The organism is Microseira sp. BLCC-F43 (genome assembly GCF_041929235.1).
Lineage (GTDB): Bacteria > Cyanobacteriota > Cyanobacteriia > Cyanobacteriales > Aerosakkonemataceae > Microseira.
On sequence record NZ_JBHFNP010000002.1, the window covers coordinates 1 to 115,343 of the forward strand.

At 45.9% G+C, this 115,343-nt stretch carries 102 protein-coding genes, 6 tRNA genes and 2 pseudogenes (1 of these 110 running past the window's edge); 57 read left to right on the plus strand and 53 right to left on the minus strand.

Annotated features, from left to right (window positions below):
- Positions 1-521 precede the first annotated feature (521 nt).
- Together ACE1CM_RS00070 and ACE1CM_RS00075 are read left to right on the plus strand one after the other, a co-directional pair.
- On the plus strand, positions 522-1,775 hold the full coding sequence (locus ACE1CM_RS00070) for a hypothetical protein (RefSeq protein WP_374875373.1): 1,254 nt from the start codon (positions 522-524) through the stop codon (positions 1,773-1,775).
- Positions 1,776-1,790: 15 nt separating this feature from the next.
- Complete coding sequence (locus ACE1CM_RS00075) at positions 1,791-2,192, plus strand: hypothetical protein (RefSeq protein WP_374875374.1); 402 nt, start codon at positions 1,791-1,793, stop codon at positions 2,190-2,192.
- A 33-nt stretch (positions 2,193-2,225) separates the two neighbouring features.
- Here ACE1CM_RS00075 and ACE1CM_RS00080 read toward each other — a convergent pair whose 3' ends face one another.
- Both ACE1CM_RS00080 and ACE1CM_RS00085 read right to left on the minus strand, forming a co-directional pair.
- The gene (locus ACE1CM_RS00080) at positions 2,226-2,999 is read right to left on the minus strand and encodes an SDR family oxidoreductase (protein ID WP_374875375.1); all 774 of its coding nucleotides are present in this window, start codon (positions 2,997-2,999) and stop codon (positions 2,226-2,228) included.
- A 135-nt stretch (positions 3,000-3,134) separates the two neighbouring features.
- A complete protein-coding gene (locus ACE1CM_RS00085) occupies positions 3,135-4,022 on the minus strand; it encodes a nuclear transport factor 2 family protein (protein WP_374875376.1) in 888 nt (295 codons plus the stop codon).
- 531 nt (positions 4,023-4,553) lie between these two features.
- Between ACE1CM_RS00085 and murG the strand changes: the two genes are divergently transcribed.
- Positions 4,554-5,666 carry an undecaprenyldiphospho-muramoylpentapeptide beta-N-acetylglucosaminyltransferase gene (murG, locus tag ACE1CM_RS00090; protein ID WP_374875377.1) on the plus strand — a complete coding sequence of 371 codons (1,113 nt, stop codon included), beginning with the start codon at positions 4,554-4,556 and terminating at the stop codon, positions 5,664-5,666.
- A gap of 300 nt (positions 5,667-5,966) precedes the next feature.
- Here murG and ACE1CM_RS00095 read toward each other — a convergent pair whose 3' ends face one another.
- The gene (locus tag ACE1CM_RS00095) at positions 5,967-6,557 is read right to left on the minus strand and encodes a thioredoxin family protein (protein WP_374875378.1); all 591 of its coding nucleotides are present in this window, start codon (positions 6,555-6,557) and stop codon (positions 5,967-5,969) included.
- Positions 6,558-6,647: 90 nt separating this feature from the next.
- Positions 6,648-6,848, minus strand: coding sequence for a hypothetical protein (locus tag ACE1CM_RS00100; RefSeq protein WP_374875379.1), 201 nt, complete (start codon positions 6,846-6,848; stop codon positions 6,648-6,650).
- 187 nt (positions 6,849-7,035) lie between these two features.
- Here ACE1CM_RS00100 and ACE1CM_RS00105 point away from each other — a divergent pair, with 187 nt between their 5' ends.
- The 3 genes from ACE1CM_RS00105 to ACE1CM_RS00115 all read left to right on the plus strand — a co-directional run bounded on the left by ACE1CM_RS00105 (position 7,036) and on the right by ACE1CM_RS00115 (position 8,827).
- Positions 7,036-7,326, plus strand: a complete 291-nt coding sequence (locus tag ACE1CM_RS00105; protein ID WP_374875380.1) for a helix-turn-helix transcriptional regulator — start codon at positions 7,036-7,038, stop codon at positions 7,324-7,326.
- 111 nt (positions 7,327-7,437) lie between these two features.
- On the plus strand, positions 7,438-7,596 hold the full coding sequence (locus ACE1CM_RS00110) for a helix-turn-helix domain-containing protein (protein WP_374875381.1): 159 nt from the start codon (positions 7,438-7,440) through the stop codon (positions 7,594-7,596).
- A 481-nt stretch (positions 7,597-8,077) separates the two neighbouring features.
- Positions 8,078-8,827, plus strand: coding sequence for a hypothetical protein (locus ACE1CM_RS00115; protein ID WP_374875382.1), 750 nt, complete (start codon positions 8,078-8,080; stop codon positions 8,825-8,827).
- A 16-nt stretch (positions 8,828-8,843) separates the two neighbouring features.
- Here the strand turns inward: ACE1CM_RS00115 and ACE1CM_RS00120 are convergent.
- Positions 8,844-9,082, minus strand: a pseudogene (locus ACE1CM_RS00120) (2-dehydropantoate 2-reductase N-terminal domain-containing protein); the annotation flags it as partial.
- A gap of 67 nt (positions 9,083-9,149) precedes the next feature.
- Here ACE1CM_RS00120 and ACE1CM_RS00125 point away from each other — a divergent pair.
- Positions 9,150-10,106 (plus strand): phosphoribulokinase, encoded by a 957-nt coding sequence (locus ACE1CM_RS00125; protein ID WP_374875383.1) that lies wholly within the window; start codon positions 9,150-9,152, stop codon positions 10,104-10,106.
- Here ACE1CM_RS00125 and ACE1CM_RS00130 read toward each other — a convergent pair.
- Entirely contained in the window at positions 10,103-10,261 is a 159-nt protein-coding gene (locus ACE1CM_RS00130; RefSeq protein WP_374875384.1) for a hypothetical protein, read from the minus strand. The genes ACE1CM_RS00125 and ACE1CM_RS00130 overlap by 4 nt on opposite strands.
- Before the next feature lie 365 nt (positions 10,262-10,626).
- On the opposite strand from ACE1CM_RS00130, the gene ACE1CM_RS00135 reads away from it, so the two are divergent.
- Complete coding sequence (locus ACE1CM_RS00135) at positions 10,627-11,217, plus strand: Uma2 family endonuclease (RefSeq protein WP_374875385.1); 591 nt, start codon at positions 10,627-10,629, stop codon at positions 11,215-11,217.
- A gap of 296 nt (positions 11,218-11,513) precedes the next feature.
- On the opposite strand, the gene ndk is transcribed toward ACE1CM_RS00135, so the two are convergent.
- Positions 11,514-11,966 (minus strand): nucleoside-diphosphate kinase, encoded by a 453-nt coding sequence (ndk, locus tag ACE1CM_RS00140; protein ID WP_226583261.1) that lies wholly within the window; start codon positions 11,964-11,966, stop codon positions 11,514-11,516.
- 43 nt (positions 11,967-12,009) lie between these two features.
- On the opposite strand from ndk, the gene ACE1CM_RS00145 reads away from it, so the two are divergent.
- Together ACE1CM_RS00145 and speA are read left to right on the plus strand one after the other, a co-directional pair.
- Positions 12,010-12,435, plus strand: coding sequence for a hypothetical protein (locus tag ACE1CM_RS00145; protein WP_374875386.1), 426 nt, complete (start codon positions 12,010-12,012; stop codon positions 12,433-12,435).
- Positions 12,436-12,695: 260 nt separating this feature from the next.
- Entirely contained in the window at positions 12,696-14,618 is a 1,923-nt protein-coding gene (speA, locus tag ACE1CM_RS00150) for a biosynthetic arginine decarboxylase (protein WP_374875510.1), read from the plus strand.
- 74 nt (positions 14,619-14,692) lie between these two features.
- Here speA and ACE1CM_RS00155 read toward each other — a convergent pair whose 3' ends face one another.
- The 3 genes from ACE1CM_RS00155 to ACE1CM_RS00165 form a co-directional block, all read right to left on the minus strand.
- Complete coding sequence (locus tag ACE1CM_RS00155) at positions 14,693-15,853, minus strand: sugar phosphate nucleotidyltransferase (RefSeq protein ID WP_374875387.1); 1,161 nt, start codon at positions 15,851-15,853, stop codon at positions 14,693-14,695.
- A gap of 477 nt (positions 15,854-16,330) precedes the next feature.
- Positions 16,331-17,176 (minus strand): segregation/condensation protein A, encoded by an 846-nt coding sequence (locus tag ACE1CM_RS00160; protein WP_374875388.1) that lies wholly within the window; start codon positions 17,174-17,176, stop codon positions 16,331-16,333.
- An 8-nt stretch (positions 17,177-17,184) separates the two neighbouring features.
- Positions 17,185-17,565, minus strand: a complete 381-nt coding sequence (locus ACE1CM_RS00165; RefSeq protein ID WP_374875389.1) for a lipopolysaccharide assembly LapA domain-containing protein — start codon at positions 17,563-17,565, stop codon at positions 17,185-17,187.
- A 60-nt stretch (positions 17,566-17,625) separates the two neighbouring features.
- On the opposite strand from ACE1CM_RS00165, the gene ACE1CM_RS00170 reads away from it, so the two are divergent.
- From ACE1CM_RS00170 to ACE1CM_RS00195, 6 genes and pseudogenes are all read left to right on the plus strand, one after another.
- Complete coding sequence (locus ACE1CM_RS00170) at positions 17,626-17,775, plus strand: hypothetical protein (protein ID WP_374875390.1); 150 nt, start codon at positions 17,626-17,628, stop codon at positions 17,773-17,775.
- A gap of 142 nt (positions 17,776-17,917) precedes the next feature.
- Positions 17,918-18,097, plus strand: a complete 180-nt coding sequence (locus ACE1CM_RS00175) for a hypothetical protein (RefSeq protein WP_374875391.1) — start codon at positions 17,918-17,920, stop codon at positions 18,095-18,097.
- 86 nt (positions 18,098-18,183) lie between these two features.
- Positions 18,184-18,462 (plus strand): hypothetical protein, encoded by a 279-nt coding sequence (locus tag ACE1CM_RS00180; protein WP_374875392.1) that lies wholly within the window; start codon positions 18,184-18,186, stop codon positions 18,460-18,462.
- Positions 18,463-18,512: 50 nt separating this feature from the next.
- On the plus strand, positions 18,513-18,704 hold the full coding sequence (locus ACE1CM_RS00185) for a hypothetical protein (RefSeq protein ID WP_374875393.1): 192 nt from the start codon (positions 18,513-18,515) through the stop codon (positions 18,702-18,704).
- Between the two features lie 15 nt (positions 18,705-18,719).
- A pseudogene (locus ACE1CM_RS00190) lies at positions 18,720-18,920 on the plus strand (hypothetical protein); the annotation flags it as partial.
- 70 nt (positions 18,921-18,990) lie between these two features.
- On the plus strand, positions 18,991-21,459 hold the full coding sequence (locus tag ACE1CM_RS00195) for a putative PEP-binding protein (RefSeq protein ID WP_374875394.1): 2,469 nt from the start codon (positions 18,991-18,993) through the stop codon (positions 21,457-21,459).
- Positions 21,460-21,772: 313 nt separating this feature from the next.
- Here ACE1CM_RS00195 and ACE1CM_RS00200 read toward each other — a convergent pair whose 3' ends face one another.
- The 3 genes from ACE1CM_RS00200 to ACE1CM_RS00210 all read right to left on the minus strand — a co-directional run bounded on the left by ACE1CM_RS00200 (position 21,773) and on the right by ACE1CM_RS00210 (position 24,497).
- Positions 21,773-22,945, minus strand: a complete 1,173-nt coding sequence (locus ACE1CM_RS00200) for a hypothetical protein (RefSeq protein ID WP_374875395.1) — start codon at positions 22,943-22,945, stop codon at positions 21,773-21,775.
- A 156-nt stretch (positions 22,946-23,101) separates the two neighbouring features.
- A complete protein-coding gene (locus ACE1CM_RS00205; protein WP_374875396.1) occupies positions 23,102-23,950 on the minus strand; it encodes a DUF1361 domain-containing protein in 849 nt (282 codons plus the stop codon).
- Between the two features lie 391 nt (positions 23,951-24,341).
- Positions 24,342-24,497, minus strand: a complete 156-nt coding sequence (locus ACE1CM_RS00210) for a hypothetical protein (protein ID WP_226583341.1) — start codon at positions 24,495-24,497, stop codon at positions 24,342-24,344.
- 542 nt (positions 24,498-25,039) lie between these two features.
- Here ACE1CM_RS00210 and ACE1CM_RS00215 point away from each other — a divergent pair.
- Positions 25,040-26,140: a patatin-like phospholipase family protein gene (locus tag ACE1CM_RS00215; protein ID WP_374875397.1), complete on the plus strand. Its 1,101-nt coding sequence runs from the start codon at positions 25,040-25,042 to the stop codon at positions 26,138-26,140.
- A gap of 208 nt (positions 26,141-26,348) precedes the next feature.
- Here the strand turns inward: ACE1CM_RS00215 and ACE1CM_RS00220 are convergent, their stop codons facing one another.
- Positions 26,349-26,540 (minus strand): hypothetical protein, encoded by a 192-nt coding sequence (locus ACE1CM_RS00220; RefSeq protein WP_374875398.1) that lies wholly within the window; start codon positions 26,538-26,540, stop codon positions 26,349-26,351.
- 512 nt (positions 26,541-27,052) lie between these two features.
- Here ACE1CM_RS00220 and ACE1CM_RS00225 point away from each other — a divergent pair.
- Genes ACE1CM_RS00225 through ACE1CM_RS00235 form a run of 3 tightly spaced genes read left to right on the plus strand, consistent with a single transcriptional unit; the run spans position 27,053 to position 30,154 of the window.
- Complete coding sequence (locus ACE1CM_RS00225) at positions 27,053-29,395, plus strand: tetratricopeptide repeat protein (protein WP_374875399.1); 2,343 nt, start codon at positions 27,053-27,055, stop codon at positions 29,393-29,395.
- A 6-nt stretch (positions 29,396-29,401) separates the two neighbouring features.
- Positions 29,402-29,824, plus strand: a complete 423-nt coding sequence (locus ACE1CM_RS00230; protein ID WP_374875400.1) for a hypothetical protein — start codon at positions 29,402-29,404, stop codon at positions 29,822-29,824.
- 18 nt (positions 29,825-29,842) lie between these two features.
- Entirely contained in the window at positions 29,843-30,154 is a 312-nt protein-coding gene (locus ACE1CM_RS00235) for a hypothetical protein (RefSeq protein WP_374875401.1), read from the plus strand.
- A 168-nt stretch (positions 30,155-30,322) separates the two neighbouring features.
- Here ACE1CM_RS00235 and ACE1CM_RS00240 read toward each other — a convergent pair whose 3' ends face one another.
- Positions 30,323-31,357 carry a sodium:calcium antiporter gene (locus ACE1CM_RS00240; RefSeq protein ID WP_374875402.1) on the minus strand — a complete coding sequence of 345 codons (1,035 nt, stop codon included), beginning with the start codon at positions 31,355-31,357 and terminating at the stop codon, positions 30,323-30,325.
- 163 nt (positions 31,358-31,520) lie between these two features.
- Between ACE1CM_RS00240 and ACE1CM_RS00245 the strand changes: the two genes are divergently transcribed.
- Positions 31,521-32,090, plus strand: a complete 570-nt coding sequence (locus ACE1CM_RS00245; RefSeq protein ID WP_374875403.1) for a hypothetical protein — start codon at positions 31,521-31,523, stop codon at positions 32,088-32,090.
- Between the two features lie 191 nt (positions 32,091-32,281).
- On the opposite strand, the gene ACE1CM_RS00250 is transcribed toward ACE1CM_RS00245, so the two are convergent.
- From ACE1CM_RS00250 to ACE1CM_RS00270, 5 genes are all read right to left on the minus strand, one after another.
- A complete protein-coding gene (locus ACE1CM_RS00250) occupies positions 32,282-33,007 on the minus strand; it encodes a PleD family two-component system response regulator (protein ID WP_374875404.1) in 726 nt (241 codons plus the stop codon).
- Positions 33,008-33,291: 284 nt separating this feature from the next.
- Entirely contained in the window at positions 33,292-34,176 is an 885-nt protein-coding gene (locus tag ACE1CM_RS00255) for an alpha/beta fold hydrolase (RefSeq protein ID WP_374875511.1), read from the minus strand.
- A gap of 335 nt (positions 34,177-34,511) precedes the next feature.
- Complete coding sequence (locus ACE1CM_RS00260) at positions 34,512-34,895, minus strand: DoxX family protein (RefSeq protein WP_374875405.1); 384 nt, start codon at positions 34,893-34,895, stop codon at positions 34,512-34,514.
- Between the two features lie 30 nt (positions 34,896-34,925).
- Positions 34,926-36,134, minus strand: a complete 1,209-nt coding sequence (locus tag ACE1CM_RS00265) for a NupC/NupG family nucleoside CNT transporter (RefSeq protein ID WP_374875406.1) — start codon at positions 36,132-36,134, stop codon at positions 34,926-34,928.
- A 96-nt stretch (positions 36,135-36,230) separates the two neighbouring features.
- Positions 36,231-36,470, minus strand: coding sequence for a hypothetical protein (locus tag ACE1CM_RS00270; RefSeq protein ID WP_374875407.1), 240 nt, complete (start codon positions 36,468-36,470; stop codon positions 36,231-36,233).
- 50 nt (positions 36,471-36,520) lie between these two features.
- Between ACE1CM_RS00270 and ACE1CM_RS00275 the strand changes: the two genes are divergently transcribed.
- Positions 36,521-36,919, plus strand: coding sequence for a hypothetical protein (locus tag ACE1CM_RS00275; RefSeq protein WP_374875408.1), 399 nt, complete (start codon positions 36,521-36,523; stop codon positions 36,917-36,919).
- Here the strand turns inward: ACE1CM_RS00275 and ACE1CM_RS00280 are convergent.
- Entirely contained in the window at positions 36,916-38,460 is a 1,545-nt protein-coding gene (locus tag ACE1CM_RS00280) for a phytoene desaturase family protein (RefSeq protein WP_374875409.1), read from the minus strand. The genes ACE1CM_RS00275 and ACE1CM_RS00280 overlap by 4 nt on opposite strands.
- A 266-nt stretch (positions 38,461-38,726) precedes the next feature.
- On the opposite strand from ACE1CM_RS00280, the gene ACE1CM_RS00285 reads away from it, so the two are divergent.
- The 8 genes from ACE1CM_RS00285 (at position 38,727) to proC (ending at position 48,072) form a co-directional block, all read left to right on the plus strand.
- A complete protein-coding gene (locus ACE1CM_RS00285; protein WP_374875410.1) occupies positions 38,727-40,307 on the plus strand; it encodes a glycosyltransferase family 39 protein in 1,581 nt (526 codons plus the stop codon).
- A 118-nt stretch (positions 40,308-40,425) separates the two neighbouring features.
- Positions 40,426-41,796, plus strand: coding sequence for a ribosome biogenesis GTPase Der (gene der, locus ACE1CM_RS00290; protein ID WP_374875411.1), 1,371 nt, complete (start codon positions 40,426-40,428; stop codon positions 41,794-41,796).
- Positions 41,797-41,881: 85 nt separating this feature from the next.
- The gene (locus ACE1CM_RS00295; RefSeq protein ID WP_374875412.1) at positions 41,882-42,847 is read left to right on the plus strand and encodes an energy-coupling factor transporter transmembrane component T family protein; all 966 of its coding nucleotides are present in this window, start codon (positions 41,882-41,884) and stop codon (positions 42,845-42,847) included.
- Positions 42,847-44,358 carry an anthranilate synthase component I gene (locus ACE1CM_RS00300; RefSeq protein WP_374875413.1) on the plus strand — a complete coding sequence of 504 codons (1,512 nt, stop codon included), beginning with the start codon at positions 42,847-42,849 and terminating at the stop codon, positions 44,356-44,358. Before ACE1CM_RS00295 ends, ACE1CM_RS00300 begins: the two co-directional genes overlap by 1 nt.
- 218 nt (positions 44,359-44,576) lie before the next feature.
- Positions 44,577-44,840, plus strand: a complete 264-nt coding sequence (gene pipX / locus ACE1CM_RS00305) for a transcriptional coactivator PipX (RefSeq protein ID WP_226591953.1) — start codon at positions 44,577-44,579, stop codon at positions 44,838-44,840.
- A complete protein-coding gene (locus ACE1CM_RS00310; protein WP_374875414.1) occupies positions 44,840-45,526 on the plus strand; it encodes a YggS family pyridoxal phosphate-dependent enzyme in 687 nt (228 codons plus the stop codon). The genes pipX and ACE1CM_RS00310 overlap by 1 nt, the downstream gene beginning before the upstream one ends.
- A gap of 870 nt (positions 45,527-46,396) precedes the next feature.
- Positions 46,397-47,014 carry a cell division protein SepF gene (locus ACE1CM_RS00315; RefSeq protein WP_374875415.1) on the plus strand — a complete coding sequence of 206 codons (618 nt, stop codon included), beginning with the start codon at positions 46,397-46,399 and terminating at the stop codon, positions 47,012-47,014.
- A gap of 248 nt (positions 47,015-47,262) precedes the next feature.
- Positions 47,263-48,072 (plus strand): pyrroline-5-carboxylate reductase, encoded by an 810-nt coding sequence (proC, locus tag ACE1CM_RS00320; RefSeq protein WP_374875416.1) that lies wholly within the window; start codon positions 47,263-47,265, stop codon positions 48,070-48,072.
- 545 nt (positions 48,073-48,617) lie between these two features.
- Here the strand turns inward: proC and ACE1CM_RS00325 are convergent.
- The 3 genes from ACE1CM_RS00325 to ACE1CM_RS00335 all read right to left on the minus strand — a co-directional run bounded on the left by ACE1CM_RS00325 (position 48,618) and on the right by ACE1CM_RS00335 (position 49,852).
- Entirely contained in the window at positions 48,618-48,971 is a 354-nt protein-coding gene (locus ACE1CM_RS00325) for a pentapeptide repeat-containing protein (protein WP_226591961.1), read from the minus strand.
- Between the two features lie 258 nt (positions 48,972-49,229).
- The gene (gene rpsU, locus ACE1CM_RS00330) at positions 49,230-49,418 is read right to left on the minus strand and encodes a 30S ribosomal protein S21 (RefSeq protein WP_226591963.1); all 189 of its coding nucleotides are present in this window, start codon (positions 49,416-49,418) and stop codon (positions 49,230-49,232) included.
- Positions 49,419-49,549: 131 nt separating this feature from the next.
- A complete protein-coding gene (locus ACE1CM_RS00335) occupies positions 49,550-49,852 on the minus strand; it encodes an RNA-binding protein (RefSeq protein ID WP_226591965.1) in 303 nt (100 codons plus the stop codon).
- 122 nt (positions 49,853-49,974) lie between these two features.
- Between ACE1CM_RS00335 and ACE1CM_RS00340 the strand changes: the two genes are divergently transcribed.
- Positions 49,975-50,259: a pentapeptide repeat-containing protein gene (locus ACE1CM_RS00340; protein WP_374875417.1), complete on the plus strand. Its 285-nt coding sequence runs from the start codon at positions 49,975-49,977 to the stop codon at positions 50,257-50,259.
- 306 nt (positions 50,260-50,565) lie between these two features.
- Here the strand turns inward: ACE1CM_RS00340 and plsY are convergent, their stop codons facing one another.
- The 3 genes from plsY to ACE1CM_RS00355 all read right to left on the minus strand — a co-directional run bounded on the left by plsY (position 50,566) and on the right by ACE1CM_RS00355 (position 53,198).
- Positions 50,566-51,222, minus strand: a complete 657-nt coding sequence (gene plsY, locus ACE1CM_RS00345; RefSeq protein ID WP_374875418.1) for a glycerol-3-phosphate 1-O-acyltransferase PlsY — start codon at positions 51,220-51,222, stop codon at positions 50,566-50,568.
- Positions 51,223-51,465: 243 nt separating this feature from the next.
- On the minus strand, positions 51,466-52,551 hold the full coding sequence (locus ACE1CM_RS00350; protein WP_374875419.1) for a DUF3086 domain-containing protein: 1,086 nt from the start codon (positions 52,549-52,551) through the stop codon (positions 51,466-51,468).
- A 260-nt stretch (positions 52,552-52,811) separates the two neighbouring features.
- Positions 52,812-53,198 (minus strand): DUF3119 family protein, encoded by a 387-nt coding sequence (locus tag ACE1CM_RS00355; RefSeq protein WP_374875420.1) that lies wholly within the window; start codon positions 53,196-53,198, stop codon positions 52,812-52,814.
- Positions 53,199-53,474: 276 nt separating this feature from the next.
- Between ACE1CM_RS00355 and ACE1CM_RS00360 the strand changes: the two genes are divergently transcribed.
- Together ACE1CM_RS00360 and ACE1CM_RS00365 are read left to right on the plus strand one after the other, a co-directional pair.
- Positions 53,475-54,404, plus strand: a complete 930-nt coding sequence (locus ACE1CM_RS00360) for an ABC transporter ATP-binding protein (RefSeq protein ID WP_374875421.1) — start codon at positions 53,475-53,477, stop codon at positions 54,402-54,404.
- 80 nt (positions 54,405-54,484) lie between these two features.
- Positions 54,485-55,258, plus strand: a complete 774-nt coding sequence (locus ACE1CM_RS00365) for an ABC transporter permease (RefSeq protein WP_374875422.1) — start codon at positions 54,485-54,487, stop codon at positions 55,256-55,258.
- Positions 55,259-55,521: 263 nt separating this feature from the next.
- Here ACE1CM_RS00365 and ACE1CM_RS00370 read toward each other — a convergent pair whose 3' ends face one another.
- The 16 genes from ACE1CM_RS00370 to ACE1CM_RS00445 form a co-directional block, all read right to left on the minus strand.
- Positions 55,522-56,391 carry an oxygenase MpaB family protein gene (locus ACE1CM_RS00370; protein WP_374875423.1) on the minus strand — a complete coding sequence of 290 codons (870 nt, stop codon included), beginning with the start codon at positions 56,389-56,391 and terminating at the stop codon, positions 55,522-55,524.
- A gap of 166 nt (positions 56,392-56,557) precedes the next feature.
- Positions 56,558-57,772: a DUF2252 domain-containing protein gene (locus ACE1CM_RS00375; protein WP_374875424.1), complete on the minus strand. Its 1,215-nt coding sequence runs from the start codon at positions 57,770-57,772 to the stop codon at positions 56,558-56,560.
- Positions 57,773-58,018: 246 nt separating this feature from the next.
- Positions 58,019-58,426, minus strand: coding sequence for a KGK domain-containing protein (locus ACE1CM_RS00380; protein WP_374875425.1), 408 nt, complete (start codon positions 58,424-58,426; stop codon positions 58,019-58,021).
- A gap of 50 nt (positions 58,427-58,476) precedes the next feature.
- On the minus strand, positions 58,477-58,719 hold the full coding sequence (locus ACE1CM_RS00385; protein WP_374875426.1) for an HNH endonuclease: 243 nt from the start codon (positions 58,717-58,719) through the stop codon (positions 58,477-58,479).
- A complete protein-coding gene (locus ACE1CM_RS00390; RefSeq protein ID WP_374875427.1) occupies positions 58,712-59,110 on the minus strand; it encodes a KGK domain-containing protein in 399 nt (132 codons plus the stop codon). The genes ACE1CM_RS00385 and ACE1CM_RS00390 overlap by 8 nt, the downstream gene beginning before the upstream one ends.
- Before the next feature lie 141 nt (positions 59,111-59,251).
- On the minus strand, positions 59,252-59,770 hold the full coding sequence (locus ACE1CM_RS00395) for a KGK domain-containing protein (protein WP_374875428.1): 519 nt from the start codon (positions 59,768-59,770) through the stop codon (positions 59,252-59,254).
- 298 nt (positions 59,771-60,068) lie between these two features.
- Positions 60,069-62,495 (minus strand): dynamin family protein, encoded by a 2,427-nt coding sequence (locus ACE1CM_RS00400; RefSeq protein WP_374875429.1) that lies wholly within the window; start codon positions 62,493-62,495, stop codon positions 60,069-60,071.
- Positions 62,496-62,731: 236 nt separating this feature from the next.
- Positions 62,732-65,434: a zinc-dependent metalloprotease gene (locus tag ACE1CM_RS00405; protein WP_374875430.1), complete on the minus strand. Its 2,703-nt coding sequence runs from the start codon at positions 65,432-65,434 to the stop codon at positions 62,732-62,734.
- A 91-nt stretch (positions 65,435-65,525) separates the two neighbouring features.
- On the minus strand, positions 65,526-66,227 hold the full coding sequence (pgmB, locus tag ACE1CM_RS00410) for a beta-phosphoglucomutase (RefSeq protein WP_374875431.1): 702 nt from the start codon (positions 66,225-66,227) through the stop codon (positions 65,526-65,528).
- 272 nt (positions 66,228-66,499) lie between these two features.
- Complete coding sequence (locus ACE1CM_RS00415) at positions 66,500-68,779, minus strand: glycoside hydrolase family 65 protein (protein ID WP_374875432.1); 2,280 nt, start codon at positions 68,777-68,779, stop codon at positions 66,500-66,502.
- A gap of 284 nt (positions 68,780-69,063) precedes the next feature.
- The gene (locus tag ACE1CM_RS00420; RefSeq protein WP_374875433.1) at positions 69,064-71,475 is read right to left on the minus strand and encodes a sucrose synthase; all 2,412 of its coding nucleotides are present in this window, start codon (positions 71,473-71,475) and stop codon (positions 69,064-69,066) included.
- Positions 71,476-71,752: 277 nt separating this feature from the next.
- Positions 71,753-72,259: a peptidoglycan-binding protein gene (locus ACE1CM_RS00425; protein ID WP_374875434.1), complete on the minus strand. Its 507-nt coding sequence runs from the start codon at positions 72,257-72,259 to the stop codon at positions 71,753-71,755.
- A gap of 141 nt (positions 72,260-72,400) precedes the next feature.
- Complete coding sequence (locus ACE1CM_RS00430; protein WP_374875435.1) at positions 72,401-72,970, minus strand: pentapeptide repeat-containing protein; 570 nt, start codon at positions 72,968-72,970, stop codon at positions 72,401-72,403.
- A 117-nt stretch (positions 72,971-73,087) separates the two neighbouring features.
- A complete protein-coding gene (locus ACE1CM_RS00435) occupies positions 73,088-73,645 on the minus strand; it encodes a pentapeptide repeat-containing protein (protein WP_374875436.1) in 558 nt (185 codons plus the stop codon).
- 294 nt (positions 73,646-73,939) lie between these two features.
- Positions 73,940-74,173, minus strand: a complete 234-nt coding sequence (locus ACE1CM_RS00440; RefSeq protein ID WP_374875437.1) for a hypothetical protein — start codon at positions 74,171-74,173, stop codon at positions 73,940-73,942.
- A 3-nt stretch (positions 74,174-74,176) separates the two neighbouring features.
- Positions 74,177-75,916 (minus strand): iron uptake porin, encoded by a 1,740-nt coding sequence (locus ACE1CM_RS00445; RefSeq protein WP_374875438.1) that lies wholly within the window; start codon positions 75,914-75,916, stop codon positions 74,177-74,179.
- A 111-nt stretch (positions 75,917-76,027) separates the two neighbouring features.
- On the opposite strand from ACE1CM_RS00445, the gene ACE1CM_RS00450 reads away from it, so the two are divergent.
- From ACE1CM_RS00450 to ACE1CM_RS00470, 5 genes are all read left to right on the plus strand, one after another.
- Complete coding sequence (locus tag ACE1CM_RS00450) at positions 76,028-76,819, plus strand: DUF928 domain-containing protein (protein WP_374875439.1); 792 nt, start codon at positions 76,028-76,030, stop codon at positions 76,817-76,819.
- A 302-nt stretch (positions 76,820-77,121) separates the two neighbouring features.
- Entirely contained in the window at positions 77,122-81,207 is a 4,086-nt protein-coding gene (locus tag ACE1CM_RS00455; protein ID WP_374875440.1) for a filamentous hemagglutinin N-terminal domain-containing protein, read from the plus strand.
- A gap of 201 nt (positions 81,208-81,408) precedes the next feature.
- Positions 81,409-84,003, plus strand: a complete 2,595-nt coding sequence (locus tag ACE1CM_RS00460) for a CHAT domain-containing protein (RefSeq protein ID WP_374875441.1) — start codon at positions 81,409-81,411, stop codon at positions 84,001-84,003.
- Positions 84,004-84,307: 304 nt separating this feature from the next.
- The gene (locus ACE1CM_RS00465; RefSeq protein ID WP_374875442.1) at positions 84,308-84,859 is read left to right on the plus strand and encodes a transposase; all 552 of its coding nucleotides are present in this window, start codon (positions 84,308-84,310) and stop codon (positions 84,857-84,859) included.
- Between the two features lie 170 nt (positions 84,860-85,029).
- Complete coding sequence (locus tag ACE1CM_RS00470; protein ID WP_374875443.1) at positions 85,030-88,563, plus strand: filamentous hemagglutinin N-terminal domain-containing protein; 3,534 nt, start codon at positions 85,030-85,032, stop codon at positions 88,561-88,563.
- A 49-nt stretch (positions 88,564-88,612) separates the two neighbouring features.
- Here ACE1CM_RS00470 and ACE1CM_RS00475 read toward each other — a convergent pair whose 3' ends face one another.
- The 4 genes from ACE1CM_RS00475 to lpdA all read right to left on the minus strand — a co-directional run bounded on the left by ACE1CM_RS00475 (position 88,613) and on the right by lpdA (position 93,523).
- A complete protein-coding gene (locus tag ACE1CM_RS00475; protein WP_374875444.1) occupies positions 88,613-89,767 on the minus strand; it encodes a pyridoxal-phosphate-dependent aminotransferase family protein in 1,155 nt (384 codons plus the stop codon).
- Between the two features lie 996 nt (positions 89,768-90,763).
- Entirely contained in the window at positions 90,764-91,030 is a 267-nt protein-coding gene (locus ACE1CM_RS00480; protein WP_374875445.1) for a DUF5340 domain-containing protein, read from the minus strand.
- Positions 91,031-91,123: 93 nt separating this feature from the next.
- Positions 91,124-92,023: an indole-3-glycerol phosphate synthase TrpC gene (gene trpC, locus ACE1CM_RS00485; RefSeq protein ID WP_374875446.1), complete on the minus strand. Its 900-nt coding sequence runs from the start codon at positions 92,021-92,023 to the stop codon at positions 91,124-91,126.
- Positions 92,024-92,086: 63 nt separating this feature from the next.
- Positions 92,087-93,523 carry a dihydrolipoyl dehydrogenase gene (gene lpdA / locus ACE1CM_RS00490; protein ID WP_374875447.1) on the minus strand — a complete coding sequence of 479 codons (1,437 nt, stop codon included), beginning with the start codon at positions 93,521-93,523 and terminating at the stop codon, positions 92,087-92,089.
- A gap of 257 nt (positions 93,524-93,780) precedes the next feature.
- On the opposite strand from lpdA, the gene ACE1CM_RS00495 reads away from it, so the two are divergent.
- Positions 93,781-94,032: a hypothetical protein gene (locus ACE1CM_RS00495; RefSeq protein WP_374875448.1), complete on the plus strand. Its 252-nt coding sequence runs from the start codon at positions 93,781-93,783 to the stop codon at positions 94,030-94,032.
- Between the two features lie 64 nt (positions 94,033-94,096).
- Here ACE1CM_RS00495 and ACE1CM_RS00500 read toward each other — a convergent pair whose 3' ends face one another.
- Together ACE1CM_RS00500 and ACE1CM_RS00505 are read right to left on the minus strand one after the other, a co-directional pair.
- A complete protein-coding gene (locus ACE1CM_RS00500) occupies positions 94,097-94,885 on the minus strand; it encodes a TrmH family RNA methyltransferase (RefSeq protein ID WP_374875449.1) in 789 nt (262 codons plus the stop codon).
- Between the two features lie 86 nt (positions 94,886-94,971).
- Positions 94,972-95,055: transfer RNA gene (locus ACE1CM_RS00505), tRNA-Leu, on the minus strand.
- Positions 95,056-95,720: 665 nt separating this feature from the next.
- Between ACE1CM_RS00505 and murA the strand changes: the two genes are divergently transcribed.
- The 5 genes from murA to ACE1CM_RS00530 all read left to right on the plus strand — a co-directional run bounded on the left by murA (position 95,721) and on the right by ACE1CM_RS00530 (position 100,603).
- Positions 95,721-97,109: a UDP-N-acetylglucosamine 1-carboxyvinyltransferase gene (gene murA / locus ACE1CM_RS00510; protein ID WP_374875512.1), complete on the plus strand. Its 1,389-nt coding sequence runs from the start codon at positions 95,721-95,723 to the stop codon at positions 97,107-97,109.
- A gap of 278 nt (positions 97,110-97,387) precedes the next feature.
- Positions 97,388-98,263, plus strand: coding sequence for a M48 family metallopeptidase (locus tag ACE1CM_RS00515; protein ID WP_374875450.1), 876 nt, complete (start codon positions 97,388-97,390; stop codon positions 98,261-98,263).
- Positions 98,242-98,325 (plus strand) — tRNA-Leu (locus ACE1CM_RS00520). The genes ACE1CM_RS00515 and ACE1CM_RS00520 overlap by 22 nt, the downstream gene beginning before the upstream one ends.
- A gap of 493 nt (positions 98,326-98,818) precedes the next feature.
- Positions 98,819-99,052, plus strand: coding sequence for a hypothetical protein (locus tag ACE1CM_RS00525; RefSeq protein ID WP_374875451.1), 234 nt, complete (start codon positions 98,819-98,821; stop codon positions 99,050-99,052).
- Positions 99,053-99,220: 168 nt separating this feature from the next.
- Positions 99,221-100,603: a hypothetical protein gene (locus tag ACE1CM_RS00530; RefSeq protein WP_374875452.1), complete on the plus strand. Its 1,383-nt coding sequence runs from the start codon at positions 99,221-99,223 to the stop codon at positions 100,601-100,603.
- Between the two features lie 95 nt (positions 100,604-100,698).
- Here ACE1CM_RS00530 and ACE1CM_RS00535 read toward each other — a convergent pair whose 3' ends face one another.
- Entirely contained in the window at positions 100,699-101,646 is a 948-nt protein-coding gene (locus ACE1CM_RS00535) for a UPF0104 family protein (protein ID WP_374875453.1), read from the minus strand.
- Between the two features lie 292 nt (positions 101,647-101,938).
- On the opposite strand from ACE1CM_RS00535, the gene ACE1CM_RS00540 reads away from it, so the two are divergent.
- The 3 genes from ACE1CM_RS00540 to ACE1CM_RS00550 all read left to right on the plus strand — a co-directional run bounded on the left by ACE1CM_RS00540 (position 101,939) and on the right by ACE1CM_RS00550 (position 103,922).
- Positions 101,939-102,214, plus strand: coding sequence for a WGxxGxxG family protein (locus ACE1CM_RS00540; RefSeq protein WP_374875454.1), 276 nt, complete (start codon positions 101,939-101,941; stop codon positions 102,212-102,214).
- Between the two features lie 406 nt (positions 102,215-102,620).
- On the plus strand, positions 102,621-103,181 hold the full coding sequence (locus ACE1CM_RS00545; protein WP_374875455.1) for a DUF6658 family protein: 561 nt from the start codon (positions 102,621-102,623) through the stop codon (positions 103,179-103,181).
- A 126-nt stretch (positions 103,182-103,307) separates the two neighbouring features.
- Positions 103,308-103,922, plus strand: coding sequence for a DUF6658 family protein (locus ACE1CM_RS00550; protein WP_374875456.1), 615 nt, complete (start codon positions 103,308-103,310; stop codon positions 103,920-103,922).
- A gap of 315 nt (positions 103,923-104,237) precedes the next feature.
- On the opposite strand, the gene ACE1CM_RS00555 is transcribed toward ACE1CM_RS00550, so the two are convergent.
- Positions 104,238-105,980: a S8 family peptidase gene (locus ACE1CM_RS00555; RefSeq protein ID WP_374875457.1), complete on the minus strand. Its 1,743-nt coding sequence runs from the start codon at positions 105,978-105,980 to the stop codon at positions 104,238-104,240.
- A gap of 278 nt (positions 105,981-106,258) precedes the next feature.
- Entirely contained in the window at positions 106,259-107,518 is a 1,260-nt protein-coding gene (larC, locus tag ACE1CM_RS00560; protein ID WP_374875458.1) for a nickel pincer cofactor biosynthesis protein LarC, read from the minus strand.
- Between the two features lie 195 nt (positions 107,519-107,713).
- On the opposite strand from larC, the gene ACE1CM_RS00565 reads away from it, so the two are divergent.
- Entirely contained in the window at positions 107,714-108,376 is a 663-nt protein-coding gene (locus ACE1CM_RS00565) for an L-threonylcarbamoyladenylate synthase (RefSeq protein ID WP_374875459.1), read from the plus strand.
- Between the two features lie 20 nt (positions 108,377-108,396).
- On the opposite strand, the gene ACE1CM_RS00570 is transcribed toward ACE1CM_RS00565, so the two are convergent.
- Entirely contained in the window at positions 108,397-108,612 is a 216-nt protein-coding gene (locus tag ACE1CM_RS00570; RefSeq protein WP_374875460.1) for a hypothetical protein, read from the minus strand.
- A gap of 156 nt (positions 108,613-108,768) precedes the next feature.
- Between ACE1CM_RS00570 and ACE1CM_RS00575 the strand changes: the two genes are divergently transcribed.
- From ACE1CM_RS00575 to ACE1CM_RS00615, 9 genes are all read left to right on the plus strand, one after another.
- Positions 108,769-109,986: a hypothetical protein gene (locus tag ACE1CM_RS00575; RefSeq protein WP_374875461.1), complete on the plus strand. Its 1,218-nt coding sequence runs from the start codon at positions 108,769-108,771 to the stop codon at positions 109,984-109,986.
- Positions 109,987-110,251: 265 nt separating this feature from the next.
- A complete protein-coding gene (locus tag ACE1CM_RS00580) occupies positions 110,252-110,965 on the plus strand; it encodes a PHP domain-containing protein (protein ID WP_374875462.1) in 714 nt (237 codons plus the stop codon).
- Between the two features lie 829 nt (positions 110,966-111,794).
- Positions 111,795-112,835, plus strand: a complete 1,041-nt coding sequence (locus tag ACE1CM_RS00585) for a pentapeptide repeat-containing protein (protein WP_374875463.1) — start codon at positions 111,795-111,797, stop codon at positions 112,833-112,835.
- A gap of 24 nt (positions 112,836-112,859) precedes the next feature.
- Positions 112,860-114,047 (plus strand): SDR family NAD(P)-dependent oxidoreductase, encoded by a 1,188-nt coding sequence (locus tag ACE1CM_RS00590; RefSeq protein ID WP_374875464.1) that lies wholly within the window; start codon positions 112,860-112,862, stop codon positions 114,045-114,047.
- 91 nt (positions 114,048-114,138) lie between these two features.
- Positions 114,139-114,215: transfer RNA gene (locus ACE1CM_RS00595), tRNA-Trp, on the plus strand.
- A gap of 2 nt (positions 114,216-114,217) precedes the next feature.
- A tRNA-Tyr gene (locus tag ACE1CM_RS00600) sits at positions 114,218-114,289 on the plus strand.
- Positions 114,290-114,315: 26 nt separating this feature from the next.
- Positions 114,316-114,393: transfer RNA gene (locus ACE1CM_RS00605), tRNA-Val, on the plus strand.
- A 2-nt stretch (positions 114,394-114,395) separates the two neighbouring features.
- Positions 114,396-114,467, plus strand: a tRNA-Tyr gene (locus ACE1CM_RS00610).
- Between the two features lie 289 nt (positions 114,468-114,756).
- Positions 114,757-115,343, plus strand: partial view of an alpha/beta fold hydrolase gene (locus tag ACE1CM_RS00615; RefSeq protein WP_374875465.1) — the 5' portion only. 292 nt of this gene lie beyond the right edge of the window; only the first 587 of its 879 coding nucleotides appear in the window; it begins with the start codon at positions 114,757-114,759; the stop codon falls past the right edge of the window.

Sequence of the window (115,343 nt, forward strand, 5' to 3'; positions counted from 1 at the left end):
TCACACTCAACTTTCTGTTGATGATGCTATTTGCTAACAGGTAGAAAGGTTGAGTTTTGATTAATTAAAATTTAATATACAGCTTTTTTTGAGCCAGCATCAATATGGCTTGATGTCAATTTATTGGCGTCTATTTACTCTTAAGAGCGATTTCCCCATCCACAGCAAGTGTTTGATTACCCCAGGCCGATAGTTTTTCGTTAACGAAAAACTATCGGCCTGCCATAAAGGGTTCCTAGAGTCCAATTTCTCTAACTCCCTGCCAAATGAGCGAACCGTAAGTCAGTTAAGTAATCCTTGATCTCCTCAAATCTATAGAGGTAGCTTGACCTCAGTAATTCTACCGCTCTTGTCCCCAGATTTATCCCTCCTTAATATATCTAAAGATAATTTTTCTGTAAAAACACTGAGAAACAGGTTGCATACTGGGAGAACTTATGCCAACATGGCTGTAATACAGAAGGGCATTCGTTTTTAATATCCCTATTTCTACTACTTTTATTATGCAAGAAGTGAGACCCATGAATACAAATCTAAGTAATGGTGTTGCTCAAATAGAGGTGGGAAATCAACGATTTTTTAACAATGGTTTTATTAAAACGGCTATGGCAATTGGGTTAATAGCTACTATAGGGTTATCAACAGTTAATAACTACGGGTTATCATGGGATGAGCCTCTCTACATAAAAAATGTCCTGTGGAACTACGAGTTAATCGCTCGAAAGAAACCCCTGCCAACGCAACCCGATAATATTCAATACTACGGTGTTGTATTAGATGTTGCTGCTGAAACATTATACCAATTGAAAAACGGTATAGACAGTCGAATAGAAATTAATGGGGATAGAGTGGCGTTCAAACATGTAATAACGTTTTTATTTTCTCTTTTAGCCTATGTATCAGTAGCAGGGAATGTGGGCATTTTTTGTGGATCCGAGTACCCATGGCTAGGGGCTATTACTCTAGCACTTTTTCCGGGTTTTTGGGGACATAGCTTCTTCAACCCAAAGGATCTCCCATTTGCGGTTCTGTTCACTTTGTCTACCTGGATGGGAGCCTATTTAGTCGAGGGTTACTCGAAATTAAATGAAAAAGTCAAAATTGGATTTAACCGCTTTAGTATAACTTCAATTTTATTTGGGTTTTTGGTAGGATTGCTTACGATTGCTAGGATTGGAGGATTTGTTTTCCTGGGATTTATTCCATTCACTTATATAGTAACCAGAGTGGGAACAGGAAAAATAAATAGAGATACATATAAAAATATTTTTATCGGCTGGATATTGATATTTATATCTTGGGCAATTGTGACCACCGTATGTCATCCTGTATCTTGGTCAAATCCTGTGGGATGGTTTTTGGAAACGGTCAAATATCACTCTAAACATGGTTGGTCAGGAACGGTTTTATTTGATGGTAAATTTATCTTAGGTAGCCAATTGCCTTGGTATTATCTTCCCCGGATAGTTACTATAACTGTCCCAGAAATATTTCTATTACTTTTTATTATTGGGTTAGGTTTAAGCGTCTACAAATATTCCCAATTCTCGAATTTACAAAAGGCTTGTTTAATCTTGGTATTACTGCAAATTTTCTCCCTGTCAATCTATGCGGTCGTTAAGGGTTCAACCCTGTACGACGGGATGCGCCAGTTTCTGTTTATTTTGCCCGGAATTGCTGCCATTTCCGCGACTTCAATAGCTTGGTTATGGAAAAAATATAAGGGCAAATTTATTCGATTTTTTGGACTGGTTTTGATGATTATTTTATGTTGACATATCGGCTTCGACATGATAAATATTCATCCCTATGAATACATCTATTTTAATCGTTTATCTGGGGGTTTGATAGGAGCCTATAATCGATATGAAACCGAATATTGGGGATTGAGTCTCCGTGAGGCTATGGAGTGGGTTAATCAGAATAGCAAGACGGGGAAGCAGGTGCTAGTTGCCGGACCTTTGGATTCAGCCAAAATATTTGCTAAACCTGGTATTAGTGTAAAGGAAGCAAAATTAATTGCTAAACCTGGTAGTGGTGTCGGAGAAGTTAAGGAATCAAATATTTCTAAGCCAGATTACTATTTGGCAATTCCAAGATGGAATCTACAAAAAGCTTTCCCTGAGTGTCAGGAAGTTTATCAGGTGGTCAGGCAAGCTGTTCCCTTGACAATTGTTAAACAATGTGAGTGAAAAAGCAGCTGGGATTTGAGATTTAAATTGCTCCTAAGTTCGTCGGTGAACCAGTGTTGCAGTTGCTTGGTCGGTTGGGACGAGCAACACCTCGCTAATATTAACGTGGGCGGGACGGGTGGCGCAGAAAAAGACTACATCTGCCACATCATCTGGGGTTAAAGGTGTGAGTCCTTGGTATACTTTTTTAGCGCGCTCGCTATCTCCATGAAATCGCACTTGAGAGAATTCGGTTTCCACTAAACCGGGGTCTACAGAAGTCACGCGCACGGGAGTTCCTAAAAGGTCTTGTTTTAATCCTTCAGAAATCGCCCTAACCGCAGCTTTAGAGGCACAATAAACATTACCGCCTGGGTAAGTTTGATGTCCGGCAATCGAACCAATATTAACCACGTGGCCTTTACCGCGACTGACCATTCCCGGTACGATATAGCGGGTGAGATAAAGCAAGCCTTTAATATTGGTATCGATCATTTCTTCCCAGTCTTGGAAATCCCCTTCGTGGAGTTTATCTAATCCGCGACTCAGACCGGCATTATTAATCAGAATGTCGATATTAGACCAAGATTCTGGCAGGGATTGTAAGGCAGATTCTACAGCGTTGCGCTGGCGCACATCTAACTGCAACAAATAAGTCTCGCAGGAAAACTCTTTCCCCAGTTGGTCGGCGAATTGTTCCAATCGTTCTTGGCGGCGCGCTGCCAAAATTAATTTGGCACCCGCTTGAGCAAATAGCTTGGCACAGGAAGCGCCAATACCGCTACTCGCACCTGTAATTAGAACGATTTGATCTTGAATTGAAATCATGTTGATTGGGTAATTGCTAATTGCTAATTGCTAATGGGGCATCGGTAATTTTGACTCGCTAAAAGGGGCGGTTAACGTTGGAGTTTAACGATTGTTGGTAAAACCCGCCCCGACATTGCTCACCTGCACGAGGTGCTAACTCGCACCACCAGAGGGACGATTTTGCTCGCGAGTCGGACGGGTGCGAGGATTGGATGGGCGATTTTGCTGACGAGTGGGGCGAGCAGTGCCTTCTACTTGCAGGCGTTGGGTGACGATCGTCATACCATCTGCTCGTACCAGAACCGCTGATATCCAGTATTTACCGGCGTTATTGGGTGCGCGACCCTGTTTAAAAATTCCCCCTGCCGCCAGGGGTTCTAATTGTACCTGGGTGGGGTTTAAATAACCTTGGGCCGTGATAGATTCTTGTAAAGCTGCGCCGACTAGCACGTCGTCGCCCAGGGGTTCTCTGACAACGGCATCAAAGGTAAAGTCCTGTCCGGCGCGGACTGTTTCTGGTAATTTTATCTCGACGTTGGGGGGCTTTTCGCCGGAAGTTAGCTGAGTGCGTTCGGCTAAAATTTCCTGGCGGGCGATTTTTTGGTTTTCCAACCGCTGCCGCGAGCGGATGGTAGAGTTGAAAGTCCAGTCTCTGCCGTCAATGGCTTGGGTGCCGGTAATTTGGGTCACGGTAACGGCTAAAATTGCCCCGGTGCGATCGCGTTCCCAAGATTCCAGCGAGGTACGATATTGCAATTGGGGATAGCGCTGCCAAAGTTGACCTAGCGCTTTTTCCATGTTTTGGCGATTTAAGCCATCGCTATTGCTAAAATTTGGGCTGTACAACTGCATCACCCCTTGCACGTCTCGACGATTTGCGGCGGCGTCGATTTGCGATAATGCGTTTTTCAATTCAGGAGGCGCGGTGTCGGGAGTCGCTGCTAAAGCAGAGTTTCCACCCGTTGATAACCCTAGCGCCGTTACCAAAATTATGGCTAATCTGGGGGCAGCGCCTGGGAATAATTTGAGAGAATAGTGCATCGGTGATATTTTTAGAGTCAGGTTAAAAGTTTAGCTAATTCGGGCAGAAGCCTCACACATACCCGATAGGGAGGCGTTGAGATGAATGCCCGGGCAAAAACGAAACGCCCCTTGACTATATCAAACCGCAGGATTGACCAGGAGAGGGGTAGCCCTTGTTTTTGCCCGTCTCCGTGATATTATGCAGATATCCCGAACCCCTAGTTGGGACAGAGGAGTAGCCGTGGTGGGCGAACCGCTCAAAGGGGAATCAAAAAGGCTAGACACCACACTGGGATTGGAAATGAATGCCGTAGTTTCCCTAAAAAAGTCCCCAAATCAACAAGTTTTCTGCCTGCGGAAGGCGGGCAGCTGCCTGGGTTCCAGCATTGATTGGATAAAGGAGGAATCTCCTCGAGACGCTGTGATTGACCATCATCGGGCCCGTGTCCCGAACTCTGTTCCCAACGTGGCAACGGCGAGTGAGACAGGAAGCCTACTGTGTACGCGAAGCGTCAATGTAGGTAATTCACTATCGCTCGTTCTGGTTTGATGCTAGCTGAGAAACAAAGTTTAACTACGCCAGTGACTGTGAAAAAATCGACTGTAGCGCCGCTGCGCTTGCTGATTGCTGCTAGCGGTACGGGGGGGCATCTATTTCCCGCGCTCGCAACTGCCGAACAACTGCCAGATTACCAAATTCAGTGGCTCGGCGTTCCCCATCGCTTAGAAAAAGACCTCGTTCCATCTAAATATCCCCTCAAGACGATTGCTTTAGAAGGGTTTCAAAAGCGCTTTGGATTGGGGACTCTGCGTATTATCACCCGGTTTATCGCGGCGATTTGGACTTGTCGCCGACTGCTCAAACAAGGAAAATTTCAAGGTGTATTTACCACCGGCGGGTATATTGCGGCACCTGCGATTATTGCGGCGCGCAGTCTCAATTTACCCGCAATCCTCCACGAGTCCAACGCCCTACCGGGTAAAGTCACCCGCTTCTTGAGTCCATTTTGTACTACCGTCGCCATCGGATTTCCAGCGGCAGCGAAGTATTTACCCCGTGGCAAAACTGTTTGTACGGGTACCCCCGTGCGCCAGCAATTCCTTTCACCCCAAAACCACGATCTGCCGATTCCAGACAAGGTTCCCATTATCATAGTTTTTGGCGGAAGTCAAGGGGCGGTTGCAATTAATCAAATGGTGCGTCAAGCTGCGCCAGCTTGGTTTGAGGCGGGTGCGTGGGTGGTGCATCTAACGGGAGATAAAGATGCGGAAGCGGGAAGTTTGCAACATCCGCAATATATTTGTCTGCCGTTTTACGATAATATGGCGGGATTGTTGCAACGGGCGAATTTAGCGATTAGTCGGGCGGGCGCGGGTTCGCTAACTGAATTGGCGATAACGGGGACGCCAGCAATTTTGATTCCCTATCCGTTTGCGGCGGAAGATCATCAAAGTTTTAATGCCAAGGTGTTTGGAGATGTGGGTGCGGCATTGGTATTTAAGCAATCGGAATTGACGGCGGAGGTTTTGAAAACAAAGGTATTGAGTTTGTTGGAAACGCCGGAAGAATTGGCAAAAATGGCGCAAAATGCGGCAAGTCTCGCGGTTAGAGATAGTGGGGAAAGGTTGGCACAGTTGCTGCGAGAATTATTGGAGAATTGAACCGCCAAGACGCCAAGAACGCCAAGGAAGAGGAGGGAGGGGAGAGGGATGTAGGGGCAAGGCGGGAGAAAACCTTCTCGTTAAGGGCAAAGCTTATTTATGCCGTGCCCCTACAATACCAGCGCAACCATTGGCGAGTGATGCCGTTATACTCGCCTTGCCACAAGCCTAATCCTAACTCGATTTCGGGGTGCAATACAAAATTGTAGGGGCACGGCAAGAGAAAAACTTTGAGAAATGCGACAAAACTTATTGCTGCCGTGCCCCTACCCACCGTTGATTAAGCTGGCAAATTTCTGATTAATTTACCACTTGAGCGCCATGACTGCGCGGATCTTCACTTGCTGATTTTTTCGCGCTTACGGGTGCTTCAAATTTGGATGTTTGACCTGTTGTTTTAGCATGGGGCAATTCTTCACCGGCAACAAGTGCTGCTAAATTAGCTGCCATGATGGTGCGGGGTTGTTCGCCAATGGTTTGAGCAATTTCTGTTCCATCTTTGCCGAAAAAGACAAAATGGGGAATGCCATCGACGCGGTAACGTGTAATTTCGGGCAGCCATTTGTCATTATCGACGTTGAGCATGACGAAATTTACCTGCTCGGCGTATTCTTGTTCTAGTTCGCCCATGTCTTTCGCCATTGCTTGACAGGTGGTACACCAATTGGCATAAAACTCCATTAGGGTTGGTTTGCCGTTGCTCATGGCGACTTCTAGGGGGGTCGAGTTTTCCGCTAGTTCGGTGAGGGTGGCGGTGTCTGTCTGGGTTCGCATTCCTAAAAATAGGGAAACGGTGAGGGCGATCGCAACCATGACAATCAACAAGTTTCTCACTCGCGTCCCCATTGAGGTTTCCGGCTTGGCTGGCGATTGGGGTAAATTGGCAGTCATATGATGGATGATTTCTATCTAGTTCGTCCTTGATCTAGTGTAAAGAACTCCTCAACCCCCCTCACCCACTCTTGGGAGAGGGGGGGAAGTCTATGTTATTCCCCCATGAGATCGAAGGCGATCGCAAAATCTGCCATCGGCATTACCTGCTTCAGTACGCGCAAGTGTCCCTCGGCGTGAGGAGCGATGGCGAAACCGCCCAACGGTGATACGCTGCAAGTTAGGTAATAAGCGGACAATTATCCAAGGGAAAAGTCGCGCTCTTTGAGCGCTGTTGTGAATGTCGGTCATCGTTTTATCCTTGTATTAGTTGTGTTTAGTCGGGGCGATCGCACTCCCATGCGATCGCCCTTTCTGCGAACAGGACAGTCCATCGCCACCCTGACCAGGAGGCGGGGCGGTCTTTTTGTGTTGTTTACGTCCATAAGCTTACTTATGAATCTGCTTCTATTCAATAAGTATGCTTAGCTCAATTAAGATGTCTAAAAAGAAACAATCAAACTCAGAAGATATACCACCCCTACGACGATTAAGAGAGGAGGCAGGCTTAACTCAAGCAGGACTAGCAAAGCAAATTCCGGATAAGACAAGGAGAAAGACTTTAACGCAAGCAGCTATCAGTAGATGGGAAAGCGGCGAAGATGAGCCAGAGTTAACGGTTGTTCAAATGAAAGCTCTATGCCGCGCTTTAGGGAAGTCACTCGAAGAACTGCCGGATGACTTTGGCGCACCAAGGCAATCAAAATCCAACGTTGTGACTAATGAGTAATGTCAAAAAAAAAACAATACACCCTGGAAGATATACCAGTCCTACGACGATTGAGACAAGCAGCTATCAGAGCTAGCTAAGCAAATTCCAGATAAAACTAGGAAAAAGACTTTGACTCAGCAAGCAATTAGCCGATGGGAAAGTGGAGAAGATGAACTAGAGCTAACCATCGCTCAAACGAAAGCACTCTGTCGCGCCTTGGGAAAGTCGCTTGAAGAAATACCCGATGATTTGGGGCCACCTTCGCCTTCGCCTCAAGCCGAAAACTGAGCGATCGCGGCACTCACTTTGACTCGCGAGATGGGAGTATATTTAAACAAGCTGGTACTAGCGATGGGACTGGATAGTAAAGGTATTCCCGACTACATATCGCCCATGCGATCGCACCGGGATAACGATTGAAAATGCCTAGTTAAGCAGCGTTGACTGTTGCCAAAAGTCTTGTGGACTTTTGTCAAAGGCGAACACCAATTTAATTGATAAACTTGTGGCAGGGCAAATTAATCTGCATCCGGGTTAAAATCGCGTTCCTGGACACAAGGTGCTTACCCAGATGCTTGCCCGAGTACAGATAAGAATTGTTGTGGTGCTATCTGTGAGCAACCGCCCAGAGAGTGAATCAAAATGGAGAACGAACAGGAACTTCAAAGGTTAGCGACTCAAGCGCCACATCGGTTACAGTGGCTAACGCCAGCCCATCCTCCCCAGTATGATAACTACAAAGAGCGGAATTAATCATAACAATACATCTATGAAAAAATCAGCAATTGCAGTTGTAACCAATTACGATTTCTCAGATAATGCTGATGCGATCAAGGCAAGTTTATCTCCTTACTTTGAAACAATTCTGATTGATAGTAGTTCTCCGTCGCCTCCCCGAACGGTTGATCTGATTGTGGCAAACCTTTACTATACTGGTTTGTGGAACGAGTCTGTGCGCGTTGCATTGCAGAAAGGTAAGCAGTGGTTACTATTCGTTGCCTCTGATATTCAGATTCCAGATGTGAAACTTTTAGCCGACTGCATCGAATTAGTGCTGGCAGAAAAGCAGATCGGTGTCTACACTCCTTCACTTCGCTACGATTCAAGAATAGCGTTCGATTACTGCTATAATCGGGGTACGGGAAAAGTACGCGAATGCTATCTCTGTGAAGGCTTCTTTTTCTTGGCTCGTACTGATATACTAGCAAAATTATACCCCGTGGATATACAAGCAAATACTTATGGTTGGGGGCTAGATGTAATGACAGCCTTTCATAGTTACCAGGCAGGGCTGAAAGTGGTAGTAGATGACAGAGTTGAGATATACCATCCAGCGTCAAGTCACCCTATACCCGTTAAAGAAGCGTACCGGCAAGTCAGGAAGTATTTGAAAGATGCCAATGCAATCGATTTTCTCGAACGTTCAAAGAAAATCATAAAGCAGAAAAAGAAACTAGATCGCATCCGAAAGCGTTTAGCCAGTATGATACCCTGGGTCAATAAAAAAGAAAATAAGTGATGTAGTTTTATCCTACTTTCAAACTAACAACGAAAACATCCCAAGGCGGCATTTGAGCTGTGTCGCAATAGGCACGAAGATAGGGGAGGCGAAGTCGCCTTCAGCGGACTCAACAATTAAACCATGCTGGCTAACATATTCGTAGTCACTGTGCAGCAGAAAGTGAACTTCAAAACCCGCCCTTTGCAGGCGCGCACCATAGAACCCACCCAGCGCACCAGTGCCAAGAATAGCGTAATTACAATGTCGGATCATACGTTGATACTTTGCACGTTCCTGCCTAAAATTAATCTCAGATCAAAAATCTGTTTAATATCTAATTATGAGCCACCGTCCCATTATCCTTGGCATTGTTGGCGATAGCGCTGCCGGAAAAACCACGCTGACTAGAGGCATCGCCCAGGTATTGGGACTAAACAATGTTACGGTAATCTGTACGGATGATTATCATCGCTACGATCGCCGCCAGCGTGCCGAAGTTGGCATCACGGCTTTGCACCCGGACTGCAACTACTTGGATATTATGCAGCAGCACTTAAACTTGCTGCGGACGGGACAACCGATTCTAAAACCAATTTACAGCCATAAAACGGGGACGTTTGAGCCGCCGGAGTATGTCAAACCCAACAAATTTGTCATGGTTGAAGGTTTGTTGGGTTATGCTACCCGTGGTGCGCGGGACTGCTTTGATGTGAAGGTGTACCTCGCACCGCCGGAATGGTTGCGGTTTAAGTGGAAGGTAAAGCGCGATACGATGAAGCGGGGCTACAAGGAGGAAGAAGTTCTCGCCGAACTGAGAAAACGCGAACCCGACTCGGAACAGTTTATCCGTCCTCAGCGCCAATATGCCGATGTGGTGGTGAGTTTCTACCCGCCTGAAGATGTATCAAATGAAGATTATTCACGCCTGAACGTGCGCTTGGTACTTAGACCGACGATTCCCCACCCAGACTTGACGGAAATTTTCGATCAAACCGCTGCTAAAACTATGCCAGCGATTCGTCTAGGATTGGATCGGGATATGGGTAAGCCTGTTGACGTCCTGGAAGTCGATAGTCACGCCACTAGCAATCAAGTCAAAGAGTTAGAGAAGCTTCTATGCAGCGAAATTCCCGACTTATTGCCCTACTGTAGCCTGGACGCCGATCGGGAACTGGGCAAAATTACCGGGACTACTGGGGAAACCCTCCAAAGTTACCCCCTGGCTTTGACTCAGCTATTGGTAGCCTATCACATGCTGAAGGCGACTCAGTTAGTTAGTATAGGACATTACCGCTAGCTCTGCGTAATTTCCGCAGGGGGAGGGAGTTGGCTTAGAGGGGCGGGTTGCATTTCGCCGCGAAAGTCTAGGAGTTGGACGAGGAGTAAGTAGGCGAGCGCTAAAATAACTGAAATCGCCCCTGTAATAATTGCTACGACTTTTGACCGATTCATAGGAATGCTTAAGTTTTGATGAACGGGATGTAAACTATTGTAACTATCTGGCGCTCGCGCGGTGCAAGGCGAATCGAGGGAGCAGCATCAATTACGGGGTAGGGGCAAGGCATCAATAAGTTTCGTCCCTAACCCGAAATTATTTAATGCCGTGCCCCTACAATCTTGGTCGGTGTTATTGCGATTGATAAAACATTTAACCTTTGATCGATAAACGCCAGAAACCGGGTTTTTTTGGAAAAACCCGGTTTCTAGGGTATGTGGCGCTCTCTCTTTAATCCCTAATTTTCACATTCAGCTCGTGCATATATGGGCGCACCTTTTCCATTATCCTTATAGTACCACAAATTTTAGAAATTGATCCTATGCAAACTCAAACTCAAAAACGTTCCTACACACCAGAGGAATATCTGGAATTAGAAGAGACTGCCGAATACAAAAGCGAATACCGAGATGGAGAAATAGTGCCAATGACAGGCAAAACAACCAACCACAACGAAATCGCGTTGAATTTTTGCACCAACTTCAAATTTAATATGAAGGGGCAAAATTACAAAATCTATATGGGTGATGTGAAGTTGTGGATACCGCGTTATCGTCTATACACCTATCCGGATGTGATGGTGATTCAAGGCGCGCCTGTTTATGATGGGAAACGCACTACAACCGTTACCAATCCTTTGATGATTTTGGAAGTTTTGTCAAAATCGACTAAAAATTATGACAAAACAGATAAGTTTCGATTTTATCGATCGATTCCCGATTTAAAAGAATATGTTCTGGTTGACCAATACGAATATCACATCGAACAGTTTGCTAAAAACTCTGAGGGGCAATGGGTTTTAACTGAATATGAGTCTGAAGACGCTGTTTTATCTTTAAAATCGATTCAGTTTCAAATTTCGTTCCAGGATATTTACGCCGGGGTTAATTTTGAGAGCGATGAAGAAGAATAGCAAGTTATACAAGGTGGAGGGATGCGCCGGCGTTCGCGCTAGCGTTGGGAGGCATATCGCTTGTAGCTAGTTGGTCGTGCTTAAACGCTTTAATCCCTAATTTTCCCATTCAGATCGTGCATATATGGGCGCACCTTTTCCATTATCCTTATAGTACCACAAATTTAGCATGTATAGCCATCGCATAAACACCAAAGAAACCGGGTTTTTTAGAAAAACCCGGTTGCTGATGCGGCGACAACAGAAAAAAATGCCATCGATTGAACGATGGCATGATTTCAAACTAAATCAGCAACCTATTTTTCGTATAACCAAGAAGTAATACTCGGTTGCCAACTTACTAATTCTTCGTCTTTAAACCACAGACTAACTTCGCGACGGGCGGTTTCAATCGCATCGGAACCGTGGATCAGGTTGCGACCAATACTAACTCCGAAATCACCGCGAATTGTACCCGGTTCAGCCGTGAGGGGGTTGGTAGCGCCGATGATTTTGCGTGCGGATGCGACGACGCCCTCACCTTCCCACACCATCGCTACGACGGGACCAGAGGTGATAAAGTCAACTAAACCGGAGAAAAATGGCCTTTCCCGGTGAACGTCGTAGTGCTGTTCGGCGAGTTCGCGGCTGACTTGCATTAGCTTTAAGCCAACTAGGGTAAAACCTTTGGTTTCAAACCGCCGGATAATCTCGCCGACGAGTTGGCGTTGGACGCCATCGGGTTTGACTGCTAGAAATGTCCGTTCCACTCTAAATACCTGCGCGTTACAATTCGGGTTCCAGCCTAGTATCGTGAACTACCCACTCCTACCTCGGTCAGGTGTGGGCTTCCCAATTCATCGAGAATTGCCAAGAGAACTACCTAGTTCTTTTGGTCTCACATTCCCTCCAAGGGCAGAAGTCCTGGTTCCCAAGACCCATAACTTGCTCTTGCAACCTGTGCCTATTAGCTTGGTTCTCGCTTGCGGCAGTGAGGGTCAAGATGGTTCAACTTTACCACAGGAGGTTGCGAGTTTCGTCGCTGTTCCCCTCCCGAGTGCTAAGTCCTGCGGACACGCGCAAGGGACGCACATTGGTCAGGGAACGCTCTACAAGCTCGCGAGCATTCATCTCCTCTCGCTCCCGCACAGCGGTGAGCGAGAGGCTTCTGCTGTTGAAGTTAAAGCTTTTGGGGATACTTTTATCAAGAAGCTAGCTGGAAAGAAACCCGGTTTTTAGGAAAAATTCTGGGTTTGGCGGCTAGACATTGACGAAAAAACCGGGTTTCTAGCCATCGTCTCGTTGTTGGTGCAAAAATTATGTCAAAAGTAGTGGGAAAACCGACGATGCAAGGGTTGTAGATGCGCTAAACTGACATGTCGGTAGTTGTTGCATGGGGGATAGACATGGGGGCACAGCCGACGACGGATCAAAAGGGTGTTGAAGACCGAGTACGAAATTCTGTTGATTCATTATCGTTGGCAGAGGCTAAGTCTTTGATGCTTTTGCCTGCTGCGGCACGGGAAATGACCAAAAAATGGACGATGGAAGATAGCGAAGCATTGTACCGCATACAAGGCTGGGGCGAACCGTATTTCTCGATTAATGCGGCGGGTCACGTGACGGTGTCTCCCAAGGGGGAACGCGGCGGTTCGCTGGATTTATTTGAACTGGTGAAGGCGCTAAAACAGCGCAATTTGGGGCTTCCCCTGCTGATCCGATTTTCGGATATTTTGGAAGACCGCATCGAAAGGTTGAATGCTTGCTTTGCCAAAGCGATCGCGCGCTACAATTACCCCGGTTCCTACCGAGGCGTGTTCCCGGTAAAATGCAACCAGCAGCGCCATCTAGTTGAAGATTTGGTACGGTTTGGCAAACCCCATCAGTTTGGTTTAGAAGCGGGTTCAAAACCCGAATTGATGATTGCTTTAGCGCTGTTGGATACTCCCGGTGCTTTAATTGTCTGCAACGGCTACAAGGATCGCGAATACATTGAAACGGCAATGTTAGCCCAGCGACTGGGACAACTGCCGTTAATTGTCCTGGAACAAATCGAAGAAGTGCAAGTCGCGATTGAAGCTTCGCGCCAGTTGGGAATTAAGCCAATTTTAGGCGTGCGGGCGAAACTCAGTACTCAGGGAGTGGGACGCTGGGGGACTTCTACAGGCGATCGCGCGAAGTTCGGCCTCACTATACCAGAAATTATCCAAGCTGTCGAACAATTACGCGGGGCTAACCTGTTAGACTCGTTGCAGCTGTTGCACTTCCATATCGGTTCGCAAATTTCCTCGATTAGCGTCATCAAAGAAGCCATCCGGGAAGCTAGTCAAATTTACGTCGAATTGGCGTTACTGGGAGCCGATATGAAATACCTTGATGTCGGTGGCGGATTGGGCGTGGACTACGACGGTTCTCAAACCAACTTCTACGCCTCCAAAAATTACAACATGCAGAATTACGCCAACGACATCGTTGCCGAGTTAAAAGATGCTTGCGGCGAACGCAACGTATCCGTACCGACGCTGATTAGCGAAAGCGGACGTGCTGTCGCTTCCCACCAGTCGGTGCTGATTTTCGACGTACTCAGCACGAGTGAAGTCCCCCACGAATCACCGGAACCCCCCCAAGACGGCGAATCTCCAGTGATTCGCTATCTTTGGGAAACTTACCAATCGATCAACGCCGAAAATTTCCAAGAATTTTACCACGACGCGACGCAATTTAAAGAAGAGGCGATCAGTCGGTTTAATTTAGGGATTTTGCGCTTAACCGAACGCGCCAAAGCCGAGCGACTTTACTGGGCATGTTGCCACAAAATTCTAGCAATTACGCGGCAGCAGGAATATGTTCCAGATGAGTTGGAAGACCTGGAAAAAATTATGGCTTCCATCTACTACGTGAATATGTCTGTGTTCCAATCGGCGCCGGATTGTTGGGCGATTGACCAGCTGTTTCCAATTATGCCAATTCACCGGCTGGATGAAGAACCGACCCAGCGAGGAATTTTGGCGGATTTGACTTGCGATAGCGATGGTAAAATCGATCGGTTTATTGACCTGCGGGATGTTAAGTCGGTATTAGAATTGCATCCGTTTAAGCCTGGAGAACCTTATTACTTAGGGATGTTCCTTAACGGTGCTTACCAAGAAATTATGGGAAATCTCCATAACTTATTTGGAGATACGAATACAGTCCACATCAAACTGACGCCGAAAGGTTACCAGATCGAACATGTGGTCAAAGGGGATACGATGAAAGAAGTCTTGGGCTACGTGCAGTACGACGCCGAAGACTTGGTGGAGAATATCCGCCGCCGCTGCGAGCAAGCACTATTGGAGAATCAGATTACGATTCCAGAATCCCAGTTGTTGTTGCAAAATTACGAACGCAGTTTGAGTCGTTACACGTATTTGTCGAGTTAGGTAATAGGTAATAGGTAATTGGTAATTGGTAATTGGGTATCTCCAATCTAAAATTACCAATTACCCATTACCCATTACCCATTACCGAGTAATTCAGCGATCGCTCGTTGTTCTTCAGGTTCTTCGGTAGGGAATTCCTGACGCCGGTCGGTAATCAGCCAGTTTAAAGCGGCTGCTTCTACATCAATCGATGCACCCGTTTTATCGATGCAGTGGCGACCAAATACCAGCTTGTCTACTAAACGCACCCCTGGCCCCAAGCGGGAGTAATCAAAGATAATGCTGTTATCGATGGTGGCTCCTTTGCAGACCCAGCAATTTGGCCCGATCATCGTCGGCCCGATAATTTTAACGCCGTCTTCGATATGGGTCATGCCGCCGATGTATACTGGTCCTGTGATGTCCACCTTGTCCCAGTTCGCCGCCACGTTTAGCCCCGCGTAGACGCCGGGACGCACTTGATGTCCTGGAATTGAGACGTTTTTGACTTTCCCCTTTAACACGTCGCGAATGGCTTGCCAGTAGTCGGGAACCTTACCGATATCCACCCATTGGAAGTCCATGCTGACGGCGTAGAAAGGGGCGTTGATTTCCACCAGTTTGGGGAATAACTGGCTACCGATGTCGTATTCGACGCCAGAGGGGATGTAATCCAACACTTCTGGCTCAAAAATGTAGATGCCGGTGTTAATGTTGGTGCTGAGGGCTGCTTCTACTTTTGGCTTTTCTTGGAAAGCTTTGATGCGACCTTCTTCGTCGGTGACGACTACCCCGTAGCTAGAAACTTCTTCGCGGGGGACGGTTTTCATCACCACGGTAGCGATCGCGCCTTTTGATTTGTGCCATTTCACCGCAGCGGTTAAATCCAGGTCAATTAAGGCATCGCCGCACAGCACCACAAAGGTATCATCGAAGAATGGGGCAAAGTCTTGGATGCGACGCATCCCACCCGCCGAACCGATTGCTTCTCCCACCAACTTGCCTTCAACGATTCGACCTTCAAAAGAATAGGCAATTTGGACTCCAAAGCGCTGACCATCGCGGAAATAGTTTTCTATTTCATCGGCTAGGTGGCTGACGTTGACCACGATTTCGTCAAAACCGTGTTGGCGCAGCAATTCGACCAAAAACTCCATCACTGGTTTTTGCAGGATTGGAATTAGAGGCTTGGGAATTGTGTGAGTGATTGGACGGACGCGGGTACCTTTCCCAGCCGCCAGAATCATGGCTTTCATCAATATTTGTCCTTCAACCCTTGGCTACTAAAGTTGGGGGATTTGATGGCAAATCAAATCTTCTGTTCAATTTTCTGTCAAGAGCGGGAATCATTGACAGATGTTCTAGCAATTTAGCTCTTCAAACTGTTGACACTCCCCGCGCCTATTGGTACGGGGATTCTTAAGACCTTTCAATCTTAATATCCCTATTTCTAGGGTTCTCCGGGCTCACCACACTTGCCACGAGGGCGTGGTGATACGCCAGTTGCTCGACTTGGGGTTTCCCCAAGACCGCACTGGCTCTCCTCCTTACAGTTTCAGGACTTACGCAAAGAAACCGGGTTTCTCTGAAAAATCGTGGCAAGAGAACTAGAGATCGACGCAGAAACCCGGTTTCTGGGATCGTCGTGCGTAAGTCCTGAGTTTTTTGGGCCCAAGCGTGGTTTTACCCACAGGTTTTGCAAAGTCCCTGCATACCATAGCCAACGCTATGCTTTATAGAGCGCGAATTTTTAGGTCTTGGTAGAACTCTTGTTGGACTAACTCTACTTTAGATTGAGCCGACAGCAGCAGCAGCGACCAGAAGACGCCCACCCGGTCGTGTAATTGTTCGGGAGTAGGAGTTATTGTCAAATTGGCCTCTGCTGATGGTAGATCGGGAGAATTCCCTCGATTGCCCCGTGAGAGCGACCATAACCCTAATAATTGATCGAGAGTTAGCCCATCTTGTTCCCCGGTTTGATTTGACCAATAAGCCGCCAAAAACCGATCGAGTTCAACTGCGATTTCGCTGAGATTTTCTTGGCTTGCCAATTCTAGAGCTGCCCGCATTTGAGCGCGTGCAGAGGCATTGGCGTGAGAATTGGTGCGACGAGAGCGTGGGGATTGCTTTTCCATTGCGGCGGCGACTAACCGCAATTGCTCAATTAATTCCTGCAAGGTCACGGGGCGATTTGGTGGCGGTACTGCGGTGGGACGCCTGCGTAACTGGCGTTCCAGACGCAATGGCAATCGCCCTTCGCCTGCATCTGCCAATTCCAGTTCTTCTGCTTCTGATGACTCAGCAGGGATTTCCGGTTCTTGGAGGTTTTCTAAGGTATTGGCTTTGAGCAATACCAGCACCGCTGCATCCAAAAATGCCTGTCCAGATTGGGATAGATCTGTTTCTAACCAGCCAGTCTGCACCCCTTGGGCTAGTTCGTTTAAGCAGCGGTCGATGACTTCAATTACCTGGACATCCCAAGGGTCAATTTCCCCCCGCTGAGCCAAGTCAATTAGCAGGGCGATCGCTAAGTGCGGCCCATCATTCCACGCAGCTGCTCGATTTGGGGTCGGTGTCATCGCCAAATTCAACTTTTAGCAATTACTTTGGGCTGGGTATCTGTTACTTCTGTAGCTTCTGTTGCCGATGATAGAGCCTGTTGTTGCTCTTGCAGTTCTGCTTTGTATTGTTCTAAGTCTTTTTCTAAAGCTTGAATCCGATTCTCCCGCTCGCGAATTTCTCGCGTTGTCTTGCGGGATTCCAAGAACCGCTGGAACCAACTCAAAATGCCAAATATCCAAGCCAGGATAGCCCCTAACCCCATTGCGCCAATTAATTCAATACATAAAGGTGCTTGAATGTCAACCCCTTTAACAAATTTAATCGTAGCTGGATCGGTATTTTCTAAGCTAAATAAAACCAGCGCTGCACAAAACAGGAAGATAATCAGAAAGTTAATCGCTCGCATTAAGCAACTCCTAGATCAAACAGAAATTGAACCCAGACAAAGCAAGACTGAGGACAGATTTTGCCCGTCTGTGAGGGTAGAGAGGCGCTTCCTTGCACGCAAGGGAGTGGATGGATGGGCGGTGCGATCGCTCACCAGCCTTATTTTAGCCTCCCAGCTGCCACCCGTCGGAAGAGGGACAAGCAAGAAGGGAGACAAGCGAAGACTTAAAGATAGCCCCCAGAACACCACATGCTAGCAGCCCCAAGACAAATTCGGGTTATGGAACAGCAGCGATAAGATTGAGAATTTTTGCACTTTTTGCCAACTTTTCTGGTGGTTCCTTTGTGCTTTTGTAGAAATTTGTGAAAAATTGAGGCTGGACCGCAAAAATATTGCTGACTTAGGCGATGGGATGTTATCCCAACCTGTAAAAAAAACACCAGAGAAAGTCAGAGCCAATTCCCAACAAGATGGGGGAGAAGCGATTGATATCTCAGTTTTTTATAACCACACTATTGAACAAGCAGTGGATTGTGGGCGATTCGCCTAGCGGCGATAGCTCGGCTTCACGCTGCTGATTGGTAGCTTTATTAGGCATGGGTGGAATTGGTAAAACTGCCTTATCTGTAAAGTGAGGTGAATAGATTCAAAGCGAGTTTGACTAATCGGAGTCTACGTAATGCCCCGTCTATCCAAGAATTGCTGGCGAATCTGCTGCAATTCCTCTGGGGTCAGCAGGAAACGCATTTACAGGAAACTTTGGACGAACAACTTTTGCGGCTGATGGCTTGTTTGCGTACCTCTCGCTGTCTTCTGATTTTAGATAATGCGGAATTTATTCTACAAAGTGGCGCTCGCCAACCCACAGGTTGCTATCGCTCAGAATATGAAGGATATGGTCGAAAAATTTTTTAAGCCAAGGGGTGTTTGAGCGCTACGGGGGAAACCCGTTAGCCATAAAAATTGTGGCTTCTGCAATCAAAGATTTTTTGGCAGGGGATATTTCCAGCTTCCGGCAATTTTTAGAACAAGAATTGTTTATTCTCGATCAACTGCGCGACCTTCTACACAAGCAGTTTGGGCGTCTAACTCCCCTAAGTCACGACAAAACGATAAAGCTGTGGGATGTTCGATCCGGAGAATGTCTCAAAACATAAAAGGGCGATTCCTCTGAGGTGTGGGCGATCGCAACAGCACCCGATGGTCGCACCTTAGCCAGCGGCAGTGCCGATGGAGCGATTGCCCTGTGGGAGATTGAGACTGGTGAGGGTTTGAGGACGATGCGTACGCCTCGCCTCTACGAAGGTATGAATATTATGGGTGTCACAGGCGTCACCGATGCTGAGAAATCTACACTGAAGGCTGGAAATTGATGGGTTAGGCTCGATCTAGCAAAGGCCAAATAAATGTTAAGAAATATACAGACCTCGTGGCTTTCTGTCTGTGGATGACCTGCTTTGGCTCGATCGGATTCAACCTTCAAATCGCCTCCAGGTGGGGGAAAAAGCCTTTTACTTAAGCCAGTTGCGGCAGAAGCGATATCCTGTTATTGGCGGTTTTGTAATTCCTAGTCCTGTTCTGCGCCAGTTTTTGGAGACGATTGAATGGTTAGATCCCCTGTTTGCCGACTTGCCTTCTTCTTCGCTGTACGTGGATGTTGACAATCCTTACCAACTCCAGCAGGTGGCGCAGCGCATTCGTCGCGAAATGATGGCGGCGGCGCTGCCTGAAACTTGGGAATCAACGCTGTTAGCGGCGAGTAAAAAGTTGCAGGCGCAGGGATTGATTTTGCGACCGACGCTGGCGCTGCCGTCCCATTTGGCGTTTGGCAGTACCGGAAAGATTTCCGGACTGCTGGAAAGTCATGTTTGCGCTTGTACGAGGGAGGCGATCGCTTTTGGCGTCAAGCGGGTGTGGGCAGAGTTATTTAGAGCCAGAAGCTTGCTGTATTGGCAGCGTGCCCGGATCAAACTGCAACAGATTCACGTGGGTATTTTAGTACAACCAATCCACGATGCTCTGGCTTCTGGGCGCGTTTTAGCGACAAAAGAGGTTTGGGAAATTCAAGCAACCTGGGGACTGGGGATGGCGCTGGTGCGGGGAGAAGTGTTTCCAGATTACTACCAAGTGCAGCCAGATAGCGGCGCGATCGCTCGCCAACACCTGGGTAGCAAAACCATCGCCTATCGTTTGTCAGAAGGACAGGATGTGAGCGAATTACCAGGGGTCCAGGAGTCCCCCTCTAGCTATGCCCCTAAAGTTAGCAAACAACAATCAATCGCTGACAACTACCTACAAACTTATTTGCTGAGCGAGGAACAACAAAAACAATACGCTCTAGAAGAAAAATATCTCACGGAACTGATTGAGTTGACCCACCGCCTGAGAGCGGATCTCAGTCCGACTTTAATCCTGGAGTGGACGCTAGCGCTCTTAGAACCGGGTTTGGAAGCGCAATTGTATCTCACCCAAGCGTATCCCCGTCCGCCAGATGGGGCTATATCCCCCAATCCCTCTCAAGAGGACACGGGGAGACGGGGACACGGGGACGCGGGGAGTTTTTCCATCCAAGTCACCCCATCGCCGCTCTCCCTTGTCACCGCGTCAGGAAATGCCACGATTCGGGGTTTGGGGGCGTCTTCGGGGCGGGCGATGGCGAAAGCACTTTTACTCGCTGGTAAGATTGACCATCCAGAGCAATTGCCACCAGGAAGGATTTTAGTTGCTCCTAGCATTACTCCCGATTGGTTACCTTTGTTGCAACGCGCTGCGGGTGTAGTTGCCGAACAGGGGGGCATGACTAGCCACATTGCTATTATTGCTCGCGAATTAGGCATTCCAGCCGTGGTAGGTGTCAGAGGTGCAACTAAGATGATTAAAACGGGCGATTTTGTTATGGTAGACGGCGATCGCGGTGAGATTTATCGCCTTGAGTCTGGTGAGGGTCATCGGCAAGAATTTTATCCCAATTCCGTACCCCAAACTCTGCAATCTTTTACTCCCCTTGCTACTAGGCTGTTAGTCAATTTAAGTCAATCGGGTGCGATTGAGAACGCAAAAGCGCTGCCGGTAGATGGGGTGGGGTTATTGCGAAGTGAAGTGATGATGCTGGAAATTTTGGAGGGACAACATCCCAGTTTGTGGGTTGAGCAGGGGCGATCGCAACAGCTAGTTGAACGGTTAACCGAGCATATTAGTAGATTTGCCAGTGCTTTTGCGCCGCGTCCGGTATTTTATCGCTCCCTGGATTTGCGAGCGCACGAATTTCAATCTTTAGAAGGTAGCCCCTCATTTCCCGCAACCAGCAACCCGATGTTGGGGGTGCGGGGAACGTTCAGCTATCTAGTTTATCCAGAGATTTTCCAGCTAGAACTAACTGCAATGGCTGCAGTTTATCGTGCCGGATATACCAATGTTCGCTTGATTTTGCCTTTTGTTCGCACGGTGGAAGAGTTTTCTTTTTGCCGCCGTCAAGTTGAGCAAGCAGGGTTAACTCAATATGCCCAATTTGAATTGTGGATTATGGCGGAAGTGCCTTCTGTGCTGCTGTTGTTACCAGATTACGTTAAGGCAGGCGTCCAGGGTATTTCCATCGGCACTAACGATTTAACCCAACTATTATTAGGAGTTGACCGCGACCAAAGTCAGATGGCAGCGGCGTTTGACTCGCGGCATCCGGCAGTGATGCGCGCGGTGCAACAACTGATCCAAACTGCCAAACAGCAAGGGATTCCCACATCAATTTGCGGTCAAGCACCCGCACAGTATCCAGATTTAATCGAACACCTCGTCCGCTGGGGAATTGAATCAATTTCTGTCAGTTTGGATGCGGTTGAGTCTACATATAGTGCGATCGCTCGCGCCGAACATCGCATCATTTTAGAAGCATCTCGGCGTCAGCTTGATTTGTGATTTTAGATTGCTGCTAATGGCTAATTGCTAATGGCTAATGGCTGGTATATCCGTAAAAATATTCCTATGACCAATTAGCAATTAGCGATTACACAACTTACGCACCCGGGGCAAAAAACCCTGTTTCTGCGTCAATTTCGCCGAGCGACACCCACGATTTTTCGGCTCGCCCTTTGTTTTTTTGCGTAATTCCTAGATTAGCTATTTTAGCAACTAGCTAATAGCTAATCGCTGGTATATCCATAAAATCTTCCCATGAGCAATTAGCAATTAGCAATTAGCAATTAGCAATTAGCAATTAGCAATTCGTTACCTAATAACGATAAATCGCCGCTACTGGTGCTTCATCTGGCACTTTTTCTGGCTCTACTGCGTAAACAGTGCCGCCATTTACGATTGTATAAACCGCAGCAAAATTCAACAAATCCTCATCATCTGCTGCGGGTTCCGCGTGTAAATCTACACTCATTGTTTCCGGGTCAAAGTGTCCCCACTGTTGCTGTCCGACTGGTACAAATAACGAATCAACCCGTTGGTAATAGGCACTGGAAATAACGTCTTTGATATCGTGAGAAGTTTTGCCAGTACCCGCTCCGGCTAATTCTTGGTATTGAGCGAGCGCCAGTTCTTCTGACTGCTGCAATATCGGATCTACAATCGGTAAAGCTTGCGCGTGCAATTCTTCCGGCTTCAAGTTTTCTGGATTGCCTGTAATGCCTTCTTCCACTAAATGCTGATAAGTATTAGCTTCTCTGTAAATTGGGAACAGATACTCAACGCCTGCTAACACTAAGGGCGCTTTCTTATTCCTCAGTTTCTCGTCGAACAAAGCGGCATCAACCATGTGAAAGAATTGCAGAATGTCGTCTTGATGCCTATCTCGATCTGGACTTCCTTGACCGTGAAAACTGCCCGGTTGTACGAAAGAATTCCCAGTACCACCTTTTGATGTGGCAATCCGCTGTTGACCTTCTTTTGCAGTTTCGTCGTATTGCAGCGCTTCTTCTAAGCTTTTAGGCACGTTTTGCAGTTCTACTTCGTTGATGCTGTAGCGCGTTGCTTCAAAGAACCTGATATTATTTTGACTGAGAGCCAAGATGTAAAACAGTCCGTCATTATTGAGCAGATGCAGAAGTGGCTTAATGTGGAAATGATTATTGACGACTACCAATTCTTGAAATTCGTAGGGAAGGCTGTAGTAGCGAAAGATTTCTGGAGAAATATAAATTGCCAGTCCCAAATCTTGATTTTCCCAAAAATTCCCCGTATCGAGTTGATGAACTTGCTTAAACCATTCCATTGTCTCCTCGTCGTCTAAACCCATTTCCTTTAAACGTTCTTCTGCCTCGCGGACGATATTTTTAAACCGAATCGGGTTTTGTCTAATTTCTGGTCCTGCCTTTTGCATGGGCATATAAAGTGAAATGCAAGGTCTTTGAACCGTTTGGATTAAAGTTTTGAGTTCATCGGTAGATAATAGCGCCATATTCCCAACCTCCCATCAACACAAGCGGGTAATAGGTAATAAGTCATGACAAATGACCTATTACCCATAACCTATCTAGGTTAATTTCAGCGAAGCCTAAAGCTTGTGCCATCTTTCGATAGGATTAATTTGGCGCGGATGTGGTTGGTGATGGGGTTACAGAACGGTGGAGGTGTCGCTTTGTGAAGCGAGTGGATGGGTAGAGATCGCTTGTTTTCTCCGCAAGATTATTCCCAAACTCACCTGTTTCATAATCCAGTACAATCCCGCAATCACCGCGAAGGTAACCCACATCACTAAAATTGGGCGTTTGGCGACGAGATCGTCTATGACGCTGTTGGCTAAAGTATCGAGTTGCGTCACGATGTCCCAACTGTTGAACCGCAAAAATCGCCCTAAATAAATCCCAATCGCACTCAATGCGTGCAATGTTAACTCTACCCAAAGGACGAATTTACCCAAACCTTGCCGTTTCAAATATTCGCCCAGGTTAATTAAAGACAGAACGTAGGCTTCAAACCCACCGATCATAAAGACCAAATACTGGGGAACAAGCGCTAAGGTAATCGTCCACATCGAGTAGCCCTGGCGAATATCTTCAACTAGGTGAATGATATCGGTCAGAACATACGGCGCATTGGGCAAAAATGCGATAAAAACGAGGAATCCCAGCCACCAAAACCAAGATCGGGTTTGCGGACTACGCATCAACCACACATCCAACGCGATTAAAACCAGCGTAATTGCCCAAACGATATAATTCGTGCGGTTCTCGATGATGAAGCGCGCTATGTGGGTCAAAACCAAGGGGGATTTTGGCAAAAAGGTGGCGAATAGAAATAGTCCGATCCACCATAATGCTTTGCGCGATCGCGGTCTGCCAAATAGCCACACACTCAACGCCAACGGCAATAAGGCTAAAAACAGGTTCCAAGCCATCCAGTCAATATTCTTTTGCAATGCACCCCAGGCATCGGCTATCCAGGCTATCAATTCAACTGTCATGACGGTTTTCTCACTCGCTAGTCAAGTTGTGGCTTACATTTGTAGAGCCACCAGTATAGCTACTACAACAAAGCTAGCGACTTTGCCTTAAACTGATCTGGGAAATCCATAGAAATTCATTGACAAAAAAAATGGCTTTTGAGCGCGAAAAAACTCCCTATTTCTAGGTTATCCGCCTCCCATTTGCAGCGCCATCGGTGATATAACTTGATAGCTTGGGATTTCCCCGCGTCCCCTTGTCCTTAGCGTCCCCGCGTCCTCTTCAAGCGATCGCTTGTTAAAGAAACCCGGTTTTTTGAAACAACCGGGTTTCTAAGTCAAAGGAGGGGCATTCCTAGCCTGCCCCTCCTTCTTTTCTCCCTAAAATGCCATTTTTCAGCGCTTTGCTGCACTACAGTTGCTGCATTTCCGCTTCCAGTTGCCGGATTAACTCTTGGTCACCGTTGGCTCTGGCGACTTCCAAGCGATGTTGCAGCCTTTTCTGGATGTTGGCACGATGTGTTTCGGCTGTTCTTTTTAGGTCTTCGCGACGATTTTTGTTCATCATGGACTTCAAATTGGGATCAGTTGGTGTATAATTATGCTTCTATTTTTTTAATATAACACGCCAAGCTCAAATTGGCAAGCAAATTGTGTTTTAAGATACAGAATGTTCATAAAATTTATGAATCTAGCGCACTGGGAAGGGGGACAAGGAAGACAGTTTCTTCTCTCCTGGGGCGTGGCGATGGGGGACTGGTTGCCACTAAATGTATAGAAAGCTTTAGAGTCTTATAGTTTAATTTAAAAATCTTGACTTTTTAGATAAGTTGTAGTATTAAAGCCAAGCAAAAGTACCCCGTGAGGGTACTGTCAGAGTCTGGCAAAATTTCCAAAATATAGATGAAGGTATTTCTCTGGCAAATAAGCTGGAGTTTTCTCAATTAAGGAAAGCTAGTGAAATAAGATTTATTAAAAATTGCAACGATTTTCATTATTAGTGAAAAAAGTCCGGAAAGTAAATCGAACCAGGGGAATATAAATTTAGAAGTGATTCTAGAAATCAAGGTAACAATTATTTAGTTTTTGTGCTAGACGAAGGAGAGTAATATGACTTTTAAATATAAAATATTGTCAATCGACGGTGGCGGCATCAGAGGGATTATACCGGCAATGATTATAGCCGAAATTGAACGGCGGACAAACAAGCCGATCTGTCAATTGTTTGATATGATTGCTGGCACTTCAACCGGCGGTATCTTGGCATTAGGTCTGACTAAACCCCATCCAGATAATCCGCAAATACCCCATTACAAAGCTAAAGAATTAATCGACCTGTATCGGGAAGAGGGAAAACGCATTTTCCACCAGGACTGGATAGACAGGCACGAGAAATTAAGGGAACTATTTCTTAAACCAAAATTTGCTTCAAATGGCAGGGAAGAAGTTTTAGCAGAATATTTGGGCAAGGAAACTCGAATTCAAGACGCACTGGCGGAAGTTTTCATTACCAGCTATGAAACTGAACTGCGGATTCCTGTTTACTTCACCAGTAATAAGGAGGCAGAAAAGACAAGCGGTTTGGACTTCCACCGAGTATGCCAAAGTATTACAATGGTAGAAGCTGCTATGGCAACTTCTGCAGCCCCGACTTATTTTGAACCAGTCCTGGTTCCCACCGACAATAAACCAAACGGCTTCTATTCATTAATTGATGGTGGAGTTTTTGCCAACAATCCAACTTCCCTGGCAATTATGGAAGCGATAATTGCTTCTAAGAAAAAAGCAAGACAACTGAGGCAACCAGACAAAAAACTGGCTCTTGATGAAATTCTTGTTGTCTCAATCGGTACGGGTTCGCTGACCCGCGAATATGAATTTCAGCGGGTGAAACGCTGGGGACAAGCTCAATGGATACAACCGATTATTAATATTGTTATGGACGGTCAAAGTGAAGCAGTTGGTTCTCAATTAGACCAACTCCTGCCGGATGCAGAGGGCGACCCGAAACAGTATTATCGCTTCCAACCAAGACTGACTAAGGGGAATGATGATATAGACGATCCAAGTCCTGAGAATCTCGAGAAGCTGGAAGAACGAGCAAATCTAGTAATTGATGCGAGAACGGATGAGTTGGACGAGTTGTGCAAACTGCTGGTGGAAACGCCAACAGTTGTTGAGAGAGAGATGAAATTGGTGGCGCAGATGTAGTAGGGAACATAGAAAGTCTTGTTGTGAGACTCAAATCCTACCTCAGCTGTGTTGTCTGAGTAAAAATTTGAGATTTGTGAGACAGGCAAGATGCCCATCCCACAAGACAAATTCAGCTTTTGTCTTGTGGGGTGGGCGTCTCGTTTGCCCAATCAAAAAAGCCTGGGTCGGCAGGCTTTTTTTGTCTGCCCGCTTGCGCTCCGCGCCTTTAGGCGTTAGGCTTACCATTATCCTTGCGCTTCATATCATCCCAATAAACGATCAGCAGACAGTAAATCCCTAATGGAGTTAGAGCGATCGCAACAGGTGGATAAATAGTATAGAAAGTCGCCAAAACCTCAGCCACTCCCAATCCTGCCAAAATCATCTCCGCGTGTTTGGGCGTGTTATAATTGGACATAGCAAATCCTTGGTCTGTAAAGACCATCGAATGAACAAATTAAAGCAAAAATGCAGAGTTTAGTGGTTGCAGCCACTTACCTCAACATTGAGAGCGTCTCTAGTAGCAGCTAGGGGCGCTCTAATTCTTATATGCGAAGCATAACACGACCTCATCAGAATATAAAATAAAAATGTCGTATTTTTAAATAAAGTCAGTTAAGAATGACGTATCTTGGTTTAGGGCATCGAAGGGGTGTAGGGGCACGGCATCATCAATCCTCGCTTGCCCGCCGAGAATGTAGAATGCCGTGCAAGGGCGATCCGTGCGGCATCGCGGGTTGTAGGGGCACGGCATCATCAACCCTCGCTTGCCCGCCAAGAATGTAGAATGCCGTGCAAGGGCGATCCGTGCGGCATCGCGGGTTGTAGGGGCACGGCATCATCAACCCTCGCTTGCCCGCCAAGAATGTAGAATGCCGTGCCCCTACAATCAACGGTGTTGCTGTTTTTGTTTATTTCAGGGTTGACACGATGAAAAATGCTTTCCTTTCTCGCTTTACGCCTAGTTTAATGACACCAGAAACCCTGGAGGCGATTTTTGTCCAGCGTCACAAACTGGCAGATGATTTGGTTGCGGCAATTCGTGAAAGTGCGGTGACACAGAAGAAACATTTTCACCTGTTGGTGGGGATGCGGGGAATGGGGAAAACCCATTTAATCGCACTAATTTATCACCGCATCGCTAAGATGGATGATTTGCAAGATAAATTACTCATTGGATGGCTAAGAGAAGAGGAATGGGGCGTTAGTTCGTTTTTAGATTTGCTGCTGCGGATATTTCGCTCGCTGCAAGCAGAATATACAGCAGAATATCAGGAAAAGTTAGCGCCGCAAGTCGAAGCAATTTATCAATTGCCGCAGGATGAGGCAGAAGAAAAGGCAGCAGAATTGCTCAGGGAGTTTGTGGGTAAACGCACGCTGCTGCTGTTGATGGAAAATCTAGATGATTTATTCAACGGGTTGGGTAAAAGCGGACAAAAGAAATTCCGGGACTATATTGAAAGTTATTCATTTTTGACGATTCTGGCAACGGCACAATGTTTGTTTGATGCCATCGGCGTGAAAAATTATCCGTTTTATGGATTTTTTGAGATTCATGAATTAGAAGATCTCAATTTAGATGAAGCGATAGATTTATTGGCGCATATTGCTGCATTAGAGGAAGATAGGGAACTAGAAGATTTTATCCGAACGCCGACAGGACGCGATCGCATCAAAGCAATCCATTATTTGGCGGGTGGTAATCCCCGCGTTTATGTAATATTCTCCCAGTTTCTCACTCGCAAGTCTTTAGACGAACTGGTGGAACCGTTTATGAAAATGCTCGATGATTTGACCCCTTACTATCAAGCGCGGATGTCATGGCTTTCCCAGCAGCAGCGGAAGGTGATAGAGTTTTTATCTGACCGTCGCCATGCTGTTACGGTTAAGGAAATTGCCCAACGCTGTTTTATCACTCACCAAACTGCATCTAGCCAACTCAAAGATTTGCGGGACAAAGGATATGTGAGTTCTGAAAGCATTGGACGGGAGTCTTTTTACGAATTGCGGGAACCGTTGATGCGTTTTTGTTTTGAGGTGAAGAAACAGCGGGGCGAACCAATACGTTTATTTGTGGATTTTTTGCGGGTTTGGTATTCGCGGACAGAGTTGCAACAGCTTTTGGGATTAGGCATGGCTGAATTTGACGTTACCCGCGAAGAAAATTACTCTAAGTATCAGCAACGCTTAAAACCCATTCCATCTGATGCTGTATTGGAGCGAGAGTATATATCTTATGCGCTTCAGGAAATTGAGAAAGATGATGAAGACCCTCGCGTGAGGGCGTACTTGCAGGAATATACAAATTGCATTGAAAAGAAAGATTATATTAATGCTCTGCAACTAGCAGAAAAATTAGTGGTACGTCGCGGTCACGCAGAGGATTGGTTAAAGCATGGGCGTTGTTTATACGAGCTTAAACGCTACGAAGAAGCATTAGAATCATGCAGCAAAGCGATCGCGCTTGGCTCCAATTATGCCTATGCTTGGTGCAACCTAGGCAATGTGCTATTAAACCTCAACCGAAAAGAGGAAGCATTAGAATCCTACGACAAAGCGATCGCACTTGACCCCAATGATGCCATTCCTCGGATCAACCTAGGCAATGTGCTAAACGACCTCAACCGAAATGAGGAAGCATTAGAATCTTTAGACAAAGCGATCGCACTTGACCCCAATGATGCAATTGCTTGGAAAAACCGAGGCTTAGTGCTATTAAACCTCAACCACAAAGAGGAAGCATTAGCATCCTACGACAAAGCGATCGCACTTGGCGAAGAATCTTCGTATGTTTTCTTCAACCGCGCAATTTCATTACTGGCATTAAATCGTTGGGATGAATGCATTACCACATTAGACAACGCATTCAACCGCCTTGCTGATGGGGAAAAACCTTATCCATATCCCAGTAAATTAATTATCCGCAATTTGTTCAACAGCACCCACGATGCAGCGATGTGGAAGAACCGCATTGCAAGTCTGATAGAAATTTACAACAAATACCAAGCTGTTTCAGTATTAGGTCAAGGACTTGTAAAAAGGGAGAGCATTTCTGCATTGATGTCAGAAATGGTGAGCGACAAAGCAGCACAAACCTGGCTGGAAGTGTGGCGGGAATTGGTAGGCAATGTATCTGAATTTGTCATCCCTCTGCGTCTGCTCAATGCTGCGGTTCGCTATAAGGAAACGAAAGGCGATAAACGGGTTTTGCTGGAACTTCCTATCGAAGAACGCAATTTGTTACAAGAATTACTGGAAACATCAGGAGATTAAAATAAAATGCCATATTTTTTCACTGTTCAGACAGACTCAAATACATCGATTGAGCGATTGATTAAAAAATGCGATCGCTTAGCCAAAGATATCCAAGTTTCCACCACTGTTTTTATTCTGGCTCAACGGGTTAAGAAAAAAGTTAAGGGTCTTTTTCAACAGATCGTTATCCATTTAGCTAGAATACTAGGTGAGCCTGTTGCTGGTAAACCTCTTGACCATCAGGACGACCCAGATCAAGACCGTTCTCATTGGTGGGGAGAAATTAAAAACTTTATCAAGCAAATCCAAGCCGAAAAACTTTCCGAAGCTCAATTACGGAAAATACTTGAAGATGCCTTTACTGCTGAAGAGATAGATGCTGTAATAGAAGCCTTAAACAAAGCATCGGAAATCATGGGAGAGTCTACACCAACATTATTTCAATAAACTAAAGAGGTGATAATCATGAATAATAAATCCTATTCACTCCGAGAAGCAATTAACGTTTTAAAACAGCATCAAGCTCGGTTAGAATCACAAATAGGTAAAAATCAAATAGAACGGTTGATTTTCAATCTAGAAGAAATCAGTTTAGATCTGGAAAATATTTCATCTCAACTGATAAACGTGGCGACAGGAGAGAAAAGAGCAGAGGAACTTCCAGATATATTTGACTTTTTTCAATATGGCGCGATTCCTCACATCGTGGGACATCTTGAAGCAATTGAGGAATTACTAGAAAAGATTCCAGAAGAGAGCAAAACTTGCAGGATCTAGAAATCCGGTTTTTTAGAAAAACCGGGTTTCTGGCGCGCATAAGGGCGGGGCGGGTTTATAGAGGTTATTTGTGGGTATCTGATAAGGTAGGTAAAACCCGCCCCTACAAAATTGACAATTGATTGACAACTATTACCCATTACCAATTACCCATTACCCATTACCCAATTAAGAAAACGACACGAGCAAAAACCCACCTACATACAGCAACAAGACTAAAAAGCTCTCGAAACCAATATTGCCGATGCCGTGCTTTTCTCGGCGCAACAAACCTAAGACGAGAATCCCAGTAATTAAGATAGTTAAAGCCAGGATGAATATTTCATGCTCGGTTAAAGCTTGATAAATTGAGCCGTTGCGGTACGCTAAATCGGAAAAGGCTAAGAACAATACATCGAAACTATTGCCGCCTAAAACATTACTCACGGCTAGGGTCAGCGCCCCTCGACGCACGGCTACAAGTGCTGTTACTAATTCGGGGAGGGAAGTTGATATGGCGGTGAATAAACTTCCCACAACATTTTCAGAAAGATTGGTAGAATCGGCAATGCTTACACCTGTTTGTTCTAAACCATATCCGGCAATAGCCAGAACGCCAGCTAGTAAGAAAAACCGCAACCATAACCCGATTAATCCATCTGGTTCTGATTCTGCTGCATCGGGTTTTTTGATGGGTAAATTTTCCGGTTGCTGCGGTGTCCACATCGGGCGGTTTTGAGCGGATGCTACCAAACGCAATCCAAAAATATAGGCGGCTATCAGTGCAATTGAAGCGGGATGAATTCCCCACACAGTGAACGCAGGATTTGCTATAGTTAATAAAGGAATTGCTAATAAAACTATGAGCAAAGTTCCTTGGGTTAAAGTTGCAGCCGAGGCGGCAGCGTATTCTAAATTAAACTCAAGGTAAGTAATATCGGCAATTCCTAAAAATGCTGTTTGGGCGGCGATATCACCCAGAGCGTTGCTGATGGACAGCGCTGGATAGCCGCCAAAGGCGGCGGTGACTGAGGTGACAATTCCAGGTAAAGAGGTGCTAAGTCCCAAAAATACAGCACCCATGAGTGCTTCGCCGAGTCCGGTTTGCTTGGCTAGGCGCTCTGCAATCGCAATCATCATCGTACCGCTGATCCCAATTGCCAAAGCTGAGACTAAAAATAAACTTATGCTAATAGTCAGCGAATCGCTAGTGAATTCCGTCATAGTATGGTAAGGGTTTTTAGTTATAGTGCTGGAGGTTCGTAGTAAGGACTTCATTCCTCTCTTTAAGGACTAAAGTCCTTACTACAAACTTAGAATAAACCTCTAGACTTAGTTAACCCGCTGAAGACATAACCAGTTAAAACAATTTATGCGGAGATAAGATATGGTTCGATACACCCTCCCTCAAAGTCCAGAAGTCGTTCTGACCGTTTCAGGAAAAGATTCAGCTAAAGCACGCGAGAAGGCGATGGATCAGCTGATGGAACTGATAGATGCTGGTAAACTCCCTACGGAACTCGATGAAGGTTTTGGTCCTCAAGATTTTATTGAAGTTAAAGATCTCGAACCCGATGGGACTGCTAGCGATGAAGATGCTGTTACCGGCGCTATCCAAATTCTCAGCAATCTTGCCTCATTAAAACTTAAGGTGCAAGAGACACGCGCCGAAGCGCTGAAAGTTCGCGCTCAAGTTGATATTTTATTTTCAGATAACTCTGTGAGCGAGGAGGAAATATCGAGTCTCAAGGAAGGTTTTAAAGTTCTCAAAAACTTTGCTCAAATGAATCTCCGTTACCAAGAAGCCAGATCTAAAGCAGAGCAAGCTCGTACCATTTTAGATGAGGCTTTAAAATCTCCTGAAATTTCTGCGGGTACGGTGGAAGAAAACGGCGATTCTCCGGTTCCTCCTGAAAAAGGTAAGGCAACGGAACCCACTAAACCGCAAAAAACCTAACGCTTCATATCATGTCCGCTTGAATACCCATAGTTAGGACTGACGCGGGGAGGCTAAGGACGCTCCTGACGCTCTGAGTTTTAATTATGGGTGGCCCAAACCGGGTTTCTTACACCCGCAAAGAAACCCAGTTTCTAGGATAGTCGCTTACCAATTACCAATTAGCCATTAGCAATTAGCAATTAGCCATTTCACTCAAATTCCCAATCGCGACAGAGTTCTTCAGGACGCCCAAAAGGATGTACCGCACAATTTATTCCCTCTTTGCCGTGATAATATCGACAAACTCGGCAAGGTTTTATTTGCTCTAGTTTTTCTAACAAAATATCCCATTTTTTCTTAACATTATCCCGATATTTTACTGCGGCTGCATGATTGGGATTGATCAGCAACGCTTGTGCAAAAGCTGCCAGGGCGTTGTTGTAAAATCGAGTAATTAGTAAACCATATTTCGTCCAAGCATCGGCACGGCATTCGTAGAGTTCGATCGTGTGTAAAAGCAAAATGCCGTATTTCACCCAAGCATCGGCAGATCCACTGGCACGCAGTTTTTTATGGTTGAGGATCAAGCGTTTAATCGTGTTAACTAGTTCTTTCGGGTGCCAAGGTTTTCCCAGATAGGCTTCGGCATTTTTCAGACCCCAAGTAAAATCTATATCTTGGATTTTTGCGGTTAAAAATACTACGGGAATATTCCGGGTGTCGGGGTTGGCTTTAATCAGGCGACAAACGCCGTAGCCATCCATCCGAGGCATGACGATATCCAATAGCACTAAATCGGGATTATTCGCCTGAATTTTTTCTAAAGCTTCGATGCCATCGCTTGCTTGGATAACATGCAATCCACTCCATTCCAACTGGTTTGAAATGCATTCCCGTTGGGCATGAGAGTCTTCTACTACCAATACTGTATTCATAACTGCCTCGCTTCTCTATCAGGATAAAACCTTGACGGCAAAGGACAGTGCTTGCCGATTCGACTGGCACTTGCTACAGCAAATGTACCCAATATGGCTTAGTTTATTATCACCCTCTCAGTAATTTCTCTGAGATAGGGGTTTATATTCTGCGTTCGCTTGCTAAAAATATTGAAAAAGCTTGCACCCTGGTAAAGCACCAGGGCAGAGACTTTGACAGTCTCTGCTGGGAAACTCAGTTTGAATCGGCTTGACTGCTTTTTTCTACCATAACCTGCCTTGCGCTAAATACGGAAGTCTAAAATGCATCGGGCGGCGATTTGGGGTTGTTCTAGGTGAGGGACGTGTCCGGAATCAGAGATCCAAATTAGCTGACTGTGGGCGATCGCATTTTTAAACTTCTCTGCATCCCCAGTCCCCAGAATCTTATCCGCATTTCCCCATAGAATCAGCGTTGGCTGTTTAATCTCGGTTAGTTTATCTTTAAACGAACCGTAACCGCCACTTTTGGTAAAGGCAATCAACGCTTGACGCCAACCGGGCATACCCAAGTGTAAAGAGGTACATCTTACTGCATCTGTAGTGGCGAGGCTTAAGTTTTTATACGCATCGCGAGTAATGCGATCGCGCACGCCAAGATTCCGCAAAAACTCCGCTGCTAAGTAATCTAACGGCGGAAACATGAATTTCCCAATTGCTGGGGGACTTACCAATCCCGCACTGTCAATCAGTACCAATTTTTGCACCACTTGTGGATATGTCAGGGTAAAATCAATCGCCGCCGCGCCTCCCATAGAAACGCCAACTAAAATTATCGGTTGGGAAATCAGGGTTTTCCAGAAGTAATAAAGATGGGTTTTAATCGCATCTGGACTAAAGGGTATTCCTGCCAATCTGTCGGTAAAACCAAACCCTAACAAATCGACTGCCCAAGTTTCATTTTCGGCAGCGAGTAAGGGAAGAATGCGACGGAATTCTATTACGGAACTATCGAAACCGTGGAGTAATAAAATCGGCGTACCGCCGAATCCTTGACGCACGAAAGTTGTGTAAATCGGTTCGGGAGTCAGGGGTGTTGAGATCGCTTCCCGTTCTATTTTTTGGGCAAGTGCGATCGCGGCGGTTTCGGTTATTTCAGCAACTGCGGATGGCAGAAAATCGGCAAACATATCGGGAATTGGTAATGGGTAATTGGGCATGGAGGCAGGTGAGCGGGTGAGCGGGTGAGCGCGTGAGCAGGTGAGCAGGTGAGCAGGTGAGCGCGTGAGCAGGTGGAAGCTCGCTGTTCTATACAGCGGATTGCAAGCGAGTTAGGTACAGCTTTTCGGCTGACTTTGTGTAGCGGCACCCTTAAGGGTGCCGCTACACAAACTCAGCCGTACCTTATACGGCTGCAATCCGCTATATTTAACTTGCTCAAGCTTGTTAGAACGATAATCTTTGAGCGAGTTTCTCTCACTATTCCTGCTCAAGATCCCACCTGCCCACCTGCACACCTGCTCAATTACTGTTGTTTATCCAAACTGAGTGGCCCTGAACCAAAAGAATACACCATCAGCAATCCACCCAAAAGCCCTAAGTTTTTCATGAACTGAATTACTTGCATTCGTTCGGCAAAATTGGTATGGAAGATCAGGGTGGCTGGAATTAAGAAGATAATCAGAGCGATCGCACCCCAACGCGCTTTGTAACCCAGCAATACCGAGAATCCGCCAAACAGTTCGCAAACAATCGCACCCACTAGCAATATGCCAGTTAACCCAGCTGGGATGCCACCGGCAGCCATATACTTTTGCGTACCGCTAAAGCCGGTAATTTTGCCAAAGGCGGAATAGAGGAAAATCGCGGTTAGAAAAGCTCGTGCGACGAGTGGGATGTACTTCTGCATGGTTAATACCTACTAGCGCCCTGTTTTTGGTTATAGCAGCATTCCGGCGATCGCAGCTGTCATGAAACACGCCAGGGATCCGGCGATCATCGCCCGTACACCGAGACGGGCTAAGTCTTTTTGGCGACTTGGTGCGATCGCGCCAATCCCGCCGAGTTGAATTCCAATCGAACCAATATTAGAAAAACCGCACAAAGCGTAGGTTGCAATAATAATTGTTCGTTCTGAAATTGCCTTGGTTTCAATTAATTTTTTCAAATCCAGATAGGCAATAAATTCGTTCAAAATTGTCTTTTTTCCCAACAATATCCCCACTTGCCCGCACTCAGACCAAGGTACGCCCATCAACCAAGCAACGGGGGCGAGTATAACCGAAAAAATCCCCTCTAACGACAACTGGGGTAAACCAATTTGCGTCCCAATCCAACCGAGGAAGGCATTAAACATCGCCAGCAATCCTAAAAACGCAATCAGCATTGCTGCCACATTCAATACTAATTTCATGCCATCGCTTGCTCCGGCGGCGGCGGCATCGATTCCGTTATCATAAATCCGCTCAACTTTTAATTTTACCGTCCCGGCGGTATCGGATGATTCTGTTTCTGGATACAGCAATTTCGAGATTGCCAAAGCAGCGGGGGCAGACATCACCGAAGCAGCAATTAAGTGCGTTGGCGATATGCCAAAAGAAATATAAGCCGCCATCACTCCACCGGCAATTGTGGCAAATCCTCCCGTCATGACTGCGTGCAATTCCGATTGCGTCATTGTGGGAACGTAGGGTTTAATTAGCAGCGGCGCTTCGGTTTGTCCGACAAAAATATTAGCCGCACAAGAAAGCGATTCTGCCCCCGATGTTTTCATCGTTTTCATCATCAACCACGCCACCCACTCCACGACTCGCTGTAAAATACCATAGTGGTATAGAATGGTAATAAAAGAAGAGAAAAAGATAATCGTGGGCAGAACTTTAAAAGCGAGAAAGTGTTCTTCAAAATTATCCCCAAATACAAACTTTGCTCCCGCGTCGGAGAAGTTGAGAAACTGACTTACCACATCGCCCAAAAACTTAAAGATGGCGTATCCAAACGCTGTTCGCAGAATCAAAAGTGCCAAAACGATCTGCAAGGCAACTCCCCACAGCACGGGTTGCCAGCGCACCGCTTTGCGATTGACGGAAAAAGCGTAGGATATTCCTAAGAAACATAATAATCCCAAGGCTGAAATGAAGCGATCCATTAATTTTCCTACAGGTAGTGGTAGTGGAATAAATTAACCTTACTCTACCTCTGTCAACAAATCTGTCCAATCTTCATAATCATATGGCGGACGCTGTCAGTCTTTATCCCAGTCATCTTTCACCCCTTCCCATACCAACCATCCAGCTTTTTCTCTTCGCTCTCCCGCAGCTTTCAACTTTGCGATCGCTTGTTGAATAATTGCTGCATCTTGTTGATTTTCAATCCCATCTAGCAACGCTTCCCAAACCGCTATACTCAACAAAGCACCTGTCCGTTTCACCTTAGCATCGACTACAAATTGAACTGATTTTAAGGATGTTACTACATCTGTCATACCACCACCACCTTTCTATAGGCGTTGAAAAAGGAATTCCGCAACTGACAATGAACAACAACGACTCAATCGAGAATCAAACCAACCCTCTCAATCCTGCCACGAAATCGGGCAAGGGGGAAGTTCGTCCGCTGAAAGACGCTTTGCTCAGACTATCAGTGTCTCCCATTAAAGCCGATCGAGAAGCAATTTCCCGCATTGAGCGCGAAACGGGTAAAGACATTTTGGCACTGCTGCGAGAACTAGATAGCGCCGATCTTACTTTAAAAGCACTCGAAGAAAAACCCGCGCTACAAAAAAGCGAGATAAAAAGGCGAGTTGGGTGGGGATTTTTCGGCGGATCGCTGGTAGGAATTGCCGCACTTTTTATGGTGTCGCCGCAACAATTGCCAGTGGCGATCGCATTAGGAATTGTACTGGGAATCTCCCTACCCATCTCCCGCCGTTAACTCATATCTTTAATTACCTGCATCGCTGCATTGTGTCCCGCAGCACCAATAACTGAACCTGCTGGATGACAACCTGCACTAGCAGAATAAAGTCCTGGAATCGGGGTAGTATAAGGCAATCTATCGGCAAAACCGAAACAGTTATCCACGTGGTGGATATGTCCCCGCGTTAAACCGAAGTGTTCCTCTAATTTTTGGGGATGTAAGGCGAAGACTTCTTGGAGGATTTGTGAGGTATTGGGGGCGAAGCGATCGCATATTCCCAACAAATGTTTAATATAGCGTTCTTCTTCCGCCTCCCAATTCGTTCCCGCCAACTCGTAGGGAACCCATTGCACAAATAAAGCCGAATTGTGATGTCCTTCTGCATCTTGTAAAGACGGATCGACCGGAGTGTGAATATACCACTCAATTGCCGGAAATTCTGGTAACTTCCCCGCCTGTACATCGGCAAAACTACTGCGGATTGCAGACATTACCTCTGCTTCATCTGGTAGCAAGTGAATCGTCGTCCCGTAATGCCCCAAATCTTGTGGCAAACAGGTGAATTTTGGCAAGCCTTTTAAACATAAATTTACCTTAAAAGTCGAGCCATCTTTTTTATAACTATCCAGACGTGTATTGTAGTCTGCTGGAAAATTTTCCCTTCCGACTAATTCGCGCATCCGAAACGGATCGGCATTCGCAACAATCGCTTTTGCCCTAATTTCCGTTCCGGATTTTAAAGTAACTCCTTTGGCGATATTTTGCTCGACGATAATTTGACTGACACCGCATCCGGTTTCTATTTTTGCTCCTGCTTTTCTAGCAGCATCGGCGAGGCGACTGGTAACCGTTCCCATCCCGCCTTTTACAATCATCCAAGTGCCATCGCTACCCGGTAAGCGACACATATTGTGAATCAGAAAATTCATGCCAGTACCGGGAGTATCCCAAGTGCCGTAAAGTCCAGAAAATCCATCGGTAACGGCGTACATTGCCTTGACTAAATCGCTTTTAAAATCAAAGCGATTGAGATATTCACCCACGGAATTGCGACAGAGATTAATAAAAATTTGCCGCAACGTCGGACGCACGTACTTTTGGGCCGTTTCCTCAATTGAAAGCGGTGATTCTAACCAAGTCGGCGCAATATCTTCTCGCAATTGTTCCAGTTCATTTTGTAACGCCTCGTTAGCTTTCCAATCCGCTTCTGAAAAGAACGAAATAAACTGCTGTTGCATTGATTGTCGATTAGAACCAAACAGCAGATATCGCTCATCTGTCGTTGGTAGGAAATAATGCGGATCGCGGCGAATCAGAGGAATGTCAATTTCCAAAATTTTGATTAATTCCGGCGGCATTAAACCCAGCAAATAAGCACCCGTCGAAGTGGCGAGGTTAGGTGCGGTTTCAAAAGGCTTTTCAGTCCGACAAGCGCCGCCGATGACATTTTTTTCTTCCACGACTAGCACGTCAAGTCCATGACGCGCTAGTAGCAACGCCGCCACTAATCCATTGTGTCCAACACCGATAATCAGAATATCGACTGAATTTTTCATAGTTCTTTTCCCCCGCAAACGCTTATGCTTTATTCACTATAATTTTAAACCAAAAAATCCTTGACTAAATGGAAATTTAAAATTATAATAACTCAAATTGCTAGTTATCTCTCTGGTGAGCGGCTAATGGCTAATGGCTAATGGATCGATTGGTAAAAATCATAAATTAGCAATTAGCAATTAGCAAGCTGGCAACGCCGATAACTAGCAACTGGCGTTAATAGAGACAGTTTTAAATAACTTAAACTCCAAACCATTTATTAATTATGTTTCAGCAGTCAAAGCAGTTAGGCTGTTTGGTAGTAATTTTTTTAATCATCGCCATAGTTTTACGTTTTATAAATCTCGATCAAAAAGCTTACTGGAACGACGAAACTTTTACTTCGCTACAACTTTCTGGTTACACACCAGCAGAAGTTATCAATCAAATTGCCGATGGTCGCATCGTGGGGATGGAAGACTTACAAAAATACCAGTATCCCAAACCCGGAGCTGGAAAAACTATAATAGATACGATTGAAGGTTTGGCAACTATCGAACCCCAACATAGCCCACTTTACTTTGCGATCGCGCGATATTGGGTAGAATGGATGGGGAGTTCTGTCTATATAATTCGGAGTTTATCAGTACTGATTAGCTTACTGATTTTTCCCGGGATTTATTGGCTGTGTTTGGAATTATTTCAATCCCCAATTGTTGGAGCAATGACTGTAATTTTGCTAGCCGTTTCTCCGTTTCATCTAGTGTACGGACAAGAAGCTAGACCCTATAGTTTATGGACGGTAACAATATTGATGTCTTGTGCTTCCTGCTTGCGAGCGTTACGACTTCAAACCCAGACAAGTTGGATGGTTTATACTTTAAGCGTTATCCTGAGTTTGTATACCTTTCTTCTATCTATTTTAGTTCATGCCGGACAGGTAATTTATATTGCAATCAGCCCTCGCTTTCAAGGGGATAAAAGATTAAAGGCTTATTTAATTTCATCGGGATTGGGCTATTTGCTTTTCCTTCCTTGGCTGTACTTAGTCCTTACCAAAGTCCCCGAAATCGAAGCTCAAGCAGGTAACTTCAGAACTCAAAGACTTCCCCTAGCAGAATATTCGCTTCAATGGCTTCATCGTTTAACCTTATTCTTCTTTGATTTCAACTTAAAAGTTAAAAGTTCATTAGTTTATTTAATTCCAGCGGGGATGATGGCCTTGGCTTTATTAATTTTAGTAGGATCTGGGATTTACTTCATGGTTAAAACCAGCTCAAAAAGGGTTTGGCTATTTGTCATAACTTTAATTTTTACCCCCGCGATCGCTTTAACTTTACCAGATTTAATTTGGGGAGGACAGCGAGGAATTAACGCTCGCTATCTCATACCTAGTTACTTAGGAATTCAGCTAACCGTTGGGTATCTACTCGGAACAAAATTAGCTAATTTATCTGCCGGATTACGTCAAAAAAAAGTTTGGACAGCCGTAACAGTCGGAATCATCTGTATCGGTCTTCTTTCTTGTATGAGTTATCTTCGCTCCCAGGTATGGTGGATTAAGGTGTACAACAACATTAACATCGAAATCGCTACTATTATTAACCAGGTAGAACAACCTTTAGTAGTCAGCGACACTTGGGTTGTGAACGTATTATCTCTTAGCCATCAGCTAGAAAAAAAAGTGCAATTTCAGTTAGTTGTAGAGCCAAATATTCCAAAGATTCCAAATGGCTTCAGCGAGATATTTTTATACCAGCCTTCCCCCAGTTTAATGGCTGGGCTTGCTACAGAATACAATTTAAAACCCGTCCGCACACCCTGGATCTGGCAATTAACAAATAAGAAAGCTACTATTAAGTTATAAAAAAATCCTCGGTTGCTTCCAATTGTCGCTAAAATAATTGAAGTCAAACAGGACTGAGGTAACCGCAAGCAAGCCTGAGTCGCTGTATACCCATTACTCAGGACTCAGTAAAAAAATTATGTCTCTACCTATTGTCGCTATTATCGGACGCCCGAATGTGGGTAAATCTACCTTTGTCAATCGCTTGGCAGGGGTACAAGATGCAATCGTACACGATGAACCGGGGGTGACGCGCGATCGCACGTACCGTCGCGCATATTGGTGCGATCGCGAATACCTCGTCGTCGATACCGGCGGGTTAGTCTTCGACGACGATACCGAATTTTTACCTTTAATCCGCGAACAGGCAATGGCAGCCCTCGCAGAAGCCACTGCGGCTATATTTGTCGTAGATGGACAGGATGGTCCAACTCCCGCAGACGAAGCGATCGCCGAATGGTTGCGGACTCAAAGCGTCCCCGTCCTCCTCGCCGTCAATAAATGCGAATCCCCCGAACAAGGTTTAATCCAAGCTGCCCAATTTTGGGAATTAGGACTCGGCGAACCCTACCCCGTTTCCGCGATTCACGGCAGCGGTACTGGTGACATATTAGACCAGTTGATTCAGTACTTGCCCCCAGTAGGAGAAATAGAGGAAACCGAAGAAATCAAAGTAGCAATTGTAGGACGCCCCAATGTCGGGAAATCCAGTTTGTTGAATGCCTTTGTCGGCGAAAATCGCGCCATCGTTAGCCCCATTTCTGGAACAACCCGCGATGCAATTGATACCCTCGTCGAACGGGACGGCAAAACCTACCGCTTAATCGATACAGCAGGCATTCGGAAAAAGAAAAATGTCGAGTACGGCCCGGAATTTTTTGGAGTTAATCGCGCGTTTAAAGCGATTCGGCGCGCAGATGTAGTTTTGTTAGTTATAGACGCCCTCGATGGCGTTACAGATCAAGACCAAAAACTCGCCGGACGCATCGAAGAAGAAGGGCGGGCTTGCATTATTGTCGTCAATAAATGGGATGCAGTAGAAAAGGATTCGTACACGATTTACGAATACGAAAAACAAGTCAAAGACCGATTGCATTTTGTTGAGTGGGCACCGATGATTTTTGTCAGCGCCCTCACCGGACAGCGGGTGGAAAATATTATCGATTTAGTCGAAATAGCAGCAGCAGAACACAAACGCCGCGTCTCCACCGCCACGATCAACCAAGTCTTAGAAGAAGCCATCAGTTGGCTTTCTCCCCCAACCAGCCGCCAAGGGCGTCAAGGCAAAATATACTACGGCACCCAAGTCAGCACCCAACCGCCGACGATTGTTCTATTCGTTAACGATGCCACGCGGTTTAACGACAACTATCGCCGATACATAGAACGACAATTTCGTCAACAATTGGGATTCCAAGGAACGCCCATAAAATTGTTCTGGCGCAGCAAAAAAGTGCGAGAAGCAGAAGCCGCCAGCAGAAACAAAGCAACCCGCGTAAAAATTGGCTAATGGCTAATGGCTAATCGCTAATGGGAAAAACAATTAGCAATTAGCCATTACCAATTACCAATTAGCAATTACCAATTACCAAAAAATGGATTTACTGCGAAGTCTGCCGTTGGGGCTGTACCTGGAACAACCGATAACCTGGCTGCACAAACTCGATCCGCGAGTCAAGCTAGCTTGGTTAATGAGCTTTCTGTTCGCCCCCTTATTGGCAAATCCCATCTGGCGCATCGCCTTAACGGGATTGCTGATTTTAATTACATTAACCGCCGCGATTCCGCTGCGAGTGTGGCGGCAGCAAATGGGGTGGTTGCTGACGTTAAGCTTTTTGGTGTTTATTTTAAGCGCGATCGCTCCCGACGGACTCGCCGTTAGTTATCAACCCCGCCTTCCATCTGATGAGATAGCCTTTACTCAGTCAAAAGCAGGGGAGCAGGTGAGCAGGGGTGCAGGTGAGCAGGGGAAAATTACCAATTACCTATTACCCATTACCAATCCCCAACAATACAGCTACATCCTATTCCAACAGGGGCCGATTACCATTACTCGCCGCTCGTTAGATTTGGGAATTCGCGTTAGTACTTTGCTGTTTACCTTAATTTACAGCACCAACCTGTACCTACTCACTACAGCCCCAGAAGAAATAACTGCGGGGATCGAAAGTTTAATGGGACCCCTGCGTTGGTTAAACTGGCCTGTAACCGAAATTGCCCTCACTTTAACCTTATCGCTGCGGTTTATTCCCCTAGTATTAGAAGAAGTGCAAAATCTAGCGCGTTCAGTGTGGACGAGAGCAATTAATTGGAACAAACTCGGATTGCGTAGGAGTATAAAAGTTTGGTTGCTCATAGCCGAGCGATTGTTAGAAAATCTATTACTGCGAGCCGAACAAATAGCCAGTGCTATGAAAGTAAGAGGTTTTACCAGTCCTGACGCTCATCGCGTCCAATGGCATCAGTTGCGCCTGCACCCAGCCGACTGGCTCACTTTAGCCGGATTAGCTTTATTCTGGGGAGCGAGGATACTTTGGGGTAATAGCAGCGGAAGTTTGTAATGGAATTGTTACAACCTTGGTATTGGCGATCGCTTCCCCTGGAAAACCGCACCGGAAGCCAAGTATTCGCCGCCCTCTTTCTCTCTCGAGGTGCGATCGCAACCCTCCTAGAAAGCCCTTCCGCTTCAGCATTTCGTAAGACAGCAGGTGAGCAAGTGGGCAGCTGGGCAAGTGAGAGCATAGCAGAGCCACAAATACCTACCCAATTGCAATTAGCTCGATACTCCATCTGTGCTGGCACACCCCGAATTTTAAATGGCTCGCCAGCCCTATGGACCCCATCCATCGGCAATATTCTCCCCTTTTTGCGTCAGTTACTGCAAAAAGGCACAGCAGCAGAAAATCACACCTGCTCACCTGCTCAAAACCTCCCCTTCACAGGCGGTTGGCTAGGTTGGCTGGGTTACGATTTAGCTTGGGAAATCGAACGGCTACCCAAATTAAAATCCGATCCCCTACGTTTCCCAATTGCTTACTGGTACGAACCCGAATGTTTCGCCGTTCTCGACCATTGGGAGCAAATTCTGTGGCTAGCTGCAACTGAGGAAACACAACTCGATAAACTACAAAGTCAGCTGGAACGGTGTAATAGGAAACTAAGGGAAAATTTGGTGGTAAATTCTTCTCTGCCCCTACTCTCCTCTGCCCCTCTGCCCCGTTTCTGTACTTCCCAAACTGAATACGAAGACGCCGTCCGCCAAGCAAAAAAATATATTAAAGCGGGGGATATTTTTCAGGCTAATCTTTCAGCCAGGTTTGAAGCCTACACTACCGCCGATAGCTGGGCAATTTATCGCTCGTTGCAACAAATCAATCCTTCTCCATTTGCCAGCTATTGGCAGACACCTTGGGGAGCGGTCATCAGTTGTTCTCCAGAACGACTGGTACAATTGCAAGGACGCACCTGTCAGACAAGACCGATCGCCGGGACGCGATCGCGGGGCGCTACCCCAGAGCAAGACGCCCTCCTGGCGCAAGAGTTGCTAGCCAATGTCAAAGAAAGAGCCGAACATATCATGCTCGTTGACTTAGAGCGCAATGACTTGGGGCGAGTTTGCAACTGGGGATCGGTTGTCGTCGATGAATTGCTCATCATCGAACGCTACAGCCACGTCATGCACCTTGTCAGTAATATTACCGGCACTTTGCAGTCCCATTGCGATGCCGTTGACTTGATCCGCGCCCTGTTTCCCGGCGGCACCATCACCGGCTGTCCCAAAGTACGCTGTATGGAAATTATCGAAGAATTAGAACCAGTGCGTCGCAATTTATTCTATGGTTCCTGCGGCTATCTGGATAGGGGCGGTAACATAGACTTAAATATATTCATTCGCACCCTGCTATTTGCGAGCCAGAATAATTCCCCCTCACCCACTCACAATATCGTTTGGGGTCAAGTGGGGGCTGGTATCGTAGCCGACAGCGATCCGGAAAAAGAATGGTTCGAGTCCCTTCACAAAGCTCAGGCACAACTTGCAGCAATTCATCAAGCTCAAAACACAAAATTGTAGGTTGGGTTTGACTATCGTTCAACCCAACCTACAATACCCGAAACCCTATTTTTACCAAAAATTCTGTAAAACCCTATACTATTTTCCTGGGAAAACGCTACAGATATCTCATCCCAACTTTTCTCTCTCGTTCAAATACGATTGACTTGTCAAGCTGAAGCTGGAATCAAGTTATTATCTGCTGGAATTAAGCTATTATTTGCCGACGCCTAGCCTGAATGAGCGAAACTTACCTGAACCATCCTACCTTTGGCCTGCTTTTCCGGGTCTGCGTAGTGGACGAGAACAAGGAATTGTTCACCACCCTCTATGCCCAACGCTTGTTTTTTTTAGTCACAACTCGAGGTGATGGCATCACTTGCGAACCCATCGGGCGCGCCGATGCCCGCTTTTTGGTAGAAAACCGCCTGCGAGTACTGCGACGCATGGGTCAATCCCAGGAGTACGATCAGTTAGTGGTGATTCACCAGCGCACGTTCTAATGATCCGATCCCACGAGTCCGACAAGATAGCCTCTCGCATCGCCGCAATCCGCGAACAGATACCTGCATCGGTGAGGTTAATTGCCGTCACCAAGCAGGTGTCGGTGGATGCCATGCGGGAAGCTTATGCAGCTGGGGTACGCGACTTTGGCGAAAGTCGCGTACAAGAAGCCGCAGCCAAACAATCCCAGCTATTAGATTTACCCGATATTACCTGGCATCTGATCGGGCATCTGCAAAGCAATAAAGTTAAAAAAGCGCTGGAGCTATTTCAGTGGATTCACTCGCTCGATAGTTTAAAGTTAGCCCAGCAATGCGATGCGATCGCGGCACAGATGTCTCTCTCCCCCCAAGTTTGTCTCCAAGTCAAACTGCTTCTTGATCCCAATAAGTACGGCTTTTCGCTTGCCGAATTGCCAGACGCTCTCCCACAACTAGATCGATGTCAGCACCTACAAATCCGAGGGTTAATGACGATTCCTCCCTTAGATTTGAATCCGGCAGAAATCAGCAGCTTGTTTGAACGTACCCGCCAACTCGCCCAAGAAATCCAACAGCAAAATTGGTCGCGCATTCACTTGCAGCACCTCTCGATGGGGATGTCGGATGATTACCCGCTGGCGATCGCACAGGGTGCGACAATGATTCGCTTGGGAAGCATCTTATTTGGCGAAAGACCAAAATAAACGAGCAGGACTTAGGCAAAAAAACTAAGGTGATACGAAAAATGGTGGGTTTCCAAAAGCAAGATTGACGCATCACCTTTGTTTTTGGCCCCGCGTGCCTAAGTCCTGACGATATTTCCCTCACCTGTCACCGATAAGCTAGCATCGTACCAAACTCACCTTAAACCTCCGGGAGTATGGAAGCCCCCATCTTTTAAGTGGGGGATGAAATACTTAACGAGCAATTTTAATTGCCGTCCCCTTGCGGGGTGGAGGGGTATGTTTGCCCCGACCTGGGGATATGGTTGTCCCCTTTCACCCATTTGGGGCGAAAGTTAGCTTTGCCAAAGTTATCAGTCAGTACTATCTCAAAAGCACTGTCTTACCCCGAGTAAAACTGTTTAACTTTTGAGTTCTAGAGCAGGGAACTAACACTCTCATCCCCTGGTAGCAACTTGAACACTTGCCGATAACTTCGTTTCCCCGTTTTCAAGACTATGGCGCGTCAGCACCTTCCCTTACCTAAAGATTTGCAGCCTGAAGCCCCGCGTATGGGACAGCAAGGTGCTGACTCTCTCGCCGCTTACTGAACCAAATTCTAGCTCGCGGCCTATTCAAACTAACTGTCTAAGGTATACTATTGGCTCAGTTAATCGGTTAAAGTCTCAACCACTCGCGATCGCGCCACAGCGTCACGAGTGTGCCATACACCTAAAGTTGTACAAAGTACAACAAGCTGAAATTAAGGCTCGCTCTGGTCATCCTTGAGTTTGAAGCCGCAAAATTTTGTCCAAAATTTTGTCAGAGGGACTTGAAAAAAAACTTAAAATCTTCAACTGTCCCTTCTTTTCAGCTAAATCTAAATCCAGTAGTGATGGAGCGCGAACAAAAATGGCTGGCATTTTTAGCAAGTTAAGAGAATTTGTTGGCATTAACGAGCCAGCAGATTACGACTATGACTACGACGACGATGGGGACTCCTACCAAAATCCCTATCAACAACAACAGCAACAACAACAACAACAACAACAAGACACTACCCAAGCAAATCCTGAAGAGGAACCCCGCCAACGCCGTCGGATGCGCGAGCGGGTTAATGTAGTAACAGATACAGGAGTAGCAGCCCCTACAATGAATAACGTGATTGGAATGCCCGGAGTTACCACCGCCATCTCGGAAGTATTGGTAATGGAACCGCGCACTTTTGAAGAAATGCCCCAGGCAATTCAAGCTTTGCGGGAACGGAAGTCAGTTGTATTAAACTTGACCATGATGGACCCCGACCAAGCACAACGCGCGGTTGACTTTATCGCTGGTGGCACCTACGCTCTAGACGGTCATCAAGAACGTATCGGCGAGAGCATCTTCCTGTTTACGCCCAGCTGCGTCCAAGTCAGCACCCAAGCTGGTGTCGTCCACGAAGTACCTCAAGCTCAAGTGCGCGCACCCCGTGCCACAACGCCCACTCCCGCTTGGGCAACCGAACCGCGCATGGTTCAGTCAAATTAGCTAGTGGGTAATAGGTAATGGGTAATGGGTAATGGGTAATAGGTAGTGGGTGTAACTCTACCTACTACCCCAAGTTGCTAGTTACATCGCTTTTGCACTGGGAATAGCGTTCCCAAGCGTAAGTCCGGGAAACGAGGCTAATGGGTAATTGTAACGAGTCCACCGCCAAATAATCCAATTACCTATTACCTATTACCAATTCCCACCAAAGTTTATAACTAGCAACTTGAGTTACTACCAAAAAACAAATGACTATTAAGTTAGGCATCATTGGTGGCGGGGTAATGGCAGAAGCTCTGTTATCCCGCTTAATTATGCGGGGAATTTATCAACCCCAAGAGGTGATCGTCAGCGAACCCCAGCCCTCCCGTCGCGGTTTTTTGGTGCAGCAGTACGGCGTTTACGTGACGGCAGAAAATCAGGAAGTGGCAAGGGCAGTAGCGGCGGAAGTGCTGTTTTTGGCGATTAAGCCCCAGGTGTTCGAGACAGTCGCAGCGGAGTTGTCAGCCACTGCCATCATGCCGTCCCTGGTGATTTCGATTTTGGCGGGGGTTCCCTTGAGCAAGTTGGAAGCCGCTTTTCCAACTGTGCCTGCGATCCGCGCCATGCCGAATACCCCGGCAACTGTGGGGGCGGGAATGACGGCGATCGCTCCCGGTAAGCACGTCCAACTCCATCATCTAGAACAGGCTCAGCACCTGTTTAAAGCCGTCGGAGAAGTGGTGGAAGTACCCGAAGCGCTGATGGATGCAGTGACTGGTTTATCGGGTTCTGGGCCGGGTTACGTGGCAATTGTGGTGGAAGCCCTCACCGATGGGGGCGTCGCGGCGGGATTGCCAAGAGCGATCGCCTCTCAATTAGCCCTGCAAACCGTATTCGGTACCGCTCAATTATTGAAAGATTCCCGAATTCACCCCGCCGAACTCAAAGACCGAGTCACTAGCCCCGGCGGTACTACTATTGCCGGAATTGCCGAGTTAGAGCGTTATGGTTTCCGTTCGGCTTTGATTGAGGCGGTTAAAGCCGCTGCTATTCGCTCCAAAACCCTTGGCAGTTAGCTAAAACAGCAGAAGCCTCTCCCTCACCTGGAGGGGAGCGATCAGATGAATGCTCGCCAGCCCTGGCGAGCATCTCCTGACCAATGTGCAAAGCACGAGAGAAGGGGATAGGGACGAAACGAGCAACTCTCTCATGGTACAATTGCATTAATCTTGCCGAGCCGAAAATGCTGGCAAGACCACTGTACCTTGACAAGAAAGTATGGGGTTGTAGACAACAATCGCGGTCTACGTAAAACTTTGTGCTTTCATAGGGTGAACATACTTTTCCACTGGAAAAGTATTTGTTCCAGTCGGGCAGGACGCGCACCTGACTCTAAACGGCTGTAGCGGGAAAGCAACCGAGTACCGCGTACCGCTGACGCGGAACCCGAAGGGTAGGAAGTTCCAAGATCCTCGTGATTTTGGCAGCCTACACTTACTCGCAGAGAAGTGTAGGAGCGTCACGCAACGCAGCAGAATTTATCCAAAATCAAAAACAAGGGCGTCGCTGGATCTTGCCCCTATCAGGCAACGCCGCCCTTCCTTCCCAATCCTAATTTTCTCTAATCCTTAGTCAGAGAAGTTTTGGGGCTATTAGATATTAAGCTGAGCCTGACTGCATCCGGTATAATTGCCCCACGTAGGTTGGCACTACTCAGGGTTGCATTCGTCAAATTAGCATCAGTCAGATTGGCATGAGTCAGGTTTGCTTCGGTTAAATTCACCCCCGTCAAATTAGCATGAGTCAGATTGGCATAACTCAAATTGGTTCTGGTGAGATTTGCCTTCGTTAAGTTTGCGCCACTCAGATTTGCCCCACTCAGGTTCGTATTCCTCAGGTTTGCTGCTATTAGGTTCAGATTCCTAAAGTCCCTTTGCCCCGCCATGTATCGGCTTAAAAGTTCTTTGATGTTCATAGAGTCCTTGAGGTATATAGAGGGCTACGCCACGTACAAGATCAATTACCAGGGTGCAGGCGGTACGTCAGTACCGGGATTGCCCCATTAGTCACGAAGTAGGTTTCGATTAACTTCCTATCCTTAAGATGTTGCAACGCTTCAACTAAGAGCGGGTAATTTTTACCAGTGAGGTCAAAGAGTTGACCTCGGTTTTTGTCCCCTTGCTTGGGCGCTTCCAGAATCAGGGTGTCGATAGGCGTTTTAGGGTTTTGGGGATCAATAGCGCGATCGCCTCCTACCCTGCTTGTGCTTAGCCATTGCTTTACGCTTCCGTTTTTCAATCGGCGTTTCAAAGAAACGGTGCTTCTTGATATCGGGGAAAATTCCCGCCTTAGAAACTTCTCGCTTGAATCGACGCAACGTTGACTCAATTCCTTCATTCTCTCCGGGAATTACTTGGGTCATCCTACCTCCTGATTAGTTCACTGACTTATAGCTAGACAAACTTGAGCTACCCCAAGCAAGCCTTTAACAAAAAAGGGCAGACGCCTTGTCTGCCCTCAAGACTTGAACAGTTAAATCGGTAATGCCACAGCTTAGTAGCGTCGAGAAGATCTATTATTGCCTGACCAGTTACCTCCCGAAGAACCTCTTTCTTCCCGGGGCTTAGCCTTATTTACCTTCAGGTCGCGTCCCATCCACTCAGCACCGTCAAGCGCTTCAATCGCTGCCGCTTCTTCTGCCTCTGTGTCCATTTCTACAAAGGCAAAACCCCGCAAACGACCCGTCTCCCGGTCTGTAGGCAACTGAACGCGCTTCACCTTTCCGTATTCTGCAAAAGTTTGGATCAGGTCTTCCTGGGTTACTGAGTATGATAAATTACCGACGTAAATTGACATAATATATCTCCAGAATCAGGGGGTGTAGAGGTCTAGATTCGGAGAAACGCTTGTAAAACCGAAAATAATCCTTACTCTGAAATCCTAACATACCATTAGGGTAAAGACATTAAATTTCGATTATGGATGAGATAGAACTCTTAATGCTTTACGCAGCGGGAGAAAGAGATTTTCCTGGTCTAGACCTCAGCTCGGCTAGCTTGGGTAACGCAGACCTCAGTAGTGCCAACCTCACCAGAGCTAAACTGCGCCATGCCAATCTGCGTTGGGCGGTTCTGAAACAGACAAACTTGACCTGGGCTGACTTACGGGGAGCCGATCTCAGTTGGGCCGATCTCGAGGGAGCTGACTTGACTGATGCCAATCTCAAGGGCACAAAAATGCCCGATGGCACTATTCACGACTAACTTTTGCCCTCGCCCCTCTTTGGTGCAGCAGCTTCTCAACCTTCCACCCTACTCCCGGCTTCACTTATCAAGGTTTTTATCTGGTGAAAATTTTTCATTTATAAGAATATAGAAGGGGTTGCGCTGCCAGCCACCTCTTTGGTATTCTATTTTATAATGGGGATATTTTAACTTTTTTTAAAGGTGCACAGATTTCGATTATAAGAGAAGGATACCAAAAAAAAGCGAAAAAGGGAAGAGGAGAAGGAAAAAATTCTGCCGTCACAATAGTGAGAATGGAGGGGGGTGGGAGAAGCCGGGGTGAAATTAAGGGGTTTGTTCGGGTTCGGGGGGTAGTTTTTGAGCGATTTGGGGTTCGGTTCCGGCGAGAAGGCGGGCGATGTTGGTGCGATGGCGCCAGATGACGTAAATACCAGCAGCGATGCCAAACAATTGATAAGGCAGGGGTTGATGCAGGAGAAACATCAGGATGGAGACAGAGATCGCGGCGGCGATCGAACTGAGAGAGACGATGCGGGAAATAGCCAGGAAGACGGCGAAAACACCAAAGCTTCCCAAGCCGACTTGCCAACTGATAGATAGTAAAATGCCCAAACTGGTTGCTACAGATTTTCCGCCTTTAAAATTGAGCCAAATAGGCCAACTATGACCGAATACAGCGGCTAGACCTGCCAAAGCGACTAACCAAGGTAAAGATAAAACCCCGGCGACGGCAAAAGAGAAAGCAAAGTGAGCCAGAGAGATGGCAATAGCGCCCTTAGCCGCATCCACGAATAAAACCACAATGGCTGGGCCTTTTCCCAGAGTTCTCAGCACGTTGGTGGCGCCAATAGAACGAGATCCTTGCTCGCGGATATCAATTCCTTTGAGGATGCGCGCGGCTAAATAGCCAGTGGGAAAAGAGCCTAGCAGATAAGCTACGAGTAACAGCAGAAGGTAAACCAGCCAGCCAGACAGGAGCATAGAATTGCAGATTGAAGATCGATCAAAATTTTATATCATGTCAGGTTGGTTAGTTATCAAGGTGGGGCTGAATGAATAAACCGCAAAAGGCGCAGAGGACGCAGAGAAAGAGAAAGAGAAGAGAGGTTAGTAATTTTGATGGCAACGGATTTGATATTACTAGCTTCCTACTCGAATAAATAGCAGATTGCAGATAGAATTTTTCAATCTAAAATCTGCAATCTGCAATCTGCAATTCTTGAATTAATACCGATCGTAGGAATAGCTGGGTGATTGGGGATCGCGAGCAAAAGCGAGCCACAAGGGGAATTGCAGCACGGAAAGACTAATTTGGTCTTCGGTTTCGTCAACGATAACTAGGGGCATATAGCCATCTTTGAGCAACCTGTCTGCTTTGACTGCGAGGGGTTCTGGCGCTTCAAACAAAACGACTCCGCGATCTGGGCTAAAATCGGCGCGAGCAAGTCCGAGACAATCTTGCAAACCGCGTCGCCATTCACCCAAGCGTTCTGGGGAGTTTACCAGAATCAGGGGACGGAGGTCGTCATCGTAGATCGAGCGCAACACTGAAATAATCGACGAAGCCAGTAGAATATTTTGCAGGCGACTGCCCATAGACCGCAACGCCCCCTTACCTCCCTGGGTAAAAAACCAGTAAGCAGCGCGTTCCGCGTGTATTGGTTCAAACGTGCGGCGCAGCTGCCAAGGTGGGCCATAATAATCGGGGCGGGTGCGATATTGGTCTAACAGCTTTTGAATTTGGTTCGCTTGTTCCTGAAAACCCTGAGCAGCAAAAGCAGGAGTTGCAGCTGCAACTGAAGGCACAGCTTCTTTAATTACCACAGTTTCTGATGCTAGTTGTTGGGGAACCAGATCGAGTTGTTCGGCTGCGGCGGCTAAATCCTGTAAGCTACCTACCAGATAATCTTTAAAACCCTGGACGCGAATAGCCAAATCTTGCGACACCCCGGCAAAAGTTGTTTTCATTTCATTGCGGATGCGCTCTTGGCGTCGCTCTAATTGTTCTACCGTAATTTGCAGCGTTTGCTTGCGTTGCTCTAATTCAGTTAATGCTTCTTGCACCATGCGTCCCAAAGCGGTTTGGGAAGAGCTAATTTGATCTAAAAGCGTCTTTTTAGTAGCTTGTAGGGCAGCGATTTCCTGTTGTAGTTGTTGTTCAATGCGCTGTAACTCGGCTACCCGTTGGTACAAGCGATCGCTTTGAGCGCTGGAGAGATCCGAAGGTTCTGAGGTATCAGATCCTGCAACAGATAGTTTTGTTTCTGGATTTAGCGGTTGTGCTGGGATTTGAGAAGAGTCTGAATTCATCTAAGAATTAACAATTAACAACTAATAGTTATAACAGCAGGAGCGGATTAAACAGACATGCTTATTTAGTTTAACCCGCGCCTACCGCGAGCGGAGTGGATCGGACAATTTACCCGACACGCCATGGGGGAGTTTGAGTTCCCGCGTCGTAGGGGCGGGTAATACGCTCCACTTTTGATCGTAAGCGAATTATATTGATAGGACGGACGCTTGGGCGACCTAGAAACCGGGTTTCTGTTTAGAGGTTTCTTTCCCCGGCGCTAAATTTTGGGACAGCGTTGTTCCAGGCAGGCTTGCAGCATTTTAGGATCGAAGACAATCGGCAGAAAGTGGATGCTGTTGACTTCTTTAAAGTAAAACAAGATGGGGACACTAGGCCAGAAAATGCGCCAGTTTTGCCATTCTTGGTAGGGAAAGCGCCGGATTAATCGATCGGAACGGTAGACATCTAAGGCGCTTTCTGTAAATCTGAGGCGGATAGTAGCTGTTTGGAACAACAGGAATAGTCCGAACAGCGCGATCGCCAGACTCACCCATACTTGTACCAGCAGCAGCGGTATCGCGGCAAGTACTAAGACGATGGGTATCGTATAACTGGGAGCCAATTCTACAGTTTGTCCTGCTTGTGGATAAGTCGTTGTAGTCACTGTTGTTTATTCCCCGATCCTTACGCACCAATTATATTGTCACCTATCGAGGGCGCTTGTTGCTTCTTGGGAGGGAGAAAGAAGGCTATAATTATTGCCGTCCCGTGCGTCTGCGGGGTAGTGACACAGGGTAGGGTGGGGAAAAATCGTGACAATGCAATTCGCTTACCCGTCGGTGAATGCCGGAAGTTGTGATTCAAGTGTAAATTAAGTAATGGCTCATAGAGAAATAATTTCACCAATTACCAATTACCAATTACCAATTACCAATTAGCAATGAACGCACTAGAAGCATACGACCTCAGAAAGAGTTACCGCCGAGGGAAACAAATTGTGTCAGCGGTGCGCGGCGTTTCTTTAAGCATCGCGCCTGGGGAAGTTTTGGCTTTCCTTGGTCCCAACGGTGCGGGTAAAACGACGACGATTAAAATGATGGCGGGATTGATTAAACCGGATGCAGGTATGGTGAGAATTGCCGGAAGCGATCCGCACCGTAACCCAGCAGCACTGCAAAAGTTGGGCGCTGTGTTAGAAGGAAACCGCAATGTTTATTGGCGTTTGACTCCAGAGGAAAATTTGGAATATTTTGGTGTATTAAAAGGACTCACAGCCAAACAAGCACGCCAGCGGGCGGCGATACTTTTAGAACGATTTGGTTTAGTTTCTCAACGCAAAGTTCAGGTGCAGAATCTGTCGCGGGGGATGCAACAGAAGCTGGCGATCGCAGTCGCTTTAGTCCACCAACCCCAATTACTTTTGCTAGACGAACCTACGTTAGGACTCGACGTAGAAGCGACGGAAAATGTCAAATTTTTGGTAAGAGAAATCGCATCCGTTGGTTGCGCGATTTTGCTGACAACGCACCAATTAAATATTGCCGAATTACTTTCAGACCGAGTGGCGATTATCCAAAAAGGCGAAATTGTCGCCGAATCATCAACGCGCGACTTAATTCGGCAATTTTCCGGTAATGCCTACAAAATAGAGACGGAAGTTTTACTCGACCCCGAACGCATGGCAGAATTAGAAACAATAGGTGCAGAGGTAAAAGATAGAAAAACTATTTACATCAACGAGCAAGAATTGCTTTACAAAGTCCTAGAAATACTCAAACCCATCCCCCTACGTCGCGTCGAAAAAGATGAAGCAGACTTGACGCAAATCTTTTTAAAATTAGTGCGATCGAGTCAAAATGGGAATGGGTAATTGGTAATTGGTAATTGGTAATTGGTGATATAATGAAAGCAAGCGTCAATGATTAGCAATTAGCAATTAGCAATTAGCATATGTTTGAATTATTCCTAGCTGAATTGAGGCGCGCTTGGATTCAATTTCGGCGCTATCCGTTTGAATCGATTGGTGTAATTATCATCACAACAACTTTTTTTTATGGCCTTTTTTTGAGCGCTAAATACATTGCGGGACCATCTTTACAGTTTGGCGATCGCTTAGATTCCATCGTCATCGGTTATGTCTTGTGGACGTTGATGATTTTCATCTTGACGGACATTTCTGGAGAATTGCAACAAGAAGCATCGACGGGGACTTTAGAACAGTTATTTTTATCGAGTTTCGGTGCAACAAAAGTATTCTTGATGCGGACGTTGGCTAATTTATCGTTTCAGATAATTCTCACTTTCGGCATTCTATTAATCATTATGGGACTGACCGGAAGTCGCCTCTATTTTCCACCCGCGTTGCTTTTCCCCCTGGTGACGGTTGTCCTGGGTGCGTATGGAATTGCTTTTACAATGGGGTCGATTGCTTTATTGTTCAAGCGCATCCAGCGACTGTTGGGAATTATTCAGTTTTTACTGTTGTTTTTGATTGCAACTCCCGTGGAAACTTGGACGGGATCGTTAAAGTTTTTGGCAGAATTATTGCCAATAACTCCCGGTGCGGGTTTGTTGCGTGCTTTAATGGCGCGGGGTGAAAGTTTGGATTTAACTAAATTAGGAATTGCTTTCGTTAATGGGGTAGTTTATTTTGCAATTGGTTTGGTGGTTTTCCGTTTCGCGGAAAGGGAGGCGAAGCAGCGAGGAATATTGGGAGGATATTGAAATCCGTTCGCATCCTATATAATTTCCCCACCTTGATGCTACAGATCAGATCCCCCCTAACCCCCCGATGCATTGGGGGGAACCGGAAAAGTTAAAGTCCCCCTTTTTAAGGGGGATTTAGAGGGATCTGTTACAGATTGAAGGGAAAACGGTATTAATTATTTATCTCTCTTTTCTTCCTCTGCGTCCTCTGCGTCTCTGCGGTTAAATCATTCAGAAAAAACCGGCAACGATATTATAATTGCCGGATTTTGGCAATAAGTCTATTGCTGATGTTGATTCAGCGCATCCAACATATGAGGGGGTCCCAAATCGGTCAACTGATATCCATTAGGATAAGAACGCTGAGGATAATCTGTTAAGAAACTTGGCTGTTTTCTGGGTGGAAATAAACGCAACAGTTGACCGCGCATTTTTAGACTTGTTGTCGCTATCCAAGTTAAAAATTGCGGCGGATGGGGAAAACCAAAAGCGTCTCGCATCCTTTCATCTAGCATGGCATAAACAGATGGTTTAAGCACCGGACGCAGAAAGCTGGGAAACCAACTTAAGAAAAGGTCGCGACTCGATTCGCCGAGGCGACGGTTGGTATCGGAATAGTGGAAATGTTCGCGTTCGTAGTTGAGGTTATATTGCTCGAATTCTGCGTAGGTTTCGGGGATATTTTGAATTTGCATTCTCACTCCTACTTCGCGCCAAAAATAAAAGTTAGCTAAGCGTTCTTGTTCGCAAGTTTGCCGCCATCCAAAGCGATCGCACCAACGGATGGGTTCGTAAACCAATGTGGAAAGCACGTACAAGAAATCGGCGTTAGAAATATTAAATTTACCGTGCATATAGTTCATCCGCCGAATCGCTTCTCGTCCGCGATCGCTATCATATCCCGACTTCATAATTTCCGCGACGATCAGTGAAGTATCGTCGTAGCGTTTCTGTGGGCGGTGGCGAAATTCTGCGGTTTTATCTAGCAATGCTGAAATACTGGGGATGCAATAGGTGCGAAACAGGGCAATTTCTAGGGAACGAGTAATATCCCAAGGAAATTCGTAACCGCTGAATATATGCACAATCTGACAACAATCCGTTAGGGGATCGAGTTGCTGAATGCGGCGGAGATTTTCGTATCGACTCATAAATTAGTTTGGTTTATTGTTTGCATCGATCGTAGATGGGGCGGGCGAGGACGCCCACCCCACAACAGCAAAAACTGCATTTTGCTTGTGGGATGGGCGCCCACCCCACAACAGCAAAAACTGCATTGTTCTTGTGGGATGGGCATCTTGCCCGTCCCGCACAATATTATGCACTAGGACAGAATGCTGCATAATCTGCTTCTACTTGGTCAGCATAGCGCTTAGCATAGTCGAGAATGGCGTTTTTCCAATCGAAAGGGGGTGTGCTAGCAAAGGCGATTAAATCGTCAGCGATCGCAGATCCCTGTCTCCCCCCGCTGCGTAACTGATCCCAAGCTGTCACCTCTGCCATTGTTTTTAGCACCTTCTCCAAGCGCTTTAATTTACCATTCCACTCAGCTAGATTTATTTTATCTTGAATTGGCTGTAATTCTCGCATTACATAGTATTTATCTTCCAGCAATACTGCCGTCAACAAAGCTGCTGGAGTTCCTTGCATTCGCTGTTCAATTGTGACGATTCTGTGCGCTTCGCTTTCCCACTGGGGTTGAGGTAATTTTACATAAGGTTCTAAAGAGGATGAACGGGATTGTTTGATATCTAAAATATAGTTATTGTCTGGAGAACCTTTCCCTTCAATTAGAACCGCATAACGGGGGATTCCCAAGCTACCAGTGCCAGCAATTCGCAGCGCTACATCTAACACGCAGAAAAACTCTAGCTTTCCCTGTTTAGCTGCCCAATCATCTAATAGGGTGATGATTTTTTCCCGTTGTTCGTCGGGACACTTGCGGAAGCGATTCCCCTGGGGGGACGCTACGCGAACGCCATTAGTAATAAACCGCCGCTTCCCTCCTTTTACTTCGGTGCGTTTATCTAAAAAATCTTTCCGATTTCTTTTTTCTAAACTTTCAAAATGTTCTTTAACCATCCCTTTAGCAGTTTCTTCCTGGACGGTGCGCGCTTGACCTTTTTCCAAGGTTTTGGCGTAAGTATCTAAGAATTCATTGCATAAACACAACGCTTGTTCTTCTTCTAATTTTAAACTATGAGAAGCGATGATAACGCTGGTGACAAGTCGAGTCACATCCCAAGTACAAGGCGCGAGTACTCCTTCATCAAAATCGTTGATATCAAAGTAAACTAATCGATCGTCGCCTTTGTAAGTGCCAAAGTTTTCTAGGTGCAAGTCGCCGCAATTCCAAACGGGAGGCGCTTGATTTAGCGGTGAATCTTGGAGCCAGTCTTGGTAAAATAAATGGCAAGTACCGCGAAAGAATGTAAAAACATCAGCGCGCATTTTCTCGTATTTTAGTTTAACGATTTCTGCGTCGCGGTTCTGGTTGAATTGATATATTCTTTCGACGACGTTGCTTGCCATGTTTTTCAGTTACTACTGATTTGGAGATTATTAATATAGCAAATTTGGGGGATGCGATCGCACATCCTTACTCGCTTCGCGCCGGAAGAATATATAATGAACCGCGAAGACGCGAAGGGCGCGAAGGAAGAAGAAAGAATAAGTAGATAAAAGCCTGCGTAGGCAGGCTTTGTTTGTGTAGCCGCGACTTCAGTCGTTAGGCAAAGTGGGTGGTAATGAATGGGAATTTGGTATGATTTGTGAGTTTTAGTGCGGGTTTTCCTGGTTAAGCATTTGACGCAAATCGTCGAGTGGCGATTCTGGTTCGCTTACCTCTTTATTGCTACTATCTGTTTCCTCTTCAACATAAAATTCAACGCTAATTTTAATTTTTACTCTTCCTTTTTTCCAGTTTTTAGCCCCAAGGTTTAGGATTTCACAATCTATGCCGTTGTTGAACCATCTTGCATGAGGAGAATTCATACCTTTAGGAACTAATATAGCATCAGGTATGTTAACTCCTCTAGATCTTAATTGGGAACTTATTGCACTTCCTATGCTGTTATCGAATGATTGGTTTAAAGCTTCTCTAAATTTCCCTACCTTGAATGTAACATCTCCAAACGACAAGACATCATTATCGTTGCACTCACGCAAGTTGTATCTATCTTCCATTTCAATTTCCTATTTTTGTAACTGTGAGACTAACTATTCTCAAAATTATCTTAACTAAAATGCCTCCTAAATCGCGGGTCAAAATGGTGTTTTTTCTGCTGATTGCAACGGCTACAAAGGGTTTGTAAATTGCTGATGTCGTTGCTACCGCCACGGGCAAGAGCGATAATATGATCGACAGTGAGTTCTGTTTCTTGCTGTGTTTTGCCGCAACTTTTGCACTGGTAATTGTCGCGGTTAAATACATATTTCCTCACTTCTGGAGGAATAGGAATTCGGGGTGTTTTACTCATTGGTTTTATGGTTGTTTTGGTTAATTAGCTGACGTAGATCGTCTAATGGTGATTCTGTTTCGCTGATTTCTGGCTGTTCGTTTGGGGGTGTTTCTTCGATTTCAGGTTCATCGGGGCAAAATTCTAAAGTAACTTTGATTCTCACTGTACCTTTTTGCCAGCCTTTAGCACCTGGCCTAAGAATTTCACAATCTAATCCATCGTCAAACCACTTATCTCCAAGATCGATTGGACGACTTGGCAGACTTGCAATTATGCCATTGCGAAATAGTACGATCGCAGGATGTATAAATTCATCTACTCTAAATGTATGATGCGACAAGCCAAATCGATATTTCGGTGGAATCGTAACGACTGCATCGTCTTCTAGTGGCTGAAATTGCTCATCCATGTTCGTTGTTAAATATTATTGCCTAAAAATATTATCATTTAAAATGATGATTTTGCCAAGCTGCGATTTACAATAGCCTAACGAATAGAATTCGCGGCTACACATTAATTGGTTGAATATATCTAACTCTCTAGGCGAACTTCACTGTTGGTTTTCTTGGCATAGCATCTGACGTAAATCGTCAAGCGGCGATTCGGGTTGCATATTTTTTGAATCTTCATTACAAAAATCAAGCATTACCTTAATTTCAACTATTTTTTCTATTTCGTGCAATTGTATTGTATAGTGACGACTTGTATTTTGAAAATCATAAACCTTTTTCCTATCTAAGGCTGGGTTGAATTCTAATATTGCTTGAATCCTAAGTTTACCTTTCTGCCAGGTTTTAGCCCCTAAAATTAAAACTTCACAATCTATTCCATCACGCGGCGAACATATCCAATTAATTTGATTAAACATTCCGGCAACACTCATGGGTTTTGAATATTGGTCTAGCGTCACTTCCATCCAACCATAGTTGAAATTATTCTCGACTATCCGCAAAAATTTATCTCTTATTTCTTGTCTAAATTGGCCTAGTTTTAGCATAGTTTGTGGGCCTGATTGGTTAAATAATAATACGTCATCATCTCCCTGTAGCGGCTTGAATCCAGCTTCCATGTATACCTCTGGTGACTCAGGTTTTACTATTTACTATCATCGGTTAAAAATCTATTTTTGACAATAGCCAACAAGTAAATTTTGCCTACTTAAATCTTGCCCTTGTTCGCGCCGCCCGCCAGGGAATAAATTCCCTGGCTAATAGCCTAAGTCCTCTAAAGAGGACTGGAAATGCAAGCAAATTCAGTCCACTTAAGTGGACTTTCGCTATTAGCCCGGAAATAAATTTCCGGGCGGGTGTGGCGGCGAATGGCGAATTTCCGGGCGGGTTTGGTTGGCGGGCGAGTTTTATGTCTTGCTATAATTCTAAAGCATCTGCCATACTAGATGATTCAGAAGCATTTAAACCTGCTAAATTAGAATCAATTACAGGCAATTGCCGTTCATACAATTGCATCGCTTCCAAACAACTATTAATTTCCAAAACCGCCTCATTATAAGCAGCAATCTTTTGTTCAACCTCACTCAACAACCTGCGATTGCGACTAATCTTTTCCTCCGCTTCCTTTTCCAGAGTTTGCTCTAAATAAGCACGCGCTTGATTGTATTGCTGCAAAATCTCATCCGCCTGTTTCTCCGCCATTGGTAATAGCTGAGTATTAATCGTTTGATTAATCGTTTGGCGGAAAGTCCTCTTAATAGTTGCAGAGACTTTTGGTTCAAAATCTAACTTCAATAATTGCCTGATTGCTGGTTCTGCTTCTACCATGCTTTCGCAGTCGTAACCTTGGGATGTTTGCTGCAATGTTTGACGGAATTGATATATCGAAAACGTGCCTTCATCGTAGAAACGGGGACTTTCTCTGACATAGCGATCGCATTCCACCCGCGCCTGATTTACCAACGCCTCGCTTACCCGTTTTTCCAATAACTTCAACTCGTGTTCAATCCCCCCATCATTCCCCAATAACCGATACAGATGGCGGTAGTATTCCGACTTGCGAATTCGGACAATCAAGTATTGGAAAAAGTTCGCCGACAATTCTTGGGAAGACTCGACTAAAATATCTTCCAATTGATTCGCCAAAGCATAAAGTGCTTCCACCAAAACTGCTAGTAAAGGCGCAGTAGCATTGCGGGGATGACTCAGCGTGGCGCGTTGATAAGCGGCGCGGACAGAAAAATTATCTAACAATTCATCCAAGCGGCGAATCATCCTCGATTGCAGCATTTGAAAATCTGTTTCAAACGCTTGACAACCATTCGTTACTACCATGTTTACTTCCTCCGCCATGTGTTGGCGAAATTCTTTTCCGACTTGCTGTAACTCCTGATTCAATCTTCCCAATTCCTGCGCTTTCATCGCTTCAATTTCGCGGGGTTGACTATCCAAATCCCGCTGGAGGGAAAGATAATGTTTCTGCAAGCTGATGCACAAAGGTTCCAAGTCATCCGCCAAAGTCGCAAACAGTTGGGGACGCTTTTCTAAAGTTAGATAGCGGGTAATACCATCGCGAAATTCTTCAATACCGCTATCGCTAATAAGTTGTTTAATCAACGGGATTCCCCATTCGGAAAGAATGCGGACATAATTTTCATTGGGAGTCTCGAAACCGTTAATCGAAATCCGAAAATTGCTGGGAAGCTTGCGGGAAGTGCCGCAATAGTTATTAAAAGCATAGACGAATTGGGGAGTTTCTTCTTCTCCATCTAAACCTTTGACGCTGGATGGGAAAATGGTATCTAAACCAAAGCGATCGCTTCCCGATGTCCCTTTAATCTGACTCCCATAAAATCCCAACAACCCGCTTGTTTTATAAACCCTCGGCGTATCGGGAAACTGAGATAAAATTAAATCGTCTAACCGCTGGCGCAACTGACTGTTGTACCAAGTTTCGTCAATCCGGTTGAAGACGTAAAATACGCGATCGCGTATTCCCAAATTTGCGCGCATTTTCTCTAACAATTGGGTTTCTTCTGTCGTCATATCCCCCGCCGAAGCAGGTTTTAAGACGCACACCACCGCCGAAGTTTCCGCATCTTCAATTTTGCGATAAGTTAATTCCGCATCTTTCTTTACCGGCGCATCAATTCCCGGCATATCTATTAATATATTTCCATCTTGTAATAAAGGATGGTGACAATAATATTCAATTCGCTTTAACACCGCGCTATTGCTACCCCGCCGCGCATAACTCGCTGCTTCTTTGAGATTGGAAAAGTTAAATTGTTCCATCGAATACGTGGCATTATTGATGGCGTGGATGCGATCGCGGTTTCCTAAATACCCTTCTAGCAACAACAATAACGCCTTTGCTTGTTTCCCACGTTCCGATTTACTTTCCCCGCCCTCTTGTTGGATAATTGCGTAGCATCCTTGGCGCAATAAATCAGTTACTTCAGCTTGGTTAATATTAGAACTTGCAAATCCCAGACGCTTGCATAATGCTTGCGCTTGTTCTTGGATTTCCGCTTCACTCAAAAATGTCAGCACTACTTGTTCTTTTTCCGGTTCTGCATAAGCGATGTAACATTCCGTACCCGTGGCGTGTCCTTCGGCGCTATAAAGCAATTCTCGTTCTAATAATGCGTTAATTAACATCGATTTCCCCGCACTAAACGCACCGGCAAAGACTATTTCAAATTTGGGGGAAATTGCTTTTCTCAGCGATGCTTGGACTGGGGAGGTGTTTTGCGATCGCAAACAAGGTTCTTGATGCAACAATTGCAATACGGTTTCAACCTGCGCTTGCAAGTTCTGACATTGGGGTAACATTTGAGACATAGAAACTTAGGAGTGAGAAGAGGGATAAGTCCTTTATAAATGGGTTTGGGACGATAAAGAAACCGGGTTTCTGTGGAGAAACCCGGTTTCTTTGATACCTGTGTCTGAATGATTAAACCGCAGAGACGCAGAGGAGGCAGAGAAAGAGAAGAGAGATTAGTAATTCCGATAGCAACGGACTCTCATAACTCTTGTGGGGTGGGCGTCTCGCCCGCCTTTTACTTTTCTGGAGAGGACTAATTAGATTGCAATTGTGCATTCAATGCTTTGGCGATGCGATCGCATGTTTCTTCCAAGTGTGCTTTTGTGTAAATATCGAGGTTTTCTCCTTGTTTTTTCAAGCTAATTTGCAGGGTTTTTTGCAGTTGGCGCAATTGATACCAGGCGAGAGTTCGACCATCTTCGGGGACATTCTTATTCCGCAACACCATCGCTAGCAAAATATTCAAATGTTCCCGTTGCAATGAACGACGGATGCTGGAAATTTGCCCTAATTCTCGATTGTTTAAAACCTCTGTCCAAATACTATTTTGCAGCGTTTCAAACAATTCTGGAATAGTCAGGGACTCTCCTGGCGGCGTTTTTAATTCTATATCGAGCATACGATATAAACGAGGGCCATCTAGAAGCGATCGCAATACGCTACTTTGAAACATCAAAATCCGCGAGTGAATCGGATAATCTAAGCGCAATACAGGTATTGGATTCCCCCAATGATACCAGCGCGAGGGGGCTAACTGATTCAGCAATGCGGGGGAGAAATTAAACGCTTCTTTCGCAAATACATAATCCTGCAAGTTGGTCAAGGCGTGGCGTTGTTTTTCTAAAGTAACCGGGACAAAAGCAAATTCCTCATCGGCATAATTCCTCTTAAAAGATTGCCCGCCGATGTATTGCATCAGCAAGTTAGCGTTGAGCAAGTAGTAGTTAAGAATTTGGTCGAATAAAACTCTTCGTTCGCCGTAATTTCCTTTGACTGGATAATCTTTTTCCAAACGCTGCAACATCAAGCGTGCATTATCCATTTGCCACTGGGAATAAACCAGGACATCGCTACTCAAATCCCAGAGATTGGCATCGGGATTAATATCCCTAATATCTTCATCAGTCGCATAGGAAAATTCGGGTTGCGGTAACTCCAGCGCAGTTTGTTCTATCTCCTGTTTCTGGGGTTGAGGAACGAGGGTTTCAATCGCATCCTGGTTAGGTTTGTAACCGTATTTTATTGCCAATTCATCATAAGGTCCCACTATTGCTGGGAAATAATCTCCTTGCTGGATTCCAGGCGGGGCGAGGTTGACGGGCAGGTAATCCATCACCGAACTTACTAACCCTTTGCTGTGAGTTATTTCTGTGTCGTTTAACTCTGATGGTGCTAACATCGTGCTGCCGTGGAAGTTGTGACGCAACCCCAACACATGCCCGACTTCGTGGGCGATCAGAGAACGTAAATATTGATTCAAATACTCCTTTTTCAGTTGATTATTTGGCGTCCCATTTGGCAAAAGCGACAGCGCGATTGCTCCCATCGCTGCTTGTTTAGCAGATTCTATTCCGTAGCAGTAGTGGTTCGATTCTAAAAGTTGCTGAAACCGGGAGGCGACTCCTGATTCCTGCACCGGCAAACTATTTTGGCACAGAGGATTGTTCGTTTCCATCAGCGCGCGATATTCTTGCTGAGTTATCCGCACCATGTTGCTATCGACGATAATATCCGCATCCAAAATTTCCCCAGTTAGCGGATTGACGCGAGACATTCCTCTGGCAAAATTCGCATCCATCGAATTGAACCAGCGGATGGTATTGTAACGCACGTCCGCCGGATGCCAATCCGCATTATCTGGCATTTGCCGTACTTCAATTGCATTTTGAAATCCAGCTTTCTCAAACGCTTTATTCCACATCAAAACACCCTCGCGAATCGCGGGGCGGTATGCCATCGGAACGGCATTTTCAAGCCAAAATACAATCGGTTGTTTAGGCGGAGATAAAGGCGCGTCTGGATCTGAAGGTTCGAGACGCCAGCGATTGATATAACGGACAAAAGGTTGCGAGCGAGTCTCGGTAGAAAATTGCTGGTATGCTGTAATAAAATAGCCGATGCGGTCGTCTGCCAATCTGGGAGTATAACCGTTACTTTCCGGCAATTGGGAAAAACTGTAATGCACTTTTAAACTAAGCGCCCTGCTATCGGGTAAAGTAACTAAATTGGCTCCTTCTTCCGAATCAAAACCGTAAATAGAGTCAATTTCTAAATTCAAAGGAAAGTTTTGGACCTCGCCAAAATAGGATTTGTTGTAGTCGAGTCGGTAATCCGCTTGCAAAAAGTATTTTAGTAAAGAAGTTAAACCGGGAAAATCTTCCAACAGCAAGTCATCTAGGTTGACTAGAATACCTTTAGTATGGGGATTGATGCTGACTATTTTAAGCGAATAAAGGACAGAATCGCTGAACGAACGAGCGAGTGATCGCGTCTCCGGTTCCCCCGCTTCTGTCCTAAACTTGACATTCCGAATCGCCAAGTGCAAATTGTTATTCACGCGCCGGAAATAAAACAGAAAATCTTGCAAAGAAAGTCCGCTATAAATCCCGCTTTCCCCAATCCCCGATTCCAGCGTCACCGTAGCAAGGTAATTTTGATTCAGTTGTTCCGGTTTAATTTCCACATATATTTTGCCATCTACCTCGCGGCGATAAAGCGTAAACAACCCATCTAACTTGCTGGTATCTTTAATCGCTTCGTAAAATCGCCGAAAATCTTCGTTTCTTCTATCTAAAAAGAAACTATCTGCACTGGCTATACTTTCAACGACTGGTTGTGCGTTGATTGACTGTGCGTAAAAATTGGTTTCGCCGCTGACTCCTAAGTAAGGACTGGCGAATAAAAGGTTATACAGTAACAAGGCATGGGTTGTTAAGTGTGCGATCCAATCGTTCATTCTCTAGTTTCCCTACGCAGCGGTGTCGGGGCAACCCGCATCTATCTAAAGATAGAATACCGTTTTTGGGAACTTTGAGATGTACGCAATCTTACCGAATGCGACTTAACTTAGCTTGCAAGTCATCCCAGCGCACGCCTGATAAGTCAGATAAGACAAGGTGTGCGCGTGGAAAGCGCGACTGTGGACCAATCCCCACCGCAAACATCCCCGCCGCTAAAGCAGCTTCGACGCCTGCTGCGGCATCTTCTACCACCACACATTGCGCGGGTTGCAATCCTAATAATTTTGCTGCAAATAAAAATATATCGGGGGCGGGTTTAGGACGATCTACACTGTAACCATCTGCGATCGCATCCACTTTATCGGCAATTCCCAGTTTCTGCACCACCGTGCGGGCATTTTTGCTTGCAGATCCAATGGCAATTTTAATCCCCGCTTGTTTCAGATCGTCAAACAGTTGCAAAACTCCTGGAAATAAATCGTTGGGGGTAATGTCTTCGATCGATTCCACATAATAGCGATTCTTGCGATCCATCATTTCCTGAATTTTTTCTTTTGGATACTGCCGATTGCCAATGATGTGCATCAGCGTCTCGCGTCTGGCAACACCCCGCAATGCTTCATTCGCTTCTCGATTAAAGGGAAGTCCTTCTTCATCTGCCAGTTTTTGCCATGCGCGATAGTGATATTCTGCCGTATCAGTTAGAACGCCATCTAAGTCGAAAATAACTCCTCGGATTTCGGAGGGATTATTTGTAAGGTATTGGTTTTCGGGTTCTTTTACGTTCATATGTTCGCTGATTGGGTACGTTTGTTTTTATTGAACCGCCAAGACGCAGAGGACGCAGAGAGAAGAGTGGGGAGAGATGGTTGGTTATGTGTTGAAAATTGTTGGTTTTATTGAACCGCCAAGACGCCAAGGACGCAGAGTGAAGAGTTGGGAGAGATGGTGGGTGTGTGTTGTTAATGGTTGGTTTTATTGAACCGCCAAGACGCCATAGACAAGGGTAGCGTCTTCTCGAAGAGTAGGACGCAGAGGAAGAGAAGAGAGATACAGTGGGTTTACTGAGATGATGGAGATAAGGAAGATAAGGAAGATAACGAAGTAGAAGTAATTTTTTCCCCATCTTCCTCCGTCTCTACAAAGGGACGCAAATCGAATTCGTGCCATTTTCCGCGCCAGTGCAATTTGAATTTTAAGCGCGTCCATCCGGGGGGTAAGTGTGGGTTGGCGATGGGTTGTTCTCCTACGAATTGAATGCCGCCAAATCCTAAAACAACCGCTTGCCAAATGCCTCCCGCACTCGCGCCGTGAATGCCATCGGCAGCATTACCTCGCACATCTTCGAGATCTACCATTGCTGCTTGCATAAATCGTTCGTAAGCTTCTGCGGTTTTACCTAAATCGGAAGCTAAAATGGCATGAATTGCTGGACCAAGGGAGGAACCATAGGTAATATCAGTACGGGGTGCATAATAGTCCCAATTTTTCTGCAAAGTTTCTGCGTCGTAGGGAAACTCTTGGGATTGCCGCATTAAATAAAGCAACATCAAGACATCTGGTTGCTTTAATACCTGTCGTCTGTTCGCACCTTCAATGCCCAAAATTGCTTGCATCGATTTGGTACGGGGTTCGTAGTCGTTTAAATTGATATCTTCTAATTTAAAAAAGCTCTCGTATTGCTCAATTAGCTTGGTTGATTCATCGTAGGGAATCCAGATATTTTGGACAATATCCTGCCAGCGACTTCTCCTCTCTTGTGTCAGGTGCAATTTTTGATCTAATTCCGCTGCTTTTTCGGGAAAATCTTGTCCCAGCCAATCATAAACCAAAATCGCTCGTTCTAAATGCCACTGCACCATTCGGTTAGTAAAAGCATTATTATTTACGTGTTCGTGATATTCATCCGCGCCAATCACCTCGCGCAGTTCGTAGCGTTCTTGCTTAGTATTCCACTCAACGCGACTCATCCAAAAAATAGCCGTATCCAGGATAATTTCAGCGCCACAATCGCGCATCCATTCATCATCCTTTGTTGCTTGCCAATAATACCAAGAACCGTAAGCAATATCCGCGCTGATGTGAATCTCGCGATCGCGGCACCAAATCCTGATATCCTCCGCATAAGGATCGTTAGGCATCGCCCATCGTGGCGTCACTTCATCCCCTGTATCCGCACTTTCCCAGGCATACATTGCCCCCTTATATCCGTAATGCAAAGCCTTGCGCCTCGCCCCCGGTAACGTATGATATCGGTAAGTTAGTAAATTGCGAGCGATCGCAGGTTGCGTATAAATAAAGAAAGGCAGAATAAAAATTTCAGTATCCCAAAAAACATGCCCCCGATAACCAAACCCCGACAAAGTTTTCGCCGGAATACTAACCCTATCGTCATACCTAGAACCAACAATCAACAATTGAAACAAATTGTACCGAACCGCAAATTGCGCCTTAATATCCCCTTCAATTGCAATATCGCTTTTTTGCCAAACATCATCCCAAGCTTTTTCATGATTATCTAACAGCACCGACCATCCCGATAATTCCCCCAACTTCCCTTGCGCCGCTTCGACAGGATTTTCCACCTCCCTTGAAGTAAAAACCGTCACCAACTTCTCAACCGTCACCGTTTGCCCCGACACCGTCGAAAACTGAGCCGACAAAGTAGGATAACCCGGAACCATACTTGTTTCCAAAGAGAACTCCGCCCCCGAAACCCTCATTTCACAAGCCATACCCAGTTCAATCCGAGAACTGCGAGTGCGAAGGTGCAACCAAATCCCCTTATCAGTCCTACCTTGATTCAACAACTCCCAATGATTAAAACCCTGATTCTCACTGTATCCATTAATACTTCCCTGAACCTCAATCCCCGCCGCGCCACCGACGGGAGTAACTTGACACCGCACACAAAGAACGTGTCGATCCGCCAAACTAGCAAACCGTTCAAACAGAACATCGATCGTCTTCCCACCAGGACTGCGCCAACGCACATAACGACTCAGAACACCGCGACGCAAATCAAGCTGACGCCGATAACTCAAAACCTCCCCTTTATCCAAACCAAAACGTTCCCCATCAACAACAACCAAAAGCGGCAACCAATCCGGACAATTAGCCAACTCAGTATAAACAACCGGCACATCATCATACACACCGTGAATCAAACTCGCCGACCACCCACGAGGATAACCCTCCTCAAAACCACCCCGCGTCCCCACATACCCATTCCCAATAGTAAAAACAGTTTCCAACGAATGCAGACGAGCAGCATCAAACTGCCCTTCAACTAACATCCATTCCCCATAACCAAACCCCTGAAAACCACCCATAGCATCCATCACCTATAAACTCTCCCTACTCTTCTCTCTGGTTCAATAAAACCAACAATTTTCAACACATAACCAACCATCTCTCCCCACTCTTCTCTCTGCGTCCTCTGCGTCTTGGCGGTTCAATAAAACCAACAATTTTCAACACACACCCACCATCTCTCCCCACTCTTCTCTCTGCGTCCTCTGCGTCTTGGCGGTTCAATAAAACCAACAATTTTCAACACACACCCACCATCTCTCCCCACTCTTCCTTCGCGTTCTTCGTGTCTTTGCGGTTCGTTTAAAACCAACTACCAACGATGCCAATGCTGTTGCAATACATTTTCCGCCCTCGGTTTATAAAGCAAAAAAAACAAAGCCTCCAAATAGCGCAACAAAGCCTCCCTATTCTCCTGGTAAACATAATTCCAAAACCCATAAATCTTAGCCAACAAAAGCATTTTTCCAGCGTGCGACCGCCAATTATATCCCTCGCGAACCCGTTTAATCCCCCGTTCTGATATATTTTCCCAATATTCCGAATCAACATCGCACTTGCTGATAAAATTCACCAACTTATCCCCACTACCCTCCAAATCCGTAGGATTGATGTGAAACCCATTCTCCCCATCTTGAATAATTTCCAAACTCCCGCCAAACTGAGTCGCAAAAGTAGGCAACCCAGAAAACATCGCCTCTAAAATCGTCAATCCGAATGCTTCAAACCGGGCAAAGTTAACAAAAATACCTCGAGAATCTGCAATAGTACGATAAGCTTCCCCCAGTTCGGCATTTCCCAGACGCATTCCCAACCAGCGGATGCGACCGTGAAGGCGATACCGCTCGATTATATAATGGAGTTTTTCCAATTCCCCAGATTCTTCCGAATTAGCAGCTTCCGATAGATGCAACTTACCCGTAATCAAGATTAAATTGCAAAGCTCGCGTAACTTCTGATTTTGAGCGAAACATTCAACCAACCCCGTGAGGTTTTTAACCGAAGTAACGGGAGCGATCGCTAATATAGCTCGTTTTTTCGGATTATCCAAATAACCGAGAATGCGATAATCTTCACGAGTAAACAGCAACTCCTCAACTTCCGATCGCAGATTTGGATCTCGCCTTTCCGTGTAAGGGAAGAAAACACTTTCATTCACCCCAGGCGGTACGACGTTAAACTTAGGACTAAACAAATCAATTCCATCAATTGCATGAAACAACTGAGGCATCGTAAAAGATTTATACGACTCATACTGCCCGATAGTATCCGGCGTCCCCATAATTTCCTGATAAGACGAAGTGACGATAAAATCCGCTGCATTCATCCCAATCATATCCGCAGTAAATTGGGCCGAAAAGTGATACCTTTCCTCCATCTCTTGCCAGTAAAGGTCGCTAAATAAGTATTTCGTTTTTTCCAAACCGTGGGCAATATTGCACTGAATCGCTTTCAGACGGCGCGCCAGCAGAAACGCGACTAAATTGCCATCGGTGTAGTTGCCAATAATTAAATTCGGGCGGACTCCCAGTTGTTTGATTAGTTCGGTTTCTGCATCCAATGCAAAAGTTTCTAAATAAGGCCAAATTTCAAATTTAGAAATCCAATTCCCGGTAACTTTAGGATTAAATTCTCGGAAAGGCACGCGCAAAATCCAGGCGTTTTCCGTATCCTCGATTTTTTCTAGGCGTAAGTTGCACTGGGTTCCTTCGCAGTTGGGAATCAGGCGAGTCAGAATTACAACTTGCGGTTTAATCCCAAAAAATTCCAACCCAGAAAGTTTAATATCTTCGTTTAATTTATTTTCTAAACTGCGTGCTTGGTTGAGGACATAAACAACTTGACCCATTGTTTCGGATCGTCCTACAACATCATTTTGTGCCACCCAACCGTGGATCGAAACTAGAACGATGCGGAAATATGCCGGAATGCGGCAAACAAAAGCTTCTAAAATAGCAGGTTCTGGGTTATCTGCCAGTCGGTTAAGCAATTGGAAAGTTTCCAGCGCGCGAGAAGCATTATTACCCCATCCCGGTTCAAAACCGAGTTGTTGCAATTGGGTATGAAACTTTTCGTAGGGTTCGTCTGGGGGTAGAGTGGTGAGGAATTTTAGCGCCTCTTTAACTTGTTGGGATAATTCGTTACCAGAGTGGATGCTCGCTCCGATCATCAAATCCACACCATCATACTGGTGTCGCTGCAAAACTCTATACAACGCCTCTAGCCAAAACTGACGTTCCGTTAACAATTTTTCACAAAAATAGCGATTGAGGAAGGTCAAACCTTGACCGATATTTCTAGGGTCATCGATAGCGGGGGAATCTTTATAGAAGGGGTGGAAGTCGAGTTCTAAAATTTGGGGTTGGTAGCGGTTGACAGTGCGATCGCGCGCATCCAACCATCCTTTTACTGTCTGTTGTTCAAAACTGCTCAAATCCCCAGTCAATCGCCAGACTTGTTGCGATGCGATCCAAGGACGGACAAGCAACCAAATACTGTCATCCAACAGCAAAATCTCGTGGGTGCGTTGGATCAGTTTACCTAAAACCGAAGAGTGGTAAAAATAGGCAGGTTTTTGATATTGCTGGCAGTAGTCGGCAAAAGCTTGGACAATCTCATTTCGCAAGAAGTACCGCTTCCCTGAAACGCTTAACGTCCCGACCAACTGACCCAGCGCCGTTTTTTCATCGCTGTTGTTATACACAGCTTGAATCAGTTCTTGCATGGTTTATTCCTATCTAGCTGGGTGACCAGCTACCCTTGGGATGCCTATCTACTTTCTAAGCTAGCGCCAAGCCAGTCGGGTCAACTCTACCTAATGAAATAAAATTACGCTCCAAACCCGGTTTAGAGCGTAAACTTTCATATCATTTTTCCCATAGACGTTACATGTAACGTCTCTACGATCTGCCTAGAAACCGGGTTTCTTGCTACGATCTCTCGTTGCCAAAGCGACGATTTTCCATAGAAACCCGGTTTCTGTATAGGGTTTCTGCATACACCTAAAAACCGATATGACTGATGATAGCAGCTAGTTCCATCAACCCTTGCCAAGTTTTAGCGCCAATAACTCCATCTACCACCAAGTCACGCTCCTTTTGAAACGCTTTCACTGCCGCTTCGGTTTTCGCGCCAAAGTTGCCGTCAACAACTCCAAAGTAGTAACCATCAAAACCCATATATTCGGCAGTAATGAGGGAAAATTTTAGAACATCTTGAACCCTTGCCACATCATCACCGCGACTACCGCTACGCAACAGGGGAAGGTCATCCCGCTTACCGGCGTAGAGTGCTTTCCAGGTTTTCGAGTCAACAATACCATCTTGCTTGAGGAAAACTCGGTACTCAAAAACTTCCACCGCCAGTTTCGTGACTTCACCGAAAATGCCATCAACCTCAAGATTAGAGATAATCGGAACTCTTTGCTTCAATAATTTTTGTAACTCTTTAACAGCTGGACCAGTCGAACCCAATCCTAAAGTCGGTTGGTTAACTTGAGCGGTTTCCATAGTTAATGCCTGATTGAATCACGTTCTAAAACAGATATCCGGCAGCTGGGGAAATCCGGATGATTTTGGGTACACCCAGGGGTAATTTTTCCACAAACCCGGATCGGAAACCCGGTTTTTCGCAAAAACCGGGTTTCTCGATCAATCCCCTTTTTTTCCGACTAGATTCTCTTGATTCAAACTAGCGTAATCCACATTTGCGCCTTGCATATTTGCGCCATCCATGCTAGCGCCCTTGAGATTAGCACCGATTAAATTAGCCCCGTTCAGATTAGCTTGGCGTAAATTAGCCTCGCTCAAATTTGCTATTCCCAAATTAGCGTTACTTAAATTTGCCCGGTTTAAATTAGCACCACTTAAATTAATTAAACTCAGATTTGCATTAGCAAGCTCGGCACGCTCCAGGTTGCAATTTGATAAATTAGCCTCGAATAAATTAGAGTTGATTAAATTGGCGTTATTCAGATTAGTATTAGATAAATTAGCACCAAACAGATTAGCGCCTGACAAATTAGCTTGGTTTAAATTTGCCCCGCGCAAGTCAGCATGACTCAAATCAGCACCGGCAAGATTTGCCCCGCTTAAGTCACATCCCTGACACTGTTTAGTTTCCAGCAAACGCTGAATCGGACTCTTGGATTCAGCTTTAGCGGGAGTTACCATACCCATAAACAGCGGTAATACCACAGCAGTTAAAGTTGCCAGTTTCATATCTTTTTCCTTATACAACCCTTGGCTTTAGTCTTCCCACCAAACGCCTCCCACTATCACCCCCAAAAAAGAAACCGGGTTTCTTTAAGAAACCCGGTTTCTGGTCTGAGATTTCAGCTAACGAGGAAATCCAGCAGCATTGGTTAAATTTGCACCTCTAACGCCGAGCAAATTAGCACCAAACAAATTAGCTGCATTGAGATTGGCATTGAGCAAATCTGCCCCTCGCAGATTAGCACGATTGAGATTGGCTCTAAACAAGTCAGCATCCCTTAAATTAGCTTCAACTACTTCAGCACCGCTGAGGTTTGCGGCATTCAATTTAGCGTTTGTTAGCGTCGCTTTGCTTAAATTGGCATTGGCTAAATTCGCCACATTTAGAGTCGCACCGCTGAGGTTAGCATTGTTTAAATTAGCCCCGCTTAAGTTAGCACCATTTAAGTTAGCATTGCTCATGTTAGCACCGCTCAAGTTAGCACCGCTTAAGTTAGCGCCTCTGAGATCCACGTTTGACAAGTCAGCACCGCTGAGATTAACGCCTTGCAGGTTTAAACCCGCACCTTGTCTCGTTTCCAGCAACTGTTGCACGGGAGTTGGAATGTCAGCTTTGACTGGAACTACCAAACCCAGCGTAGCGGCTAACAATAATGTGGTGGCTATAATTTTAAGGTTCATTTTTCTATGCCCTCAACTGGGAGTGTTCTTTAATCAATCTTTGCAATTTGGCTAATAATACCAGTATAAACCCCGTATCAGTATTTCTTCTACCTAGTCTTTACGAGAATCTACGTACAATAGACCTCTCCAATAACTCTTGTGGGGTAGGCATCCTGCCTGCCCTTGAGTTTATTTTCTCGAGAGGTCTAATAACTCCAGTTGCTAGTTATGCTCATGGCTAATGGCTAATGGCTAATGTCAGGATATTATTGTTGTGAGCTTCACATCATTCTCGCAATTAGCAATTAGCTATTAGCAACGCCCAAGTTTATAACTAGCAACTTGCGTTAATAGAGGGTGGATATGAATGCGATCGCTGTTCGTAGTCAGGACAAGAGTCGATCCAAGAAAGGTACAGCGGGTTGCGCTCAGATGAGGTACGGGAGATGATGGAGATGAAGAAGTAATTTCTTCCTCATCTTCCTCATCTTCCCCATCTTCCCCATCTTCCTCATCTTCCCCATCTTCTGCTTCCCAATTAGCCACAACTCAGAAGGAAAACTGCACCTGGACGGTTCCCGAATAAATTAGCGGGTTATCGTCAAAATTATTGGCATTCCCAGTAATGTAAAAGTAAGGAACGATCGCAATATTATTCGTCACTGGATAGTAGTAAGTCGCTTCGATATCAAACTGAGTCCCCCCATCACCTCCTCCAGATACAAGAAACTTACGCCCCTGCAAAACATCAAATGGCTGAACGTAAGTCAAAGTTGCTAAAGCGCCCCTTTTACCCAAATCGGGGAAAGCCACCCCCACTTGAAAAGACTGCGCTTTGAGATTCCCATCATCCAAACCATCCGCCACCGGGTTTAAGTTAGTAGTCGAGTAAGTATAGCGCCCGAAAATACCAAATTTAGACGTAACCAACCAATCGAAATTAAATCCAAAAGAATTAGCCGTCGCATCATCCAGCGCCCCACCAAACCCGTCATCAGCTATGCCGATAATAGGTTTAGTTTTAATTTGCCCATCTACTGGTTTGATAATTGAGTAGTCGTAAAGAAACCGCAAATTAATATTCCGAATCGGCGAGTAAGTTAACTGTGCTGTGACGGCGCGAGTGCTATCAAATAACCCTCTTGTGGGGTTTGCCGCATCGATGTTGGTAGCATACCCGACGCGCAAGTCAAATTGTTCGTTAATTCTCCAAAGCATAACAGCGCCAGTAGTTCGTCCCAAATCTTGAATCAGCGTGCTGCCAAAAGTGTTGAAACCACCCGCACCCCGACCAAATGCAGAAGTGAAAGCGTTAGTATCAAAGTAACGCAGCCAAAAAAATAGCGGTGCTACCGTAAATTGCAAGGAATTACTGACAGGAAACGAGTAAAACACCTCTGCCAAAACCAGATCGCTGGCAGTAGCGCTGGGAGTTAAATCTAACAGCGGCACTCCAAAGGTGTTGAATAAACCTGCGGAGGTGTAAGCATTGCTAGACGAGTCGCCATTCCCCGCAAATAAACTTGTTGCTAGGGTATCCTTCCCCGTGAAGGAAGTGGTGAGAAATAAACCAGCTAGGTAACTGAAGGTGATATTGGGGTCATCTTCTACTTTTGTGACGATGGGGCGGTTGTCGCTGCCTCGCCGTGGGACACTGGAACTATCTGTTGGATCGATTCTTTCCACTCGGACATTACCAGGTGCGGCAGCCCCATCCAAATTAAAATTAATAAATCCAGTTAACTTGGTCGTCGTGGAAAATTGGTTTGCCTCCAATTGGGCAATTTGTACTTCTAACCTATCGCTCCTTCCGGTCAAAGTTGCCAATTCAGGGGCAAAATCGGCTCGCAACCGTTGCAGGGTCGCTAAATCCTCCTCGGACACCCGATCTTTAAATCCTGCTGCGATTAACTCGTTGATGCGAACTAAGACTGCATTCAACCCGGCGGCGAATTCGTAGCGCGTCATGGCGCGGTTGCCGCGAAACATACCATCCGGATAACCCGCAATCACCCCGTAGCGCTCGATCAGAGATTGTAATGCTTGAAACGCCCAGTCTGTTGACTGCACATCCGATAATTGAGAAACTGAGGTAACTTGGGCATAGACCATTGAGGAAGATGGAGAACAAATTAACTGGAATTCTCCGTCAATTCCTTGTTCTTCACAACAGGGGTCATCATCTAAACTTGAGATTGGCAAACTAGCCAGAGCGTTACTACCCATCAATATCATGGTTCCGGCAATAACTGGACTCAGTTTGAATGCAGCCAAAAAACCTTTTGTCATAACGAAAGCGTTCTTGTAATTGGCTATTCGCCACTTTTCTGGAATCTGGCTATTGTAGAACGTAGCTAGTTTACATACAACAGTTCACCATTGGGTTATCCGAGTTTGAGTATGGCAATGCATTCCTACCCCAATTTGGCAACGCTTTCGATAGCCATAACCTTAGAATTATTTATCGGGTCACCCTTGGCAACTTGGGCGCAGAGTATGCGATCGCAATTCCCAGAGGTTGCGATTAATTGGACTCCACCCAATCGAGGCACACCCGCTCAAACAGAAGGCGCAGGAACCCGCGATCAAGGCACTTGTGCCTCAGGTGAAACAACACCAAATCCGCCCCTAACAGCTTTAATGCCAATTAATAGTTTGGCCTTAACAGTGGCAGATCGTCCGACATTTTTTGTCTACGTTCCCGCAACTTCTGCAAAAACGGCGGAGTTTGTTTTAAAGGATGAAAACGACGATAATGTTTTCACGACAAAAATTGAACTGACTGGAGAGTCTGGGATTGTTAGCATTAGCCTTCCTGCCGACGCCAAACCTCTAGAAACTGGCAAAACTTATCTCTGGTACTTTGATTTGGTATGCAATTCCGGGAAGCGAATTTTCCTGGATCGATTGATGGTTGAGAGAGTTGAACCGAGTCAGGCTTTGCAGAGACAATTACAGCAAGCAAAAGAGCGCGATCGCCCAAATGTATACGCCCAAAATGGTCTGTGGTACGATACTTTAATGGCTCTGGCTCAAATGCGACGTTCTGCTTCTAACAATGCCACCCTCACCGCTGATTGGAAACAGCTTTTAGAGTCTGCCGGACTTAAACAAATCGCAGATAAGCCGTTAATTGATTGCTGCACTATTCAAAGTTCCACAGTCTCCAATCCCTTTGAAACCCAAAGATAAAATTACCCCGCAAGCAGCAACTAATAGATATTTTTATCCATCGTGCATCTACATTTCAAATCTTAGGCGCTATGTAAGTTACATAAGATCGCGGTCATTTCAATAATTTTCCGGCAAAGAGCGAGTTGCAATTTTCCAGCAACGCGGGGTGGCTTTGAGAAACCCGGTTTCTCTGAAGAAACCGGGTTTCTGACTGCTGACGTCAAAATCCTGTTAATCCAATTACCAATTAAGGATAAATTCAGCAACAATTATATTAAAATATAGTTGAATATAATAGCTATGTGCTTGAGCAAATAAAAATGAAAAAAACACAATTATTATTGACTTTACCTTGGTACTGTTTAATTGTAAATAATTGGATTCCAGCCCAAGCCCAAATCTCCCCAGATGGAAGCTTATCTACAAACGTGACAACAGAGAATAATCTAAATTTTACAATTAATGACGGCAACCGAGCGGGAAACAACCTATTTCACAGCTTTCGGGAATTTTCCGTCCCTACTGGCGGCGAAGCTTTCTTTAATAACGCTGCGGATATTCAAAATATTTTTAGTCGCGTCACCGGGGGGTCAGTTTCTCAGATTGACGGCTTAATTCGAGCCAATAGAAGGGCTAATTTATTTTTACTCAATCCGAGTGGCATTATTTTTGGCCCAAATGCCAGGTTAAATATCGGCGGCTCGTTTTTTGCGAGTACGGCGAGGAGTTTAATATTTTCCGACGGAACGCAGTTTAGCGCTACCAATAATCAAACACCACCTTTATTAACAATTAACATACCCGTTGGCTTGCAATATGGCAGTAAAGCCGAACCAATTCGCGTGCAAGGTTCTAAGCAAATAGCTACGGTAACCACAACGAAAGGCTTCGATAGTAACTTAAATATCTTGGAAGTGAAACCTGGAAATACATTGGCAATTTTGGGTGGCAATGTAATAATTGATGGCGGCATTTTGCAAGCGCCTGGAGGTCGAATCGAGGTGGGAGGTTTGGCAGGCGAGGGAACAATTGCCATCAATCAAGATGGGAGTTTAAGTTTTCCCGCTGGCGGGCAAAGAGCAGATGTATCTATGATTAATAAAGCCGGAATAAACGTACTCGCTGGCGGTAGCGGTCATATTGCCATTAATGCTCAGAATTTAGAAATTTCCGACAGTTTGCTGACAACTGGAATTGCCACGGGTTTGGGAACGCAGGGAGCGCAATCAGGTAATATTTTAATTGATGCTACCAAAGCAATAACTATTACTGCCAGCCGCATTGAAAATAATATCAATCCAGCAAGTGACACTCAACCAGCAGCAATTGGTGACGGCGGCGATATTATTATTCAAGCAGGGTCAACTTTAACAACAGATACGGCTTCTTTAAGTACGGGAACCTTTGGACAAGGAAATGGGGGAAACCTGATTATTACAGCCAATTCCGTTGCTTTAACCAACGGTACTCTTGTAGACAGCTTTACCAGCGGACTTGGCAACGCCGGGAACATTGCGATTAATTCTAAAGACAATGTTGTCATTGTAGAGAGCAAACTCCAAAGCGATATTTTCAAAGCTCCCCTGGGTGGGGGAAATGCTGGAAATATCTTTGTGCAGGCTAACGGTTTGGTAACTATATTTAATAGCGAAATTACCAGCACAGTACCTGAAAAAGCTGCCGGAAATGGCGGTACTATCACCATTGAAGCAGGCGCGATTTCGCTGATGCAAAATACTCCCACAGGTTTGAGAACCACAACTAGCGGTGATGGTAAAGCTGGGAACATTATACTGACAGCCAAAGATGGAATTGACATTACGAGTAGCGCGATCTCCAGCGATACATTTGGTGCTGGAAATGCTGGAATTGTAGAGATAAAGGCTGGGGGTGCAATCGCCATCAACAAGACTGATATAAACAGTCAAGTCAAAGCCAACTCAACAGGTAATGGCGGCATCATTTATATCGAAGGAAAGTCAGTTTCCCTCACCGATAACACGCGAGTAGAAACCAGCATCGAAAATGGCAAGGGAAACGCTGGAATCATCTCGATTAACGCCAGGGATGCCATCACTATTACCGGCAGCAACATCGAAAGCAGTGCCACAAGTGGAGCAACTGGCGATGCAGGCAAGCTCAGCATCACATCCGGAGGGTCAATTTCTATCAGCGACAACACTTTTCTGGAAAGTAGCAACTTTGTCGGTGGTAATGCTGGAAGTGTTGTTCTAGACGCCAGCGATCAACTTTCAATTATTAACAGTAAAATTTTCAGCGATACCTTTAACGACGAAATAAGCTTTGGCGGAGGATTGGCTGGAATCATAAGTTTTACTGCGGGGAATGGGGTTTATATTGTTAATAGCCAAATTACTGCGGAAAGCTTCGGCGGCCTTGACGGAAATGTTAATAATTCTGGATTAGGAATTATCGAGATTAATGGCAAAGATGTTACCCTTGATAGCTCCGAACTCAGTACCAGCACCAAGGGAGCCAGTGTGGCAGGCAGTATTAATATTAAAGCTAATTCCCTCTCCATAATCGATGCATCGACTGTGGGTTCTTCAAGTTTTGGCACCGGAGATTCAGGCAATGTTACTATTAATGCCACAGGAATTGTTGCGATTGATAATAGCAAGGTTTTAACTAACGCAGCGAGCTTTGAAGGAGACGCGGGGGATATTGCGATCGCAGCCCAATCCATTCAATTAACCAACGGTGCTGCCCTACAAAGTAGCAACTTTTTTGGCGGCAATGCTGGCAACATTACAGTAAAATCAACAGAAAATATATCGATCTCCAACGGCAATATTTTTAGCGATACTTATAACGACATAGAAGATGAATCAGGCGGGTTTGCTGGCAATATATTTATCAAGGCGGGAAACTCTTTATTGCTGGATTCATCAAGTCAAATTACGGCTGAAAGTTTGGCAAAATTGGCAATAAATTTGAGCCTAAATCCTTTGGGATTGGGATTTATTTCTGTAGAGGCAAAAGCAATTTCTTTATCCGGTCAATCGAGACTGAGTACCAGCACTTATGGTGTCAGTGCAGGAGGAGATATTAACATTCAGACCCAAACCTTATTCGTAGCAGGTGGCTCTAGGATAGAAGCCGTCACCTATGGCATTGGAAAAGCGGGTAATATTGCAGTCAATGCCTCAGAGTCTATCGCTCTTTCTGGTGTTGCTCCCTTATCCTTTGACGAGAAAGGTAACATATTAGGTGGCAATTCCAGCGGATTATTTGCCGATACTAATCAAGCTAAAAGCGGTGCTGGCGGTAATATTGTCGTCAATACTAACAAGTTACAAATTACTGATGGATCGGTTATTGCTGCCACCACGCGCAGTATTGAACCAGGCGGCAATATCGCAGTCAAAGTTAATAATTTACAACTAACTGGAGGCGGACAAATACTCGCCAGTGCCTTCAATACCGGCAGTGCAGGCAGCGTTACAGTTATTGCCCAAGACCGAATTACAATTTCTGGAAGCGACCCCACCTATCAACAGCGATTTGATACCATTTCCCAGAAATTTAATCCAGTATTAGCCAATTTAATTATCGACCAAGATGGCCCAGATAGTGGTTTATTTGTCAATAATAGAGGCGCAGGACAAGGCGGCGATATTAACGTTATTGCCCGTTCTATTCTTCTTGACAACGGTGCAGCTATTACCGCCCAAACCGCATCCGGAAATGGTGGGAATATCGGATTAGAAGCACGAGACTTAATCCTATTGCGCCGCCATAGTGATATTTCCACCTCTGCTGGTAGCAAAGGTGCAGGCGGAGATGGAGGCAATATTACAATTAGCACCCCCAACTTAGTCGCATTAGAAAATAGCGACATCACCGCCAATGCTTTTGAAGGAAGGGGAGGTCGAGTTTCAATTACAGCACAAGGTATCTTTGGCACTCAAGCTCGCACAGAAGAAACCCCAAACAGCGATATTACTGCTATTTCTCAAATTGGCGGACCAGAGTTGAGCGGAACGGTAGAACTAAACACTCCCGATGTTGACCCCAGTTCCGGTTTAATCGAATTACCCCAAACTGTGGTTGATATTACTGGATTGATCGATCGCAGGTGTTCTCCTGAGGCACAGGAAAGTTCATTTATTGCTACCGGACGCGGCGGTTTGCCACCCAGTCCAACCGAACCTTTGAACGATAATGCATATTTAGTGGATTTAGTTGATATTAATTCTGAGAGACAAGAAAGTAGGAGAGCAGGTGAGCAACCGAGAAGGAAAGAATCAGCACAAATTACTGAAATAGTAGAAGCGCAAGGGTGGATAATTAACGAAAAAGGACAGGTTGTTCTTGTTGCTAACCCACCGAATCTTACCCCCCATCGTTCTGGAATAATACCAATTCAATGCCACGTTCGTTAAATACCTCGTTTCCAGGCGACCGCCTGGAAATGCAGTTTGGGAGGCTCTTGCCTCCCCATAGATTCAGAGGCAAGAGCCTCTGGATCTGCATTACCAGGCGGTCGCCTGGTAACGAGGCGATCTGCGTTACCAGGCGGTCGCCTGGTAACGAGGCGAATTGATTTCCGGGCGGGTTATCGGATTTAGTGATAATGGTGCAAAATGTTAGTTAAACGAATTTTTTCCCAGCGATTATTTACCTTTATTCTGTTCTCCCTGTTAGGGTTGATAACTTTTTTGGGCGTTCAATCCCTCTCGGCAAAGGCAACTTTGGCAACAGATAGGATGAGGACCCAAGTCCTTACTACGAACCTACTGGTGCAACAAGGGAAAGCTTTCTATGAGGCGGGACAGTTTTCTGAAGCGGCAAAAATTTGGCAGCAAGCTGCTGATGCGTTTGCTGCTGCTGGGGATAAACTCAATCAAGCTTCGGCTTTGAGCAATTTATCTTTAACTTACCAGCAATTGGGATTGTGGAATCAAGCGAAAGATGCGATCGCAAATAGCCTTTCCCTCCTCAACACCGATTCCTCACCGCTAATCTTGGCTCAAACTTTGAATATTCAAGGTTTCTTACAATTATCTTTAGGACAAGCAGAAAATGCCCTCGATACTTTGCAAAAAGCAGCGGCAGCTTATAAAAAAGCAGGCGATCAACCTAGTATTATCGCCAATTTAATTAACCAATCCCAGGCGATGCAAGCATTGGGATTCTACCGTCGCGCTGCCAATACTTTAGAACAAGTAGAAACCAGCCTCCTGGCATCACCCGATTCAATTATTAAAGTAACCGGATTGCTCAATCTGGGCAATACCCTGCGCGTTGTAGGTAATTTAGATAAATCTCAACAAGTTTTGCAGCAAAGTTTGGAGATTGCCCAAAAACTAGGATTGCCCGGTGCAACTGCTTCGATTCAACTCAGTTTAGGCAATACCAAACGCGCTTTAGCTAAAAAAACCGCAGCGTTAAATATAATACAAACCCCCCAGAATGAAACTCAAGCTGCTTTAGAATTATACCGACAAGCAGCGACTTCCCAATCTCGCAATACTCGCATTCAAGCGTTAATTAATCAGCTTAGTTTGTTGGTCGAAATTCAACAAAATTCAGATGCCCAAACTTTGTTGCCTACCATCCAACAAGAACTCAACGACTTACCCGCCAGTCGTACTTCAGTCTATGCTCGCATTAATTTGGCGCAAAGCTTGATGAAACAGTCAGCGGTTAATAGCAACCCACAACAAACAACTGACATCGCCCAAATTTTAGCTAAAGCCGTTCAGGAAGCCAAAAACCTGGAAGACCGACGCGCCGAATCTTTGGCTTTGGGAACTTTGGGCGGATTATACGAGATAAATCAACAATTGTCAAGCGCTCAAACCGTAACCCAGCAAGCGTTGCTGTTAGCGCAGGTAATTGATGGTTCGGATATTGCCTATCGCTGGCAGTGGCAATTGGGAAGGGTACTGAAAGCGCAGGGACAGAATGAGGGAGCGATCGCAGCATACACCGAAGCCGTTAAAACCTTAAAATCCCTCCGCAGCGACTTAGCGGCAATCAACCCAGAAGTGCAATTTTCGTTTCGCGAAAGTGTCGAACCTGTTTATCGCCAATTAGTCGGGTTACTGTTGCAAAATGGAGATAAAGTTAACCAAAATAACCTGATTCAAGCGCGCAATCTAATCGAATCTCTACAACTAGCAGAACTAGATAATTTCTTTCAAGAAGCTTGCCTGAATGCCAAACCAGAATTAATCGACCAAGTAGATCGAACCGCAGCAGTAATCTACCCAATTATTTTGTCAGATCGATTAGACGTTATCCTCAGCCTACCCCAACAACCTTTGCGCCATTACAGCACCAACCTGACCCAAAACCAAATTGAAGAAACCTTAGAACAACTGCGACAACAACTAGGAAGACCGAGTTCCAGCAGGCAACAAATCGTGCGCCTTGCCCAACAAGTTTATGATTGGTTAATTCGACCCGGAGAGACAGAAATCAAAAACAGCGGCGTTAAAACCTTGGTATTTGTGTTAGATGGTACTTTGCGGAATATCCCGATGGCGGTTCTCCATGACGGCAACCAACACCTATTGCAGCAGTATAACCTTGCAGTAGCGCCAGGGTTGCAATTGCTAGAACCACAATCTCTAGCACGAGTCCAATTGAAAGCTTTAATGCTGGGATTAAGCGAGTCTCGCGAAGGATTTCCACCCCTACCTGCCGTGGAGAAGGAATTGCAACAAATTAAAGCGATCGTGCCTGGTACAGTACTGTTGAATCAGGAATTTACCGGGGAGAGTTTGCGCCAGCAAATCAACGCCGCACCCTACCCCGTCGTCCACCTAGCCACCCACGGTAAATTCAGTTCCAGCGCCGACAACACCTTTATTCTCACCTGGGATGGTCGCATCAACGTCAAGCAATTAGATGCGTTCCTGCGCGTCAGAAACCAAGTCAGAGGACAAGCAATTGAACTGCTAGTTCTGAGTGCCTGCGAAACCGCAACCGGAGACAGACGCGCGACTTTAGGCATCGCTGGCGTAGCAGTGCGCGCCGGTGCGCGCAGCACCTTGGCAACGCTTTGGCCCGTGCAAGATGTAGCAACCGCTACCATGATGCCCCAGTTTTACCGAGAATTAGCAACTCATGGCAAGTCAGAAGCATTGCGCCGCGCCCAAATATCTTTGTCGGAGAATTTCAAGCATCCCTATTACTGGGCGCCTTTTGTTTTAGTGGGAAATTGGCTATAAAACCCAAACCGTAGGGTGCGTTAGCGACAGCGTAACGCACCTTTTTTAGGCTGTAGGGTGCGTTAGCGACAGCGTAACGCACCTTTTTTAGGCTGTAGGGTGCGTTAGCGACAGCGTAACGCACCTTTTTTAGGCTGTAGGGTGCGTTAGCGACAGCGTAACGCACCTTTTTGGACTGTAGGGTGCTATCTTCCGAGAGTACGGCACCAGACAAAACCCAAACCGTAGCGCGATCGCTTCCTATTGATATTTCGCAGAAATCTCATGGGTATCCTACAATCGATCCCCAATCCTCAAAAAACAGATGCCCAACTACAGAAGGCTAATTATCCCCGGCGCTACTTACTTTTTCACAATAGTCACATACCAACGTTGCCCCTGGCTTTGCACCGAAATTGCCCGTCAAACCTTGAGAGAATCCATCAATAAAGTCCGGAAAAAATATCCATTTTCGATTGATGCCCTGGTTTTGCTACCCGATCATATTCATTGTATTTGGACACTCCCCCCCGGAGACGGTGACTATGCGACTCGTTTGCGATTAATTAAAATTTTTGTGACTAAAAATTGTGGAGATGATCTGAGAATTGATGCAAAGATTACGAAATCACGACAAAAACGCAAGGAAAAAAATCTCTGGCAAAGAAGATTTTGGGAGCATTTGATTCGGGATGAAAAAGATTTTGCTAACCACTGCGATTATATTCATTACAATCCTGTGAAACACGGTTTGTGCAAAACACCGAGAGAATGGCAGTTTTCTAGCTTGCATCGGTTTGTGGCACAGGGCTTGTATGCTGAAGATTGGGGTGTTTATGAAATTCCCGATCTATTGCCTACTGTTGTAGGGGAGTGAGCGTTTGTAGGCTTACCTCCGGTGCGTTACGCGATCGCTAACGCACCCTACCTTTACTACCTACCTGGTCAATTTCTATCTTAGGGTAGATGTAAAACAACTCAAATTTCAGTATATATAAGTTCTTATAAAAATTATTCCTTTAAGATAGTTAATTTATGCAACAGGTTATGCAACAGGATGATGCCCGCAGCACGGGTTTTTTCCCAGGCTCACTCCCGATTTTAGCTAGTATTGCCCTCGCCTGTCTGAGCCAGACTAGCCCAGTTTATTCGCAAATTGCCCCAGATGGGACGCTCTCTACCAATGTTACAACTACAAATAATCTTAACTTTGCAATTAACGACGGCAACCGAGTCGGAAACAATCTTTTCCACAGCTTTCGCGAGTTTTCGGTTCCTACAGGTGGAGAAGCTTTTTTTAATAATGCCCAAGAAATTCAAAATATATTCAGTCGCGTCACGGGTGGAACAATTTCTAATATTGATGGTTTAATTCGAGCCAAGGGTAATGCTAATTTATTCTTGCTCAATCCCAGTGGAATTATCTTTGGCCCTAATGCAAGGCTGAATATTGGTGGCTCGTTTCTAGCAACTACGGCGAGTAGTTTCAAGTTTGCCGATGGGGTAGAATTTAGCGCTACAAATCCTCAAGCTACACCTTTGTTAACGATCGATGTTCCCATCGGCTTGCAAATTGGAGCCAATCCGGGGAACATTGTCAATCGATCCATAGCAACTGACAGTAATAGTCAAGTTGTGGGAATGCAAGTGCAACCAGGGAGAAGCTTGGTACTTGTGGGTGGTGATGTTACCGCTTCTGGCAGTCGATTAAATGCACCTGGAGGCCGCATTGAACTGGGGGGATTGGCAACTGCGGGAACCGTTGGATTAACAGTAAACGGGAATACTCTGAGCTTGAGCTTTCCTGCTGACATTACCACAAGAGCCAATGTGAGTTTAATCGATGATGCGATCGCGATCGCAGGTGGAGAAGCAGGCGGCGATATTGTCGTCAATGCGAATAAGTTTACTGCTACCAATGGCGGACGTTTAGTGGTAGGTACAATAGGAGCGGGCGATGGAGGAAATCTTAGCGTCAATGCTAACTCGATCAACATGTCCGGTCAGGGATCTATTAATCGCAGTGGTTTGTACAGCCTAGCTTTGCCCGGTAGTACGGGCAATCTGGGCAATATCGCAATTAATGCAGAAACTTTGAACCTTGCAGAGGGTGCGATTGTGCGTTCGGCGACGGCAAGCACTGGCAATGCAGGTAATGTTTTAATTAACGCTAACCATGTAAACCTCTCTGGTCTTAGCGCCATTGAGTCAGGAACTGTAGCACAGGGAAGCACTGGTAACGTGACAATTAACACCCGAAGCTTAACAGTTCGAGATCGGGCAACTGTTGGCGTTGTAACTGAAAGCGATGGAGCAGCTGGGACTTTGATTGTAAACGCTTCAGAGTTAGTGGAATTAATTGGCACGTTTAGCGGTTTGATAACTGGCACGCAACCTAACAGTCGTGGAAATGCTGGCGATGTAACGATTAATACTAGGAGGTTGATGCTCCGGGATGGGGCAGCCGTAAGTGCTGGAACTCTTGGCTCAGGATCTGGGGGAAATATAACGATCAATGCTTCTGAGTCTGTGGAGTTGAGTGGCATAACAAATACTGCAATTCTTTTTCCATCAGAGCGTGGCAGCCGTATAGATACTGTAGCGAGTAGTTTTGGAAATGCTGGCAGTATAACAATAACAACTGGGCGGTTAACCGTTCGAGATGGGGGAGACATCTCGGCTTCAGCTACTGATGGAATTGGCAATGCGGGGAATGTGACGATTCGCGCTACCGATGTGGAACTGATTGGCGCTACCCCAGAAAGTTTTTTCCCTTCCAGAATCTGGGCTGTAGGTAGTGGAGGAGGAGGCACGGGAAAAGGGGGAAATATAACTGTTGAAGCTCAAAGGTTAATCTTGCGAGATGGGGCGGAGATTTCAGCAGGTACTTTAGGTCAAGGCAATGCGGGAAATGTCACAGTTCGAGCTTCTTCTGTGCAACTGTCTGGAACCAGGATCTTTCAAGCTCCAGATAATGGAGCAACTTTAGAGTTTCAAACTAGGTTAGCGGCTGTTACTTTTGGTGCCGGAAATGGGGGAAATATAACCGTTGAAACTGAGCGGTTAATGCTGCAAGATGGGGCGCAGATATCGTCGGAGGCGAGTGTAAATAGTACGGGCAATGCGGGAAATGTGACCATTCGCGCCCAGGATGTACAACTGATTGGAACGGGTACGCTTGGTACTTTTTCTACCAGTGGCTTAAGCGCGACTAATTTTGGTGATGGCAATGGGGGGAATATAATTGTTGAAACTGAGCGGCTGAGCATTCAAAATGGCGCGGAAATATCAGCAGGCACAGCTTTTAGACCGGATCAACAATTGCGTCCTGGAGAACAACCTACACCCGCTAAACCAGGCACACTTCCAGGTGGCGGTGATGCAGGAAATATTTTGATCGGCGCATCGGAGTCAGTAGAAATGTTTGGCATCTCCAAATCGGGATTACGAAGCCTCAGCCGCATATCCAGTGACGTTGGTCTTAACACCGTTGGTAATGGAGGTAGAGTGAATATTGAAACTGGACGATTGACGCTTCGAGATGGGGCAGAAATATCATCTGCTACTTTTGGGATTGGCAATGCAGGTTTTGTGAACGTTCGGGCATCAGTTGCAGAAATCAGCGGTGGTTTGGCGGGTTTTGAAGGTTCGGGACGCTTCGTTTTTGAGAGTCCAAATGGTTTTGTACCCAGTCGCTTGACGGCTGAAGTTTTTCCCAATGCCAGGGGGAATGGAGGAACGGTTACTGTCAATACTGACAGATTAACCGTGGGCGATCGCGCTCAACTCAGTGTCAGCAGTCAAGGGCAAGGAAATCCGGGCAACCTAGAGGTCACATCAGGCAATCTGCTTTTGGATAGCCAAGGCTTTTTAACCGCTGCTTCTTCCACGGGTAGGGGCGGTAATATCAATTTGCAAAGCAGAAATATACAGTTACGCCGCCAAAGCGTAATTTCTGCCGCCTCAGCCCCAGGCGCTATAGAAGGCAATATTGGGATTAATACAGAAACTCTAGTCCTGCTAGAAGCCAGCCAAATCAGAACCGATGCCTTTGCTCCCAATGGGGGAAGTAATATTAGAATTTCCCCTTTGGATGAGTCAGAAGCAATCTTCCAGTCCCCGGATAGTATCATCAACGCCAGCGGGCAATTAACCATCGAAGGAGATATCCAAACCGAACAGCCTCAGATACACGGAGTGGAAATCGTCGATAGTTCCAGGCTAATTGTTGACCGCTGCGCCCCTGTGCGTCAAGGCAGTAGCTTTGTGGTCACAGGACGCGGGGGCATTCCCTCCAGTCCCAACGAATCTTTGAGCGGCGAAACGGTACTGGTAGATTTGGTTACCCTCGAAGCCCAGGAGCAGGTGAGCAGAGGAGCAGGTGAGCAGGTGAGTAGAGGTAATACTGAGGAATCGTTGGCTACATCTGCTACAACACCCTCGACTCAGTTAGTGGAAGCAACAGGTTGGATAATTAACGAAAAAGGCCAAGTGGTTCTGATTGCCTCTGCACCCACCGCGACTCCTTACCTGCTGCCAGTAGGGTGCGTTAGCGGCAGCGTAACGCACCAGAGGTTTTAACGCTGCTGCCAGTAGGGTGCGTTAGCGGCAGCGTAACGCACCACAGGTTTTAACGTTGGGCAAACACGCTGGCGGCGGCGGCGACACCCGCACCGGGGGTGAAGGCATCGTATCCCAGTTCAATTAGGGCAGCTTCTAGGGAAGCGATCGCACTCAATATATCCCTGTCGCTGACAAATCCCAAATGCCCGATCCGGAATATCTTACCCTTGAGGTGGTCTTGTCCCCCCGCCATCGCGATGTCGAATTTCTTCTTCAAGATCGAGCGAATTTTTTCCGCGTCCACTTGCACCGGGGCGACGGCGGTAATCGCCGGCGAGGCGGCGCTATCTGGCGCAAATAATGGCAAACTCATCGCTTTCACCGCCGCGCGAGTAGCATTCATCTGGCGGCTATGCCGCGCGAAGATATTCTCTAACCCTTCTGCTTTCATCATCCGCAGCGTTGTTTGCAGCGCGATGATTAAATTAACTGGCGGGGTAAACGGTGTGCTATTTTTAGCAGCGTCTTTGCGGTATTTACCTAAATCAAGATAGTACCGGGGCAGCTTAGCGGTTTTGTAGGCTTCCCAAGCTTTGGCACTGACCGAGACAAAACCCAAACCGGGGGGAATCATGTAGCCTTTTTGCGAACCGGAACCGACCACATCGAGTCCCCACTCATCCACGGGGACGTTGACCGCGCCCATGCTAGTGACGGTATCAACTATTATCAAAGCTTCTCCGTGGGCTTTGACATGGCGGTTAATCGTTTCCAGGTCATTTAGGACACCCGTAGAAGTTTCGCTGTGGGTGACGACGACGGCTTTGATTTGCTTATCTTTATCGGTTTCCAGCTTTTCGCGGAACTGTTCCGGGTCGAGGGGTTTGCCCCATTCTGCGGTAACTTTTTCTACATTGAGGCCGTAAGCTTCGCCGACTTCGGCCCAGCGATCGCCAAACTTACCATTGCATCCTACCAAGATGCGATCGCCGGGACTCAAGAAATTAATTATTCCCGCTTCCATTGCCCCCGTACCGGATGCGGTCAGCATCAGCACGTCATTTTGGGTTTGGTGCAACCACTTGAGGTTTTCGGTACACTCCGCCATAATCGGGGCAAACTCGCTGCTGCGGTGACCGATGGGGTGCTTGGCTAAAGCGAGTAATGCCTGTTCCGGCACGGGTGTAGGACCCGGTATCATCAGCATCAGCTTGTCGTTCATTGTTGTGCTATACAAAACTTGGCTAAACTTATCTTGTGCTTCACCATTCAACTAGAAGTAATTTCTAGAGGGTCTGCTTCCTGCTTCCATCAAGGGAGTCGGATCCTTCTTGTCCACAGGCGTCTATTCGGGTGAGCAACACCCTATTTTAAGATCGGTAGGCGCCGCTTTAACGATACCAGAAACCGGGTTTCGACCACGATCTCTTTCCTTGCTCCACAATTTTGCACAGAAACCCGGTTTCTTCATCACCAAAGTTTCGACCACGATCTCTTTCCTTGCTCCACAATTTTGCACATAAACCCGGTTTCTCTCCGTACAACCCGCCCCGGAGCCATTTTTCAACCTTTTTTTTGCCATAAAAAATAGCTAATCCTGGTCAAACCTACGACCTTTTTACAGGCTGTGGTTTACAAACCAAAGAATTTGAAGCCTTGGTTTTCGGCATTCTGCGAAACTTAGCATAAAATTACAACCGAGTCAAGACTATCGCCATAAGTAACTAGGAGTAAATTTAGCAAAGTATTTTGCTATTTAGTCAAGCTCTGGAGTTGCCAAATCTTAGCCGCTAGATTTTCCCATTCCCTGGTTGCGCAAATCTGAATTAATATTTCTCAGGACAGAAAGGTTGAGGTCGTTTGAGAGCGCGACCTGTTTGGGGATTTTGATCTAAAACCTGACGGGAGATAGGAAACCACCATCTTTTAAGTCGTGGAGGAACATCGACGCGGCATTTTTAACTGCCTAGGACATGCTATAATTACCACAGACACTTTGACCTTTAAACGCGGGTGAAATTCCCTCTCTTCGGGACGCTGTAGTTAAAAGACGTTTAACCGAAAGGGTTAAACTGGTATCACTCTGCTCTAGAGTATTCGGTTGCGCGGTACTTTGGTTCAGGTTACCCATAGATTTATGCCAGGAAAGAATCGCCGTCTATTTATAGCGGCGAGTGTCAATGTACTGTTAACTGGTCAGAAGCTAAGCAGGCGGACTTTAGCGCATGGGGAAGCGATCTGACGGGGAATTAGGGTCGGAATTGACGTGATTGAGCGACCAACGGTAGTCTACTTGTAAACCTGCCTGCTGGAAAATTTCTTCCAGTTGTTTTTGTTGAGCAGCTGCTTTCCGCATGGTAACAATCAGTTGCTGAACTTTTTCCCTCATAGCAGGAGTCCCCGTCACCGCGAACATGGTTTGTCGTTCTAGCATTTGCAGAACCAGTTCGTAGTGAATCGGAGAGGGAAGGGGTATTTGCTCCATTTATGCGAATTTACCTCAGTTTTATAGCCTCACTTTGAGGAATCCAAGTTCCCGCTTCGGGCTGCCACGAAGCTGTCTGGCTTCCCCTATTATCTAGGTGGTAGACTGCGCTAAAGCAAACAGCGCCGCGATCGCGCCTGCTAAATCGGGTTGCTTTACCAACGACTCGCCGATTAAAACGGCATCAGCACCAGCACCTGCTACTAAGCTGAGGTCATTGGGTGTATGCAAACCCGACTCGCTCACGACCAGAATACCCCGGTCTTGCAGTTGGTCACCCCGCGCCGCCAATATTTCCTTTGTTGTTTCCAGGTTGACAGAAAAATCTTGCAGGTTGCGATTGTTAATGCCAACCAGGTCAACTCGGTCCAAGGCTAACACGCGGTCTAGCTCTTCTAAAGTATGCACCTCGATCAGGGCAGTCATCCTTAAAGCATTGGCTATTTTAACAAAGTACTGCAAATCTTGGTCGGAAAGTATCGCCGCGATCAGCAGTACGGCATCAGCACCCTTAAGGCGAGCTAGGTAGATCTGGTAAGGGTAAATAATAAACTCTTTACACAAAAGAGGCAAGTCAACCGCAGCGCGGATTTTAGCCAGGTTTTCAAAGCTACCACAGAAAAACTTTTCATCGGTGAGAACCGAAAGACAAGTCGCGCCGCCAGTTTGGTAAGCTGTGGCGATCTCTACTGGGTCAAAATCTTCCCTGATTACCCCTTTACTCGGAGATGCTTTTTTGACTTCCGCAATCAGTGCTGGTTTAGTTTTACCTTGTCGCAAAGCGGCGACAAAATCTCGGGGTGCTGGCGCGTCGGCTATTTTCCGCTGCAATTCCGACAGCGCCAGACGTTCCCTCATTTGGGTAACTTCGGTTTCTTTATACCAGACAATTTCTTCCAAGATATGGCGCGGCGAGGAATCTGGCATCGCTACCTGATAGCGCAATTCTTGGACCGCAACGGCGGGATTGGGGGGACGACGACGAATCTGCATTTTGGGTGATTGGTAATTGGTAATTGGTAATTGGTAATTGGTGTTTTTATTTACTATTACCTATTAGCCATGACCTGCGGCGCGTTTATACGCTTCATCCAGCACTTCTGAAAGTGTGGGGTGGGCGTGAACCAGATCAGCTAGGGATTGGACTGACTGACGGATAGCGATTGCATTCGATGCTTCGTGAATTAAATCGGAAGCGTGCAATCCGATGATGTGGACGCCGAGGACAACTCCTGTATCTTTCCGATAGACAACTTTGGCGATACCGTCGGCTTCGCCTTCGGCGATTGCTTTAGAATTGCCTTTAAAATAAGTCCGCACGGCGGCGACTTCAAAACCTTCTTCTTTCCCCAACTCTTTTGCTGCGGTTTCGGTTAATCCCACAAAGCTGATTTCTGGGTGGGTAAAAGCGGCGGCGGGGATGCTGCGATAGTCTACGATCCGATCGCGTCCGCAAATATTTTCTACCGTTGCAATGCCTTGTGCCGATGCGGCGTGTGCCAACATCATCTTACCCGTCGCATCTCCAATCGCCCATAAGTGCGGGACGGGTTCCCCTGCCGATAATACTGCCAACTTGTCGTTAACTGGAATAAATCCACGCCTATCGGTTTCGACGCCGACGGATTCCAACCCCAGATTTTGAGTATAAGGAATGCGTCCAGTAGCTACCAAACAAGCATCGACTTCCAGTACATCTACCACTTCTTTAGTTTTGGCGTCGGCGAGTTCGATGACTACCGGAGAACCGGGGATAACTTTTTGTGCCAAAACACCTACTTTGGTTTCGATATCGCGGGGAGTAATCAAAATCCGTTCGGCGATTTTGGCAATATCGCGGTCAAATCCCGGCATTAACTCTGGCAGCGCTTCAATCATCGTGATTTCGCAACCGAGTGCCGAGTAGACATCGGAAAATTCTAAACCGATATAACCGCTGCCGATAATTGCCACCCAAGGGGGAAGCGATTCTAGTTTGATACCGTCGTCGCTGGTGAAGACGGTCTTGCCGTCGATTTCAATACCGGGGGGAACCCAAGGCACCGATCCGGTAGCGAGAATAATATCTTTAGCGGTAATAGTTTTTTCACCAGTATCTGTGGCGATGGTGAGTTTTTGACTTCCCGCTACTTTACCCCAACCGGGAATAATATCTACACCCAAGCGTTTGAGACTGTTGGTTAAGTCGCCTCGCAACTTAGAGACGATATTTGCCGCGTGGTTGGCGATGGCGACCCGGTCAAATTCTACACTTTTTACCTGTATTCCCAGGGTTTTGAGATGGTGGGCGTTGCGTAACTCTCGCACTCTTCCGGCAGCTGCCAGAAGTGCCTTAGAAGGGATACAACCGCGATTGACGCAGGTTCCTCCCATATCAGCAGCTTCGATAATCGCCGTTTTTAAACCACAACTAACTGCGTGCAGCGCGGCACCATGTCCGCCTACCCCTGCACCAACGATCGCTAGATCGTAATCAAATGCCTGACTCTCCATATCTCAGCCTTGTGCGTTGCCCTTATTAATTCTCAACTGTAGGGGGCAATTTAGACAACCGAAACGCGCTTTTTCCTGCCAAATATTTTCCCATGGATGGAATTATTACACACAAATAGGGCATTCTAATCTTGCGGAGAGGTTAAGTTTGTTGTATGAATGCTGAAATTCGGCGTAATTTTAATGTAAAACGGTGATGACTATATAAAATAGTCACGCGCACCGTGAAAGCTAGCCTGGATGAGTAAGCTTCACTTTTGCAGTCAACCTTGATTGTGGACTCATATCAACAAGATCTTCGTCGTGCCGCTGACCAAGCATTTATCGAGTCCCTGCACCAATTGGCAGCGATGTTACTAAACGACGATACCCCATCTGCATCCCAAGAGCGTTTGGAAGATAGCAGCACCGAACAACCAACACCGGAACATTTATCCCATCTAGACTTAGCCGCGTTTGAGGAAGCAGTTGCTGATATTGCAGCTTTCGTGCAGCAGCGAAGGCGTTAGTACGATTGGAATTGCCAATCAAACATTGAACTTCGATTTAAATCCAAAATCTAACATCTGATATTTAAAATTCCCTCCGCTGCCGTTGCCGTCGTGCTTCGTACAATATCAAGGCGGCAGCGATCGCCACGTTCAACGACTCGACTCCCGGACTTAAGGGAATTCTAACTTGTCGATCTGCCAGGGCGACTAAGTCGGCAGATAGTCCAGCACCTTCGTTACCCAGCAGAATCAAACCGGGTTGATTCCAATCAATTTCCCAGTAGGTCAACTTGGCATCGGGTACTGTAGCGATCGCCTGCATTCCTTGTTGCTGACAGGACTGTACCAGCGATTTTAAATTTTCACCCGCTGCCATTGGTAATCTAAACCACTGTCCCGCCGACGCCCTGAGAACTTTAGGATGATCTAAATCTACGCTATCTGCACTCACCCACAAACCAGTTGCACCCGCAGCGGCGGCGGTTCTGATGATAGTTCCCAGATTACCAGGGTCTTGGATTGTTTCCAAACCCAGTGCTAGAGATGTGGGGACGGTAGGAAAAGGCATTTGCAGGCGTTTCGCAACTGCGACAACGCCATCGGGTTGGACGGTGGTAGCGATCGCTTTGAGGACTTCTGGACTTACTATTTGATCGCGCAAGGCGCTTTGACTAACTTCTTGCCAAAGTTCTGGGTAACGCTCCTGCCATTGAGGAGTATAACAAACCGTTTCCAGGGGATAACCTACCGCGCAAGCTTCCGAAACCAAGTGCGTCCCTTCCAACAAAAACATTTGCTTCTCGTGCCGTTCCTTGGCAGCGTGTAACTTGCGGATTTCCTTTACCAGCGGATTTTGCAGACTGGTCAACATCGGGTAATTTTAGATTTTAGATTGCAGATTGCAGATTTAAGCGATAATTCAATCTCAAATCTGCCATCTACAATCGGAAATTTTAATGCGGAACCGGGGACTTGAACCCCGAAGGCATTACTGCCACTAGAACCTGAATCTAGCGCGTCTACCAATTCCGCCAGTTCCGCAGGTTTGTTTAATTTTGTCACCGATTTACTATTTTTGCGTAAGTAATCTGATTTGTCAACAGGGGGGAATGGGATTTTTGGCAGCCTGGTTGTAGGGGTGGGTTTTACCAACCAATCTGTGGAACCAGGACTTACGCCAAGTTTCTATATGTAGGGTGCTCTCTTCGAGCAGAGTCAGGCACCATATAGCATATTTAGTGTAGTTGCGTAAGTCCTGTATCTCGTTAAAGAAGCCCCTAACTCCGAACCACCAGTAAGGGCGGGTTTTACCAACCAATTTGTGGAAGCAGGAAATATCTCCAGGACTTACGCAGCAACTCTAGATATGGGGGAGATGGTGCGTTACACTGCGTTAACGCACCCTACGTATAGAGACGTTGCGTAAGTCCCGATCTCGTTAAAGAAGCCCCTAACTCCGAACCACCAGTAAGGGCGGGTTTTACCAACCATTGAGTGGAACTTGGCTAATTTATGCCGTGCAATGGGGGCGCAAACACGAAATATCTCGTTAAACAGGGAGGGTGCAGATCCAGCCTAGCCATTAGCCATTAGCCATTAGCCATTAGCCATTAGCCAAGACCTTTTTGAGCAAAACACTAGACAACTGACATCTTTCGGGTAGAATCTAAACCAAATTTCCAGAAATCTGAAATTGTCCCTTGATTGTGGAGGGTAAGACAATTACTTTCTCACTTAACCTAACCGAAACTCACGCTTTGCCAGAAGAAGACCAATCCGTTTTGCAAATTTGGGGGCGGTCTTCGCTGCAAGGTCACGTCCAAATCAGTGGGGCGAAAAACTCTGCCCTCGCGCTCATGGCAGGTGCCTTACTCTGCCCGGATGATTGTCGCCTTCGTAACGTTCCCTCACTGGTGGACGTGCATCGTCTGGCTCTAATTCTGGCAGCCTTGGGCGTGAAGGTAGAGCGACACGGTGATATTTTAGACATCAATGCTCGTGACATCGGACAATCCCAAGCGCCTTACGAGCTAGTCAGCCAGCTGCGCGCTAGTTTCTTTGTAATTGGGCCGCTATTGGCAAGACTTGGGGTAGCCAGAATTCCCCTACCGGGGGGTTGTGCCATCGGTGCCAGACCCGTGGATCTCCACGTGCGGGGTCTGCAAGCGATGGGGGCAGATGTGCAAATCGATCGCGGGATGGTGAATGCCTACATCCCCGGTAGCAATCGCCGGTTGAAAGGTGCCAATATATACCTGGATTACCCCAGCGTTGGGGCGACGGAAACGTTGATGATGGCGGCAACGCTAGCAGACGGAGAAACCACGATCGAAAACGCGGCACAAGAGCCAGAAGTTGTAGATTTGGCTAATTTATGCCGTGCAATGGGGGCGCGCATTCGCGGCGCAGGAACTAATACCATCATTATCGATGGCGTTAAGAGCCTGCATTCTACCGACTACAGCGTCATACCAGACCGGATTGAGTCGGGAACTTTTTTAGTCGCAGGAGCAATTACGCGCTCGGAAATCATTTTATCGTCAGTGGTGCCGGATCATATAACGGCAGCGATCGCAAAACTGCGAGCCATCGGCGCTAAAATTATCGTCGAAGCACCAGATTGCCTGCGCATCCAGGGGGCAAACGCTCACGTGCCAACGGATATCGAAACTTTACCCTATCCCGGTTTCCCCACGGACCTGCAAGCACCATTCATGTCGCTGCTATGCCTGTGCGAAGGCAATAGCATCATTACCGAAACCGTGTTCGAGAACCGCTTGCGCCACGTCGCCGAGTTGAACCGCATGGGGGCAGATATCCGCGTCAAAGGTAACAACGCCGTCATCCGAGGCGTGCCTTTCCTATCCGGCGCCCCCGTCATGGCAACTGACCTCCGCGCCGGTGCGGCGTTGGTGTTGGCAGGATTGGCGGCGGAAGGCAAAACGACTCTCCAAGGATTGCGGTATATCGACCGGGGTTATGAAAGCCTGGAATTGAAACTGCAAAAACTGGGAGCAAAAATTAAGCGCGTTCCAGCTGAGGTAGAAACTGAAGCCGATGCGCCTCTGGTGGCTCAAACTGATAAAGTTGGCTAAACGCTAACTTAAATCGGCAGTTGGATCGCCCCTCCCCGACACGGGGAGGGGCTTTGAAATGAACCGCGAAGAAGGGTAGGACGCAAAGAAGAAGAAAAAGAGAATTCCGCAGGTTTTCGCCAAAGAAACCGGGTTTCTTTTCTCGTCGTGCGTAAGTCCTGGATCTATGCAGAAACCCGGTTTCTCAGCTGATGAACTAAGATCTCTAGAAGCAACTGGCTGCGATTCTCCGCGTCGCAACCAACCAAGTTCAAGCACCCAGATCTGAAAAACGATACATGTATTTCCCTAAGACGCCGCTGATCGGTTTAAAAGCAGACCAATTTCGCCATCCTCTGGATTTAGAGGCAACTCAGGCGATTAAGCAATTATCTGGCCTTGATGTGATGGTACGCAATTTGTTGGGGCCAGTGGCAGAACAGTTTTTCTATCTGGAAAATATTGCGGCAAGCGTGTTGGTGGGAGAAAAACAACTGCCCCAGTTACACAAGCTGCTGCTGGAAGCTTGTCAAATTTTGGATTTGGAACCGCCCCAACTCTACGTGCGCCAACATCCGGTTCCCAATGCTTACACGTTTGCGATGCGGGGGAAACAGCCGTTTATCGTCATGCACACGTCTTTAATTGACTTGCTCGTGCCGGAGGAAATTCAAGCGGTGATTGCTCACGAGTTGGGACACCTCAAGTGCGAGCATGGGGTTTACTTGACGATCGCGAATTTAATTGTACTGGCAGCCGGACAACTTCCCAATTGGGGGGGAATCGTGGCGCAAGGGATGCGGGAACAAATGTTACGGTGGTTGCGCTGTGCTGAGTTTACCTGCGATCGCGCCGCGTTACTCGCTACCCAAAACCCCAAAGTCGTCAGTTCTGTCCTGATGAAGCTAGCAGGCGGTTCGCCGACTTTAGCCCCCCAATTGAACTTAGAAGCGTTTTTAGCCCAAGCCCGCGCCTACGACAATATCAGCAACAACGAATTGGGCGAAATGCTCAAGCAGGCGCAAACAAGCGCCCTGACTCACCCGGTGCCGGTACTGCGAGCCAGAGAAATCGATCGCTGGGCGAGCAGTAAAGAATATCAATTGTTGTTGCAAAACGGAGAAATGGTGTATAATGGTAAAGCTTCACCCAAGGGCGGGTGGCGAAACTGGTAGACGCAGTAGACTCAAAATCTACCTCCCGCGAGGGAATAAGAGTTCGATTCTCTTCCCGCCCATGTTTAAATATCAGGTGTGCGGTTGGGCAATTCAGCCTTTAGCTTCCCTGCTTAAACCGGCATTCTCTCTCACTTTTGTCTCAAACTCAGGTTATACAAAGTGCCCAGGACGACCCCCTCAGTTTACTTCCGAATAGTGTTTCGTCTTTAGCTTGGGTAGATAACCGCCGGAACATAAAGGATTGCATTTGCAGGGTGAGTGAAAGGGTTGGTTTTTCGTGGGATTGCCGTAAATTTGTGGGTTTAAGTCCCACCACCCCCATAACTACAGAAGGGTCGGTTTGTGAACCGACCCTTTTTTAATGGGTATGTCAATAGCTTTTGTCAAGTACATTAGGACTTAAACAAAGAAACCCGGTTTCTACGAAAAATCGTGGGTTTGGTAACCAGAGATCGACGGTCGAAACCGAGTTTCTGGCCTCGTGCTGCGTCAGTCCTGTACATTTAAAGAAAAACGGCAACCTACTTGGTTCGCTTAATCATATCTTTACAAATGGATTTTCAGCTGCTAATTTATCTGAAAGAAGCATTCGGAGGTTATCATCACAGCACGAATGGGCGACTCGGCGAACGAGGTCGCCAAATTCTAAATTGTCAAGGTTACGTGCATAGTTTTGCATTTAAAGCACTGACGCACGCGGCGTCAAAAACAAAGGTGATGCGTCAATCTCGCGACTTTCAACCCACGATTTTTCGGATCGCCAAAGTTTTTTTGCGTAAGTGCTGATTTAGCTGGCACGGCGTTTTGTCGCCAAAGCATCCTATATCTATAACCCGCTTGGGTGAGTAGTTTCACGCCTATTTGCAGCTAAAATAATTTAAAATCAAAAATAGCTAAATGCTCTCAAGTTGATTCAGGTTTACATCTAGGTTATAAACGCCTAATTACAGGAAAATGACGCAATCATTATTACTTGAAATTTTAGATAACGAGGAACCAAATGCTCCTCATACAAAGGATATGATTCAGCTTGAAAAAACTCAACATATTCAAAAAAACCAAAGTATTATTTACGAATATTTATTAGATAGCGTTAAGAGAAAACATCCTGATGAGGTGGTGCAAGAATTTAAAAATATATTTATTTATTCTGGAGGAATCCGTTACTCAAAAGCGCTGATTGCTATCTCTGAACTGATGTTGGGGAATGATGAATTAGAGTTTAGAAATACCCTGAAGCGATCTTGTTATATTCTGATCAATAACTGGTATGCTACCCGGCAATATCAAGGGATTCACGCTCTAATTAAAATCTTCATTGAATATAAGATTGGTGAAAAAACTGGCTCGCCAACCTTAGACCGTCTGCCAAAATGGATAGTTAATTTTATTAAGAGCAAAGACTATCAAGAACTTAATTTGTTTGTGGCAAAATACAATGTAAGCTCCCATTGGACAAATCGCTTCACTTCTTACCTATTAGTCCCTCAATATGTGGATTTGAATAATCCAGTAGAACAGCGGTCAGCTGCAAAAATCTTTTCGCAGCAATTGAAAGAGCAGTTTAAATTTGAACTAGCTATGTACACCGCTCGTTCTCAATCTGCTGTTGCTAATAACCACAGGATTAAAAATCCAACTGGATTGGGGGATGAAGTTTTGCCTCTGGTGAAAGCGATTGTACTCAGGCGTGGCGCATTTAGCTATACAAACCTAGCACATATTTTTGTTAAACAAAATCAAAATATAAACTATAAGGATTTTAAGAAAAACCTGATAAAATATTTGATATTTGATGTAGGAAATGAAAATTTTGCTAAGGCTTTAAGTAAAAATATGGCAGGTAAATTAGAAAGGATTTATGAAAATTATGATGAAGAAAGTTTGGATAATTCATTAATATACCGAACTTGTAATCGAGTCATAGAATATTTAATTAAAAATAATAAGAAAGAACCTTCTGAGCTATTCATTTTATTGCTGACCCAAGGACACGCACTAAATTTAGTGGTGGTTTTAGTAAAACTGGTACTAATTTGTAAGAACGTGCGGGCGCATTTAGAAGCTTGTCTGGCAGTCGCGATCCAATACTACGAAAAATATCCAGAAGACGAATGCGAATGGTTAATTAATTTTTTAGAAATTTTAAACGTAACATTGGCAATTTATACGGAAGATGTTGAATACAATTTAGTCCAGATGCCAAATACTAATGCTGCTGGGAATAATTCCTGCTTGGCTCTGGATAGATACCGAATTTTTTCCCAGTTAAAGGAAGATAAAAAAGCCGAAAATTATGAATATTGGTCAGAGAAAATCACTGGATCAAGTTGGTAGTTATCTCTCTGCTAGCGGCTAATGGCTAATGGCTCAATCAGGAAAAATGCTAGATTAGCAATTAGCAATTAGCAATTAGCAACTGGCGTTACTTTTTAATCAATTGTCTGGTGAAACCAACGTTCGTACAGCAAAGCCAGTGCAGCACCGGCAGCTTCAGCTAAAATACTGACCAAGCGGTTGAAGGCGACGACGCTGAGGATAAGACCATCAGAAAAGTATCGATCGAGGAGAGCGATCGCCGTCACTTCAAACACACCAATACCTCCCGGCGCGCCCGGTGTAATCAAACCCAACATCCAAGCCAAACTAAAATCCCCTAAAATCAAAATCATCTGGTTGAGATCCACAGGTTGGAGGGCGATCCAAGTAAACAAAAAACCAGCACTTCGCAGTCCGACAAAACCCAATTCTCCCAGTAAAGGTATGAGGGGATAATGTTCCATTTTGAAACCAGTACCATGAGGCGGGTTAGAATCTTGTGACTGAAGCTTCAAACGACCCATCAAAGCGATCGCTTTGTTCAAACTCCAGGGATGAACCGCCATCAGCACTGCGGGTAAACCGAGAAATTGCAACCATCTGTATTGCTGGGGTAACCCAATCCCGACAAACTGGATACAAATTAAAGCAATCAATAACGCCGATGCCGCCATTAGCAGCGGTTCCAACAACACGCTTAAAGTAGCAGCACCTCCCGAAGCACCAGCAGTTTTAACCGCTCTCACTCGTCCGTAAAAATGCCAAATATTACCAGGTAAATACTTAGCAAAATTGGTCATCAGGTAAACTCGGACACCCCAAGGTCCGCTCAAAGGTTGGTTTAATTCCCTGAGAATCCAACTCCAAACCCAACCAGACCAAACGTGAGCGAGTAAAGTGACCAACCAAGCGATCGCTAGATTTGTCCATCCAGCACTGGTAATCCGGATTGTAGCGACTTCCTGCCAGTTATCCTTAAAAGTTTTGACCAAAAAAAACAGCGTCCCGCCTATAATTACCCAGCGCAGGTAAGGCTTTAGAGATGAAATAATTTGCTTCATTTTGACAGGGATGTAAAAGTTTTACTACTGGCGTTGAGCCGCTCCTAAAACACAGGGGAAGAGAACGCCTGGTGCAGGTGTAAATCTCTCTGGGCGGGATGTCTATATCTCTAGTGATAGTCTAAGAAATTCTAAGTTTCTAGCCGCAGGATGATTGTAGTTTTACTGCCAATCAATAAGGTAATAAATAAGAGTTGTTTTGTTGACTCGCTCACTTGCCTACCCTCACACACCATAACAGTTGTAGCAAAGAATCTTCAGGGATTTTAAAACAGAAGGAGGAAACTTGACTGTGAAATTCTCTAAATTTGTTGGAGCTAGCCTTCTCGCCTTGAGTTTGAGCGTCCCCGCCGTTTTACCCGCATCTGCTCAAACGACGACCAATCCCAATACAGTAGACACCGACCGTCGCGCCGGGACCCAATATGGCACCGAAGACCGCGGCTTTGATTGGGGTTGGCTGGGATTGCTGGGTTTAATCGGTTTGGCTGGTTTAGCCAAGAAGCGCGAAGAACCCGCGCGTTACCGCGAACCCAATGAAGTGGGTACTCCCGGTCAGCGGTTCTAAAAACAGGACTTACCCACTTCGGAGGTCAGAAACCCGGTTTCTCTGGGTAAGTCCTGTAAAAAGTCAACCGCCAAGCTTGGGAATGCGCTGTGATTGCTGGCGGGCGAACGCGAGTGCGGAAGGGAGGCATATCGCATATCTAGCAAGAAGGCTTTAGGAGTTTTGCCTAGAGCCTTCTTTCGATTACTTAATAAATATTTCACCAGGTATTTTTGCGACTGGTTTTTTGTTTAAATACCTGTATTTTTTAGTTTTATTCCTTTAGCTAGTTGCGCTACCATTCTCTCTCTAAAGTTAGAAAAAAATTCTGGTTTGCCTTCACAATAATGCGACCTCAGCTAGAGGAATTAATCTTGATTTTTTTTCTATCCTTAACAAGCGTTGGATAAAAATATGGGAGGAAGCCATGAAACAGTTGACTGGGTTATTTAAAAAACTGCAACTGCGTAAAATATTGACTGTGTTTTTAGCAGGTGCGTTGCTATTTCTTAGCACCGCTTGTAACCCTGGTGATGCCAGAGGGGCGCGTCCGAACAACCCTCCAGTGCAAGCGGGTGGGGCAAACAACCCTTACAAAGGTGGTGGAGATGGTTACACCAATTTTAATTCATCTACCGACCCTCGCATTAACAACCAAACTGGTAAAGATCGGGCAGATTTACAGCTTAATTCCGAGCGGCTGATTGCCGATTCTCAGCATCAAGAGCTACTTTATCCAGGGGCTGAAGCACCGGCAGGTACGTTCGAGAATGGAAAAAAATTACCGATTAAAACTGCAAAAGACGCAGAAAAACCTCAACCGGGCGGGCTGATTCAGCGCCAGGAAAATTTAGGAGATCGCATCAGCGACCGGCTGGAAAAAGTTCAGGAAGCTTTCTCAGAAGCGTCTGAATTCTTAACAGATAAATCTGAAGAAATCCAAAAAGGAGGCGAACCTATAAACACTGTACCCAAAACGCATAAGTAATCGAGGTTTTGGCTGATTCTGTGAAATAGAAGGCAACAATCGGTTACTTAATTAAAGATGGATTTGCGCGCGAATGCGTTGGCAGTTAAACTCTAACAAAACTCAAAAAAGGGAGGAAATATTCCGATGAAACGAATCATTTATTTTTGGCAAAATCTGCGTATTTTCCGGATTGTTACGGTGTTTTTGGCAAGCAGTTTCTTATTTTTCGCGACTGCTTGTAGCCCCAGTAACTCAGTGCAAGCCAAAGCTCTAGATACCAAGGCATATCCCGAACAATACGTGCCTAAAAATGCCATCACTAATCCCCGCGAAGGTGGGATGAATCAATTTAGCGATGTCGATCCCAGAGCTGACAGAACGGGAGTTGAAGAGAAGGCAAGTTATCTGGAAAAGAAAGCTGAACAAAATCTCCAAAAGCGCGCTGACAACCCCGAACAATACTTTCGCAATTACCGTTCAGGCACGCCTCTTGGCGAAAGAATTGAAAACCTTGGTGAGGATATAGGCTCTTCTGTTAAAGAAGTAACCGAAGGAGTTACTAAGGGCACTCAGCGGGGACTTGAAAACATCAAAGAAAACACTCAAGATGCCGCTTATGGTGTGAAAAGTAGTGCCAAGCAAGCAGCATCTAACGTGAAGGAAAATGCTCAAGATGCAGCTTATAAAGCTCAGCAAGCTGCGGATGATGTTTCTAGCTATGCTAAAGACAAATCCCGCGAATTGGATCGCTTGGATTAATCCACTCGCTATTTAGCACCGAAAACTCAACTTGAATTTAGCCTCATTTTGGATTCAATAGCTTAGGTTCCCCCACCGATCTTACAGGTTCTGGTGGGGATTTTATGTATGATAAATTTCCTTTTTGCGATGGGACGCTAAACATTTCTACAGGACTTATGCAACATCTCTATATTTAGGGTGCGTTAACCGAGTGTAACGCACCATTTCCACCAGATATGGTATCGCTGCGTAAGTCCTGTTCTATCTGGGATTGGGTAGCAAAACAGGACTTAGTGTTGGTGGTGCGTTACGCAACGCTTACGCACCCTACATTTAGAATTCGGGAATATAGCCGGTAGAATTATCCCAAAAATCCAGCGGGATGGAAGCTACACCAGTTTCGAGGGGTAGATTGATACTATTTTTGAAATTGGCGGCAATACAGGGTACACCCCCAGGTGAGATCTCGTTTGCCAGTAGCTGTGGATATGTATTGGGTGCAATCTCATTTTCAGCAGTATTTTGCCCGCTCCCACCCGTTCGTAGTAGGTGCTTGAGCGCCGCCGCACAGGTCACTGGATCTAGATTAAAATCCTTCGCAGCAGCATCTGCCAAACTAGAACTATCAAAATCAGCATCGATAGTATTTCCAGTTAAGCTATCGACCATTGCCGCACTAGATTTTAAACCTTTTGCTGCTGTTGAATTTGCACCAGCAGACTGCACGATTGTCGAATTAGCTGTTGAAGTCAGGATTGTTTCTACCTGCGCCGGTGACAGATTGGGATTGGCACTTAAAATCAAAGCAGCGACACCCGCAACATAAGGTGAAGCCATCGACGTACCAGTGGCGAATTCATAATTATTACCCGTCCAGGTAGAGTAAATATTAACTCCAGGGGCAACTACATAATCTAACTCTGTAGTTCCAGCTTTGTTGCAAAACCCAGGCATCTGATTATTTCTATTGACTGCCCCAACAGCAATTCCATAATTGGTAGAATAGCGAGCTGGATATACAGGTTGGGATTTAGATTCGTTGCCTGCTGCCATCACAACGACAACGCCTTTTTCAGCAGCATATCTAATCGCGTTAGCTTCTTGAGCAGAAGTAAAATCCCCTCCCAGACTCAGGTTGATTACATCAGCACCGTTATCGACAGCATAACGAATTCCGGCAGCAATATCTGATTGAGACCCTCCCGATTCGCCTAACACTCTCACGGGCATAATTTTGGCATTAAAAGCGACTCCAGTTGTGCCAAAGCCATTATTTTCTGCTGCAATTATTCCCGCTACGTGAGTGCCGTGTCCTTGTTCATCCATCGGAGCGCTATCATCATTTACGAAATCCCAACCCCGGACATCATCAACAAAACCATTGCCGTCATCATCCAGGTTGTTTCCAGGAATTTCTTTTGGGTTAACCCAAATATTGTTATCCAAATCCCTATGGGTGTAGTCAACTCCCGTATCAATTACAGCGACTACAGTTCCCTGTCCCGTGTATCCCTGATGCCAAACTTCTGGCGCTTTAATTGCATCCAATCCCCAATTATTTCCTCCTAGAGCGGAGACTTCGGCAAAAGGACTTCTTCCAATGGCGGCAGCTACCGCCCCTGCGGCATCGACCAAACCATAGCCAAAGTTACTATTAAAAGGATGCTGGGATAAAGCAGGTTTTTCATTCAAACCAGAAGAGCTGAAATTCTGCCGTTCTTCTACCAAGCGAGAAGCAGCTTGACCTTGGTTTAAACCAAAACTCAAGGGTTGATTTATCAGGTGAATATTATTATTTTTTGCTAAATTAAGGTCAATAAAAGCAGAGGTTTTATCCAATTGATCGCTCCCGGATCTATCCAAAGATTGGGGATAATTCAATCTGGTTAAAACCCCCTTGCTATCGACTAATGGCGAGAAATTTTCTCCGGCGGCTAGACTGTAATTTCTCGATTGCTGTAATGCTTGCCAATCGCTAAAACCAGCCAAATCTAGACTATTGTCGTCATAAAAATCTGGGTAAAAGAGGTTTTCCAGAGCGATAGGTTGAGATGTGGAGGAGGAAATAGTTGACATAAGAAATCTCCTACATACTGGACAATCCAGTATGCCTTTTACTAGGGGTCTAATAACTCAAGTTGTTAGTTACATCCCTTGGCGCTGGTAATGGCGTTCCCAGGCGACCGCCTGGGAAACGAGGGTAATTGTCAAAAGTAGGGGCGGGTTTTACCAATCAATCTGTGGAAATCACCTTTGTTTCTGTGAAAAATTGTTGAGCAAGGAAAGAGATATAGGTCGAAACTTTGGTGATGGCCTCGTTAAACCCCCCTACTGCCAATGAATCCAATTACCAATTACCAATTACCAATTTGTTTGTACCAACTTTGTAAAGCTAGGCGATGAATTTCGCGCCAACTTTTTTGATGTTGCTTTGCCAATGCTGCACAATCTTCGTATTCGGGTTGGACGTTGGTTAGAGAACCTTGGTGATAAGCAACTTTGACGCGCACTTCGCCCAGAGGCGTTTGCACCTGATGAATTTCTCGTGGCAAAATAGTTCGTTGCTGAGTCGAGCGGCGAATTCCTAAAGTTGTTGTTTCCTGAAATAAAACTGCTTCGCACTTCGCTAGTTTTTCAGGATAACAAATAACTGTCAAGAGTATTCCTGCTCTTGACTTTTTCATCACGATAGGTTGGGAAAAAACATCTAATGCACCGGCATTAAATAAGGCGTCAAAGGTGTATGCGATCGCTTGCGGACTCAAGTCGTCAATTTGGGTTTCCAACACCGAAATGGTTTCTAAATTGGGAATTGGTAATTGGGAATTGGGAATTGGTAATTGGTCGTTGGTAGATTCCCCTAGCCATAATCGCAGGATGTTGGGAATGGGTAATTGTATGGTTCCTGCACCTTTGGCGACGCGCTGGATGGTCATGGGTGGTGGGGAACCAAAGGCGGTGGCTAGGGTGGTGGCGATTGCAACTCCGGTAGGGGTACACAATTCTTTCTCAATGCCGTTGCTGTAAACTGGTACGCCTCCCCTGATTTCCCACAATTTTAATACCGCTGGCACTGGCACCGGCATTACACCGTGGGCGGCTTTTACTGTCCCGCCACCTGTTGGCATTGCGGAACAATAAAGTTGTTCTATTCCCAACCAATCTAATCCCAAACAAGTACCGACGATATCTACAATTGCATCCGTCGCACCAACTTCGTGGAAATGAACTTTTTCTGGCGAAATTCCGTGTACTGCACCCTCGGCATCTGCCAGTTTACGAAATACTGCCAAACTCATCCCTTCCACCCGCGCTGGCAATTTGGCGCTGCTAATCATTTGCTCAATTTCTGGCAGATAGCGTCCGTGGACGTGGGCGTGTCCCTCGTGGTGGTGGTGATGGTGGTGATGGTCTAATAGTTCAACATGCACTTTTGTGGCTTGTTGACCATTATGTTTTACTTGTTCAGCTCGTAATTCATACTCGTGGGCGATGCCCAAACTGCTGAGCTTTTCTACTATGTAATCAATTGGAACACCAGCATCTACCAGCGCTCCCAAACACATATCACCGGCAATGCCGGTGGGACATTCGAGGTAGGCGAGTTTGTTCATAATAGAAAGCTGATTCAGCTATATTTAATCCGCTTACAGCAGAGTTCGCAGCAACGTTTCCATTCCAATTTTGCCACAGATCAAAGAAGTTTTTCTGTCTAACGATAGATTGCAAAATTTTTGTTTTTCCCCTTACAGACAACCACAACCACTTGTCGGTAATATCTGCTATGACAGTTACCCGTCGAGGTTCCAATGGCTACAATTTACAGGGTTCATCCGGATACACCCCAAGCTCGCAGTATAGAACAAATTAAGGAAGCCCTTCAGGAAGGAGCAGTGATGCTGTACCCTACCGATACGGTATATGCCATCGGTTGCGATCTCAAATCTAAATCCGCCGTACAACGGGTGAGGCGGATTAAACAGCTATCGAATGATAAGCCGCTGACGTTTTTGTGTCCGTCTTTATCCGATGTGGCAACCTACGCTTGGGTAACCGACTCTGCTTATCGGATGATGAAGCATTTAATACCTGGTCCGTACACGTTCCTGCTACCGGCAACCAAGTTAGTCCCCCAGCTAGTGATGAATCCCAAGCGCAAAACTACCGGGATTCGAGTGCCAGACCATCCGGTGTGTCAGGCGCTGTTGCAGGCGTTAGACAATCCGATTATTTCTACTTCAGCTCATTTAGTTAGCGAGGATGAAACAACCTCGGCAGATAACTGGGAAATCAACGGCTTTTACTCCAAGGAGGAACTGTTTGACAGTATGCACAAACTGGTGGATGTCATGGTGGACGATGGTTCGGAACCGGGTTTTGAAGTCTCAACGATTCTGGATTTAACGGGAGAAGATCCGGTGGTGGTACGTCAGGGACTGGGTTGGGAGGCTATGGCGGCTATGCAATTATAGGGAGGCTTGGGGGGTTAGACTCACCCATCAAGCGAGAAAAGGTAACTACCCGTTCTCAAATTTAAAATCCGTATCACAAAACGTTTTTGAACCAGTTGTTCGATTGTCCACTCCCAGGCGGGGTGAATGGGAGGACGGTTGTGGTGCGAAGTCACCGTCTCTAAATGCCCAAAACTCCCACCCATATTGGGGTTGAGCCTGCTTGCATCCCCAGCACCTCTGCCAGGGGGAGCCATAGTATTTTTTACCTAAATTTGCCAGCTTATAACAGTGCCACATCGCCTTACCCGTGGCTATTGATCAAGCCCTAAAGTCAAAGTGTAGAGACAGTTAAGTGACTCGCTTTCCGCAATTGGCTGACTAGGTGCTGCGTCCCACAGGTAGGTGAAATTATGAAAGCTACATATACAAATTTTTCCCTAGAGTCCGCTTATAACAATATCAACGAACCAGCGATCGCCACCGCATTCGATGTAGATGTTCTCGCCCATCTCCTCGCCAAAGAACTACAAACAGAAATTGGGTTGGATTCTTCTACTATTGAAGCGGTTGCTACTCGCATTGCTAAGGAAGTAGATCGCATTTGCGCTGCTAGTCCCCGCATCCAAAAATCTGGCTGTATCGGTTCTTGGCAACTTGGTTTGGCGCGGCACCGCATTTCCAAGTGTCTCAAGTACTATCACCTCGGTGCGAAACAGGCGCGCATCGAACTGCACAGCACGCTGGGTGCGATGGTTTATCGCTATATGACACCGATGCGATCCCCCTCTAGCTTCCAAGGTCGCTATCACATGCTAGAAGACTTCCTGCAAAACTTCTACATCGAGTCCCTCTCGGCTTTCCGCCGCGAAAATCAAACCGCTGCCAACTACACTCCTCGCACCCAACTCCAAATTGCCGAGTACTTGACTTTTACCGAACAATATGCTCGTCGTCGGATCGGACTTTGCAGCGGTGGTTCGCAGCAGCTAATTGTGTTGAGGGCGCAAGGGTTTGCCCGCCGCCAGCCTGCGGAAACGACGATGGATATGGAACTGGCTGCCGAATCTCCCAAAAGCGACGAAGCGCAAGCGCATGGGAACTCATCGGCGATGCAGCAAGTACGAGCTTCGATGGTATCCGAGGCAGTCGATCCAACCGAGTCGGTGTTGCGCGATCGTGTGATTGAAGCCTTAATCAAATACCTGGCAGATCAAAAACAGTCTGATTGCGTAGATTATTTGATTTTAAAGTTGCAAGACCTGTCTGCGAAAGAGATTGACGAAATTCTAGGCTTAAAACCCCGTCAGCGCGACTACCTACAACAGCGGTTCAAGTACCATGTAGAAAAATTCGCCCGCCAGCAAGAGTGGCAATTGGTACATCAGTGGTTGGGTGCCGATCTGGATGAAAAGCTGGGGATGAATGAAAAACAGTGGGAAAGCTTTTGGCAACAACTCGAACCGCCCCTGCGGCAACTGTTGCAGCTAAAACGCGAGTCAGAAACCGATCGCGCGATCGCATCCCTACTCAAATGGACGCCCAAACAGGTGCAAAAGCGCTGGTCGCAATTATTAGACAAAGCTTGGCAAGTCCGTAACAGCAGCAGTACTGCGGGTCAAACAATATGAAACCTCACAGGATACGGGTAATGGGTAATGGGATTTATCCCATTACCCATTACCACTTATGACTCAGATTGAAATTAGGTATAAATACGTTTGTGCTTATAGTATTTAATTTTGCTAACTTAGTCTTAACACTTATACACAGTTAGTTCTAGTCAGCCCATCGTCAAGGGCGCATAACTTGTCGTGGCAGTCTTTGCCACACTGACACCTTGCTGCGGTTGGGTTGGACTATAGTAGACAATCCCAGCAAAATTCTATGGCGGTTATGGCAGTTAATCTTCAACCCTTAGAGTCAACCCAAGCAGCAGCACGAGATGTATCGGCACTCAAACAGGTGTTCGAGACAATCGATCCAGAAAGCTGTCCGCGTTCGTATAATTTTCACATGCACACGATCGCCTCGGATGGTAAGCTGAGACCCCAGGAGTTGATCGAGCAAGCAGTAGCCAACGGTTTGCAAGGGCTTGCCATTACCGATCACCACAGCGTAAACGGCTATCTGCAAGCGAGTTGCTGGCTACAAGAGTGGAAACAATGGTATCAAGATCGCTGCCAATACCCAATTCCCCACCTGTGGACGGGGGTAGAAATTAACGCCGATTTGTTGAATACAGATGTCCACATTCTCGGTTATGCCTTCGATCCAAAACACCCATCGCTACAACCTTATTTGCAAGGTTCGGGTGCTAAGGGCGATGCAGCAAAGGCAGATAACGTGATTGGGGCTATCCAAGCTGCGGGCGGTTTGGCGGTACTGGCGCACCCGGCACGATATCGGCGATCGCCTGAAGACCTAATCCACGAAGCTGCCAGACTCGGCATCGACGGAGTTGAAACTTACTACGCCTACGATAATCCTAACCCCTGGCGTCCCAGTCCCAAGCAAACCCAACTGATGCAGAAATTAAGTGCATTTTATGGATTGCTTAGCACCTGCGGTACGGATACTCACGGTCGCAGTTTGTTGACGCGCCTCTAATAGGACTTACGCAAGGGCATTCCTAGAAACCCGGTTTCTGGCTGGGATCTTTGCTTGCCAAACCGACGATTTTTTAGAGAAACCCGGTTTCTTTGCGTCATGTCCTTAGGTATCGGTAGTGTATGGATGGGTAATTGCTAATTGCTAGCCATTGCTCACAATTCAATAGCCTCCACAGCAGCCATTAGCGATTAGCTATTAGCAGTTACACAACCGTTGCTATTGGACATGATATAAGTCCTGTCTAAGAAACTGCGAGTCAAACCTCACCCCCATCCCCTCTCCTGCAAGAAGAGGGGTGTTTTTTTTGACTCGCAGATTGGCATATTAGATTTTTACGCATCCGATCTTGTTCGGTTATGTCCTTCCACCAAAGAAATTTTAATTTTGTTTTGCATTAGAACGCCACTCGGTAAAGCGCAGCCAAGTGGCTAGTGCAGCGACTGCAACAATGGAAGCACAGCTAAAGGTGAAGAATGTTTCTATCGGTGACATAAGACTACCCAAATTGTTTTGATCTCTCTGTTGGAATCTATTACCTTTTTATCAGCCTTGCCATGGGTGAGTTATTTCGTTGCACTCGATCTATCTTAATTAAATTTATTAAGGTTGTACTCAAGGCTGGAAACCCCAAGCAGATAGATGTTGCAAAAATCTTTGGGGTAGGGGTGCGAGTATTTTTAGGTTGGGGTACTGGGATTTATGGGGGTGGGGTACTGGGATTTTTATACTCACTACTCAATTCCAGGCAGCAGCCCGGTCACGATTTTATACTACATTGTAATATAAAATTTACAACTGGCGATCGCACGGCGGGAGAAAACGAGCAATGTCAGAGCCTCCTAATCAACCTAAAAACACCGATGCTGTACTGGGCAAAACTGCTCCACCTCCGTTAAGCGGTGCGGTTTTGGGAGGAATAGCAGGAGTTAAACACAGGCTAAAAAGTCAAGTAGCAGAGCATCGAATTGCGGCGCTAAGCGAGGCAATAAAATATGGAGATGCAGGCTTAGAATTGATAATTCAGGCGCTAGATGATGAACCAGAGCAAGTGCGGTTGTTTGCTTGCTTAGGCTTTGCTACCAAGTCAGAATTAGTCGCCCTACTTGAGAAAGGTGTTGTTAGTTGGAATAAGTGGCGATCGCATACTGTACTCTGGGAATACGTCGAGGTAGATTTTAGTGGAATTAACCTCAGAGGGAAGAACCTGAGAAAAATTAATTTCAGACAGTGTAACCTCAGCGGTGCAGATTTGAGAGGCGCAGATCTAAGAGAAGCTAAACTCTACAAAACCAACCTCAGCGGCGCAAATCTTAGCGGCGCAAACTTGAGCGGTGCTAACCTCAACGGCGCTATTTTAAAAGGAGCTATCCTCAAAGGAGTCAAACTAAATCGGGCAAATCTCAGCCGAACGGATTTGAGGGAATTTAACTTTTGTGGTGCTAAGCTGCTAAAAGTTAATTTCACCAAAGCAAATCTGATCGGGATGAATTTATGCAAAGCTAATTTAAGCCAGTCTAAGTTTATTAAAGCGAACCTGGTAAACGCCCAATTTGTTGAAGCTGACGTTAGTAGGGTAAATTTTAGAGGCGCGTATTTGTTGGGCGCTAACCTGAGTGAGCTTAACCTCAGTAGAATTAACTTTTTTGGATCGTATCTTGAAGGTGCTAACCTTAATCGAGTTAACCTCAGCGGTGCTAACCTTAGTCAAGCTACTCTGAAAAACCCTAACCTCGACTGGGCTAATTTCCACCAGGCTAATATCCAAGGCTCTGATTTCTGGAAGGTTAAAATGCAACGAGTAATTCTGCCCAATGGCAAAAGATATTCTTCAGGTCAAAGCTCTTCTTCAGTGGGTTGGTTGACATAAATACATCGCGGGTAAGCCAAATTTATGATGAACCAGCAGCAACGTTGTATTGTCTGTAAAACTAATGTTTCCTCTCAACATTCTTTTTATTCACGACTCTGTGTAAATTGTGGAGATGTTAATTACAATAAACCCAATCAAACCGCCGATTTACAAGGTTTATTTGCTTTGGTTACTCGAGCTAGAGTTAATATCGGTTATGCAGTGGTTTTGAAATTACTCCGAGCGGGTGCAAGTGTTATTGCTACGACGCGCTTTCCTCACGATGCTGCTTTTAGATATGCGAAAGAATCGGATTTTTATGATTGGAAGCATCGCTTGCATATTTACGGTTTAGATTTGCGGCATCTTGTCAGCGTTGAGCAATTTACCCAACATTTGATTAATTTCTATCCTCCTTGGGATATTATTATTAACAATGCCGCGCAAACGATTCGCCGTCCGGCTGCGTTTTATCGCCATTTGATTGAAGGTAAATCTTTAGGTTTGTCACAGTTGCCGGAAGAAATACAGCCTTTGGTTGTTCGATATCACAATCTATTTTTAGGTAGTTTTTATGACAAAAACTATCTTAAAACATCGGGTGATGAAGCGAATGCGATTGTAATTTCTCGGTTGAATGAGGGGGAGCCCCACTCTTCCCTCCTCCCCCCAGACGAGCAAGATGACGAGGCTTTTTTCCCGTTAGGAATGTACGCAGAAGATGGGCAACAGTTAGATTTGCGCCCGTTTAATAGTTGGCTGATGAAAGACGATCAAGTGAGCATTCTGGAATTATTGGAAGTGCATGTGATAAATGCTATTTCTCCTTTCATCATCAATAGCAGATTAAAAAAGCTGATGGCGAAATTTACAGAAAATAGCAAATATATCGTGAATGTTTCCTCGATGGAAGGAAGATTTAACGGTATTGACAAACCTGAGCGACATCCTCACACTAATATGGCAAAAGCATCGCTGCACATGATGACTCGCACTTGTGCCAAAGAATATGCCAAGTATCGCATTTTTATGAATTGTGTTGACCCTGGCTGGATTAGCTTTCAACATCCTTATCCCATTGTCAAATCAATGCAAGCACGAGGAGAACGACCGCCTTTTGATGTCATTGATGCTGCTTCCCGCATTTGCGACCCCATATTTGTAGGATTAAATGAAGGACGCAATTTGTTTAACAAGTTCTTCAAAGATTATGCTGAAACAGAATGGTAGGGGGAATTGTAGATTTGAGATTTGAGATTGCAGATTTAAGAAAAGTAAAAATCAATCTAAAATCTACAATCTACAATCTAAAATATTAAATGGCAGTGTAGCTTAATGGAAAAGCGTATTGCGGCTTCCATCGCGATTATTATGACGGTTTGATTCCGTCCACTGCCAAGGGCGACGTAGTTCAAAGGTGAGAATGCCTTGGAGTAGACCAGGAGATGCAGGTGCAAGTCCCGTCGTCGCTTTTTTCTGTAGTACAATAGTAATACTAGGCAGTGTAGCTTAATCATGGTAAAGCGATCGCGATGACAACGCGAAATAGATGACGGTTTGATTCCGTCCACTGCCAAGGGCGACGTAGTTTAAAGGTGAGAATGCCTTGGAGTAGACCAGGAGATGCGGGTGCAAGTCCTGTCGTCGCTATTTCCGGCAGTACAATACTGACACAGGGCAGACCTTCGTTTGTGTAGCGGCTGCCATTTTTGCTGCCGCTACACAAACGAAGCCAACAAGGGGCTTTCCTTCACTCGAAAAGCAATCGGCTGTATTATTTCCCTTTCTCTCCCAGGGAAGGGGTAAGGGGGTTAGGTTTTGTGCAAACTAAAAGCACAGGACTTACGCACGATGAAGGCAGAAACCGGGTTTCGACCCATTTTTCAGAGAAACCGGGTTTCTTTGGGTAAGTCTTGAGCAGTTATCCCAAACCCAAATTATGATCCAAGCAGCTACCAGGCAAGAAAATTACATCTATACCAATGGCATCAAATTGCATTACGTAACCGAGGGAGAAGGGCCGTTAATGCTGATGTTGCATGGTTTTCCGGAATTTTGGTATTCTTGGCGGCATTTAATCCCGGAGTTTGCTCAAGATTATAAGGTCGTCGCCCTCGATTTGCGCGGTTATAACGATAGCGATAAACCAGCGGCAAAATCGGCGTATGTGATGGATGAGTTTATCAAAGATATTGAGGGTGTGATTAAAGGATTGGGATACTCTAGTTGCGTGTTAGTGGGACATGATTGGGGGGGTGCGATCGCATGGTGTTTCGCCTACGCCCATCCCGAAATGGTAGAACGCTTAATCGTGCTGAATATCCCCCACCCGGCTAAGTTTGCTGCTGGGTTAACTACGCCCCAACAGTTGCTTCGCAGTTCGTACATATTCTTCTTTCAACTGCCTTTTATACCCGAATGGCAAATACAGTTGAACGATTACGCGGCAATTGAAACTGCTTTCAAAGGTATGGCTGTTGACAAAAACGCTTTCACCGAAGCTGATATTAACGCCTACAAAGATGC

Bases quoted from the DNA above. Each gene is read 5' to 3' on its own strand.
- ACE1CM_RS00465 (WP_374875442.1), top strand. From the start codon at position 84,308: ATGCCCAACTACAGAAGGCTAATTATCCCCGGCGCTACTTACTTTTTC.
- ACE1CM_RS00375 (WP_374875424.1), bottom strand. From the start codon at position 57,772: ATGGCAAGCAACGTCGTCGAAAGAATATATCAATTCAACCAGAACCGC.
- ACE1CM_RS00480 (WP_374875445.1), bottom strand. From the start codon at position 91,030: ATGGAGCAAATACCCCTTCCCTCTCCGATTCACTACGAACTGGTTCTG.
- ACE1CM_RS00280 (WP_374875409.1), bottom strand. From the start codon at position 38,460: ATGAAAAATTCAGTCGATATTCTGATTATCGGTGTTGGACACAATGGA.
- ACE1CM_RS00220 (WP_374875398.1), bottom strand. From the start codon at position 26,540: ATGTCCAATTATAACACGCCCAAACACGCGGAGATGATTTTGGCAGGA.
- ACE1CM_RS00075 (WP_374875374.1), top strand. From the start codon at position 1,791: ATGATAAATATTCATCCCTATGAATACATCTATTTTAATCGTTTATCT.
- ACE1CM_RS00525 (WP_374875451.1), top strand. From the start codon at position 98,819: ATGGATTTTCAGCTGCTAATTTATCTGAAAGAAGCATTCGGAGGTTAT.
- ACE1CM_RS00385 (WP_374875426.1), bottom strand. From the start codon at position 58,719: ATGAGTAAAACACCCCGAATTCCTATTCCTCCAGAAGTGAGGAAATAT.
- ACE1CM_RS00160 (WP_374875388.1), bottom strand. From the start codon at position 17,176: ATGACACCGACCCCAAATCGAGCAGCTGCGTGGAATGATGGGCCGCAC.
- ACE1CM_RS00380 (WP_374875425.1), bottom strand. From the start codon at position 58,426: ATGGAAGATAGATACAACTTGCGTGAGTGCAACGATAATGATGTCTTG.
- ACE1CM_RS00360 (WP_374875421.1), top strand. From the start codon at position 53,475: ATGAACGCACTAGAAGCATACGACCTCAGAAAGAGTTACCGCCGAGGG.
- ACE1CM_RS00590 (WP_374875464.1), top strand. From the start codon at position 112,860: ATGATGAACCAGCAGCAACGTTGTATTGTCTGTAAAACTAATGTTTCC.
- ACE1CM_RS00580 (WP_374875462.1), top strand. From the start codon at position 110,252: ATGGCAGTTAATCTTCAACCCTTAGAGTCAACCCAAGCAGCAGCACGA.
- ACE1CM_RS00285 (WP_374875410.1), top strand. From the start codon at position 38,727: ATGTTTCAGCAGTCAAAGCAGTTAGGCTGTTTGGTAGTAATTTTTTTA.
- ACE1CM_RS00135 (WP_374875385.1), top strand. From the start codon at position 10,627: ATGCAAACTCAAACTCAAAAACGTTCCTACACACCAGAGGAATATCTG.
- lpdA (WP_374875447.1), bottom strand. From the start codon at position 93,523: ATGGAGAGTCAGGCATTTGATTACGATCTAGCGATCGTTGGTGCAGGG.
- ACE1CM_RS00570 (WP_374875460.1), bottom strand. From the start codon at position 108,612: ATGGCTCCCCCTGGCAGAGGTGCTGGGGATGCAAGCAGGCTCAACCCC.
- rpsU (WP_226591963.1), bottom strand. From the start codon at position 49,418: ATGACCCAAGTAATTCCCGGAGAGAATGAAGGAATTGAGTCAACGTTG.
- ACE1CM_RS00550 (WP_374875456.1), top strand. From the start codon at position 103,308: ATGAAACGAATCATTTATTTTTGGCAAAATCTGCGTATTTTCCGGATT.
- proC (WP_374875416.1), top strand. From the start codon at position 47,263: ATGACTATTAAGTTAGGCATCATTGGTGGCGGGGTAATGGCAGAAGCT.
- ACE1CM_RS00295 (WP_374875412.1), top strand. From the start codon at position 41,882: ATGGATTTACTGCGAAGTCTGCCGTTGGGGCTGTACCTGGAACAACCG.
- ACE1CM_RS00575 (WP_374875461.1), top strand. From the start codon at position 108,769: ATGAAAGCTACATATACAAATTTTTCCCTAGAGTCCGCTTATAACAAT.
- pipX (WP_226591953.1), top strand. From the start codon at position 44,577: ATGAGCGAAACTTACCTGAACCATCCTACCTTTGGCCTGCTTTTCCGG.
- ACE1CM_RS00095 (WP_374875378.1), bottom strand. From the start codon at position 6,557: ATGACTGCCAATTTACCCCAATCGCCAGCCAAGCCGGAAACCTCAATG.
- ACE1CM_RS00105 (WP_374875380.1), top strand. From the start codon at position 7,036: ATGTCTAAAAAGAAACAATCAAACTCAGAAGATATACCACCCCTACGA.
- ACE1CM_RS00300 (WP_374875413.1), top strand. From the start codon at position 42,847: ATGGAATTGTTACAACCTTGGTATTGGCGATCGCTTCCCCTGGAAAAC.
- ACE1CM_RS00415 (WP_374875432.1), bottom strand. From the start codon at position 68,779: ATGGATGCTATGGGTGGTTTTCAGGGGTTTGGTTATGGGGAATGGATG.
- ACE1CM_RS00475 (WP_374875444.1), bottom strand. From the start codon at position 89,767: ATGAACGACAAGCTGATGCTGATGATACCGGGTCCTACACCCGTGCCG.
- ACE1CM_RS00255 (WP_374875511.1), bottom strand. From the start codon at position 34,176: ATGTTTGCCGATTTTCTGCCATCCGCAGTTGCTGAAATAACCGAAACC.
- ACE1CM_RS00210 (WP_226583341.1), bottom strand. From the start codon at position 24,497: ATGATGAACAAAAATCGTCGCGAAGACCTAAAAAGAACAGCCGAAACA.
- ACE1CM_RS00250 (WP_374875404.1), bottom strand. From the start codon at position 33,007: ATGAATACAGTATTGGTAGTAGAAGACTCTCATGCCCAACGGGAATGC.
- ACE1CM_RS00215 (WP_374875397.1), top strand. From the start codon at position 25,040: ATGACTTTTAAATATAAAATATTGTCAATCGACGGTGGCGGCATCAGA.
- ACE1CM_RS00125 (WP_374875383.1), top strand. From the start codon at position 9,150: ATGAGCCACCGTCCCATTATCCTTGGCATTGTTGGCGATAGCGCTGCC.
- ACE1CM_RS00435 (WP_374875436.1), bottom strand. From the start codon at position 73,645: ATGAACCTTAAAATTATAGCCACCACATTATTGTTAGCCGCTACGCTG.
- ACE1CM_RS00325 (WP_226591961.1), bottom strand. From the start codon at position 48,971: ATGAACATCAAAGAACTTTTAAGCCGATACATGGCGGGGCAAAGGGAC.
- ACE1CM_RS00080 (WP_374875375.1), bottom strand. From the start codon at position 2,999: ATGATTTCAATTCAAGATCAAATCGTTCTAATTACAGGTGCGAGTAGC.
- ACE1CM_RS00155 (WP_374875387.1), bottom strand. From the start codon at position 15,853: ATGAAAGCCATGATTCTGGCGGCTGGGAAAGGTACCCGCGTCCGTCCA.
- ACE1CM_RS00390 (WP_374875427.1), bottom strand. From the start codon at position 59,110: ATGGATGAGCAATTTCAGCCACTAGAAGACGATGCAGTCGTTACGATT.
- ACE1CM_RS00395 (WP_374875428.1), bottom strand. From the start codon at position 59,770: ATGGAAGCTGGATTCAAGCCGCTACAGGGAGATGATGACGTATTATTA.
- ACE1CM_RS00335 (WP_226591965.1), bottom strand. From the start codon at position 49,852: ATGTCAATTTACGTCGGTAATTTATCATACTCAGTAACCCAGGAAGAC.
- ACE1CM_RS00535 (WP_374875453.1), bottom strand. From the start codon at position 101,646: ATGAAGCAAATTATTTCATCTCTAAAGCCTTACCTGCGCTGGGTAATT.
- ACE1CM_RS00310 (WP_374875414.1), top strand. From the start codon at position 44,840: ATGATCCGATCCCACGAGTCCGACAAGATAGCCTCTCGCATCGCCGCA.
- ACE1CM_RS00585 (WP_374875463.1), top strand. From the start codon at position 111,795: ATGTCAGAGCCTCCTAATCAACCTAAAAACACCGATGCTGTACTGGGC.
- ACE1CM_RS00425 (WP_374875434.1), bottom strand. From the start codon at position 72,259: ATGGAAACCGCTCAAGTTAACCAACCGACTTTAGGATTGGGTTCGACT.
- ACE1CM_RS00245 (WP_374875403.1), top strand. From the start codon at position 31,521: ATGGTTCGATACACCCTCCCTCAAAGTCCAGAAGTCGTTCTGACCGTT.
- ACE1CM_RS00565 (WP_374875459.1), top strand. From the start codon at position 107,714: ATGGCTACAATTTACAGGGTTCATCCGGATACACCCCAAGCTCGCAGT.
- ACE1CM_RS00530 (WP_374875452.1), top strand. From the start codon at position 99,221: ATGACGCAATCATTATTACTTGAAATTTTAGATAACGAGGAACCAAAT.
- ACE1CM_RS00200 (WP_374875395.1), bottom strand. From the start codon at position 22,945: ATGGCGCTATTATCTACCGATGAACTCAAAACTTTAATCCAAACGGTT.
- ACE1CM_RS00205 (WP_374875396.1), bottom strand. From the start codon at position 23,950: ATGACAGTTGAATTGATAGCCTGGATAGCCGATGCCTGGGGTGCATTG.
- ACE1CM_RS00445 (WP_374875438.1), bottom strand. From the start codon at position 75,916: ATGACAAAAGGTTTTTTGGCTGCATTCAAACTGAGTCCAGTTATTGCC.
- ACE1CM_RS00070 (WP_374875373.1), top strand. From the start codon at position 522: ATGAATACAAATCTAAGTAATGGTGTTGCTCAAATAGAGGTGGGAAAT.
- ACE1CM_RS00365 (WP_374875422.1), top strand. From the start codon at position 54,485: ATGTTTGAATTATTCCTAGCTGAATTGAGGCGCGCTTGGATTCAATTT.
- ACE1CM_RS00240 (WP_374875402.1), bottom strand. From the start codon at position 31,357: ATGACGGAATTCACTAGCGATTCGCTGACTATTAGCATAAGTTTATTT.
- ACE1CM_RS00460 (WP_374875441.1), top strand. From the start codon at position 81,409: ATGTTAGTTAAACGAATTTTTTCCCAGCGATTATTTACCTTTATTCTG.
- ACE1CM_RS00405 (WP_374875430.1), bottom strand. From the start codon at position 65,434: ATGAACGATTGGATCGCACACTTAACAACCCATGCCTTGTTACTGTAT.
- ACE1CM_RS00450 (WP_374875439.1), top strand. From the start codon at position 76,028: ATGGCAATGCATTCCTACCCCAATTTGGCAACGCTTTCGATAGCCATA.
- ACE1CM_RS00315 (WP_374875415.1), top strand. From the start codon at position 46,397: ATGGCTGGCATTTTTAGCAAGTTAAGAGAATTTGTTGGCATTAACGAG.
- ACE1CM_RS00225 (WP_374875399.1), top strand. From the start codon at position 27,053: ATGAAAAATGCTTTCCTTTCTCGCTTTACGCCTAGTTTAATGACACCA.
- murG (WP_374875377.1), top strand. From the start codon at position 4,554: ATGCTAGCTGAGAAACAAAGTTTAACTACGCCAGTGACTGTGAAAAAA.
- ACE1CM_RS00265 (WP_374875406.1), bottom strand. From the start codon at position 36,134: ATGGATCGCTTCATTTCAGCCTTGGGATTATTATGTTTCTTAGGAATA.
- ACE1CM_RS00545 (WP_374875455.1), top strand. From the start codon at position 102,621: ATGAAACAGTTGACTGGGTTATTTAAAAAACTGCAACTGCGTAAAATA.
- ACE1CM_RS00165 (WP_374875389.1), bottom strand. From the start codon at position 17,565: ATGCGAGCGATTAACTTTCTGATTATCTTCCTGTTTTGTGCAGCGCTG.
- ACE1CM_RS00555 (WP_374875457.1), bottom strand. From the start codon at position 105,980: ATGTCAACTATTTCCTCCTCCACATCTCAACCTATCGCTCTGGAAAAC.
- ACE1CM_RS00235 (WP_374875401.1), top strand. From the start codon at position 29,843: ATGAATAATAAATCCTATTCACTCCGAGAAGCAATTAACGTTTTAAAA.
- larC (WP_374875458.1), bottom strand. From the start codon at position 107,518: ATGAACAAACTCGCCTACCTCGAATGTCCCACCGGCATTGCCGGTGAT.
- ACE1CM_RS00260 (WP_374875405.1), bottom strand. From the start codon at position 34,895: ATGCAGAAGTACATCCCACTCGTCGCACGAGCTTTTCTAACCGCGATT.
- ACE1CM_RS00340 (WP_374875417.1), top strand. From the start codon at position 49,975: ATGGATGAGATAGAACTCTTAATGCTTTACGCAGCGGGAGAAAGAGAT.
- ACE1CM_RS00515 (WP_374875450.1), top strand. From the start codon at position 97,388: ATGTATTTCCCTAAGACGCCGCTGATCGGTTTAAAAGCAGACCAATTT.
- speA (WP_374875510.1), top strand. From the start codon at position 12,696: ATGCTTTTGCCTGCTGCGGCACGGGAAATGACCAAAAAATGGACGATG.
- pgmB (WP_374875431.1), bottom strand. From the start codon at position 66,227: ATGAACGTAAAAGAACCCGAAAACCAATACCTTACAAATAATCCCTCC.
- ACE1CM_RS00275 (WP_374875408.1), top strand. From the start codon at position 36,521: ATGAACAACAACGACTCAATCGAGAATCAAACCAACCCTCTCAATCCT.
- ACE1CM_RS00400 (WP_374875429.1), bottom strand. From the start codon at position 62,495: ATGTCTCAAATGTTACCCCAATGTCAGAACTTGCAAGCGCAGGTTGAA.
- ACE1CM_RS00500 (WP_374875449.1), bottom strand. From the start codon at position 94,885: ATGTTGACCAGTCTGCAAAATCCGCTGGTAAAGGAAATCCGCAAGTTA.
- ACE1CM_RS00270 (WP_374875407.1), bottom strand. From the start codon at position 36,470: ATGACAGATGTAGTAACATCCTTAAAATCAGTTCAATTTGTAGTCGAT.
- der (WP_374875411.1), top strand. From the start codon at position 40,426: ATGTCTCTACCTATTGTCGCTATTATCGGACGCCCGAATGTGGGTAAA.
- ACE1CM_RS00470 (WP_374875443.1), top strand. From the start codon at position 85,030: ATGCAACAGGATGATGCCCGCAGCACGGGTTTTTTCCCAGGCTCACTC.
- ACE1CM_RS00430 (WP_374875435.1), bottom strand. From the start codon at position 72,970: ATGAAACTGGCAACTTTAACTGCTGTGGTATTACCGCTGTTTATGGGT.
- ACE1CM_RS00100 (WP_374875379.1), bottom strand. From the start codon at position 6,848: ATGACCGACATTCACAACAGCGCTCAAAGAGCGCGACTTTTCCCTTGG.
- ACE1CM_RS00130 (WP_374875384.1), bottom strand. From the start codon at position 10,261: ATGAATCGGTCAAAAGTCGTAGCAATTATTACAGGGGCGATTTCAGTT.
- ACE1CM_RS00420 (WP_374875433.1), bottom strand. From the start codon at position 71,475: ATGCAAGAACTGATTCAAGCTGTGTATAACAACAGCGATGAAAAAACG.
- ACE1CM_RS00085 (WP_374875376.1), bottom strand. From the start codon at position 4,022: ATGCACTATTCTCTCAAATTATTCCCAGGCGCTGCCCCCAGATTAGCC.
- ACE1CM_RS00115 (WP_374875382.1), top strand. From the start codon at position 8,078: ATGAAAAAATCAGCAATTGCAGTTGTAACCAATTACGATTTCTCAGAT.
- trpC (WP_374875446.1), bottom strand. From the start codon at position 92,023: ATGCAGATTCGTCGTCGTCCCCCCAATCCCGCCGTTGCGGTCCAAGAA.
- ACE1CM_RS00370 (WP_374875423.1), bottom strand. From the start codon at position 56,391: ATGAGTCGATACGAAAATCTCCGCCGCATTCAGCAACTCGATCCCCTA.
- ACE1CM_RS00350 (WP_374875419.1), bottom strand. From the start codon at position 52,551: ATGAATTCAGACTCTTCTCAAATCCCAGCACAACCGCTAAATCCAGAA.
- ACE1CM_RS00455 (WP_374875440.1), top strand. From the start codon at position 77,122: ATGAAAAAAACACAATTATTATTGACTTTACCTTGGTACTGTTTAATT.
- ACE1CM_RS00230 (WP_374875400.1), top strand. From the start codon at position 29,402: ATGCCATATTTTTTCACTGTTCAGACAGACTCAAATACATCGATTGAG.
- plsY (WP_374875418.1), bottom strand. From the start codon at position 51,222: ATGCTCCTGTCTGGCTGGCTGGTTTACCTTCTGCTGTTACTCGTAGCT.